This is a genomic window from Candidatus Falkowbacteria bacterium, from assembly GCA_026396835.1.
GTDB lineage: Bacteria > Patescibacteriota > Patescibacteriia > Patescibacteriales > Patescibacteriaceae > Patescibacterium.
In genome coordinates, this window is record JAPLWA010000004.1 from 1 (window position 1) to 115,343 (window position 115,343).

109 protein-coding genes and 4 tRNA genes (1 of these 113 running past the window's edge) are annotated in these 115,343 nt (G+C 36.6%); 91 read left to right on the forward strand and 22 right to left on the reverse strand.

Going from position 1 to position 115,343, the window contains the following annotated elements; all coding sequences use genetic code 11:
• Window positions 1-261: 261 nt before the first annotated feature.
• From NTY12_01015 to NTY12_01080, 14 genes are all read left to right on the forward strand, one after another.
• Entirely contained in the window at window positions 262-504 is a 243-nt protein-coding gene (locus NTY12_01015) for a hypothetical protein (protein ID MCX6792584.1), read from the forward strand.
• Window positions 501-824 carry an MGMT family protein gene (locus tag NTY12_01020; protein MCX6792585.1) on the forward strand — a complete coding sequence of 108 codons (324 nt, stop codon included), beginning with the start codon at window positions 501-503 and terminating at the stop codon, window positions 822-824. The genes NTY12_01015 and NTY12_01020 overlap by 4 nt, the downstream gene beginning before the upstream one ends.
• Window positions 825-826: 2 nt before the next feature.
• Entirely contained in the window at window positions 827-2,263 is a 1,437-nt protein-coding gene (locus NTY12_01025) for an HD domain-containing protein (protein ID MCX6792586.1), read from the forward strand.
• A gap of 5 nt (window positions 2,264-2,268) precedes the next feature.
• Window positions 2,269-3,078: a hypothetical protein gene (locus tag NTY12_01030; protein ID MCX6792587.1), complete on the forward strand. Its 810-nt coding sequence runs from the start codon at window positions 2,269-2,271 to the stop codon at window positions 3,076-3,078.
• Window positions 3,079-3,241: 163 nt separating this feature from the next.
• Complete coding sequence (locus NTY12_01035) at window positions 3,242-3,763, forward strand: peptidylprolyl isomerase (GenBank protein ID MCX6792588.1); 522 nt, start codon at window positions 3,242-3,244, stop codon at window positions 3,761-3,763.
• A gap of 59 nt (window positions 3,764-3,822) precedes the next feature.
• Window positions 3,823-3,896 (forward strand) — tRNA-Ala (locus NTY12_01040).
• A gap of 3 nt (window positions 3,897-3,899) precedes the next feature.
• Window positions 3,900-4,298, forward strand: coding sequence for an NUDIX domain-containing protein (locus NTY12_01045; protein MCX6792589.1), 399 nt, complete (start codon window positions 3,900-3,902; stop codon window positions 4,296-4,298).
• Window positions 4,299-4,302: 4 nt separating this feature from the next.
• Window positions 4,303-4,608: a hypothetical protein gene (locus NTY12_01050; GenBank protein ID MCX6792590.1), complete on the forward strand. Its 306-nt coding sequence runs from the start codon at window positions 4,303-4,305 to the stop codon at window positions 4,606-4,608.
• Between the two features lie 48 nt (window positions 4,609-4,656).
• The gene (locus NTY12_01055; GenBank protein ID MCX6792591.1) at window positions 4,657-4,998 is read left to right on the forward strand and encodes an MscL family protein; all 342 of its coding nucleotides are present in this window, start codon (window positions 4,657-4,659) and stop codon (window positions 4,996-4,998) included.
• 17 nt (window positions 4,999-5,015) lie between these two features.
• Complete coding sequence (locus tag NTY12_01060; GenBank protein ID MCX6792592.1) at window positions 5,016-5,360, forward strand: phage holin family protein; 345 nt, start codon at window positions 5,016-5,018, stop codon at window positions 5,358-5,360.
• Window positions 5,361-5,417: 57 nt separating this feature from the next.
• Window positions 5,418-5,491, forward strand: a tRNA-Pro gene (locus NTY12_01065).
• A gap of 315 nt (window positions 5,492-5,806) precedes the next feature.
• Complete coding sequence (locus NTY12_01070) at window positions 5,807-6,070, forward strand: GIY-YIG nuclease family protein (protein ID MCX6792593.1); 264 nt, start codon at window positions 5,807-5,809, stop codon at window positions 6,068-6,070.
• 8 nt (window positions 6,071-6,078) lie between these two features.
• On the forward strand, window positions 6,079-8,172 hold the full coding sequence (locus tag NTY12_01075) for a phosphatase PAP2 family protein (GenBank protein ID MCX6792594.1): 2,094 nt from the start codon (window positions 6,079-6,081) through the stop codon (window positions 8,170-8,172).
• 5 nt (window positions 8,173-8,177) lie between these two features.
• Window positions 8,178-8,450 carry a DUF167 domain-containing protein gene (locus NTY12_01080; GenBank protein MCX6792595.1) on the forward strand — a complete coding sequence of 91 codons (273 nt, stop codon included), beginning with the start codon at window positions 8,178-8,180 and terminating at the stop codon, window positions 8,448-8,450.
• A gap of 127 nt (window positions 8,451-8,577) precedes the next feature.
• Here NTY12_01080 and NTY12_01085 read toward each other — a convergent pair whose 3' ends face one another.
• Both NTY12_01085 and asnS read right to left on the reverse strand, forming a co-directional pair.
• Entirely contained in the window at window positions 8,578-9,228 is a 651-nt protein-coding gene (locus NTY12_01085; protein MCX6792596.1) for a hypothetical protein, read from the reverse strand.
• A gap of 195 nt (window positions 9,229-9,423) precedes the next feature.
• Complete coding sequence (asnS, locus tag NTY12_01090) at window positions 9,424-10,716, reverse strand: asparagine--tRNA ligase (GenBank protein MCX6792597.1); 1,293 nt, start codon at window positions 10,714-10,716, stop codon at window positions 9,424-9,426.
• Between the two features lie 155 nt (window positions 10,717-10,871).
• On the opposite strand from asnS, the gene NTY12_01095 reads away from it, so the two are divergent.
• The 13 genes from NTY12_01095 to NTY12_01155 all read left to right on the forward strand — a co-directional run bounded on the left by NTY12_01095 (window position 10,872) and on the right by NTY12_01155 (window position 20,731).
• Window positions 10,872-12,284, forward strand: coding sequence for a hypothetical protein (locus NTY12_01095; protein ID MCX6792598.1), 1,413 nt, complete (start codon window positions 10,872-10,874; stop codon window positions 12,282-12,284).
• Window positions 12,281-12,490, forward strand: a complete 210-nt coding sequence (locus tag NTY12_01100) for a hypothetical protein (GenBank protein ID MCX6792599.1) — start codon at window positions 12,281-12,283, stop codon at window positions 12,488-12,490. Before NTY12_01095 ends, NTY12_01100 begins: the two co-directional genes overlap by 4 nt.
• Window positions 12,471-12,920 (forward strand): dTDP-4-dehydrorhamnose 3,5-epimerase family protein, encoded by a 450-nt coding sequence (locus tag NTY12_01105; protein ID MCX6792600.1) that lies wholly within the window; start codon window positions 12,471-12,473, stop codon window positions 12,918-12,920. Before NTY12_01100 ends, NTY12_01105 begins: the two co-directional genes overlap by 20 nt.
• Window positions 12,921-12,929: 9 nt before the next feature.
• Entirely contained in the window at window positions 12,930-13,340 is a 411-nt protein-coding gene (locus NTY12_01110; GenBank protein MCX6792601.1) for an HIT family protein, read from the forward strand.
• Between the two features lie 6 nt (window positions 13,341-13,346).
• On the forward strand, window positions 13,347-14,312 hold the full coding sequence (gene rfbB / locus NTY12_01115) for a dTDP-glucose 4,6-dehydratase (GenBank protein MCX6792602.1): 966 nt from the start codon (window positions 13,347-13,349) through the stop codon (window positions 14,310-14,312).
• A gap of 4 nt (window positions 14,313-14,316) precedes the next feature.
• A complete protein-coding gene (locus tag NTY12_01120) occupies window positions 14,317-15,030 on the forward strand; it encodes a hypothetical protein (GenBank protein MCX6792603.1) in 714 nt (237 codons plus the stop codon).
• A gap of 1 nt (window position 15,031) precedes the next feature.
• A complete protein-coding gene (gene rfbD / locus NTY12_01125) occupies window positions 15,032-15,901 on the forward strand; it encodes a dTDP-4-dehydrorhamnose reductase (protein MCX6792604.1) in 870 nt (289 codons plus the stop codon).
• Window position 15,902: 1 nt separating this feature from the next.
• The gene (locus tag NTY12_01130; protein MCX6792605.1) at window positions 15,903-16,628 is read left to right on the forward strand and encodes a sugar phosphate nucleotidyltransferase; all 726 of its coding nucleotides are present in this window, start codon (window positions 15,903-15,905) and stop codon (window positions 16,626-16,628) included.
• A 2-nt stretch (window positions 16,629-16,630) separates the two neighbouring features.
• A complete protein-coding gene (locus NTY12_01135) occupies window positions 16,631-17,578 on the forward strand; it encodes a glycosyltransferase family 2 protein (GenBank protein MCX6792606.1) in 948 nt (315 codons plus the stop codon).
• Window position 17,579: 1 nt separating this feature from the next.
• Complete coding sequence (locus NTY12_01140) at window positions 17,580-18,407, forward strand: glycosyltransferase family 2 protein (GenBank protein MCX6792607.1); 828 nt, start codon at window positions 17,580-17,582, stop codon at window positions 18,405-18,407.
• Between the two features lies 1 nt (window position 18,408).
• Window positions 18,409-19,461: a glycosyltransferase family 2 protein gene (locus NTY12_01145; GenBank protein ID MCX6792608.1), complete on the forward strand. Its 1,053-nt coding sequence runs from the start codon at window positions 18,409-18,411 to the stop codon at window positions 19,459-19,461.
• A gap of 4 nt (window positions 19,462-19,465) precedes the next feature.
• Complete coding sequence (locus tag NTY12_01150) at window positions 19,466-20,272, forward strand: glycosyltransferase family 2 protein (protein MCX6792609.1); 807 nt, start codon at window positions 19,466-19,468, stop codon at window positions 20,270-20,272.
• Window positions 20,273-20,365: 93 nt separating this feature from the next.
• Window positions 20,366-20,731 (forward strand): endonuclease domain-containing protein, encoded by a 366-nt coding sequence (locus NTY12_01155; GenBank protein MCX6792610.1) that lies wholly within the window; start codon window positions 20,366-20,368, stop codon window positions 20,729-20,731.
• Between the two features lie 117 nt (window positions 20,732-20,848).
• Here the strand turns inward: NTY12_01155 and NTY12_01160 are convergent, their stop codons facing one another.
• Window positions 20,849-22,189, reverse strand: coding sequence for a PEGA domain-containing protein (locus NTY12_01160; GenBank protein MCX6792611.1), 1,341 nt, complete (start codon window positions 22,187-22,189; stop codon window positions 20,849-20,851).
• A 90-nt stretch (window positions 22,190-22,279) separates the two neighbouring features.
• Window positions 22,280-23,542, reverse strand: coding sequence for a UDP-N-acetylglucosamine 1-carboxyvinyltransferase (murA, locus tag NTY12_01165; GenBank protein ID MCX6792612.1), 1,263 nt, complete (start codon window positions 23,540-23,542; stop codon window positions 22,280-22,282).
• A 101-nt stretch (window positions 23,543-23,643) separates the two neighbouring features.
• On the opposite strand from murA, the gene NTY12_01170 reads away from it, so the two are divergent.
• From NTY12_01170 to NTY12_01275, 22 genes are all read left to right on the forward strand, one after another.
• Entirely contained in the window at window positions 23,644-24,879 is a 1,236-nt protein-coding gene (locus NTY12_01170; protein ID MCX6792613.1) for a S41 family peptidase, read from the forward strand.
• Window positions 24,880-24,890: 11 nt separating this feature from the next.
• Complete coding sequence (locus NTY12_01175; protein ID MCX6792614.1) at window positions 24,891-25,451, forward strand: prepilin-type N-terminal cleavage/methylation domain-containing protein; 561 nt, start codon at window positions 24,891-24,893, stop codon at window positions 25,449-25,451.
• A gap of 3 nt (window positions 25,452-25,454) precedes the next feature.
• A complete protein-coding gene (locus tag NTY12_01180) occupies window positions 25,455-25,985 on the forward strand; it encodes a type II secretion system protein (GenBank protein ID MCX6792615.1) in 531 nt (176 codons plus the stop codon).
• A gap of 12 nt (window positions 25,986-25,997) precedes the next feature.
• Window positions 25,998-26,567: a prepilin-type N-terminal cleavage/methylation domain-containing protein gene (locus tag NTY12_01185; protein MCX6792616.1), complete on the forward strand. Its 570-nt coding sequence runs from the start codon at window positions 25,998-26,000 to the stop codon at window positions 26,565-26,567.
• A gap of 5 nt (window positions 26,568-26,572) precedes the next feature.
• Window positions 26,573-28,204 carry a DUF1566 domain-containing protein gene (locus NTY12_01190; GenBank protein MCX6792617.1) on the forward strand — a complete coding sequence of 544 codons (1,632 nt, stop codon included), beginning with the start codon at window positions 26,573-26,575 and terminating at the stop codon, window positions 28,202-28,204.
• A 46-nt stretch (window positions 28,205-28,250) separates the two neighbouring features.
• Window positions 28,251-30,377, forward strand: coding sequence for an NAD-dependent DNA ligase LigA (gene ligA, locus NTY12_01195; protein MCX6792618.1), 2,127 nt, complete (start codon window positions 28,251-28,253; stop codon window positions 30,375-30,377).
• 4 nt (window positions 30,378-30,381) lie between these two features.
• On the forward strand, window positions 30,382-31,614 hold the full coding sequence (locus tag NTY12_01200) for a prepilin-type N-terminal cleavage/methylation domain-containing protein (GenBank protein ID MCX6792619.1): 1,233 nt from the start codon (window positions 30,382-30,384) through the stop codon (window positions 31,612-31,614).
• A gap of 52 nt (window positions 31,615-31,666) precedes the next feature.
• Window positions 31,667-32,881 carry a prepilin-type N-terminal cleavage/methylation domain-containing protein gene (locus NTY12_01205; GenBank protein ID MCX6792620.1) on the forward strand — a complete coding sequence of 405 codons (1,215 nt, stop codon included), beginning with the start codon at window positions 31,667-31,669 and terminating at the stop codon, window positions 32,879-32,881.
• Complete coding sequence (gene gatC / locus NTY12_01210; protein ID MCX6792621.1) at window positions 32,882-33,178, forward strand: Asp-tRNA(Asn)/Glu-tRNA(Gln) amidotransferase subunit GatC; 297 nt, start codon at window positions 32,882-32,884, stop codon at window positions 33,176-33,178.
• Window positions 33,175-34,629, forward strand: coding sequence for an Asp-tRNA(Asn)/Glu-tRNA(Gln) amidotransferase subunit GatA (gene gatA / locus NTY12_01215; protein ID MCX6792622.1), 1,455 nt, complete (start codon window positions 33,175-33,177; stop codon window positions 34,627-34,629). Before gatC ends, gatA begins: the two co-directional genes overlap by 4 nt.
• A 9-nt stretch (window positions 34,630-34,638) precedes the next feature.
• Window positions 34,639-35,451 carry a thioredoxin domain-containing protein gene (locus NTY12_01220; protein MCX6792623.1) on the forward strand — a complete coding sequence of 271 codons (813 nt, stop codon included), beginning with the start codon at window positions 34,639-34,641 and terminating at the stop codon, window positions 35,449-35,451.
• A gap of 30 nt (window positions 35,452-35,481) precedes the next feature.
• Window positions 35,482-35,566, forward strand: a tRNA-Ser gene (locus tag NTY12_01225).
• 59 nt (window positions 35,567-35,625) lie between these two features.
• On the forward strand, window positions 35,626-36,567 hold the full coding sequence (locus NTY12_01230) for a methyltransferase domain-containing protein (protein ID MCX6792624.1): 942 nt from the start codon (window positions 35,626-35,628) through the stop codon (window positions 36,565-36,567).
• Window positions 36,568-36,576: 9 nt separating this feature from the next.
• Entirely contained in the window at window positions 36,577-36,981 is a 405-nt protein-coding gene (locus tag NTY12_01235; protein MCX6792625.1) for a hypothetical protein, read from the forward strand.
• A gap of 5 nt (window positions 36,982-36,986) precedes the next feature.
• Complete coding sequence (gene dnaG / locus NTY12_01240) at window positions 36,987-38,849, forward strand: DNA primase (GenBank protein MCX6792626.1); 1,863 nt, start codon at window positions 36,987-36,989, stop codon at window positions 38,847-38,849.
• Between the two features lie 9 nt (window positions 38,850-38,858).
• Window positions 38,859-40,076, forward strand: coding sequence for a sigma-70 family RNA polymerase sigma factor (locus tag NTY12_01245; protein MCX6792627.1), 1,218 nt, complete (start codon window positions 38,859-38,861; stop codon window positions 40,074-40,076).
• 164 nt (window positions 40,077-40,240) lie between these two features.
• On the forward strand, window positions 40,241-40,633 hold the full coding sequence (locus NTY12_01250) for a hypothetical protein (protein MCX6792628.1): 393 nt from the start codon (window positions 40,241-40,243) through the stop codon (window positions 40,631-40,633).
• A gap of 503 nt (window positions 40,634-41,136) precedes the next feature.
• Window positions 41,137-42,108: a hypothetical protein gene (locus NTY12_01255; protein MCX6792629.1), complete on the forward strand. Its 972-nt coding sequence runs from the start codon at window positions 41,137-41,139 to the stop codon at window positions 42,106-42,108.
• A gap of 156 nt (window positions 42,109-42,264) precedes the next feature.
• On the forward strand, window positions 42,265-43,716 hold the full coding sequence (locus NTY12_01260) for an ATP-binding cassette domain-containing protein (GenBank protein MCX6792630.1): 1,452 nt from the start codon (window positions 42,265-42,267) through the stop codon (window positions 43,714-43,716).
• 27 nt (window positions 43,717-43,743) lie between these two features.
• Window positions 43,744-43,905 (forward strand): hypothetical protein, encoded by a 162-nt coding sequence (locus tag NTY12_01265; GenBank protein MCX6792631.1) that lies wholly within the window; start codon window positions 43,744-43,746, stop codon window positions 43,903-43,905.
• Window positions 43,906-43,963: 58 nt separating this feature from the next.
• Window positions 43,964-44,086 (forward strand): hypothetical protein, encoded by a 123-nt coding sequence (locus tag NTY12_01270; GenBank protein MCX6792632.1) that lies wholly within the window; start codon window positions 43,964-43,966, stop codon window positions 44,084-44,086.
• Window positions 44,087-44,184: 98 nt separating this feature from the next.
• Window positions 44,185-45,288, forward strand: a complete 1,104-nt coding sequence (locus tag NTY12_01275; GenBank protein ID MCX6792633.1) for a prepilin-type N-terminal cleavage/methylation domain-containing protein — start codon at window positions 44,185-44,187, stop codon at window positions 45,286-45,288.
• A 64-nt stretch (window positions 45,289-45,352) separates the two neighbouring features.
• Here the strand turns inward: NTY12_01275 and NTY12_01280 are convergent, their stop codons facing one another.
• Together NTY12_01280 and NTY12_01285 are read right to left on the reverse strand one after the other, a co-directional pair.
• The gene (locus NTY12_01280) at window positions 45,353-45,634 is read right to left on the reverse strand and encodes a hypothetical protein (protein ID MCX6792634.1); all 282 of its coding nucleotides are present in this window, start codon (window positions 45,632-45,634) and stop codon (window positions 45,353-45,355) included.
• Between the two features lie 18 nt (window positions 45,635-45,652).
• Complete coding sequence (locus NTY12_01285) at window positions 45,653-46,315, reverse strand: response regulator (protein ID MCX6792635.1); 663 nt, start codon at window positions 46,313-46,315, stop codon at window positions 45,653-45,655.
• Window positions 46,316-46,530: 215 nt separating this feature from the next.
• Between NTY12_01285 and NTY12_01290 the strand changes: the two genes are divergently transcribed.
• The 8 genes from NTY12_01290 to NTY12_01325 all read left to right on the forward strand — a co-directional run bounded on the left by NTY12_01290 (window position 46,531) and on the right by NTY12_01325 (window position 64,019).
• Entirely contained in the window at window positions 46,531-52,902 is a 6,372-nt protein-coding gene (locus NTY12_01290) for an autotransporter-associated beta strand repeat-containing protein (protein ID MCX6792636.1), read from the forward strand.
• Window positions 52,856-58,054: an autotransporter-associated beta strand repeat-containing protein gene (locus NTY12_01295; GenBank protein MCX6792637.1), complete on the forward strand. Its 5,199-nt coding sequence runs from the start codon at window positions 52,856-52,858 to the stop codon at window positions 58,052-58,054. The genes NTY12_01290 and NTY12_01295 overlap by 47 nt, the downstream gene beginning before the upstream one ends.
• Window positions 58,055-58,125: 71 nt before the next feature.
• Window positions 58,126-59,196: a hypothetical protein gene (locus tag NTY12_01300; GenBank protein ID MCX6792638.1), complete on the forward strand. Its 1,071-nt coding sequence runs from the start codon at window positions 58,126-58,128 to the stop codon at window positions 59,194-59,196.
• Window positions 59,197-59,216: 20 nt separating this feature from the next.
• On the forward strand, window positions 59,217-60,212 hold the full coding sequence (locus NTY12_01305) for a hypothetical protein (protein ID MCX6792639.1): 996 nt from the start codon (window positions 59,217-59,219) through the stop codon (window positions 60,210-60,212).
• Between the two features lie 13 nt (window positions 60,213-60,225).
• Window positions 60,226-61,215, forward strand: a complete 990-nt coding sequence (locus NTY12_01310) for a hypothetical protein (GenBank protein ID MCX6792640.1) — start codon at window positions 60,226-60,228, stop codon at window positions 61,213-61,215.
• Between the two features lie 8 nt (window positions 61,216-61,223).
• The gene (locus tag NTY12_01315; protein ID MCX6792641.1) at window positions 61,224-62,123 is read left to right on the forward strand and encodes a FeoB-associated Cys-rich membrane protein; all 900 of its coding nucleotides are present in this window, start codon (window positions 61,224-61,226) and stop codon (window positions 62,121-62,123) included.
• Complete coding sequence (locus NTY12_01320; protein ID MCX6792642.1) at window positions 62,120-63,433, forward strand: hypothetical protein; 1,314 nt, start codon at window positions 62,120-62,122, stop codon at window positions 63,431-63,433. Before NTY12_01315 ends, NTY12_01320 begins: the two co-directional genes overlap by 4 nt.
• Before the next feature lie 16 nt (window positions 63,434-63,449).
• A complete protein-coding gene (locus NTY12_01325; GenBank protein MCX6792643.1) occupies window positions 63,450-64,019 on the forward strand; it encodes a histidine phosphatase family protein in 570 nt (189 codons plus the stop codon).
• Between the two features lie 73 nt (window positions 64,020-64,092).
• Here NTY12_01325 and NTY12_01330 read toward each other — a convergent pair whose 3' ends face one another.
• On the reverse strand, window positions 64,093-64,407 hold the full coding sequence (locus tag NTY12_01330) for a hypothetical protein (GenBank protein MCX6792644.1): 315 nt from the start codon (window positions 64,405-64,407) through the stop codon (window positions 64,093-64,095).
• Between the two features lie 248 nt (window positions 64,408-64,655).
• Between NTY12_01330 and NTY12_01335 the strand changes: the two genes are divergently transcribed.
• From NTY12_01335 to NTY12_01355, 5 genes are all read left to right on the forward strand, one after another.
• A complete protein-coding gene (locus NTY12_01335; GenBank protein ID MCX6792645.1) occupies window positions 64,656-65,048 on the forward strand; it encodes a hypothetical protein in 393 nt (130 codons plus the stop codon).
• Between the two features lie 114 nt (window positions 65,049-65,162).
• On the forward strand, window positions 65,163-65,411 hold the full coding sequence (locus NTY12_01340) for a hypothetical protein (protein MCX6792646.1): 249 nt from the start codon (window positions 65,163-65,165) through the stop codon (window positions 65,409-65,411).
• Window positions 65,412-65,439: 28 nt separating this feature from the next.
• Window positions 65,440-65,613 carry a hypothetical protein gene (locus NTY12_01345; protein ID MCX6792647.1) on the forward strand — a complete coding sequence of 58 codons (174 nt, stop codon included), beginning with the start codon at window positions 65,440-65,442 and terminating at the stop codon, window positions 65,611-65,613.
• An 81-nt stretch (window positions 65,614-65,694) separates the two neighbouring features.
• On the forward strand, window positions 65,695-66,030 hold the full coding sequence (locus tag NTY12_01350; GenBank protein MCX6792648.1) for a DUF5663 domain-containing protein: 336 nt from the start codon (window positions 65,695-65,697) through the stop codon (window positions 66,028-66,030).
• A gap of 8 nt (window positions 66,031-66,038) precedes the next feature.
• Window positions 66,039-66,188, forward strand: a complete 150-nt coding sequence (locus tag NTY12_01355) for a hypothetical protein (GenBank protein ID MCX6792649.1) — start codon at window positions 66,039-66,041, stop codon at window positions 66,186-66,188.
• Between the two features lie 267 nt (window positions 66,189-66,455).
• Here NTY12_01355 and metG read toward each other — a convergent pair whose 3' ends face one another.
• Complete coding sequence (metG, locus tag NTY12_01360; protein ID MCX6792650.1) at window positions 66,456-68,135, reverse strand: methionine--tRNA ligase; 1,680 nt, start codon at window positions 68,133-68,135, stop codon at window positions 66,456-66,458.
• A gap of 76 nt (window positions 68,136-68,211) precedes the next feature.
• Window positions 68,212-69,978, reverse strand: coding sequence for an ABC transporter ATP-binding protein (locus NTY12_01365; protein MCX6792651.1), 1,767 nt, complete (start codon window positions 69,976-69,978; stop codon window positions 68,212-68,214).
• Between the two features lie 201 nt (window positions 69,979-70,179).
• On the opposite strand from NTY12_01365, the gene eno reads away from it, so the two are divergent.
• The 4 genes from eno to NTY12_01385 are packed head-to-tail and all read left to right on the forward strand — an operon-like array spanning window position 70,180 to window position 74,680.
• Window positions 70,180-71,442 carry a phosphopyruvate hydratase gene (eno, locus tag NTY12_01370; GenBank protein MCX6792652.1) on the forward strand — a complete coding sequence of 421 codons (1,263 nt, stop codon included), beginning with the start codon at window positions 70,180-70,182 and terminating at the stop codon, window positions 71,440-71,442.
• Between the two features lie 35 nt (window positions 71,443-71,477).
• Window positions 71,478-72,545: a prepilin-type N-terminal cleavage/methylation domain-containing protein gene (locus tag NTY12_01375; protein ID MCX6792653.1), complete on the forward strand. Its 1,068-nt coding sequence runs from the start codon at window positions 71,478-71,480 to the stop codon at window positions 72,543-72,545.
• Window positions 72,532-73,596 (forward strand): prepilin-type N-terminal cleavage/methylation domain-containing protein, encoded by a 1,065-nt coding sequence (locus NTY12_01380; protein MCX6792654.1) that lies wholly within the window; start codon window positions 72,532-72,534, stop codon window positions 73,594-73,596. Before NTY12_01375 ends, NTY12_01380 begins: the two co-directional genes overlap by 14 nt.
• A 1-nt stretch (window position 73,597) precedes the next feature.
• Window positions 73,598-74,680, forward strand: coding sequence for a prepilin-type N-terminal cleavage/methylation domain-containing protein (locus NTY12_01385; GenBank protein MCX6792655.1), 1,083 nt, complete (start codon window positions 73,598-73,600; stop codon window positions 74,678-74,680).
• Between the two features lie 392 nt (window positions 74,681-75,072).
• On the opposite strand, the gene gyrB is transcribed toward NTY12_01385, so the two are convergent.
• Window positions 75,073-77,112, reverse strand: a complete 2,040-nt coding sequence (gene gyrB / locus NTY12_01390) for a DNA topoisomerase (ATP-hydrolyzing) subunit B (protein MCX6792656.1) — start codon at window positions 77,110-77,112, stop codon at window positions 75,073-75,075.
• Between the two features lie 156 nt (window positions 77,113-77,268).
• On the opposite strand from gyrB, the gene NTY12_01395 reads away from it, so the two are divergent.
• The 4 genes from NTY12_01395 to NTY12_01410 all read left to right on the forward strand — a co-directional run bounded on the left by NTY12_01395 (window position 77,269) and on the right by NTY12_01410 (window position 82,393).
• On the forward strand, window positions 77,269-79,611 hold the full coding sequence (locus tag NTY12_01395; protein MCX6792657.1) for a DUF3160 domain-containing protein: 2,343 nt from the start codon (window positions 77,269-77,271) through the stop codon (window positions 79,609-79,611).
• Between the two features lie 6 nt (window positions 79,612-79,617).
• Complete coding sequence (locus tag NTY12_01400) at window positions 79,618-80,526, forward strand: hypothetical protein (protein ID MCX6792658.1); 909 nt, start codon at window positions 79,618-79,620, stop codon at window positions 80,524-80,526.
• 58 nt (window positions 80,527-80,584) lie between these two features.
• Window positions 80,585-81,682 (forward strand): FtsW/RodA/SpoVE family cell cycle protein, encoded by a 1,098-nt coding sequence (locus tag NTY12_01405; GenBank protein ID MCX6792659.1) that lies wholly within the window; start codon window positions 80,585-80,587, stop codon window positions 81,680-81,682.
• 63 nt (window positions 81,683-81,745) lie between these two features.
• On the forward strand, window positions 81,746-82,393 hold the full coding sequence (locus NTY12_01410; GenBank protein ID MCX6792660.1) for a 50S ribosomal protein L25: 648 nt from the start codon (window positions 81,746-81,748) through the stop codon (window positions 82,391-82,393).
• 46 nt (window positions 82,394-82,439) lie between these two features.
• Here the strand turns inward: NTY12_01410 and NTY12_01415 are convergent, their stop codons facing one another.
• Window positions 82,440-82,664: a hypothetical protein gene (locus NTY12_01415; GenBank protein MCX6792661.1), complete on the reverse strand. Its 225-nt coding sequence runs from the start codon at window positions 82,662-82,664 to the stop codon at window positions 82,440-82,442.
• Between the two features lie 503 nt (window positions 82,665-83,167).
• Here NTY12_01415 and NTY12_01420 point away from each other — a divergent pair.
• The gene (locus NTY12_01420; GenBank protein MCX6792662.1) at window positions 83,168-83,539 is read left to right on the forward strand and encodes a hypothetical protein; all 372 of its coding nucleotides are present in this window, start codon (window positions 83,168-83,170) and stop codon (window positions 83,537-83,539) included.
• Window positions 83,540-83,580: 41 nt separating this feature from the next.
• On the opposite strand, the gene prmC is transcribed toward NTY12_01420, so the two are convergent.
• The 4 genes from prmC to NTY12_01440 form a co-directional block, all read right to left on the reverse strand.
• Complete coding sequence (gene prmC / locus NTY12_01425; GenBank protein MCX6792663.1) at window positions 83,581-84,456, reverse strand: peptide chain release factor N(5)-glutamine methyltransferase; 876 nt, start codon at window positions 84,454-84,456, stop codon at window positions 83,581-83,583.
• Window positions 84,413-85,465 (reverse strand): peptide chain release factor 1, encoded by a 1,053-nt coding sequence (prfA, locus tag NTY12_01430; protein MCX6792664.1) that lies wholly within the window; start codon window positions 85,463-85,465, stop codon window positions 84,413-84,415. Before prfA ends, prmC begins: the two co-directional genes overlap by 44 nt.
• A gap of 145 nt (window positions 85,466-85,610) precedes the next feature.
• Window positions 85,611-85,913, reverse strand: coding sequence for a 50S ribosomal protein L31 (gene rpmE, locus NTY12_01435; GenBank protein MCX6792665.1), 303 nt, complete (start codon window positions 85,911-85,913; stop codon window positions 85,611-85,613).
• Window positions 85,914-85,989: 76 nt separating this feature from the next.
• A tRNA-Leu gene (locus NTY12_01440) sits at window positions 85,990-86,071 on the reverse strand.
• 71 nt (window positions 86,072-86,142) lie between these two features.
• Here NTY12_01440 and NTY12_01445 point away from each other — a divergent pair.
• Window positions 86,143-86,922, forward strand: a complete 780-nt coding sequence (locus tag NTY12_01445; GenBank protein MCX6792666.1) for an AAA family ATPase — start codon at window positions 86,143-86,145, stop codon at window positions 86,920-86,922.
• Window positions 86,923-87,075: 153 nt separating this feature from the next.
• On the forward strand, window positions 87,076-87,939 hold the full coding sequence (locus NTY12_01450; GenBank protein ID MCX6792667.1) for a ParB/RepB/Spo0J family partition protein: 864 nt from the start codon (window positions 87,076-87,078) through the stop codon (window positions 87,937-87,939).
• 64 nt (window positions 87,940-88,003) lie between these two features.
• Here NTY12_01450 and NTY12_01455 read toward each other — a convergent pair whose 3' ends face one another.
• Complete coding sequence (locus tag NTY12_01455; protein ID MCX6792668.1) at window positions 88,004-88,453, reverse strand: histidine phosphatase family protein; 450 nt, start codon at window positions 88,451-88,453, stop codon at window positions 88,004-88,006.
• A 151-nt stretch (window positions 88,454-88,604) separates the two neighbouring features.
• Between NTY12_01455 and NTY12_01460 the strand changes: the two genes are divergently transcribed.
• Window positions 88,605-92,159 (forward strand): DNA polymerase III subunit alpha, encoded by a 3,555-nt coding sequence (locus NTY12_01460; GenBank protein ID MCX6792669.1) that lies wholly within the window; start codon window positions 88,605-88,607, stop codon window positions 92,157-92,159.
• A gap of 59 nt (window positions 92,160-92,218) precedes the next feature.
• A complete protein-coding gene (locus tag NTY12_01465; GenBank protein ID MCX6792670.1) occupies window positions 92,219-93,523 on the forward strand; it encodes a hypothetical protein in 1,305 nt (434 codons plus the stop codon).
• A gap of 89 nt (window positions 93,524-93,612) precedes the next feature.
• On the opposite strand, the gene NTY12_01470 is transcribed toward NTY12_01465, so the two are convergent.
• Window positions 93,613-94,494, reverse strand: coding sequence for a hypothetical protein (locus NTY12_01470; GenBank protein ID MCX6792671.1), 882 nt, complete (start codon window positions 94,492-94,494; stop codon window positions 93,613-93,615).
• A 597-nt stretch (window positions 94,495-95,091) separates the two neighbouring features.
• On the opposite strand from NTY12_01470, the gene thrS reads away from it, so the two are divergent.
• Both thrS and NTY12_01480 read left to right on the forward strand, forming a co-directional pair.
• Entirely contained in the window at window positions 95,092-96,843 is a 1,752-nt protein-coding gene (thrS, locus tag NTY12_01475) for a threonine--tRNA ligase (GenBank protein MCX6792672.1), read from the forward strand.
• Window positions 96,844-96,866: 23 nt separating this feature from the next.
• Window positions 96,867-97,370, forward strand: coding sequence for a YgjV family protein (locus NTY12_01480; GenBank protein ID MCX6792673.1), 504 nt, complete (start codon window positions 96,867-96,869; stop codon window positions 97,368-97,370).
• Window positions 97,371-97,443: 73 nt separating this feature from the next.
• On the opposite strand, the gene NTY12_01485 is transcribed toward NTY12_01480, so the two are convergent.
• The 4 genes from NTY12_01485 to NTY12_01500 are packed head-to-tail and all read right to left on the reverse strand — an operon-like array spanning window position 97,444 to window position 100,805.
• Window positions 97,444-98,502: a prepilin-type N-terminal cleavage/methylation domain-containing protein gene (locus tag NTY12_01485; protein MCX6792674.1), complete on the reverse strand. Its 1,059-nt coding sequence runs from the start codon at window positions 98,500-98,502 to the stop codon at window positions 97,444-97,446.
• Between the two features lie 6 nt (window positions 98,503-98,508).
• Complete coding sequence (locus NTY12_01490; protein MCX6792675.1) at window positions 98,509-99,378, reverse strand: ROK family protein; 870 nt, start codon at window positions 99,376-99,378, stop codon at window positions 98,509-98,511.
• Window positions 99,379-99,388: 10 nt separating this feature from the next.
• The gene (locus NTY12_01495; GenBank protein MCX6792676.1) at window positions 99,389-100,402 is read right to left on the reverse strand and encodes a hypothetical protein; all 1,014 of its coding nucleotides are present in this window, start codon (window positions 100,400-100,402) and stop codon (window positions 99,389-99,391) included.
• A gap of 4 nt (window positions 100,403-100,406) precedes the next feature.
• Window positions 100,407-100,805: a pilin gene (locus NTY12_01500; protein MCX6792677.1), complete on the reverse strand. Its 399-nt coding sequence runs from the start codon at window positions 100,803-100,805 to the stop codon at window positions 100,407-100,409.
• 76 nt (window positions 100,806-100,881) lie between these two features.
• On the opposite strand from NTY12_01500, the gene NTY12_01505 reads away from it, so the two are divergent.
• From NTY12_01505 to NTY12_01560, 12 genes are all read left to right on the forward strand, one after another.
• A complete protein-coding gene (locus tag NTY12_01505) occupies window positions 100,882-102,318 on the forward strand; it encodes a flippase (protein MCX6792678.1) in 1,437 nt (478 codons plus the stop codon).
• A 7-nt stretch (window positions 102,319-102,325) separates the two neighbouring features.
• Window positions 102,326-103,426, forward strand: coding sequence for a glycosyltransferase (locus tag NTY12_01510; protein MCX6792679.1), 1,101 nt, complete (start codon window positions 102,326-102,328; stop codon window positions 103,424-103,426).
• Entirely contained in the window at window positions 103,423-104,346 is a 924-nt protein-coding gene (locus tag NTY12_01515; GenBank protein ID MCX6792680.1) for an RluA family pseudouridine synthase, read from the forward strand. The genes NTY12_01510 and NTY12_01515 overlap by 4 nt, the downstream gene beginning before the upstream one ends.
• A gap of 117 nt (window positions 104,347-104,463) precedes the next feature.
• On the forward strand, window positions 104,464-105,018 hold the full coding sequence (locus NTY12_01520; GenBank protein MCX6792681.1) for a cytidylate kinase family protein: 555 nt from the start codon (window positions 104,464-104,466) through the stop codon (window positions 105,016-105,018).
• Window positions 105,019-105,187: 169 nt separating this feature from the next.
• Window positions 105,188-106,195 (forward strand): type I glyceraldehyde-3-phosphate dehydrogenase, encoded by a 1,008-nt coding sequence (gene gap / locus NTY12_01525; protein MCX6792682.1) that lies wholly within the window; start codon window positions 105,188-105,190, stop codon window positions 106,193-106,195.
• A 142-nt stretch (window positions 106,196-106,337) separates the two neighbouring features.
• Window positions 106,338-107,540: a trypsin-like peptidase domain-containing protein gene (locus NTY12_01530; protein MCX6792683.1), complete on the forward strand. Its 1,203-nt coding sequence runs from the start codon at window positions 106,338-106,340 to the stop codon at window positions 107,538-107,540.
• Window position 107,541: 1 nt separating this feature from the next.
• Window positions 107,542-108,640 (forward strand): peptide chain release factor 2 gene (gene prfB / locus NTY12_01535; protein MCX6792684.1). Its coding sequence is split into 2 segments (ribosomal slippage): window positions 107,542-107,595 and window positions 107,597-108,640, totalling 1,098 coding nucleotides; the frame shifts between segments, so codons are not numbered across the junction.
• A gap of 167 nt (window positions 108,641-108,807) precedes the next feature.
• Window positions 108,808-109,500: a hypothetical protein gene (locus NTY12_01540; GenBank protein MCX6792685.1), complete on the forward strand. Its 693-nt coding sequence runs from the start codon at window positions 108,808-108,810 to the stop codon at window positions 109,498-109,500.
• A gap of 178 nt (window positions 109,501-109,678) precedes the next feature.
• Window positions 109,679-111,190, forward strand: a complete 1,512-nt coding sequence (locus NTY12_01545; protein MCX6792686.1) for a ComEC/Rec2 family competence protein — start codon at window positions 109,679-109,681, stop codon at window positions 111,188-111,190.
• A 232-nt stretch (window positions 111,191-111,422) separates the two neighbouring features.
• Window positions 111,423-111,575 carry a hypothetical protein gene (locus NTY12_01550; GenBank protein ID MCX6792687.1) on the forward strand — a complete coding sequence of 51 codons (153 nt, stop codon included), beginning with the start codon at window positions 111,423-111,425 and terminating at the stop codon, window positions 111,573-111,575.
• A 37-nt stretch (window positions 111,576-111,612) separates the two neighbouring features.
• The gene (locus tag NTY12_01555; GenBank protein MCX6792688.1) at window positions 111,613-111,888 is read left to right on the forward strand and encodes a hypothetical protein; all 276 of its coding nucleotides are present in this window, start codon (window positions 111,613-111,615) and stop codon (window positions 111,886-111,888) included.
• Between the two features lie 108 nt (window positions 111,889-111,996).
• Window positions 111,997-112,239 carry a hypothetical protein gene (locus NTY12_01560; GenBank protein MCX6792689.1) on the forward strand — a complete coding sequence of 81 codons (243 nt, stop codon included), beginning with the start codon at window positions 111,997-111,999 and terminating at the stop codon, window positions 112,237-112,239.
• Between the two features lie 54 nt (window positions 112,240-112,293).
• Here NTY12_01560 and hisS read toward each other — a convergent pair whose 3' ends face one another.
• Window positions 112,294-113,595, reverse strand: a complete 1,302-nt coding sequence (gene hisS, locus NTY12_01565; protein MCX6792690.1) for a histidine--tRNA ligase — start codon at window positions 113,593-113,595, stop codon at window positions 112,294-112,296.
• Between the two features lie 567 nt (window positions 113,596-114,162).
• Between hisS and NTY12_01570 the strand changes: the two genes are divergently transcribed.
• Window positions 114,163-114,288, forward strand: a complete 126-nt coding sequence (locus NTY12_01570) for a hypothetical protein (GenBank protein MCX6792691.1) — start codon at window positions 114,163-114,165, stop codon at window positions 114,286-114,288.
• A 109-nt stretch (window positions 114,289-114,397) separates the two neighbouring features.
• Window positions 114,398-115,343, forward strand: the 5' portion of a protein-coding gene (gene tyrS, locus NTY12_01575) for a tyrosine--tRNA ligase (GenBank protein MCX6792692.1). The gene runs 263 nt beyond the window's last position; the window shows 946 of its 1,209 coding nt (coding positions 1-946); the start codon lies at window positions 114,398-114,400; its stop codon lies off the right edge, out of view.

The following is a 115,343-nucleotide window of genomic DNA, read 5'->3' on the forward strand; positions in this document are numbered from 1 at the left end:
GCAATGGTCGAGTTTGTATAAACGTGCATTTGTAATATATTTCACCTCCTTACTAGTTTAGCTACTTTAATTATAGCCCCATGGGCTACGCCATCAAACGCACACGCCCGCTACCGCGGGCGGTTTTTGGATAATAAAAAATGTAGAGACATCCGCCGATTCGGCGGATGTCTCTACATTTTTTTTGTTTCTCTTGCCACACTTAGTGCTTTATTATAGACTAAAAGAGATATAATTTTTGCTAATTTTACTAATAAACATATGACAGAAGAAGATATTGTTCGTAAATTAGAGGAAAATACTGCAACGCTGGAAGAGTTAAAAATAGTTACCTTAAAAACCGCAAGGTATGTTAAGTGGCTTAGAATAATGGATATTTTAAAGCTTTTGCTTATTATTGTGCCTTTGATCGCGGCCTATATTTATTTGCCTAGATTACTGCAAGATATAGCAGGGTCTTATGGTGAATTAATTCCAGGCGGCTTAAACTCGTTGTTAAAATGAGTCTTAAGACCATAAGCGATAAAGCTTTTTCTAAATCTGTTTGGGTTTTGACTAAACAGATTCCTCGGGGTAAAGTGACGACTTATAGTCTTTTAGCTAAAGCTCTTAAAAAGCCGCGAGCCTTTCGTGCGGTTGGTAATGCTTTGAATAAAAACCCTTATGCGCCAATAGTTCCATGCCATCGAGTCGTTCGCTCGAACGGTCAAGTTGGTGGTTTTGCCTCGGGTTCGACGAATAAAATTAAATTATTGCGTAGCGAAGGAGTTATGATTGCTAAGCAGAAAGTTCAAGAACTAGAAAAATTTCTTTATCATTTTTAAACATGAAAATTCCTTTATTTGTAAAAAATATAATTAATACACTGTCTCAAAATAATTATGAGGCCTATATTGTTGGCGGCAGCGTTCGCGATTTACTTTTAGGTAAAGAGCCAAAAGATTGGGATATCACGACTAATGCTCTGCCAGAAAAAACCGTCACTTTATTTACTGATGCTAAATATGAGAATCGTTTTGGTACAGTTATTGTTCCTTTAAGAAATGAGGCCGGCGAATTAGAAAACGTTGTTGAAGTTACAACTTACCGCAGTGAGCAGGGCTATAGTGATCGAAGACATCCTGATGAAATTGTATTTGAAGATAACTTGGAAGCTGATTTAGGACGCCGCGATTTTTCTATCAATGCCCTAGCTATGGATGGCGCTGGTAAAATTACTGATTTGTTTAATGGTGAAAAAGATTTGCGTCTTAAAGTTATTAGAACAGTTGGTGAACCAAGCGATCGTTTTAAGGAAGATGCTTTGCGCATGATGCGTGCCGTTCGTTTTAGTTGTCAGCTTGGTTTTACAATCGAGGGCAAAACTGAGCGCGCAATTACCAAGTTAGCTGGTAGTATAAAATTTGTGGCCAATGAAAGAATCCGCGATGAGTTAGTTAAAATTTTATCATCTGATAGTCCGGCAGCGGGAATTATTAAATTACAAGAATTAAAATTATTACATTATATTATTCCTGAGTTAGAAGAGGGTATAGAAATGAAACAAAATCATCATCATATTTATAATGTGTTTGATCACGCTGTTTTAGCTTTAAAGAATTGTCCCAATAAACAGTGGCAAGTTCGCTTAGCTAGTTTGATGCATGATATTGGAAAACCGCGAACTAGAAAAATCGTGAACAACGCCGCAACTTTTTATAATCATGAAATAGTGGGCGCTAAAATTGTTGAGCGTTTCATGAAGCGATTAAATTTTTCAACTGAAGACAGTAAGCGTGTGGTAAATTTAGTTCGCAATCACATGTTTTATTACAATGTCGATGAAGTCACGGCTGCGTCAGTGAGACGCTTAATCGTTAAAGTAGGGGAAGAAAATTTATCAGATTTAATTGATTTGCGTATTGCCGATCGTCTTGGTTCAGGGGTGGCTAAGGCTATGCCTTACAAACTACGTCATTTGCAGTATATGATGGATAAGGTGCGCCATGACCCAGTTTCTGTTAAAATGCTTAAAATCAATGGCGAAGACCTTATGGAGCTGCTTAAAGTCGAACCTGGGCCTCAAATTGGGGCTATATTGGACGTTTTGCTGGCCGAGGTTATAGATGACCCTGAGCTCAATAATAGGGCTAATCTCGAGGCTAGGAGCCGAGATTTAGTAGGCATGCCTTTAGCTGAATTACGAGCTAAAGCGAAAGAATTAATCTCTGAAAAAAGAGAAGAAGAAGATCAAAAAATTAAAAAAGATTATTACGTAAAATAAGTTTTATGAAAAGAATTTTATTAGTTTTATTTATCATTGTCATTGGTACCACTGGCTGTAGTTTTGGTGCTAAAAATAGTTTGCCGGTAAGTGCTTTATCTAAGATTGATGAGCGAGCTCAAGCTCCTAAGACAATAGAAAAACCAATAAAAAATTATGAGCTTTATGAGGGTAATATTTGGGATGCTAAGCCAGAAAATTGTTCAGGCGATATATTGTGTTTAGAAAAATATGCAAAAGATTGCGCCCTAGCTAAGGGGGTATTTTCAGCTTCTTATATCGATTCTTTTGGTAATAATCATAAAGAAAATTATGAGCTAGGCATTCAGGGTATAAAATTTAGTAAGTGTCAGATGTATTTTAAAATTTTAAGTAAAGATGGGCCAGAAACTAATTATCAAATGTGTCGATTTGATAGTAAGTCCGATTTAGTTGACGTTATAAAAGATAGTTTCATTAATGACGTGGGTTTATTTACTAGTGAACAAGCTAAATTTCCTGTGGTATGTATAGCACATAGACAGCTAGATAATTTAAATAAAATTAATAGCGTAAATTACAGTTTGGTAAAAGGCGAGGCTATAGAGGATGCTACTCAGAACCTAAGAATTATTCTTAAAACTTTTGATTTATCAAAAGCAGTCACTTTTACAATCATTAAAGATAGCCAGAAGGAAGATGTAACTATTTTACTAGGGGAAGAAAAAACTATTTTAGGCTATAAAATTAAGCTACTAGAATTTGGTGAAAAAAATGTTGGCTTAGATAAAAATGATATGTTTGAGCCAATGGTAAATTTTTATGTTAGTCAATAATTAAGAAATTATTTATTAATTTATATTTTTTATGAAAAAAATTGTTTATCTGTTCCCTTTATTTTTCATCCTGCTTTTGTCAGGCTGTGCTAATAAAACTAATTATTATGGTAATGAAACTAGTGTAACAAAAACGCCCGTTTCAACCGAAACAAAAAATTCTATGAACGTACCAACAGAAATAAATCAAGATTTAGCTAAGCAGTATTCCGGCGCCGTTCTCGTGACTAATTTTGGTCGTATTGAGTTAGCATTCTACGACGAGTCTCCGATAACTGTCAGCAACTTTTTGACATTAGCTCAAAAAGGTTTTTATGACGGAACTTTATTTCACCGAGTGATTAAAGGTTTTATGATTCAGGGTGGTGACCCAAATTCAAAAAATGCTGATCGTTCAACTCATGGTATGGGTGGACCAAGCTATAAATTTGCTGATGAGTTTAATGAACATAAATTAGTTAAAGGTTCTTTAGCCATGGCTAATGCTGGAGCTAATACAAATGGTTCACAGTTTTTTATCGTGACCGCTGCCGCAACTGATTGGTTAGATGGCAAACACACAAATTTTGGTTATGTAAAAAACGGCATGGACGTCGTAGAAAAAATTGATAATGTAAGAACCGATGCCAATGATCATCCAATAGAAGATGTAAAGATTGAATCGATTGAATTGATAAAGAAATAAAAATGTGCCCCCGTAGAGACGCGCCATGGTGCGTCTCTACAAACCAGGCACATTTTTTTGGGCTTATAGTATAGTGGTAGCACGCGGCATTCGCATTGCCGAGACGCGGGTTCGATTCCCGCTAAGTCCACCAATTATGATTACTCCAATCGTTAAAGTCGCGGCAATAATTATCAAGAATAAAAAAATCCTTATGGTGACTGCTAATAGGGATTTTTATTGGACCCCGGGCGGTAAAGTTGAAGCTGAAGAAAAAATAGAACAAGCGCTAGTTAGAGAATTAAAAGAAGAGCTCAATATAGAGGTTACTAGCTTTAAACCATATGTTAAATATTTGTCTGAGACAGAAGAGGATGATTCAATTCGTGAAGTAAATAATTATTTTATTGAATATAAGGGTAATTTAGAACTGAGCGGAGAGTTAACTGATATGGTTTGGTTTGGACGTGAAGATTTTGTTCATGGTAAAATAAAGATACAAAACGGGGTAAGAGATAAACTTATCCCCGCGCTTATAAAAGATAATTTAATATAATTATATGAACAGCAAATTAGTTTGGAATAGTTTGGTTAATGCGTCAGCAACCTTTATCTATAGTTCTTTGGTTGCTTGGTTCTTGTTTAATGCCAACAGTGTTTTCGGTAAAGTGAATGACTTTACAGGCCCACTTTTCATGTTAATGCTACTAATAATTTCGGCTACAGTAACTGGTTATTTCGTGCTTGGTAAGCCAGTTCAGCTCTATTTTGAAAATCACAAAAAAGAAGCTGTTAAAATGTTGTTTACTACTTTGGCTTGGTTATTCTCTTTCTGCTTGGTTTTAGCCCTAGCTCTCTTGAAGTAGACTTTAACTAATTGAAAAACCCTTAAAAAACAGCTATAATATTGTTATATGTTAAAAGACACTTTAGAAATTGCAAAAAAAGGAAAAAGCTTTTTTCAGGGTTTAACGGTTTTCCTAAAACAGTACTCTGTGATTGGCCTAGCTATTGGTGTTGTCGTCGGACAAGCCTCTAAAGATTTGGTTGATTCTATCGTTAAGGGAGCTTTTACGCCCTTAATTAAACTTATTGTTCCGGCTGCTTTGTCTGGACTAACTTTTACGGTTGATGGCGCTGTCTTTGATTTCGGTATAGTTTTAAACGCTGGCCTAACATTCGTTATTGTTATGGCTTTTTTATATTTTGTTATTAAATTTATTATCAAGAACGAAGCAGTGCTTGATAAAAAATAATATTTAATCAAAATCATATGAATTTAATTATAAGGTGGTTGCTGGCAACGATTGCGATTATCATAACCAGTTATATTCTGCCAGGAGTTGTCTTAAGCGGTTTTTGGACCGCCGTTTTAGTGGCTTTAGTTATTGGTATTATTAATGCTGTTATAAAACCAATTCTACTTATACTTACTTTGCCGATTAACATTTTAAGTCTTGGTTTATTTACTTTAGTGATTAACGCCTTGTTGATTTTATTGTCTTCTAAGATTGTTGATGGCTTTTCTGTGGCTAGTTTTTGGACAGCTTTATTGTTTAGCATAATTCTTTCAATTATTAGTTTCTTTTTGGGTAAATTAGCGCCGAGCAAAAAATAATTTGTAATCTTATAAGCTGCCTACCGACAGATAAACGTCAGGCAGTTTATAATTTTACGGGGTGTAGTATACCGGTAGTACACACGCTTCGGGTGCGTGTAGACTGGGTCCAATTCCCAGCATCCCGACCATTCGACTCGACTTAGCTTCGCTAAGTCTCGCTCATGGTCTATGACCAATATAAGTAGCAATTTCAATATACATAAGTCGAATGGTTCCGAGCGAACGAAGTGAGTCGAGGAGCTAAACATCTTTATTTTTCTCAGCTTCGCTAAGTCTCGCTCATGGTCTTTGACCAAAAGAAATTGAGTTACAACTATTTGCATTTAGGAAAGTTGAGTCGAGCTGAATGTTCCTAGTCTTGAGCCCCGAGCGAAGCCTGAGTTTTCGAAGACTGAGTCGAGGGGTCGAAGGGCTGAGTTTCTCCTCCGTTAAATTATTAACATATGGAGAAAAAATATTATGTTTATTTGTTGCTTTGTAGTGATAGAAGTATATATTGTGGTTCAACTTCTAATTTAAAGAATCGTCTAAAAAGACATAATCAAGGAGATGGTGCTCAATGGACAAAAAAACGTTGCCCAGTAAAACTTGTGTATTCTGAGATCCATGATACTTTAGTATCTGCTCGTCGTCGTGAGTTGCAAATAAAAGGGTGGACAATAAAAAAGAAATTGAATTTAATTAATGGTGTTTGGATTAAAATGTGATTTTAAATATGAATGAATTTCTTAAATGTTTAACAGATATAATTGGTCAGCTCGGTAACTGGGGTTATGCTTTGCTTGCTTTAATTTCTTTTCTTGAAGCTATTCCTTTGGTTGGTTTTTTTATTCCCGGAGTTATTATTTTAATTCTTGGAGGTTTTTTAGTAGCTGAACATGTTTTTAATTTTTTTGACCTAGTAGTAATTTGCGCTTCCTTTACTTTATTGGGGGACATGGTGGCTTTTGCTTTAGGCCACCGTTTTTCAGGCTCTTTCAAGAAGGAGCATAAGATAATGAAAGAAGAATACCTTACGGGTGCTAGAAACTTTATTACTAAGCGCGGTAGTTCAGGTATATTCTTTGGACGCTTTATTAGTCCGGTCCGCTCAGCTTTATATTTTGTACTCGGGCTTATTAAAATGCCTTGGCTAAAGTTTATGCTTCCGGTTGCTACTAGTAGTTTTATTTTTGTTTCATTTTACGTTTTAATCGGCTACTTAGCTGGAAATGCTTGGCAAACAATTGAAGCTTGGTCTGGGCGTTTAGCCGTGGCAGTAGCTGCTACAATTATAGTTTTATTTGCTTTGTGGTGGTTTAAGGGATTTTTAGTTCATCAAGGCAGGCAACTAAGGACCCTAGCTGCTAATGCGCTCAGTACTTTTTTTAATTGGTATCAGCAAACAAATTTTTGGAATAAGTTTTCTAAAAAATTCCCAGCCTTTAGTCAGCGCTTTATTAAGCTAAGTAATCCAAGTAGTTTTTTTTCTCTGCCGTTTAGTTCTTTAATTTTATTAAACATTGTTTTAGTTAGTTTAACTTTTTGTCTTGGTTCTTTAGTGCTTAAAACTAGTGGTTTCGTAGTTGAGCTAGACTATAGATTAGAGGCTTTTGTTAAACTTTTTGCAGAGCCGCATTTAGCAACGGTTTTATTTTTTATTACCATGCTTGGTTCCCCTTACTTTGTTCTATCCATTGCTTTAGTTTTTAGTATCTGGTTAATTTTAGAAAGAAGAAGATCTTATTTTATCGGTTTATGGATAACAATTGCAGGAACATTTTTATCAGGCTCATTAATTAAATTTATCATTGCTCGTCCAAGACCAGCACCAACATTTTTCTTTGAAAACTCATATGCTTTTCCTTCTCTACATTCTGCCATGGCAATTGCGCTCTTATTGTATTTAACTTATTACGCTGTTCGGGTTTATCCTCGTTTATCAAGAAATATTAGCTTGGTTTTAATTGCCGTATTTTTTACTCTAGCGATTGGTTTCAGCCGTATATATTTAGGGGTTCATTATTTATCAGATGTTCTTGGTGGCTATATGGTCGGTGGTTTTTGGTTTGTTGTCGCTATAGTTAGTCAACGTTTTTATCAAACGATTGATAAGCCGCGACGCCTTTCTAGATTATTTGAAATCAGTGTTATTGCCGGTGTAACAGTCTTATTGCTAGGTATTTATTTATCACAAATTATTAAACCTAATGATGTTACTGGTGGTTTTTATAATTCTTTAAGTATTGCTGCCAATAAACAAAAAGCTTTATCAAATAATAATATTTTTCACGACTCTTTGGTTACGGAAAATTTGAGAGGTACCAACCGTCAACCAATTACTTTTATTTTCAATAGCAATGAATCAGTCTTGGCTGGAATTTTAACAAAGTCTAATTGGATTAAGCGTTTAGATCCAAGCTTGTCTAATGTCCTGGGTCGTTTATCTAATCTTATTATTAAAAAAGACTATTCAGCAGCTCCTTTACAACCACGTTACTGGAATAACCAACCAAACTATTTGACCTTTACTAAGTTAGTGCCAAGTAATAAAGCTATTGATTTTTACATACTTCGTTTGTGGCAAGTTAAAGATTCGCAGAATAATAATCAGGAGAGTTTTATTGCTGAGCTAGCTGTTAATCAAGATTTTTCTTGGAAGAAGATTTCTAAGCAAGAAATTTTTTCTATTGCTACTAAAGACTTACTGAATGATATTATGACTAGTCCTAACTTTTCTAATTCAGAAACTAAGTTTGTTAAAGTAAAATTAAGTGATGAAATAAAAGACGAGATCGACGCTACGATTTATACAGTAAATTTTAAGTAAACGTTATGTTGGATGATTATAAGACACAATTAAAAGAGACAGGTAAAATAAGTTTACGTATTAAGGTTCATGCTGGGGCAAAAACTACTCGTATAAAATCAATTTTGTCCGATAACACAATAAAAGTTGATATTGCCAAGGCCCCGGAAGACGGCAAGGCTAATGAAAGTTTAATAAAACTATTAGCCGATGAATTTGAGGTTAGTAAGAGTTCTGTTCAAATAGCTGCCGGTAAATTTTCTGGAGATAAGCTGGTGAATATTATTAAAGTTAGCTAAGAGTTGCTTTATTGCATAAGCTTCCACAGTGATTATGTAATTAGAGTGACTTGTTAATATAAATTTAAGTATTAGAAAAAAATCAAACCCGCCTCTTTTTTAAGAAGCGGGTCTTGGTTTTTAAATCTTATTTCTTGCCTGACCTGAATGGACAGAACGATGTAGATCTAGTGACCCAGCCATCAAACCAATAGTGAAGGTTTGTTGTTGCTGGATCTGGGTTAAACACGTGTGGTTCCAACCTTCTGTTGTCCGCGAGGTAAACTGTATCACCAGTCCTATTAGCAGTTATATTTTTTAACTCGCCGGTAAATAGATTAAACACACTTATATTATTTTGAGCCTCATCATAACACAGAACAAGTTGACGATTCTTAACAACGCTTACTCCGTTGTATGGATGAGTGGAGCTATAGGTCGGCATTTCGGAATATTTATAAGGAGTCAATCTGGCCGGGACATTAAAAGTATCGGCAGACAAATACTTTAATTTGAATATTCCAAATTCTCTGTTATTTGGATCAACTGATGCTCCAACTATTTGTGCAGCTGGAGGTAGAGTTGAATGAATAACATTTGGCTCTGACGGCAGTATATAAAATACTACTGGGTCGTCAAAACCACTCCCATAGCCATCACCAGCGCTTATATAAAGATTGCCCTGCTCCAAAGCGTCGGTGCTGCTGTTTTGCTGGGACCCGGTTAGATTTTCCGAGCAGCTTGTAAATGCAAATGTTACGATAAATAATACCGTGAGTAACAAAAATGATCTTTTCATTGTTTCTATATTTAGTTAAAAAAAATTAATTGGTTATTTTTACCCTTCATTATTTAATGAAAAACAAGAAGAACCAATTAATAAAACAATGATTTTTTAAAGAACTAATTGTGTATTAAATCACACTTATCAGTTATTGTCAATAATGAACTAAAAACCCCCTTATAATTAAGGGGGTTTAATTGGGTTCTAAGATTAAGGAGTTATTCTGTAAATCGTTCTTGGGAAAGGAATGGCTTCTCTAATATGTTCAAGCCCACAAACCCAAGCTGTAATACGCTCAAGTCCAAAGCCAAATCCACCGTGCGGCACTGAGCCATATTTTCTTAAATCAAGATACCAATCATAATCTTCAACTTTTAAGCCAAAGTCTTTTATCTTTTTGGTCATTAAATCAAAGTCATCTTCACGCTGTGAGCCGCCGATGATTTCGCCGTAACCCTCAGGAGCTAATAAGTCAGCTCCTAAAACGCGGCTCTCGTCAGCTGGGTCGGTCTTCATGTAAAAAGCTTTTATTTCCTTTGGATAGCGCGTGACAAAAATTGGGTTGTCGTATTTTTTAGTTAACATGGTTTCATCATCAGCGCCCAAGTCATCGCGTTCACCAATATCTGAGCCCATGTCTTTTAATTCATTAACAGCTTGAACATGAGTCATGCGATAAAATGGTTTTGAAATATTTTCCAAAGGCTTAACATCTCTTTCTAAGATAGCTAGTTCTTCTTGGTTTTTTTCCAGTACGGCTTGAACCATGAATCTAACTAAAGCTTCTTGAGTATCAAGGTTTTGATCAAGATCAACAAAAGCCATTTCGGCGTCCATCATCCAAAATTCAGTTAAGTGACGTCTAGTTTTTGATTTTTCGGCGCGGAAGGTTGGACCAAAATCAAAGACACGACCATGAGCAAACATCGCAGCTTCTAAATAAAGTTGTCCGGTCTGTGATAAATAAGTTGTAGTATCAAAATAATTTACTTTGAATAAATCAGTCGTATTTTCTCCGGCGTTAGCAGTAATAATTGGTGAATCAATTTTTATAAAATTGTTTTGACGCATGAAATCATAAGTTGCATGAATCAAAGTATCACGCACGCGCTGAATTGCCCATTGACGAGGGGAGCGTAACCAAAGATGACGTTGATCTAAAAGAAAATCAATGCCGTGATCTTTTTTGGAGATCGGATATTCAGCCGCAATTTGATAAAAACTAAAATCAGTTACTTGAATTTCATATTGTTCAAGTTTTGGATGCTTAGTAACTTTACCAGTCAGCTTAACAGAGCTTTCTAGGCTAATTTTTTGTGCTTCAGTCCATAGCTCGTCCGAAATCTCATCGGCTGATAAAATAGCTTGGCAAGTAGCTGAACCATCACGCATTTGCCAGAAGGAAATTTTACCTGAAGAGCGGAAATTATAAACCCAGCCTTCAATAGTAACTATTTGGCCATCGTGCTCGTTTAAGTTTTTGATTAAGATTGTTTTTGTCATATTGATTTATAACGCCAAAATATTGTTTGGGATTATTTACAATTCCGAAGCTTTAGCGAAGGATTGTTAAGAATGTTTTTATATTATCAGCCAAAAAGCCCTTTGTCTAGTTTTTTCTTTGAAAATTGGCTGTTTTTACAGTATGATAAGTATATATGACTAAGCTAGTTAAAAGATTGCGCCTTTATTGGATAATTGCCTTGGGCTTATTGTTAGTCTGGCTCTTGGGCCAGGCAATAGTGCCTTGGGGAAAAATTACTTATCAAACTGATTTTAAGGATCAGTCCTATTTTATTGGTAAATTATCACCAGCCGAAAGAGTGACTGAATCTAATTCGGGTCAAAAGATAATTGCTGAACCAGTTTACTTTTCGCTTTTTACGCCACGACCTTTTTCTAAAGCCACGGTGACTTTAGAATTTTCTAATCCACCAAACACTCTAGAGCTTGGAGTCCGTCAAGATAAAACAGTTTGGAACTTTAATTTAAAGCCAGTTTATTCAAAGCTTTTGGAAAGTTTGCGTTTAGATAAAAAAACCATTGTTGAAGGAGATAATCTTTTATGGCAAAAAGAAAAAACCTTTTCTAGCTTGGCAGATTTTAATAAAAAACAACCAGCTAATAATAAAATCATGGTTTACAACTATTTATTAGCCAATAATTATAAACTAGAGAGCGCGGCCTTGTTAGCGCAAGACAGAGTAGTACCAATTAATTTGCGCGGTGCCTGGCAACTTTATACTTATAGCCAAGGTCAAGCAATAAAAATTGATTTTTATGTTAAAGATAGAAATGAAAATTCGGATCCTGATACTGTTGAAGTAAATCTTTATCAAGGCAATAAAATAATTGCGACCGCTAGTTTAGTTGATGATACTAAAAACGATGGAACAGAAAGAATTTTAAGTTTAAAAACAAAAAATCTTTCAGCTGGAATTTATCGTCTTGAATATAAAGCTAATAATGACATAGTGACAACGCAAATTAAAACAGCTCAGGCCAAATTAGCTTTTCCCGGCTCACTGTGGTTAGCAGAGAATGATAATAAAAATATTAATTTATATACTGATAGTCAATCTATAAATATTCAAACTAATAATCCTCGTAGCCGACAAAATATTAAGTTTGATAATTCTGAATATTCATTAGCGAGTACTTATAAACAATATAATTTTTCTAATAAGGATTTTAGTTCTCGAATTAAGGCTATAAATTTTAAGAACGGTGATTTAACTATCGCCAGTAATAGTTTGTTAGCTTTTTCAGAAGCTGATTATTTCAATCCTTTGATTAATCAATTGCCAAGAAATGCCACTGATACAAATTTGGGTGCAGATTACATTGTGGCCAACTATAAACCAGCTAAAAAACTAGCTAATGGTAATTGGGAAGTTGCTCTAGATTTTGATTTAAGTGCGGCCTATCGAGAAAAGAATAAATATTCTCTCATGTTATCGGCGCCGCAGCTAGATAGTCAGACTAGTGATTTTGTTGTGAAAAATATAAGGGTCGATTTAGCAGAGCCTAATCTATGGCAGTATATTTCTAAAATGTTTCAAAAGCTATGAAATTAAATAATGAAATTTTAAAAGAAATAAATCTAGCGTTAAGTGTTTCTTTGGGCTGTTTACTGGTTCTAGAAACTCTTTGGCCAGGTTCAGTTTTAGCCTATATTAACCTAAATTATTGGTTGATTTCATGGGTTTTAAGTGTTATACTACTATTGTTTAGCTCTAATTCTAAAGATAATTTACATGACAGAATTAATCATTAAAAAAATAGCCAAATATGATGATGATCGCGGTTGGTTGGCCGAGATTTTTCGTAATGACGAAACAGATTATGTACCAGCTATGGCTTACGTTAGCGTAACTAAGCCCGGCGTTGTTCGCGGACCACACGAACATCACGATCAATCAGATTGTTTTGTCTTTGTTGGACCAGGTAACTTCGAACTTCATCTTTGGGATCGTCGCGAAGATAGTCCTAAAATGGGTGAGCATCAAGTGTTAATCGTGGGCGAAGAAAATCCTACTATGGTAATCGTTCCACCCGGCGTTGTTCATGGTTATAAATGTGTTAGTGCTGCTGCGGCTTACTCAATTAATTTGCCAGACAAATTATATCGCGGCAAAAATAAAGCCGACGAAATTGATGAGATTCGCTGGGAGCAAGATCCTAATTCACCTTATAAAATTTTATAATTTAAAAATATGGAGAAAACAATTTTTTCTAAAATTGCTAATCGAGAAATTCCAGCTGATATAGTTTGGGAAGATGAAAACTTCATCGCTTTTCTTGATGTGCTACCAGTTCATCTTGGCCACACAATTGTAATTCCAAAAAGACAGGTGGCTGACTTAGAAGACTTATCAGCTGAAGAGTTAGGCGGTCTAATGCTTGCTTCACAAAAAGTTGGTGCTGCGATGTTAAAAGGTTTAGATGTTAAAGGCTACAGTTTATTTTTAGATAATAAAGATGCGGCTAGTCGCCACGTACCTCATGTTCACATGCATGTCGTGCCACGTGTTGAAGGGGATAGTCTAAGTCGTTGGCCACAAACAGCTTATGATGCTGGTGAGGCTGCAAATTACGCTGAAAAGATTAAGCAAGCCTTGGCTTAATAATTTATGAAACTTCTCGTCACTGGCGGAGCTGGTTTTATTGGCTCGCATTTTATTCGTCAATGGTTTTTAGTTCATCCTGATGATGAAATTATAAACTTGGATATTTTGACCTACGCCGGTCGTCTCGAGAATTTGTCTGATGTAGAATCCAATCCAAAATACAGATTTGTTAAAGGTGATATTTGTGATGAAAAATTAGTTGCTGAATTAATTGAAGAAGTAGATTTAGTTGTTCACTTTGCGGCCGAGAGTCACGTTGATCGATCGATTGAATCTAGCAAAGATTTTATTAGAAGCAATGTTGAAGGTACAAGAGTTTTGTTAGAAGCCGCTCGTAAAAAAAATATTCCACCGCGTTTTCACCATGTTTCAACTGACGAAGTTTTTGGCTCACTGAAATTAGATGATAAAAAGTTTACTGAATTGTCGTCTTATGATCCGCGTAGTCCTTACAGCGCTTCAAAAGCTGCTTCTGATCATCTAGCTAGAGCTTATTTCCATACTTACGGTTTGCCAATAACAATTTCCAATTGTTCTAATAACTATGGTCCTTATCAGTTTCCAGAAAAGTTGATTCCTCGCTTTGTCACTAACATTTTATTAGATAAAAAGCTGCCTTTATATGGACAAGGAGAAAACGTTAGAGATTGGATTTATGTAATTGATCATGTTGAAGGTATAATGAAAGTTATTGCTCAAGGTAGAATTGGTGAAACTTATTGTTTGGGCGGTGATAATGAATTAAATAATTTAACAATTGCTAAGGAAATTTTAAAGTTATTAGACAAAGATGAAGCAATGGTTGAATACGTAGCTGATAGATTGGGACATGACTTACGTTACGCAATCGATTATACTAAAGCTAGGACAGAACTTAATTGGTCGCCAAATACTACTTTTACTGAAGGACTTAAACACACGACAGAGTGGTACAAAAATAATAAAACTTGGTGGCAGTCACTTATATAATTATATGGCAGTTCAAGTAAAGGATAAAAAAATATTAGTTAGTTTAATTGTCAGCGCCAATCTTAATTGGCGTGAAGATATTTCTAAGCTTAAAGACTTAGGCATTAATGAACTGGCTTTGTTTGTTGAATCTTTTACGCTTGATCAGCGCAAGGAACTCTACCGCTTGCTGGAAAGTTCAGGTATAGTATCAATTCCTTATGTACAAATTTCTAATAATTTCGAAGAAGGGGAATTAGATTATTTTATAACAAATCATGGTACTCAGGTTTTTGGTTTAGCGTTGAATAATTCAACGTTTAGTTTTATTTCTACTTTAACAAAATTTGCAAGCTTAGTAGCGCCGGAAAATCCTACTGAAGATAAGTATGTTAACTTGTTTACTGATGAATCTTTGAGCCATTCTAATGTCAGTGGTGTATGTTTAGATATTATGACTTTAGAATATGATCGTTTGTTTTATAAAAAGAAATATCAATCAGCTATACACGCCTTAGATCATCATCCTTTACTGGCTACACAAATTGGACCAGTGCCTGAGAGCTGGCTTAAGAAGAGTTTACGTCTTAAATCTCGTCGTCTAACGACTTTAACTGATCTACATTATCTTAAAAATATTCCTAAAACTTATTTGGCCGACTTATTAGTTTTGGATCTTAAAAATTCTTTAGAGGAACAATTGGAAATTAAAGCTTATCTTGAGTTAATGTTAAAATAATATGGTAATTCTTATTTTAGGTGCCGCCGGCAATCTAGGAACAGCTTTTCGCGAGTTATTATCCAAGCAGGAAGATGTTTCTGTTGTAGCTTGGGATAAGACAGAGTTAGATGTTACTGACCAAGGTATTTTAGCTAAAAAAATTTCTGATATAAAACCAAATATAATAATCAACAATGTTGCTTACAACGATGTTGATGCTTGTGAAAAAGACGAAGCCGCGCAAGAAATTGCTCGGCGTTTGAATATTGATTTAGTTAGTTCCCTGGCGGATATTACTCTAGCTATGAATGCAACTTTAATTCATTATTCTTCGGATTATGTTTTTAAGGGTGATGATAGTAAAGGCTATAAAGAAGATGATGTGCCAGCGCCACAGAATTTTTATGGTGAAACTAAATATGAGGGTGAACAAGAATTAATTAAATTAAGTGGCAAAGGCTTGAAATGGTATCTTATTCGAACTTCAAAATTATTTGGGCCTAAAGGTAGTAGTCCAAGCGCTAAACCTAACTTTTTTGAAATAATGAAAAATTTAGCCGCAGAAGGTAAAATTATTAAAGCGGTTGATGATGAAGTTGGCTCTTTTACCTATACACGTGATTTAGCTAAAGCTTCTTGGGATTTGATTGATGAAAATTGTGCCTTTGGTGTTTATCATTTAGTGAACGATGGTCAAGCTAGTTGGTACGAGGCGGCTAAGTATTTTCTTAATAAAATTGGCCAAACAGTTGACATTACAGCGGTTAAGAGTCAAGATTTTCCTCGTCCTGCCAAACGGCCAAATTACTCAATATTGTTGAATACTAAGCGCCAGGTTTTGCGTTCTTGGCAGGCAGCCATTGATGATTATATTAATCAAGAAAAATAGTATGAAAGGAATAATTTTATCAGGCGGTAAAGCCACGCGTCTTCGTCCTTGCACTAAAGTAACCAGCAAGGGCTTATTGCCGATTTATGATCGGCCAATGATTTATTATCCGCTTAATACTTTATTAAAAGCTGGTGTTAAAGATATTTTAATTATTGTTGGCCCTGAGCATGCTGGGCATTATTTAAATCTTTTAGGTAGTGGTTCGCAATTTAATGCGCGCATTACTTATGAAATACAAGATGAGCCACGCGGCATTGCCGACGCTTTTATTATTGGTGCGTCATTTATTGGCGATGATAATGTCGTTATGATTCTTGGTGATAATATTTTTGCTGATGATTTAAGCGCTGATATTAAATCTTTCAAATCCGGCGCTAAAATATTTGCTAAAACCGTGCCTGACCCAGAGCGCTTTGGCGTCGTCGAAGTTGATGCTAACGGTAAGGCTGTTTCAATTGAAGAAAAACCAAAAAATCCAAAAAGTAATCTTTGTATTACTGGTTTATATCTCTATGATAATCGTGTTATAGAAATTGCTAAAAATGTTAAACCAAGTTCACGTGGTGAATTAGAGATTACTGATTTGCATAATTGGTATTTAGAACACGGCGAGCTAGAAGTTGCAACAGTTAATAATGAATGGATTGACACAGGAACTTTCGATAGTTTATTAGAAGCGCAAAATTTAGCAAAAACAAAACTTAAATCCCAGATGATTATTTAATTATGTCAGACAATAGTAATCCAACAGTCTATCTTGGCTTTATAACTTTCGGCGCGTTAACCGCGCCGTATTTATCAACTTTTTTAGAAAGCTTAGCGAAGCAGACTTTTAAGGATTATAAAGTTGTGGTTTATGATAATACAGTTGCTAAAGAAACTGAGCATTTAAAAATATTACCTGACACTGTTGATATCTATCGATCAAGTGAGAATATTGGTTTTTCTAGGGCTTACAATAAATTAATTAGTGAGGCAATAAATAAAGGAGCTAAGTATTTTTTAGTAATTAATCCCGATACTTATTTAATGCCAGATGCTTTAGAAAAATTGGTTAAATCTTTGGAGGCTGATGAAACATTAGCTAATGCTTGTCCAAAGTTATTGCAATGGGATTTTAAGAATAATCAACTGACAAATATAATTGATAGTTGCGGATTAGTTATGCGCCCTGGTTTAGCTTTCTCTGATTTAGGCCAGGCCGAAGTTGATAATGGGCAATATGATAAAGCTAGTATCATTGGCCCGTCCGGCGCCGCGGCACTGTTCCGCTTAAGTGCCTTAGAAAAAGTTAAAGAAGAAAACGCCTATTTTGATGATAATTTTTTCATGTATAAAGAAGATTGTGATTTAGCTTATCGTTTAAATTTAGCTGGTTTTAAGAGCCAGTTAATTCCTGAAGCAATTGTTTATCATGATAGAACTTCTAGTGGTGGAAATTTATGGCAAAAATTTGTTAAGCGTCGTTCTCGTTCGCTTGATGTGAGACGCTGGGCTTTTATTAATCAACATTTTCTATTTTTCAAATACTGGTCTAAGCAAAGTTTTTATAGTCGTTTAATGATTTTAGTTAGAGCTAAGATTATGTTTTTAAATGCTTTATTATTTGAACAAGCTTTACTAGCTTCTTATAAAACTATTTTTAAGCAAGCCAAAAAGCTTAAGCGGTATTAATATGGATTTTTCAATTGTCATTGTTGCCTGGAATGTTAAAGATAAATTAAAAACTAATTTATCAGCTTTATTGCAAAGTACCGGCGTTAATATGGAAATTTTTGTGGTTGATAATGCTTCAGTTGATAAGACAGCCGAGATGGTGGCTAGTGATTTTCCGCAAGTAAAGTTGATTAGCAATGAAATTAATTTAGGTTTTGCTAAAGCTTGTAATCAAGCGATTAAGCAATCAAGCGGTCGTTATGTTTTGTTGCTTAATCCTGATATGAAAGTTAAACCAGATACTTTAGCGTCAAGCTTAAGTTGGCTAGACAGTAATGAGCAGGCAGCTATCACTGGTATTCGCTTAACTGATGAGCAAGGCAAAACTGTTCCTCAGGTTAGAAATTTCCCAACTTTGTTTGATCAATTTTTAGTAGCTTCAAAATTAGCGCATGTCATGCCCTTTTTATTAAATAATTATTATTGTCCGAAATTTAATTACGAAGTAGCTTCTAAAGTTGATTCTATTCGTGGTTCGTTTTTTATAATTAGAAGATCAACCATTGAACTTTTAGGTTTATTAGATGAGCAATATTTTATTTGGTTTGAAGAAGTTGATTATTGTCGTTTGGCTCATGCGAAAGGTTTAGAAACTTGGTATACACCAGTAGCTAGTGCGACTGACTATGTTGGACAAAGTTTTAAGCAAGTTGATATTAAAATCAAGCAAACTTATGTTAAGGCTAGCATGTTATCATATTTTAAAAAGTGGCATAAAACTTGGGAGATTTTTGTTTTACGTTTTGCCTGGTGGATCGGAGATTTAATTGTTAAACTCTTTACTTAATATGAAAAAATTAGCTGTCGTTATTAGTCCAAATTATAAAGATTACGCCAAGAAATATCTTAACGATTGTTTAGCTAGTTTACGTGCGCAAACTTATAAAGAGTTTGATATTTTTTTGGTTGATAATGAAAGCACACTAGAGACTTGTTTATTTTTACAAATGGCTGCGCCTGAAGCAACCGTAATTCCTTTAGAAAAGAATGAAGGCTTTGCTGGCGGGAACAATGCCGCGTTAAAGGTGGTAATTGAAAAAGGCTATGACTATGCATTTTTAATTAACATGGATGCCGTGGCCGAAGTCGATTGTTTAGAAAAGCTTGTTAATTTTGCTGATAAAAATCCTCAGCTTGGTGCTATTCAACCTCGTCTAATGCTGTGGCCGGAAAAAGATTTAATAAATAGCCTTGGCAATGAAACGCACTTTCTTGGCTTTGGTTATTGCAATGCTTATAAAAAGAAATTTGATCCTACAACCGACAACTTAACGAAAGCAATTTCTTATGCCTCTGGCGCCGGAGTTTTATATCGCGTAAGTGCTCTCAAACAAGTTGGTTTATTTGACGAAGTTTTTTGGATGTATAATGAAGATCAAGATATTTGTTTAAGAATGTGGTTCGAAGGTTTTCCGGTATATGTATTTAGTGAAGCGGTAGTTTATCATAAATACGAATTTAATCGTTCGATTAAGAGTTATTACTGGTTAGACCGTAACCGTATTTTAATTTTATTAAAATATTATCATTGGTTAACCTTGATTTTAATTAAACCAGCCGCTTTAATAATGGAACTTGGTTTACTAATGTTCTCAATTAAGAATGGCTACTTAAAAGAAAAGCTACGTGTTTGGGTTTATTTAATTAAGCCTAGTACATGGCGCTATATTTTTGCGCAAAGAAAAGTTATTCAGCCTTCAAGGAAAATGTCTGATCTAGAATTACTAAAATTATTTACTGGCGAGATCGCTTTTCAAGAATTAGCTTCACCTCTACTTAAATTAGCTAACGTTTTTCTTAAGGCCTATTGGCAAATTATTCGTTTTATAATATTCTGGTAAAGCTATGGATATAAGTATTGTTATTGTTAACTATAAAAACAAGGGCTTAACATTAAATTGTATTCGCTCTGTTGAAGAGTCAGCTTTGAATAATTTAAAGCATGAAATTATTGTGGTTGATAATAACTCCGATGACAATATCGGTCAGATTTTAGCTTGGCAATATCCTAAAGTTATATTTATCGAAAATAAAAGCAATGTTGGAATGGGAGCGGGGAATAACGTTGGCTTAAAACGAGCTCGCGGCAAATATGTTGTAGTTATGAATCCTGATACTTTTGCTTTCCCTGATACTTTGGCAAAACTGTTTGTCTTTATGGAGGCAAATCCTAGTGTTGGTGTGGTTGGACCAAAACAATATAATCCAGATAAAACTATTCAAGATTCTTGTTACCGCTGGCACAGTTTTTTTACTCCATTTTTCAGGAGAACTTTTTTGGGCCGCTCTGGTTTTGCTAAACAAGAAATTGATCGCTACTTAATGCAAGATTATGATAAAAAAACCATTCGAGAGGTCGATTGGCTGCTTGGTTCTTGTTTGTTTATGAGAGCTAAAGCCTTAAAAGAGATTGGCTGGTTTGATGAAAGATTCTTTCTGTATTTTGAAGACACTGATTTATGCCGTAGATTCTGGGATAAGAAGTGGCATGTAGTTTATAACCCTGAAGTCGAGATAATCCATAATCATAATCGTGAATCAGCCCGTGAGCCTTGGTATACTTGGTTTATGAATTCAGCTAGTCGCCAGCATCTTAAATCATGGTGGCTCTATATGTTGAAGTGGGCTTTTAGAACCCCTGAGTCTAGATAGATTTCTTCATGACAACTCACCCCTAACCCCTCTCTACGCTATCGCGTAAAGAGGGGTAACTTGTATATTGAAGGTTTTCTTAAAAAATAATATATGAAAGTTAATAAAATATTGTTTGTAAGAGAGCTTAGAAAACTCCAAACTCCTAGCGAAAATAGTTTATGGCAGTTATTAAGAAACAGAAAATTATTAAACCTAAAATTTCACAGACAGTATATAGTTGTCGGTTTTATAATAGACTTCTATTGCCCAGCTTTAAAGCTAGGAATAGAAGTAGATGGCGGGATCCACAAACTGAAAGATAGTATTATTTACGACAAAGAAAGAGAAAGTATTATTAAACAATACAACATTAGTATTTTAAGATTTTCCAACAAAAGCATTGAAAATAATCTATCAGGAGTTATAAACCAAATCAAAGCACGAACCAAGAAAATACAACAAAACAAGTATCAATAGTTTCCCCTCTTTACCCCGCAGGGGTAGAAAGGGGTAGGGGTGAGTTTAATTAGTAATGGTTAATATAAAACAGAGACTCACAACGGTAAGTCTCTGTTTTCAGTTTTTCTAATTTTTTTATAGAGCTAATTTAAATATTCCTGTCTTGCCGTCATAATCTCCATAAACATAAAGCGTCTTATTGTCTTTAGATACAACCACTAGTTTAGTATTTTTTATCGGCGCTAAGGTTATAGCGAAAGGCTGGCTGCCGTTAACATAAACTCTTATATCATCTGGCGTGGCGACGATGATGGAATTCCTTTTATTAACCGGCCAGAGTTCATTAATGGCTGAACCAAATCGAGTTAACAAATATTCTTGACCCTCTTTATCCCAACGTCTTAATTCTAAACCGCTAGCATAGGTTAAAGAATTGTCTTGCCAATGCCCAAGCTTGAAATGAGTTGAGACTTCTAATAGGCGAGGCTTTGAAAATAGTGCTAATGGTTCGTCAATTACATAAATATTATTTTCATCAATCAAGACTGGTTTAGGTGAGTCGTCGGTTTTAAATTTGTAGTTGCCAGTCGGCAAACTGAGTGATGTTAGCTGACCCTCGATTGAGCCGATTAATAAACTCTTAGTATTTCTGCTACTGACAATTATATATATTTGGTCACCTTTAATTAAATAATCAACAATGTCTTGATTGTTAAGTTGTGAATTTAAAGCTAGCTCGCTAATATTTTTATTGCTCTCGGTGTAACGTAGTATTTTTTTGTTACTTACAAAATATACCATGCTTTCATTATCGCTCCAGCGAAGCAGGGAAACATTTTTTTTAGTATCACTAGCTAGGTTACTGACTGTTTTTTTATCAAGACTGATGATGTAATTACCGATTGATATTTTTTTATTGTTACTTGCCCAGTTAATCTCAGCTTCAGTGTCTAGGTTGTTTAATTCCAATTCTTGATTAGACCCGCTGTTAACATCAGTTATGGTTAATAAGTTATTTTTAAGTAAGGCAATTTTTTCTCCATTTGGTGATAATACAAGCTCAGCTTTATCTAAACTATAGACTAGTTCTGGTTCGGCTTGGCTGAAAAGACCAATTGTACCAAAGTTTGTTACTCCGCCAGGTGATAAACGGAATTTTTCTTCCCATGGCCAATAGCCATTTTTTTCTAGTCTAATTGTATATTCTCCGGGTGCTAAATTATTTACTTTAGCTTTAGTTATTAAGGGTGTTTTACCTTGAAAAACTTCTAGGAAGTTACTGTTTAGCTTTTCGCCATTTAAAAAGACAGTTGCGCCGTTCGGCTCACTGTCTATTAGAATACTGCCAGTTTTTTCTAAGCTTAGACGACTCCAGTTAATAGTATTGCCAGTAGCATAGATTAAAATTACTGGGACAAGAATACAAAATAACAAGACAAAGAAAGAAAATATAATTCGACGATATACAATGTTCATAATTTATTGATTGTCCAGTATTTTAGTAGAGAGTTACTTGTAGCCCGAAGCTCTCCGACGCTCGCGCAGCGAGCTATGGAGAGCGTAGGGCTATTCAGCTCGCTTGATATCTAAGCCAATGGCTTTTAGTCGTTCGTCAATTTTTTCGTAGCCTCTTTCGATTTGATAAATATTATCTATTTCAGTATGACCCTCGGCAATAGCACCAGCAATGATCATGGAAATACCAGCTCTTAAGTCAGGTGAAGTTAGGGCACGGCCGCGTAAAGGAGTTGGTCCTTGAATAACTACGCGATGTGGATCGCACATAGTAACATTAGCGCCCATTTGCGTTAACATGTCAGTAAACAAAAGACGACGATCGTAAATTGTTTCGTGAATAATCGAAGTTCCTGTGGCCTGAGTCATTAAAACTGTAAAAGGTGATTGTAAGTCAGTTGGGAAACCAGGGTATTCATGAGTCTTAAGATTATAGGCTGGAAGAATTTTTGGCACCTCAACTATTTTTAACCAATCTTCACCTTGCTCAAAAATAATTCCTAATTTTTTGAAAATAGTTAAGAGAAATTCAAGATGATCAGGACGACATTTTTTAATTGTTAGCTGGGCACGAGCGGCAGCAGCTAGAATGGCAAAAGTACCAGCTTCGATTCGATCAGGAATGATTTCAATTTCACCACCAGTTAAAGCTTCAACACCAACAATCTTAATAGTTGGTGTGCCTGCTCCAGTAATTTTAGCGCCGCATTTATTTAGGTGCTCAGCTAGAGCAACAATTTCTGGTTCCATGGCGCAATTTTTTATTATACTTGTCCCCTCAGCAAGAACGGCAGCCATTATAAAGCTTTCGGTTCCTGTTACGCTCACGGTTGTGAAAAAATATTCACAAGCTTTTAAGCGTTTAGCGCTAATGTGATAATATGAATCTTTATATTCAACCTTAGCGCCCATAGCCTGAAAGCCGTCAATAAAAAGATCGATCGGTCTAAGTCCGGCACCGATGACGCAGCCGCCTGGATGAGGGAACATTACTTCACCAGTGCGCGCCAGTAAAGGCGCAACAAACATAATTGAAGATCTAAGTTTATTTGCAAACTTAGCCTCTATTGTTTTTTTACTAATCTGCTCCATCTTCAAAGTTAGTTGGTGGTCATTCTTTTCGATTGTGCCTCCAAGATCTGCAAATATTTCTAATAACCTTTTAACATCTTCAATGTCAGGAGTATTTTTAATCACCACGGCTGATTGAGAAAGAATCGCCGCAGGAATTATTTTTAGGGCAGCATTTTTAGCTCCGCCCACAGTAATTTCGCCTTGTAAGGGCTTTTGCCCTTGAATAATGAATTTAGACATATAGTGATTATTAGTGTAGCTGAAATGCCATATAATTTCAATCCTTTTGTTAATTATAAGCTCTTTTTATAAGCTTGTTACTATGATACAATATTATGTATATGACAAATCAATTCTACACTAAAAAATCAACTAAACAAGTAGTCTTTTATAGCTTACTAGTTATCGTTGCTCTAGCCGGGTCTTTTTTTGCCGGCTTCTATTTTGCTGGTAAAAATAACGTAAGTACTAGCTTTAATATTTTAGAAGGTAAGGTCTTGAATAAGGATCAAGTTTCTAATGACGTTGATTTTAAAATGTTCTGGGAAGTTTGGAACACAATTAAGCGAGATTATGTTGATCGCGATAATTTAAGTGAGAAAAAACTTTTTTATGGAGCGCTGCAAGGTTTAGTCGCTTCAACTAAAGATCCATATTCTGTTTTCATGAATCCAGAAGAAGCTAAATCATTCGAGGAAGACTTGTCAGGAACTTTTGAGGGGATCGGTGCCGAAATTGGTTTCCGTAATGAGATTTTAACAATCATTGCTCCAATCGAAGGTATGCCAGCGGTTAAAGCAGGAATTTTGGCCGGTGATAAAATTTATGCGATTGACGGCAAGACTGCCGCAGGTATGAGCGTAGAAGATGCCGTGAAAAAAATTCGCGGACCAAAAGGAACAAAAGTTACAATTACTGTTGTTCGAGCTAAGGTTGATAAACCAATTGATTTTTCAATTGTTCGCGACACCGTTGTCGTTAAGAGCGTAACAACATCATTTAACGAAAAAAATAAAATTTTCACAGTTAGAATTTCAAGTTTCAACAATGACTCAGAAGATTTGTTCAATCAAGCGGTTCAAGAAGCGGTCATTAAAAAACCAAAAGGTATAATTTTTGATTTGCGTAACAATCCAGGTGGTTATTTAGAAACGGCTGTATCAGTCGCTAGTGAATGGGTTAAAGAAGGCCCAATTGTAATCGAGCAATTTGGTGATGGTAAAAAAGTTGAACATACTGCGAAAGGCAATCCACGTTTAGCCGGTATTCCGACCGTTGTTTTGGTTAACGAAGGCAGTGCTTCAGCTTCAGAAATTGTGGCTGGTGCTTTAAAAGATGATGGCTTAGCTAAATTAGTTGGTCAGAAAACTTTTGGTAAAGGATCGGTTCAAGTTTTGCGACAATTAGAAGACGGTTCGGTGGTTAAAATAACTACGGCTAAATGGTTAACCCCAAAAGGAACTTATATTAATGAGCAAGGAATTGAGCCAGACACAAAAGTTGAAATATCGGCCGAGGACAGAGAAAAGAATAGAGACCCACAGTTAGACCAAGCACTTAAAATTTTGCTGCCTTAATTGTTTTCGCAATGAAAAAAAGAACTAAAAAACAATCTGCTGGTTTTACTTTGATTGAAATAGTAACCACCCTAGCTATTGTGGCTGTTATTTTTAGTATTGCTGTGTCTAGCTCTAATCGAATGAGTTCAAGATCTAATATTAATTTAGTGACTGAATCTCTGGTTAGCGATATTCGTACAACGGCTATGTCGGCCATGAATTCAGAACAATTTCAAACTCAATCTCCGATTTACTGGGGTATTAGATTGAAAACTGATGAAACTCCGGCTAATTATACTGTATTTGCCGACACTAACGGAGACTCATTTTATAATAATAATGAAAAATTTAAAGCGATTTTTTTAAATAAAAATATAAGATTAAATTGTACAACCTTCCATAACCAGTGTTGGGGAACAGGTTCGGTTTTATTTACCGCTGGTGAGGCTAAGCCATATTTTGAGGGTGGTGGTGACGTCTTGGGGGTTGATACTAAAAACGGAGATGTCTCTATTGAATTAGAAGATATAACAACAGGGGATAAAAAAGTTATTGTTATAAATGCGCTAGGCTTAGTTGACCCTCAGTAATATATGAAATTTTTTAAGCTAAAAGAAGGTTTTACTTTATTAGAAGTCGTGGTTGCTTTAGGATTATTGATTTTAATTTTTGGCAGCGTTGTTTCTTTGGCTATTTTGACCAGGGAGGCTGAGCAAGCTTCAAAAAATAATTTAATTGCTGCCTATCTAGCCAAAGAGGGACAAGATCTAGTTCGTTATAGACGTGATAAAAATTATCTTGATGCTGTATCAGCCTTTAATAGTCTTGTTGCAGAAGAGGTTAATAACTCGGTTTATTATTTTTATATTGACTATACCAACAGTATTCGTTCGGCATCTGCAAATGATGTACAATCATCAGTTCCTTTAAAATATTTTGAAAGTTTTTATGGTAATGGTAATGACGGAGAAAATACTATATTTAAGCGACTGGTGACAACTACTTACCATGAAGCCGCAGGCCTAATGCCAGCCTATATCGATGTTAAGGTCGAAGTCTATTGGAAGAGTGACACAAAGCAAGATACTTACACTTTAAATAGTCAGTTAAGTGATTGGAACTAGCCTTTAAATTTTATGAAAGAAAATAGTATAAAAATAGAATCAGGTTTTACTCTTCTGGAAATGATGATTGCGGTAAGCTTGTTTACTGTTGTCATGCTTATTTCTTCTAGTATGTTTTTAAGCTCAATTGACAGTCAATCCAGAGCAATTGGTTCAAAAAACATACAAGAGAGTTTAAACTTTGCATTAGCTAGTATGTCTAATGAGATAGCCAAGGCGGTCGTTGACCCCGGGCCTTGTGACGGAAGGTGTGACGGCGCGTCAGTATTTTGTGTTTTAGGTAGTGGCCTAGAAAAGAAAATAATTTTTAAAGAACTGGACAATACTTGCATTGCGTATCAGCTAACAACTTTTTCTAGCGATGTCCGTGTTTTATCTATGTCGCGCGATGGTTTAACTCCAGTTTATTTAACGCCGCGTAATATTAATATTTCCGACCTTAATTTTAATACCGAATATGTTACTAATGTAACTAATTATATTGCTAAGGCTAGTGTTTCAATAACTGGTCAAGGTTTAAATAGAGAAAATCATCCTGACATTGTCTCTATTCAAACTTTGGTAACAGTTGGGAATTATTAAAAAATATGAAAAAAACATTTTTAAATTTATTAAATAGGCAACCGAGTGGAATGGCGATGGTTATTGTTTTAACCGTGGCCTTTGTCGTTTTAATAACAGTGGCTGCCGGGGCCGTTATTATATCTAATAATCTAAATAAATCTGGTGGTCAGGCTAGTAAGGCTAGGGCCGAAGAAAGTGTTTCAATTGCTTTAGAAAGATTGAAGGGAATTTATAAAATAGACGGCGCTTTACTTAAAACTTGTAGTCAGGGTGATTGCGTCGACTTAACTAACGGCGTTTGCGTTTCCTGTTCTGACGCAGCGGCTTTTTATAAGCAAGGAGATGTGAAATATAAAGTAGAGCTTGGGAAAATAGCTCAGCCCGAAGGACTTACTGTAGGTTTTGCTGATTTAGTTGTGACTGGTTATTACAAAAATATTAGTAAGCAAAAATCAACTCGGGTTTGTCTGAACTATTGCGCTGGTAAGGGATTTACTTGTGGCGATAATGGTTGTGGCGGAACTTGCGGAACTTGTCGGTCGCCGCAAACCTGCGATGCTGGTACACAAAAATGTAGCGGCGAAGTTGTAACTGGTTGCGGTGATATTAATGTAGAGTGTGCAACTAATTGTCCAGTCGGAACAGTTTGCGGCGGAGGGACAGTGGTTGATGATGTAAATTATATAGTTGTGTCTGACTCCGGTTGTGATAGCGGTAGTTGCAATCAATCAACTGATTATTATACTCGCATATGGGATGAAGGTCATTTTTCTGATACAGGGGCTAATGATCAAAGTGATGGTAGAAATAATATGAGCCACCTAACTAGCTCCCAGTATAGTGCCGCTCTATATTGTAGTGACGCAGCTTATAATAATTTTTCGGATTGGTACTTACCGTCTAACGAAGAACTTCTCACTCTTTATAATGCTTCGCAAAATGCTTATGGCACCGGCTATGCTCAAGATGGTTGTTATTGGTCTTCGTCTCAATATGACAAAGGGCCAATCGAAGCTGCTGTTATAGGTGGTTTTGGTGAAAATTTTAATTCTTGTCGTGAAAGGATCGCTACTACAAAGAGTGAAAATACTTATACTCGATGTATAAGACGTTATAACACGCAAGCAGCTGCTTGTAGTGACGTTAATACTGAATGTACCGCTGATTGCGTTGCGGGTGACCGTTGCGGAGGAGGAGCTTTAATTGATGTATCTAACCATGTTATTGCTTCTTTATCTGGCTGTGATGGGTCTACTTGTTCAGAGACAACTGATAATGCCGTTAGAGCATGGGAAAGCAACGCAATAATCCATGATTTTACTAATGCTCAAGATCCCAATGACGGGAAACGTAATACTGATACGATCGTTGCCTTTGGTCCTAATTTTGATGCAGCCCTTATGTGCTCTAATGCCTCTTATTATGGCTTTGGCCATTGGTGGTTGCCTGCTATTAATGAGCTGGAAACAATGTATAATGCTTCCTCAAGTAACTGGACTTCTGGTTATGCTGATGCTTGCTATTGGTCATCAACTGAAGAAAAACGAAAGGCAGACGTGGCTCTTATTGGCGGTATGGGCGCAAAACATGGTATGTGTCCACAAGCTTACGGTAAAGCAGATAATGCATATGTCCGCTGCTTAAGACGATGGTAGTAACCCTATCTTATTACAGCAAGAGGGAAGTGGTCATAAATAAACTATGATAAAAAGTGAGGCTCTAAAAAGAATTACAAAGTTACGACAAGAAATTGAACGTCTCAATTATCTTTATTATGTTTTAGACAAACCTGAGATAAACGATGCAGCTTGGGATCATTTGAAAAATGAGTTAGTCAAATTAGAAACCGAATTTCCTGATTTAGTTACGCCTGATTCGCCAACGCAAAGAGTTGGTGGTCGAGCCTTGTCGGCTTTTAAAAAAGTTGAGCATAGTTTGCCTATGCTTTCTCTATTTGATGCTTTTAGCGAAGAAGAAATGTTAGCTTGGGAGGAACGCATGGTTAAATTGTTAGCTCCCAGCTTGCGCTGGGATGACAAAAAAATAAAAAAAGATTTCAGCTATTACGCTGAATTAAAAATGGATGGCTTAGCGATTAGTTTAATTTATAAAAATGGAGTTTTAGTTAAAGCCGCTACCCGCGGCGACGGTCGCGTTGGCGAAGATGTCACGGCTAATATCAAAACCATTACTTCAATCCCGCTGCGCTTACGAATTCCTACTAAACAAGAAATAATAAAGCTAGGCCTAGCTGCTTCAACTACTGAGCAGGTTTTTTCAAATTTGGAAAAAGGCGAGATTGAAATTAGGGGAGAGGTTATAATGACTGAAGCGGTTTTAAAAAAATTGAACGAACAATATAAAAAATTAAATAAACCATTGCTAGCTAACGCGCGTAATGCTGCCGCTGGTTCAATCCGTCAACTTGATCCTAATATTACGGCTGAGCGACAATTAGATTTTCACTGCTATGATATTGCGACCGAATTTGGAATTGAGCTGCATAGTCAGGAACATACTTTAGCTAAGTTGTTAGGCATAAAAGTTCTAGATTTAAATAAAGAATGTAAAAATATTTCTGAGTTAATAAATTTCCATCATAACTGGGAAAAGAATCGAGCTAAATTACCCTTTGAATGTGACGGTGTTGTGGCAGTGGTTAATAATACAAAGCTTTGGCCAATTTTAGGTATTGTTGGTAAGGGGCCGCGTTATATGATGGCTTATAAGTTTGCTAACGAGCAGGCGACTACGAAATTATTAGATGTGGAATGGCAAATTGGTCGTAGCGGAACTCTAACTCCAACCGCTAGATTAGAACCAGTTCGAGTTAAGGGTGTTATGATTAGCAATGCAACGTTACATAATTTTGATGAAATAAAACGTTTAGGCGTTAAAATTGGCGACACGGTTATTATTGAGAGAGCTGGTGATGTTATTCCAAAAATCATTGCTACTTTAGTGAAATTACGTAATGGTAAAGAAAAAATTATTAAGCCGCCATTAAAATGTCCGATTTGCGGAACGTCGGTTATGCAGAAACCAGGTGAAGTGGCTTATCGTTGTCCTAATAAAAATTGCTATGCGGTTAATTTGCGTCGCTTGATTCATTGGGCTTCTAAAACCGGTTTAGATATTGATAGTTTAGGGCCAAAAATTATTGAACAATTAGTCATAGCAAATTTAGTGTCTGATCCAGCTGATTTTTATAGTTTAAGTAAAGGTGATTTTTTGTCATTAGAGCGTTTTGCTGAGTTATCGGCTGATAACTTAGTCAAAGCGATTGATGCTTCGCGCTCGACTAGTTTAGAAAGATTTATATATGCCTTAGGTATCGAACATGTTGGCGAAGAAACTGCTTTGCTCTTAGCTAAGCAAGCGGTTTATTGGTCTAAACAAAATAAACAAAGTTTAACGACACCGTTAGATTTAGAAAATTTGTTTACTAAAATAAATAAAGAAGATTTAGAGAAATTGCCTGACGTTGGTACTAAAGTTGCTGCTAGTCTTATTAGTTGGTTTTCGCAAAGCGCTAATAAAAATCTTTTGAAAAAATTAACCGATCACGGTTTAAGAATTACTTTACCAAAAATTACTAACGGCAAATTAAATAATAAATCATTTGTTATAACCGGTACGCTAGATAATCTTTCACGTGATGAAGCTAAGTCATTAGTTAGAAGTAGTGGCGGACAAATTTCCGAGAGTGTTAGTAAACAAACCGATTATGTTGTCGTAGGGGAAAATCCTGGCAGTAAATATGATAAAGCTCAGAAGTTGGGACTTAAAATTTTAAGCGAGAAAGAGTTTATAGGTTTAATAAGTTAAAATAATGTTAAAAATTTTTTCTAAATCAAAAGGTTTTACTTTAATTGAATTATTAGTGGTCGTTGGGATTATTGCGATTCTGTCTACTTTGTCTTTTGTTTTTTTTGATACAGCCCGCATGAGTTCGCGAGATGCTCGTCGCGTGTCTGATATAAAACAATTACAGCTGGCTTTGAAAATGTATTATAACGACACTGGAATTTATCCAACGACTTTGACTGCCAATAGTAGCATCACTGATAAAGGTAAAAATTATTTATTGCGCGTACCAGCTAATCCAACGCCGCGAGCTGATAATGGCTGCGTTGATCAAGACTACAAATATACACAATTAGAAAATGGCCAGCGCTATAGTTTATCTTTTTGCTTGGGTGACAAAACTGATGACCTTGATGGTGGTAATCACACTTTAACTGCTAATGGAATTTTAAATTGTCCAACTGGTTATGTTTCTGTGCCTGGAAGTTATGAATTTAATACTAACGATTTTTGTGTAATGAAATGGGAGGCTAAATGTGCTAGTACCGATGATTTAACTATAGGTCTTGCAGATGCTTTAACGGCAAATAGTTCTTATGATAATTCATCCATCCCTTGTGACGTTGACAATGCGAGAGTCCCGGTATCAGTTTCTTCTGGAAACCCAATTGGAAATATTAGCCAGATTGACGCAGTTACTTATTGTCAAACAATAGGGGCTCATCTTATGACAAATCAAGAATGGATGACAATTACTCGTAATTTAGAAAATGTCACAACAAATTGGTCAGATGGAGTAATTGATGATGTCGGCTCTATTTTAAATGCTGGTAATTACAGCGGGAGCGTAGTCTATGACGGATCAAATGAATATGTAGGGGGTTCGGAAACTCATGATTGGAGAAGAACTTCTTATTTATCTAACGGAGAATCAATCTGGGATATTACTGGCAATATTGCTGAATGGCTTGATACAAGTTGTTTAACTTCTCAATATTATGGCGCTCCCGGTCAAACAGATTGGCCTGACTCTAATTTAGATGACTACGAAAGGTCTGCGGCAGGCCCTTTTAGCGCCGCTCTCAGTAAGCGAAATTATATAGGTACATACATTGGTTGCGCTTCTGACTCTAATTATTTTTTAAGGGGCGGCTCAGCTGATGATAGTGGGATTTCTCCTGGAATTTTTGCATTAGATCTGGCTAATAATTCATCTTATTATAGTAATTTTACCGGCTTCCGTTGCGTTCGTAATTAGTTTGACCCAATATTGGTCGCGGGTTACAATGTAGTAGATAGTATTTAGTTTTATGAAAAAAAATAATCAAGGCTTTACCTTAATAGAATTATTAGTCGTAATTGGCATTATTGCAATTTTGTCTACTTTAAGTGTGGTTTATTTTGAAACTGCTCGTATGTCAGCCCGCGATGCAAGACGTATCTCTGATGTTAAGCAAATCCAAGTAGCTCTAAAAATGTATTATAATGACACTGGTATTTATCCAACCGTAATTACAGCTGGTAGTAGTATATCTGTTGGTGGTACTAATTATATATTACGAGTCCCGGCTAATCCTGTGCCAAGGAATGATGGAACTTGTGTTGATCAAGAATATCAGTACACTCAACTAGAAGGCGGACAGCGTTATAGCTTATCTTTTTGTTTAGGTGATAAAACTGATGACCTTGATGCTGGCAACCATTCAGCCACGCATAACGGAATTTTAAATTGTCCAACTGGATACGTGGCTGTGCCTGGTAGCTCAACTTTTCAAACTAATGATTTTTGCGTGATGAAGTGGGAAGCTAAATGTGCCACCTCAACCGAGCAAACGATTGGTTTATCCGATGTGTTAACAGGAAACTCAAGCTACGATAATAGTAGCACTCCATGCAACGAGGGAAACTCTAGAATTCCAGTTTCAGTTTCGTCTGGTAATCCAATTGGAAATATCAGCCAAGCTGATGCCATAACTTATTGTCAGACTATTGGCGGACATCTCTTAACAAACCCAGAATGGATGACAATCGCTCGTAATCTAGAAGCCACTTCTAGTAACTGGTCTAATGGGGTGGTCGGCGATACTTCTGTAAACTTAGGCAACTTTGATGGGGCACAAGCTATGGATGGAACAAGTGTTTACGGAAGCGGCGGGAGTTCGTTTGATTATTTAAGAACTAACAGTTTATCAAATGGAGAGGTAATTTGGGATTTTTCTGGTAATATAGATGAATGGCTTGATAAAACTTGTACATCTGCTGAATATGTTGATCTTGGCGGGCTGGATGAATGGACTAATCCTGGTATTAGTACAGCGGCACATGATGCTTCCGGGCCGCTTGACCCTTTGTTTAATTCTACTTATGGTATAGGAAATTATTTTGGCTGCATTTCTGATGGTAATGTCTTTTTAAGAGGTGGTTCAGCTGATAATAGTAGTTATAAAGGAGGATTGTACTCCTTGTATTTAGCATATAATAATTCCGTGACCAGTCCTTTGGCCGGTTTTCGTTGCGTTAAATAAATGACTTTTTCAAATAATGACATAAAGCATATTGCTCGTCTGGCGCGCTTAACATTGACTGAGCAGGAAATAAAAAAGTACCGCCGAGAGATCAGCGGTATTGTTGGCTATGTTGATAAATTAGCCAGCGCTAATGTAAGTAATCAGGAGGCCACTTTAAGTTTAACTAGCGCTGATAATTTATTAAGAAACGATTTAGTAGCTGATTGGGATAAGCTAGAAAAAGAAAACACTTTAAACGCGGCGCCTCGTAAAAAAGGACGCTTAGTGGTTGTGCCTAAAATATTAGAATCATGAAATTGAATGAACTTACAATAAAAGAAGCAAGCTTAAAATTAGCTAAAAGAGAAATTACAAGTCTACAATTAACTAAAGATTGTTTGGCTATGATTAAGCGTCACAACAAAGAACTCAACGCTTGTCTTTTGATTGATGAAATTGGTGCGCTTAAAGCTGCAGCTAAAGCTGATAAAAGAATAAAAGAAGGGGAGCGCAATATTTTACTTGGCATACCTTATTTAGCTAAAGATAATATTTTAACCAAGGGTCTTAAAACAACCGCGGCGTCTAAAATGTTAGCTAACTATGTCGCACCTTATGATGCAACAGTTATTAAACACTTAAATAAAGCTGGCGCAGTTTTGTTAGGCAAAACCAATTTAGATGAATTTGCTCATGGCGCCTCAACTGAATATAGTGCTTTTGGCGCAACTAAAAATCCATGGAATAAAAAATTAGTGCCTGGCGGTTCTTCGGGTGGCTCAGCTGCAGCAGTGGCTGCTAACTTTTGTTTATTTGCTCTTGGAACTGATACTGGTGGTAGTGTGCGTCACCCAGCTGCTTTTTGTGGTACTGTGGGCTTAAAACCAAGTTATGGTTTGTGTTCTCGTTTTGGCTTAATTGCGATGACAAGTTCAACCGATGTGCCTGGCTGCATTACTAAAACAGTTGAAGATTCGGCCTTGGTTTTACAAACTATGGCAGGACTTGATAAAAATGACGCCACGACAGTTGATAAAAAGGTTCCTGATTATAGTAAATCGTTAAAGAATTTTAATTGGAAAAATATTACTATTGGTATACCTAAAGAAATTGAAAGTGCTCCAATTGCTGCCAATGTTAAAAAGTCCTGGCTAAAAATGAAGGAAGACATAAAGCGTGCAGGCGGAAAATTTGTTAACATATCACTACCTTCGATCGAATACGCACTAGCCGCTTACTATATTATTACACCTTGTGAGATAAGCTCTAATTTGGCGCGTTTTGATGGTTTACGTTTTGGTTTAACTAAAGAGGATAATAAAATAATTGCCACTGCTTATGAGAAAGTTCGGGAAGCTGGTTTTGGATCTGAAGTTAAACGCCGTATTATTTTAGGAACTTATTGTTTGAGCGCTGGTTATTATGAAGCTTATTATTTACGCGCACAAAAAGTAAGAACGAAAATTATTAATGAGTTTAATAAAGCGTTTAAAGCATGTGATATTATCATGACGCCAACGACGCCGAGTTCTGCGTTTGCTTTTGGTTCTAAAACCAAAGATCCATTGAAAATGTATTTAGAAGATTATTTCTTAGTACCAGCCTCTTTAGCTGGTTTACCGGCTATCTCGGTGCCTTTAGCAAAGAAACCATTACCGACCGCTGTTCAGTTCATTTCTCCGATTTTTAATGAAGCTAAATTATTAGCCATCGCGGCTGCTAGTGAAGAATTTTCTCTAGACCATGATCTTAAACCAACTTTGTAATTATTTTTTATGAAAAAACCATATAACGCTTTTAAAGCTGCTCAACTAACTAATGCTTTGCGCATCCTTGTTTTTGCATGCATAGCGGCGATTGTTTTAATGATTGTTTTATATTTTTCTATGGCTGAAAATCGTCGTCAGCTAATGAGTTGGTTTGGTATTAATGAACCAAATTTAAGTAAAACTGAAAATAAGACCGCTGATCAAAATGACGTTGGCCTTAATGGTTCAGTCTCGGTTAATGAATCAATTAATGTTCGCCCGCTTGATCGTGAAGATCATCTTTGGGGGCCGATTGACGCGCCAGTTAGTTTAATCATTTATGATGACTTTGAATGTCCATTTTGTGCTCAGTTTTACGACACAGTTAATCGCGCCAAGGCTGAATTTGGTACCAGTTTAGTAGTGGCTGTTAGACATTTTCCTTTAATAAGTCATGACCAGGCTATTACGGCAGCCGTGGCTTCTGAATGTGCGGCTGAGAAAGGGAAGTTTTGGGACATGTATAATTTACTATTTGAAGACAATAAGGCTGGTAAGCTTAAGAAAGATGAAATAATTAAAAATGCTGAAACAATTAGCCTAGAGCCAGTCTCGTTTCTCGGCTGTTTGACTAAAGAAAAATATAAAGATAAGATATTGTCTCAAAAGGAAGAGGTGAAAAAACTAGGAGTAATTGGTACTCCGGCTAGCTTTATTAACAATCAATATGTTCCAGGAGCTTTGCCTTATGCTGATTTTTCTTATCCCGATGGTACTAATGCCCCTGGTCTAAAGTCTCTTATTCAGCAGAAGCTAGATGAATTCAAGAATAAGAAATAATGCTTTTTAGCCGTTATTAAACGGCCTAAAGGAGGGTTCGCATAGCGGTCTAGTGCGCACGCTTGGAAAGCGTGTGTACCGAAAGGTACCGAGGGTTCGAATCCCTCACCCTCCGCATAAATAGAAAGAAGTTAAACATAAAAATAAATTTTGCATAATATTTACTTAAATATCATGAAAGAATCATTTGTTAAATATTTACTTTGTCCAGGTTGTAGAAATAGCAATTTTATTTTAGAGAATAAGACAGAAGATGATAGAGAAGTAAGAGATGCTGATTTAGTTTGTCAATCTTGTAAAAAGGTTTACGCTATTAAGCGCGGACTTATTTTTTTATATGATACTTTAAGTCCAGAGGTTTTATATGAACGCGAGGCTTATGCGAAAGACAATGCTACCAGATTTACTAAGGATGATAGAGAAGTAAGAATGATGCAGCTTTCAAGAGAGAATGCTTTTTCTGTTTTGGCGAAGGAAAATGACTTAAAAACAAAAAAGATTTTAGAATTAGGTGCAGCTAATGCTTGGCTGTCTTCATATTTAGCCAAGAGCAATGATTGTGTTGCAATGGATATGTACTATGAAAAGCCCAATGGCTTAGAGGCTGCTGAAGAGAACATGAAAACAAATAATGTTTTTTTAGAAAGGGTAGTCGCTGATATGATTGATTTGCCCTTTATCAACGAAGCTTTTGATATGGTGATTATTTGTGCAGCTCTTCATCATAGTTCTAACTTAGCTACAACTCTAAATGAAATTCAAAGAGTTCTAAAAGACGGCGGTAAGTTACTATTATTAAATGAACCAAGTAACGGAATGTTTGGCACAAATGAACGTGCAATTATTGATAATGATATGGTAGAAGGGTTTAACGAAGAGCGCTATTCTATCTTGACTTGGTTAAGATATGTTAGGCAGGCCGGTTTCCAAGCTAAAGCTTATCTACCTGATAATATGTCTAGCGTTCTTTCGTCTCGAAATCATAATTTTTTGGCTGCTCTATGGAGATCTTCTTTTGAAAAAATTAAGTTTATAAAATCTTTTCTATCATTGCCAATTTTGACTGTTTTTGATGGATTTTTTAATATAGTGGCAATAAAAGCCACTAAGAGATAATATAAAAGCATGAGATTAATCATTGATCAAAGCCAGTTGTCTACGCCCTACCATAACTTTTTACGTTTAGCAGGCTATTCTTACATGCCTAATAGAAAAACAGGTCAGGATAGTTTTGTGCGACCTTTTGGAAATAATAATTATCCTCGTTTCCATATTTACGTTAATGAAGAGGTAGATAAAATAATTTTTAATGCACACCTTGATCAAAAGCAAGCGAGTTACGAAGGTACCTCAGCTCATAGCGGGGAATATGACAGCCCGCTAGTTAAGCAGGAGTTAGACCGTTTGAAATCTTTAATAGGCAAGCCATCGCCTTCGGCATTTAGAACTCGACCAAAAAATGATAGTCCAATAGAAAATAATGATGATGGACGAGCACGTCGTTTTTCCAATCTTTTTAGAAACAATTAGTTTTTATGTTAAATACATCAGACGAAATAAAATCACGACTCGATATTATTGAAGTTATAAGACAGTACGTGCCATTAAAACCAGCCGGCTTAAACTTTTTAGCGCGCTGTCCTTTTCATAATGAAAAATCTGCTTCATTCACCGTAAGTCCGACTAAGCAAGTTTGGCATTGTTTTGGTTGTGGTCGTGGCGGAGATTTGTTTTCTTTTGTTATGGAGATTGAGAAGATAACTTTTGTTGAAGCTCTCAGGTTATTGGCGCCGCGCGCTGGCATAGTTTTGAAGCAAGAAAGTGGACCCGAGGCATCTTTGCGTAATCGCATTCTTGATATTCTTGAACAAGCGACTGATTTTTATCATCGAACATTTATTAATGATGTTAACTCACGTCAGGCCAGACATTACGTTGCTGGTCGGGGATTGAGTGAAGATGTTATTCGTGATTGGAATATTGGTTATGCGCCTGATTCATGGGATGACTTAATTATTTTTCTAAAGCAAAAAGGTTTTACTGACAAAGAAATTATTTTGTCAGGTTTAGCAATTGATCGTAATGAAGGCGGGCGTTGTTATAATCGTTTTCGAGGTCGAATAATGTTTCCGATCAGAGAAGTTAACGGTAATGTCGTTGGTTTTACTGGCCGACTATTACCAGAATTTGAAAAGCGAGATTTAGGCCAAGGTAAATATGTTAATAGTCCACAAACGGCTGTTTATGATAAAGGAAAAGTTTTGTTTGGACTTGATAAAGCTAAGCAGGCAATTCGTGAAGGTAATCTAGCAATTGTCGTTGAAGGACAGATGGATTGTTTAACCGCTCATCAATTTGGTTTTACCAATGTAGTAGCTTCTTCAGGGACAGCTTTAACAATTGAGCAAGCGGCGATTTTAAAGCGCTATGCGAATAGAGTAGCTTTTGCTTTTGATATGGACCCAGCTGGACGTCAGGCTCTAGATCGCGGCAGCGAACAAGCTTTTGCTTTTGAGTTAGAAGCTTTGGCTGTTAGTCTGCCAGCCGGAAAAGATCCAGATGAATGTATTCGCAAAGATTTAGACGGTTGGAAAAATAGTTTAAGTTCAGCTGAGCCAGTCATGCAATATTATCTTAAAGAAGTTTTAGCCGCCAATGATAGTGAAACCGCGACTGGACGCCGCGCTATTGTACAAAAGTTTTTACCACGCGTCGCCCGCATTGCTAATATAATCGAAAAAGATTTTTGGTTGAAAAAACTAAGCCAGGCAGTTGACGTAGGGGAGCACTTTCTACATGAAGCTATGGCTGCGGCTAATAAATCAAAGGTTTTAGATAAGATTAGTGTTATTGAAAAAGTCGCACCAAAGGCTGAACAGGTGCCACGCAACCGCGAAGAAATATTATCAGAACAATTAGTCGCTTTATTGGTTGCTTTCCCTGATTTAATCCCAGCTATTAGTCCTTATGTTCCATCAGAGCAGATAATGGGACAATCTAGCCAATTACTTTACAGACAGCTCGTTGTCTATTATAATAAGAACATTGCTCATATTGAAGACGGAGCACCTGTTTTCGAATATGGCGAATTTAGAACTTGGTTATCCAAGCAAGGATTTACGGCGGGCGATATTCAGGAATTGGATCGACTCGCTATTTTAATTGAAAAAAACTTTTCAGACATTAAAGCCGAAGAAGCTAATTCTGCTATTAAAGGAATTCAAAATGAGCTTCGACGTTCTTATCTTAACCGACGCATGAAAGCCGTCGCCAAATTGATTGGCGAAATGGAATCACAAAACTCAAGCGTTGAACGAGATGAACGACTCGATACTCTTTTGAAGGAATTTAATGATCTAGCAGAAGAAGTGCGTCAGCTGTCTTCTTCGGTTGAATAATTTTAAATTATGGCTACAAAGCCTAAAAAAAAGATAATGAAAAAACCAGTGCTTAAGCGAAAAAAGGTGGTAGCTAAAAAAATAGTCCACACTAAAGCTAAGCCAGTCCTAACTAAGTCAACTGGTGCTAAACCAGACTACAAAGTGATTGATGATTTAGTGGCCAAAGTTAGACCACGTGGTTTTGTTACTGAGACAGAGCTTTTACAAGCCCTGCCTAGTGTTGAGTTTTATGTTTATGAATTTGAACTATTATTAGAACGCTTACAGAAAAACAGTATTCGTATTGTTGAAGATTCAGGCAGCTTTTTAGACGCGGATGCTAATGTTAGAAAAGCTGAACAGCTTACTTCTATTTTAGGTAGTGACAAAGATCGTTTGAAGTTTGATATTTCTGAATTATCAGCTGATTCAATTCAAATGTATTTGCGTGAAATTGGTAAAGTGCCATTGCTCACAACCGAAGAAGAAGTCGAACTAGCTAAGAGAAAAGAACGCGGCGACAAAGACGCTGAGAGAAAACTAATTGAAGCTAACCTTCGTTTAGTTGTTTCGATTGCTAAAAAATTTGCAGGGTCTAAGGGTTTGAGCCTATTGGATTTGATTCAAGAAGGAAATATTGGCTTGTTCCGTGCCGTAGAAAAATTTGAATATCGTAAAGGTTATAAGTTCTCAACTTACGCGACTTGGTGGATTCGTCAGGCCATTACTCGATCATTAGCCGACCAATCTCGTACCATTCGTATTCCCGTTCACATGGTTGAAACAATTAACAAGTTCCAGCATATTCAACGTCAGTTAATTCAAGACTTAGGACGTGAGCCATTACCAGAAGAAATTGCTGCTGAAATGAATGAGACAATTGATAAGGTTCGCTACATTATTAAAATCTCTCAAGATACAATTTCGCTTGAAACAACAGTTGGTGAAGATGACGAAGACTCCACTCTCGAAGACTTTATTGAGGATGTTAAAAATGTTACACCAGACCGTTCCGCTGCCTTACAGCTTTTGAAAGATTATGTTAAAGAAATTATTTCTCAGCTAACACCACGTGAACAAAAGATTTTAGAAATGCGTTTTGGTTTGATTGATGGTGTGTCTCACACTTTAGAGGAGGTGGGTGCTGAGTTTGATGTTACTCGTGAACGTATTCGCCAAATTGAATATAAGACCCTAGAAAAGATTCAAAAGCATTCTCTGATCAAGAAATTGCGAGATTACTAAGTATCAATTATATTTTTAAATAGCAAGGCTTCATTTAGCTGAGGCCTTGCTTTTTTGTGTGGTTTTGTTATCATATTTAAGCCCTTTGTTTTAGCTTAGGGTGATTAATCCATAGCTTTAGTACAGGATTATTCCGGGGTAGCTCAGCGGTAGAGCAGTTGGCTGTGAACACGTCCCTCTTTATCTATCATATATTTTATGAAAAAGATAGAAGGGTATATGCTGATCGAGCTGATTATTTAAAGCATGCAGTTAGTCGTCGACGTAAAGTTATACGACAAACAGCTCTTAAATATAAAGGTGATCAGTGTTCTATTTGCAATTATAATAAATGTTTTCAAGCTTTAGAGTTTCATCACATGGAATCATCTAAAAAAGATTTTGGAATTTCAGCCTCTGGTTATACCAGAAGCTGGAAAGCTATTAAAGAAGAGCTTGATAAATGCATTTTATTATGTGCAAATTGTCATCGTGAAGTTCACGAAGGTATAACGCAGCTTCCACAAGTGATTGTGGTTGAAAAACAAGGTGAATTCGGGGAAGCCCTTAGCCTATAAATAAGGGTAATCCCGAGCCAATCCTAATAATTTTATTAGGCAGGTGTAGAGACTATTCCGTTTGTATCCTCCGAAGCTTTATGCGAAGGAGGAGAGGAAGTACTTTTTTATAATTTTTTATAAATTAGGAAGCGCCTTGTCCGCTTATTTAAGCGGAATGATATAGTCCATCCCTTTGAGTAATCAGAGGATAAGTGTAACCAATTGGTCGTGGGTCCGAATCCCACCCCCGGAGCATAAAAAAAGTAGAGACGTCCGCCGAGTCGGCGGACGTCTCTACTTTTTTTATTTAATTATTAAATGAACCTGGATTATCTATTGACAAAAATAAAATATTATGTTAATTCTTTATATTACTTTGTACCTTACAAAATAAGATTAATTGGGTTAATTATTAAATTCATCTAGCATTTAGGTGGAATTAGTAATTAACCTTATTGTTAATCTTAATATTAAATCACATGGAAAAACTAACTAAACTCCCTCAGTCTCTTCTCAATGAAATGAAGATTGTTAACAAAAAAACAAGGGAAGCTAAAGACGCTTCTATTTATTTAAAGCTCGTAAAATTTTATGACAAAATAAAGGCGGTGGACTATTGGAAAACAATTTTTCTCGTGCTCATAAAATTAAGTCTTCAAAATGATAGAATTGATACAGAAAAACTATATGGTCATAATAATGATAAATATATTGAAGAGATTCAGTATCATCTACCAATCGTTCTTCACAGTAGTGATCATAGCGCGGAAGTGGTCTATATGTTTCTTAATACATTTTCACAGCTATCACTTTCTACAAAAGTTATAATGCAACAAGCTGTTAACAATCTTGTTTGTGATAACGCGTTATCAGAGAAAGTTATTAGTGCGATTCTTAATGGAAATGGATACGGTATGGATAACATATTGTTTCCAGAGACCTTAAAGAAAATATTTCAGAACAAAAAGTATTCTAAACTTTCGAGATGGTCGGCTCTCGGCTTTCTAGTGAGGGGTCGTAATAATTTTGTCTCGATTATCACTGAAGAAAATCTTAAGAGATGGTGTGATGAAATCAGCTTATCTTCAGTTGCATATCTTTCCTATCTTGAAGAACTCAGGGATAATGACGGTGACATAATTAAATTACTACCGAATATTGTTGATAAGGATTTTAATAACGTTTACCCTTATCATACTGATTCTATCAGGGAACATATTCAAGATATTATTATTAATAATGGACTGAATACCTATTACACTGTCGATGAAGTCAGGTGTTCTCAGAGTGGCGCTGGTTATGTTTGCGCAATTTTTCCTAAATGTTGCTATAAAATGAGAAAGCTGATTAAAGAAACAGTAAAGGAGCTTTTTGTCCGTCATATCATTAAAAATGATGACAAGTCCTTTATATCCGCAAAGTTTGGATTTAGGCAGTTAGCGGATGAAGAAGTATTATGGCTCGAAGAATTAAAAAAAGCAAAATTGAAGTAAATTTTCATTAATGGGACCCCACTTATAACCAAAAAGTGGGGTTTTTACTTTCTGAGTATATTTGACATAAGTGCTTTAAACAGCTATTATGCAGGTGGTTACGATGAGCTTAAAAACTCATTTTCTACAAAGCCTAATGGCTTTTATTTTTTTATTATGGCCGAAGAAGTAATCTTGCGTTTTGATAACGTAACGTTTGAATATTTAGAAAAGAAACCGATTTTAGAGGCGGCTAGTTTTAGTTTACGCCGCGGCGCTAAATTTACTTTGATGGGACAAAACGGTGCTGGCAAAAGTACACTTTTTGGCTTAATCCGTGGTGAATACAAACCTAAAGATGGCCGTGTCTTAACGACTAACAATGCCACTATTGGCACCGCGCTTCAGGCCGTAGCGCGCAAAGACTTCGATTTAACAGTTGAACAATATTTTGCTTCAGCCTTTGAAGTCGTACCCGGCAACTTAGCGAGCAGGATTAGTAAAGCTATGGACGCGGTTAATTTTGACGTGCCTGTTGAACGCCGGGTAGGTGATTTGTCAGGTGGGCAACAAGCTCGCTTGCTTTTAGCTTTTGCCTTGATTCAAAATCCTGACATTCTTTTACTAGATGAACCGACTAACAATTTAGACAAAGCGGGAATCGATCACTTGATTCAATTTTTAATCATGTATGATAAAACAGTTATTGTTATCTCACACGACGCTGACTTCTTAAATTGTTTTACTGAAGGAGTGCTTTATCTTGATGTCTTTACACATAAACTTGAAAGCTATGTTGGTGACTATTTTTCCGTGGTTGAAGAAATTAACAAACGAATCGAACGTGAGAAAATGAAAAATGCACAACTGGAAAAAGTTATTCAGGATCGAAAAGAAAAGGTTAACTTCTTTGCCAACAAAGGTGGTAAGATGCGTAAGCTAGCAAAAAAATTAAAAGATGAAACTGAGGAGTTAGAAGAAAATAAAGTCGACGTTAGACGTGAAGATAAAACGATTCGTAGTTTTGAAATTCCTTGTCAGGATATTAACGGAGAAATTGTTAGAATAAGTTCAGTTAAAGTTATTGTTAATCATGAAGCGATTGATAAACCAGTTGAAAAAACTTTACGTAAACGAAGTCGCTTATTAATTACTGGTCCAAATGGAATGGGGAAGAGTACTTTGCTTCGTTCTTTAATATCAGACGATCATAAAGGGGCTGTAATTTTAGAAGGCGTTCGGGTCGGTTATTATAGTCAGGATTTTGCCACTCTTAATTTTGAACAAACAGTGTTTGATTCTTTGAAAAGCGCTATGGCTGATGGTTATGACTTACAAGATATGCGTTCAATCGCTGCTGGCTTTTTAATTTCCGGAGAACTAATGGGCCATCCAGTCGCAGCTTTATCTGAAGGTCAAAAAGGGCTCTTGTCTTTTGCACGTTTAGTTTTAATGAAACCAGGTTTGTTGATTTTAGATGAGCCAACTAATCACATTAATTTCCGCCACATTCCGGTAATTGCTAAAGCGATTAATGATTATGAAGGCGCCATTATTTTAGTAAGCCACATGAGCGAATTTGTTAGTGAAATTAGGGTTGATGACGAACTAGATTTGAAAAAAATATAAGCCTGTTTCTGTGCTATAATATTATATATGGATAAGAAATTTATAATGTTAGGCATGATAGTTGGCTCAGTAATTGGTAGTTATGCTCCCACATTTTTTGGAGTTAGCGCTTTTTCATTAACTTCAATTATTTCCGGCGCAATTGGCGGAATTCTAGGCATCTGGTTGTCTTACAAGTTTCTTAATTAATACTTGATTTTATCTTAATAACAAGTTAAGATAAGACTTATTTATAAAAATCATTCATATGTCTAAAAGAAGTACTGGCCCAGGCAAAATTCAGAAGTCTAATTCTCATAAGACTAAGAAGCGCCTTGAAGTTAAGCGCGTAATGCTTGAAGCTAAAGCCGCCAAGAAGAAGCATAAATAGTTTAATAAAAACGCCCCTGCAAATGCAGGGGTGTTTTTTGATTAACACTAATTTCTTAAATAAGCTATAATTATAGTAAGCATTAATAGGCTTAATTTATAAAAAATAAAAACTCAGGTTTTACACTCATTGAACTATTGGTAACAATAGCAATTATAGGTGTCTTAGTTAGCATTTCTATTCTTAGTCTTTCAGCGGTTCGTCTTAAAACCAGAGATTTAAAACGCGTGCTTGATATTAAACAAGTTCAATCAGCGCTTGAATTGTATTTTAGTTATAATGGAGTTTACCCAGCAGAGGTAACGCCGGGCGGCGCTATAAGTGATGGTAACATAACTTATTTAAGCAAGGTTCCGTCTAATCCTTTACCAAAAACTAATAGTGATTGTTTGTCTAATCAAAATTATGTTTATACTCAAGTTAATAGTGGAACTTCTTATACAATTTCTTTTTGCTTAGAAGGGCAAACGACTGCTTTGAATTCTGGTAATAATATTGCAACACCATTAGGCACTACTGGTGGAAGTTCAGGCAGTGGTAGTAGTCAGTTTTCTACTTGCGGCGACGATTTAGCTTATTCCGGTGGAACTTATCATACGGTACAAATTGGTACTCAATGCTGGTTTAGAAACAATTTAGATGTTGGTACACGCGTTAATGGCGTGCTTGATCAAGCTGATGCTAACGCCGGAACAATCCAAAAATATTGTTATGATGATGATCCGGCAAACTGTACGACTGATGGGGGATTGTATCAATGGCATACAGCCATGGCTTTTGCAGCGACTTGCGACAATCACACCGCAACTTCGCCTTGTGTAGTTAGCTCAACTCATCAAGGTATTTGTCCAACCGGCTGGCATATTCCAAGTGATGCTGAGTGGACAACTTTAACTAGATTTGTTAGTGGTGATGCTAATTGCGATCCTGATCACGGCTGTCCTCCAGCTTCAACTAAATTAAAGTCAGTAACGCCAGCCTGGGACGGCACCGATGATTATGGTTTCTCGGCCTTGCCCGCTGGTTATCGTGGAAATAATGGACAATTTACACATGATGTTAATCGTTCAAATTTTTGGACCAGTCTAATTGATGACAGTGATGAGTCTTATCGTCGTTATTTAAACAACGGAGATGCTAAAGTTAATCGTGATGATGATAGGAAAATATTTGGTTTTTCAGTTCGTTGTGTAAAGGATTAGCTCAAGGTTTTACTTTTTATATATTATAAAAGCCGGCGAAGTAATATCGTCGGCTTTATTAAAATCAGTATAAATTTGTTGTTACTTCTATTTGGTGAATTTTTTGCTTTCCACCTTCCGCTTTTTTCTTTTCTTTATTGTACTCTTCTTGCAGTATTTCTCTTGCTTTATTTGAGCAGTTTATGTTTTTGCATATTTTTTTAGGCTCAACGAAATTTTGATCATTAAGAGAAACTTCTCTTGATACATGTATCCCGCAGCCCTCTGCGTTGGCTTCGCAAATTTTGCCACTTGTAGCTTTTGTGTAGGTAAATTCTAATTTACCATTCCTCTTTTTTTTCTCCATTAATAGTTATAAATTTTATTAGTTAATAAAATTATTTCTTGATAAGTAGATAAAATAGTCGTCTTTCTCTCTGGGGTCTTTTGTGTGGATCATATTATTCAACCTTCGTGGGCTAACTGTTATAAGCTCTTCGCTAGGGTTATTTTCAAAATATGATCTAAAATATTGCTGGTTAAGATAATGAAATGATTTAATTAGTTCGCTCTCCCTGTCATTATCAGTTCCAAAATATTTCTCATCCCAGGAAATAATTGTTTCGTAACTTTTTATTATTAGATGAATTGCTTTTTTTAATATTTCGCCCGGAATGTACATATTGGCGCCTAAGCCAATCATTTTTTTCCTGCATGCTTCGTTTACCTCCTTACTTGAGGTAGTGACTATCAAAGCTGCTGGGTTTATCTTCCTGACGCTGTTTATTATGTGTGCGCTTTCATGTATTTTGCCCGGGCAATCATCCATAAAAACATTAACTACAATTATATCTGGTCGTACCGTGTTGAAAACTTCCAGGGCATCTTTTCCACTAAAGGTTTCAATAACATTGTAGTTATTTTCCGTCCTTCTACTTATTGTTTTTGTAATTCCGGTAATATTGTATGGTGATATTACTAGTATTGCATTGTTCAACTCTGGCACCCCTGGTGCTCCGCTCGTGCTTATTCCAATGGTTTTCCCCATTTAATTTTCCTCTCGTATTAGTTTAAGTTTATTAATGTGCTATTTAAGTTTACATACTACTAAGTAATTGTGCTTTTGTCAATTATTATATTAAGCTAATAAAAATAGCATATTTTGCTCGCTTGGGTCTTTACTTTATGTTATAATTTTAATAACGAAGTCACTTGGGGATTGCGTTGTTTTCCTAATTTTTTAGACCTTACTTCAATATTTTCATGCCCGCTAAGTTGCCCCGAAAAACATATAAAAGAAAATCAACTAAACCAGAGCTAATTCCGGTTAAGTTTTCTCGCTCATTGTTTATTTCAAAAAAAGTCCGCTTTGTTGTTGGCGGTCTTGTTTTATTGGCTTTGATTATTTACCCATTTACACGAGTGAAGAAAATCGAAGCCGAGGTTACACCCTTTTTCTCGGGTTCATGTGACGGCGGTTGGGAAAATTCTGATAAAGCAGTTGGTGCACCTAATATTATAGAGGGTGGTATTGATAAGTACAGTGATCTTAACTCAGCCTCAATTTCAAATTCTATTGCACAAATACGTTGCGGAGGGTTTAGAGGAGAAGTCCCTCAAGATGTTGTTCCAAAAAAAGTTATACTTAAGTTTTCTTGGACTAATCATCTTGAAAATGTGATAGACATAAGTCCATCAATCGATCAGGGGCCAGCATCTGTTAACGAAGTACCAGCTCAAGGATCAAATGTTGAATCAAATCAAAATGAACAACCTGCTAATCAAGCACCTCTTGAAGTATCTCCATCAGGAGAATCTTCTTTTTTGAAAAATTTTTTCTTCACATCAACGCACGCTCAGGAGAATGATCCATCACAGGTATTACCAGTCACAAGCTCAGATGTAGTAGATCCGGCTGCCGTAAGCGCTGAAGAGCCAGTCTCGTCAGATCGACCTATTATCCCTGAAGGATCAGTTGTTGAAGTTCGCTATACGCTTGACGGCACTAAGTGGGACACGCTTGGTTATGCTTCTGATATAAATAATTCTGTAAGCTTTGAAATACCGACTGGAGTTCTTTCTGGCTTTGCTGATTTAGAAAAAATTCAAGTTGCTCTTCAAACTTTGCCGACAATTGATAATGCACCTAAAATTTATCTTGATGCTATGTGGTTGAACGTTGAATATCAGCCATCATCTCAAGAACTTAGCCAAGGGGAGATTGATAATTTACCAAGAGTTAGAATTGATAATGTTTTTAAGCCTACAGAAGAAGATTTTCGGGCTGACGAAAAACCAAAATTTGAAGTCGATAATACCGTGTTAGATGCTAAGACTACAGAGATTATTAATGAGCAAAAGGCAGCTTCTGAACCAGCTCCAGGGCCAATCCCTGAACCAGCACCAGAAACACTACCCAAGGCAGATACTAAAACAGATCCAGGAACCCAACCAGAAGTGACCCCACCTGCAGCAGATCCACTACAAGAACCGTCTTCAAATGCAACACAATTAAGAAAGCTTATTTCTATACTTGGCGGAGATTGGTTAAAAAAAACCGTCCTAACTGCTTTTGCTCAAGATGCGATTGACCCTGCGCCAGTAGCTCCTGTTGAGGCTCCAGTTGAAATACCTGCCACATTACCAGTAGATGCTCCGACTGACACTCCAGCGCCGGCCGCTACTGATACTGTAACTCCAATACCAACTGACACGGCCGCACCAACGCCCACTGATATTGTAGCTCCAATACCAACTGACACTGTTGCGCCTACATCAACTGAAGCTCCAGCTTTAGCACCTATAACAAAAGCAAACTTTAAGGTTATTAAGTCTGATGTTTTTGATCCCGAGGGAGAAAAGGCAGAACTTCAGCCAGTAATCGAAGAAATAAATGGAGCTATAAGTATTAGTCTGCCTACACCATCTGACAATTTTTTACCAGGCAAATATAAAATGGATGTAGAAATTTTGAGAGGTAGGTTAGTCTTTGTTTCTAGCCAGGATTTTACCTGGGGAGTTTTAGCGATTAACACCAACAAGTCAACTTACTTACCTAAAGAAGATGCTTATCTTCAAATGGGAACTCTTAGTGATACCGGAAATACGATCTGTGATGCCAATCTTAAATTAAAAATAACCAATGTAAATTTACAAACTGAGACAGAACTTTCTACTAGCGCCGGCACAATTGAATATAGTAAAACCTGTGGCGTAAATAACATAACTGATAATCCAGATTATTTTGCTCATTACCAAGTTGGTGATCCAGGAGTTTATGACATGACTCTACAAAAAATTGATCCAAATAATGGTTCAGTAATTTATGAGATCAAAGATTCTTTTGAAGTCAAAGATTCTTTACCCTTTGAAGTTGAAAGAATTGGCGCGACTAGAATCAATCCATTCTTATCAAAATACGTGATGAATTTTAAAGTGAAAGCGAATCAAGATTTTAATGGTGTCATTGTTGAAACTGTTCCAGTCTCCATGAAAGTTACCGAGACTGATGATACTAAACAAAAAGAAGAGAATGGAAAAAAATATATTATCTGGGAAAAGAGTTTGAGCGCCGGACAAACAATTGATTTAAGTTATGAATATCAGGGTGCAAAAATTTCGCCTCAAGTGTATTTATTAGGTCCTCTAAATTTTTCCAATCCAGTTAATTGGTTGCAAAGATTATTTGGAGCTGATGATAAATTGATTTTTAAAGAAGCTGGTCAATGGCAAGTCGCTTCTGACTCCTTAACCGCCACGTGGACAGGAGCGGTTAATGGTAATTGGTCTAATGGTGGAAACTGGTCCGGCGGAGTCGTACCTGGCGCTGGTGACAACTTAGTCTTCCCTAATGGTGCGTCTAATCTTTCGAATACTAATGATTTGATTCAAAATACAATATTTAACTCGATTACCTTTTTAGGCAGTGGTTATACTTTAGCTGGTAACGATATTATTTTAGGGCAGGGAGTTGCCGGAATTACTGACGGCGTAGCATCAGGCGGAAATACAATTAGTCTTAATATTCGACTTGATGCCACTAGAAATATTTTTATAACCAATAGCGCTGAGACTTTAACGATTAGCGGCATGATTGGTGGAGCTGGTGGATTTAACAAAGAGGGAACAGGTAAACTTATTCTTTCTGGCGCCAACACTTTTGCCGGAGCAACGACGATCAACGCTGGAATTGTAAATTTAAGACATGCTGAGGCTCTTGGAGCAATTGCCGCCGGAACTGCCGTGGTTGGTGGAGCTGAATTGCAGTTACAAGATGGAATAAATATCGGCTATGAAGCGCTGACATTGAGAGGATTTGGAGTTTTAGGTGGTGGTGCTCTCCGAAATATTAGCGGTGACAATTCTTTTGCTGGATTGATTACTTTAGTGGCTGGTGGAGCTGAAATTGATTCTGACTCAGGCACGCTTAGTCTTACTGGTGGTGTGACTGGTACCTTTAACCTTAATATTGATGGGGCGGGCAATATTACTTTTGATATGTCACCGCTCGCTATTGCCGGTGCTACCTTGACTAAGAATGGCGCTGGAACATTAAAATATAATTTTCCAAATACATATACTGGAACAACGGTTATCAATAGTGGGACTCTTTTATATGGCGTAGACAATGCAATTCTATCGGGAGCTATTACGGTTAATAATGGAACACTAGATATAGCAACATACTCTGATATGGTTGGAACAATTACGCTTGGATTGATTGGAGATTTATCAAACCCAACTATCACTGGTTCAACTGGAGTTTTAAGTAGTGCTACATTTACTGTTTATAGCGGAACAATTAGTGCCATCATTGCCGGCGACGGTGGAGCTTTAACTAAATCAACACCAGGAACGGTTATTTTAACTCGACCTAATCTTTATAGCGGCGCTGTTTCCGTGAGTGCTGGTATTCTTGATATTAGAGACAGCATGGCTTTGGGCGTTATCGATGGTATAACTACTGTTTCGGCAGGTGCAACACTTCTTATAAATGGTAGTGGTCTTTCGATTCCAGAATATATTACCATCTCAGGAACTGGTATGTTATATACCGGAGCCATTCACAATGCGACAGGTAATAATACTTTAACAGGTGTTGTTACGCTTGCGGCCGCTGCTGTTATAGATTCTGATTCCAGTACCACTCTTACAATTGATCAGAAAGGAATTTCGGCTGTTTCTTTTGCGTTGACCGTGAGCGGCGCCGGAAATGTTACGACAACAACTTCGGCTCCTATTTGGGCAACGTCAGCTTCGCTTGTTAAGAATGACGCCGGAACTTTAACACTCGGTGGTTATAATAACTTTACCGGTTCTACGGTTATCAACGATGGTATTGTTATATTAAGTGGAGCCGGCACTCTTCCGTCATCGGCTGTGACGATTAACTCAGGTGCAACCTTGACGGTTGATAATAGTGCAACTGATTTATTGAATCGTATATCATCATCTGCTTTTACCATGAACGGTGGAAATTTTAATTATATTGGTAATAGTTTGTCTGATGCCTCAGAGTCAGCTGGAGCTTTAACGCTCACAAGCGGTCATAATATTATTACTGTAACTCCAGGAGCTGGTGGACCGACAACTATGACCTTTGCCAGTTTGGCACGTACCGCAGGAGCAACAGCTCTTTTTAGAGGCACAAATCTTGGATCCACTCCGGCAGCCAATGTTTCTACATTGATGTTCACTACTATTGGAGCGAACTTAATCGGTGCTGCTGGTGCGGCTAACTCTAAAACTATCAGCGTTATTAAAGGTGGGTTTGGTGATACTTCTTTAAGTGGAACCGGATCAGATATGGTGACATATAACGTCGGAAATACGAATGGTCTAAGACTTCTTAATCAAGCTGGATTTAGTGGTGAATATGCTTCCGATTTTTCTACTATTAATACCAATGTAAAATTAACTGCCGGTACGGCAGCAACAACTCAATCAGTTAACTCCTTAATTTTAAATGGTTTTGATGTAACTAATCCTGGGACTGGTCAAACCTTAACAATGGCTTCTGCGAGTTTAAGCGGAAACATTTTAATTAACAGCGCTAACAATATTGCTGGAGCTAATACGACTCTCGGTATTACAACTAATGAATTAGATATTTTAGCGAGCGCTTCTTCTACGGTCTCAGCAGTAATAGGAACAGCTGTTGCTGGATCCTTGACCTTAAGCGGAACAGGAAATGTAACTTTAAGTACAGCGTCTTTATATACTGGTTTAACTTCTGTAAATAATGTGACTTTAACCTATGGCGCGAGCAACGTTATTTCTTCTGGAGGCGTAACAGTTAATAATGGAACGCTTGATATGGGTGCAAATAGTGATACTGTCGGTGCAGTTATAATGCAGCGAGGAACTATAACTGGTGGAGCAGGAGTATTAACCGGATCTTCATTTGAGCTTAGAAGTGGGACAGTCAGCGCTATTATTGCTGGTTCAGGAACTACTACTCGTATAGCGACTAATACGGCTGCTGATAGTATTGTCTTATTAACAAGAGATAATACTTACAGTGGTGTAACAGCGATTGATAATACTTACAGTGGTGTAACAGCGATTACTAGCGGAATTCTTAAACTTGGTGCAGCTGGTGGCGCAACTAATACACCACTCGGTACCGCTGTTGGTGGAACAACTATTGCAACAATTGGAGCGCTCGATTTAAATGGTTTTTCAATGACTAGCGGAGAACCAATTACTTCTTTGAATGGTTTAGGTTATGGTTCAGGTGCAACTGTTGCGAATGGAAATAGTAACATGGGCGCCTTGATGAATAGTTCATCAACTACTGTGTCTTATAGCGGTGCGATTACTCTTGGTGCAGCTGCGAGAATTGCCGCTGATGCTAGCGTGATGAATATTAGTAGCAATATTTCCGGTGCCTTCGTACTGACAATTGGAGGATTTAATGATTCAACTTTTTCCGGAACTCTATCCACTATTACTGGTGTGACTAAAGATGGCTTTGGAACCTTAACTCTTTCAGGAAATAATTCTTATGCAGGTGTTACTACGGTGAGCGTTGGAGATCTTAAATTAGGTGCCGCTGGTGGAGCCACTAATACTCCACTCGGCATTGCTGGTGCTGGTAACAATACCCTTGTGTCAGCTGGTGCTATGCTTGATTTAAATGGATTTACTCTTGGTACAGCTGAACTATTAACAATTAACGGAACAGGATTTGGACTCGGTGATTTTGCACTTGGTGCTTTAACAAATACTTCAGCTAGCGCTGTAACTTATAGTGGACTTTTAACTTTAGGATCTGCTAGCACAATTATTGCCAACAACGGCGATATAAATTTAAGTGCAGCGGGTACGATTACCGGTGCCGGATTAGGTTTAACAATTGGTGGATCTGGCAACGGAACCCTGACAAGTGTTCTCGGAACAACCAGCGGGACATTAACTAAAATTGGTACTGGTATTTGGACGCTTTCTGGTGCTAGTACATTTACGGGTGCCGCTACGATTGCTAATGGAACAATTAAGCTAGGAGTAGCCGGTGATACTTTAAATACTCCGCTTGGAGTAATTGCCGGTGCGACAACTGTTAACAGCGGGGGAGTACTTGATCTAAATGGTTTTACTATCGGAACAGCTGAACCGAAACGGTCGAGGAATTAATGACGGTGGTGCAATAATAAATAACTCAGCTAGCGGAATAGGTTATAGTGGTGGAATTACGATTGGATCTGATGCACGTATTACAAATACTGGTGCCGGCTTGTTAACTCTTTCAGGAGCTATCGCCACTGCTGGTACAACGAGAATAGGTGGCGCAGGAAACATCACTCTGGTTACTGGAGTTGCTTCTGGAGCAGGTGGATTAACTAAAGATGGAGCAGGAACCTTAACCGTCAACGTTAGTGAAACCTATACTGGAGCCACAATTATCGAAGCGGGAAATTTTAACTATGGCGCTAGCGGTCTTTTGGCTGTCACAGCCGTATCTGTATTGGGAGGATCTTGGAATATGAACGCTGTTACTGATTCAGTGGGAACTGTGACCTTGGTCGATGGTACTATTACTAATGGTACTCTTACTGGAACTGCCTATACAGTTGAAAAAGGAACTATCGGTGCAGTACTTGCTGGAGCAATAGCTCTTGTAAAAAATAGGCAAGGTACTGTGACAATGACCGCGGCGAATACTATTAGTAGTACAGTAACAATTAATGCTGGTGCTATTATTTTAAGTGGATCTGGTTCAGCTGCGTCTGCTACTTTTACCGTTAACCTTGGTGGTACTCTAACACTTGATAATAGTTCAACAGCCGTGGCCAGTCGTCTTGGAGATGCGTTGGCTCTAACTATGAACGGCGGAAATTTTAATTTTATCGGCAATACGGCGGCGCTGTCTTCAGAAACAGCTGGAGCGCTGACATTATCAACGGGATATAATGTGATAACAATTACACCCGGTGCTGGTGGATCAACTACTATGACTTTTGCCAGCTTAACTCGTTCTGCTGGTTCGACTGCTTTATTTAGAGGAACTGGATTTGGTACTAATCCTGCTGCTAATATTTCGACTCTAATGTTTACCTCTATTGGAACAAACTTAATTGGTGCTGCAGGTGCCGCTAATTCAAAAACTATCAGCGTTATTAAAGGTGCCTTCGGCGACACTTCATTAAGCGGAACTGGCTCAGACATGGTTACTTATAACGTTGGAAATACCAACGGTTTAAGATTACTTAACCAAGCTGGATTTAGCGGTGAATATGCCACTGATTTTGCCACTGCTAATGGTAACGTCAAATTAGGTGCGGACACGGCTGCTTCTACTCAATCAATCAATTCATTAATTTTAAATAATTTTAGTGTCACTAATCCAGGAACAGCGCAGACAATTACTTTAGCCACGGCCAGCTTGAGTGGTAATACCTTGCTTAATAGTGCGACTAATATTGCTGGTGCTAACACGACTATTGGTATGACAACTCTTGAACTGCCTATGCTCGTTACTGCTAATGCTACAGTCTCAGCAATTCTTGGTACTAACGCAGCTGGTACTGTTACTTTAGGTGGTGTTGGTAATCTAACTTTAAGTGCTGCTGGCGCTTATACTGGAACAACAACTATAAATAATGCCACGCTAACTTATGGAGCTAGTAACGTTATTTCTTCAGGTGCTGTCACGGTTGTTAATGGTATTTATGATCTTAATGGTAATTCAGATACAATTGGCGCGCTTAACTTAAACGCAGGCACAGTTAGAAGCGGAAGCGGTACTTTGACTTTAGGAGGAACAGTGACAACTACTGCTAACAATAATGTTAGCTCAACAATTAGCGGTAATCTTGGTTTGGGTGCTGCGAGAAGTTTTAACATTGGTGATTCTGTAGTTGATAATGATGTGGTTGTTTCAGCAGTTATTAGCGGTGCCTTTGCGATTACTAAGGATACCGGCGCTGGAGTTTTAGTTTTTTCTGGTAATAATACCTACACTGGTACAACTACTATTAACGCCGGAACTTTGCGACTTGGTGCTAATGGTGATGCAACTAATACGCCACTCGGCACAACCGCTGGCGGAACCTTGGTTGTTGGTGCTAGCTCGGCGCTTGACTTAAACGGTTATACACTTGGTACAACCGAAGGTCTAAGTTTGAACGGTGCGTTGGCTGCTGGAGCCGTACAAAATCTTTCTAGTGTCAATTCTACTTATAGTGGTCTGGTTGTTCTTGCAGGTGCTAGTACGATTATTTCTAACTACGGTGATATTAATGTAACAAATGCCGGCACAATTTCCGGTGCTTTTGGTTTGACAATTGGTGGCTCTGGCAATGGAACTCTTGTCAGTATTGTTGGTACTGGTGCAAACACCTTAACGAAAAACGGTGTGGGTTTGTGGAACGTTTCTGGCGCCAGCACTTTTACCAGCACAACAACAATCAGCGCCGGAACTTTACAGCTCGGTTCGGCTGGTTCGGCTGGTAATACGCCACTTGGAACAACTGCCGGCGTAACTGCGATTACTTCTGGTGCCATACTTGATCTTAATGGAATTACTCTATCTACAGCTGAGCCAATAACTAGCATTAACGGAACAGGAATAAATAACCGTGGAGCTATTACAACTAATTCCTCGAGTCCGACAAGTTTCAGCGGACCAATTACTCTAGGAGCCGCTTCTCGTATTACTAATTTTGGTAGTGGAACATTTTCGTTCAGTGGCGCATTGGCTGGCGCGTTTGCGCTTACCTTAGTAAGTTCACCCGGAACAATAACACAAACTACTGCCAGCGCTTGGTCAGCCGTCGCCGGTGCAATCACCAAAGAAGGATCAGGTCTACTTATTCTTGGTGGGCAAAATGCTTTCACTGGCGCGGTTACTATTAGCACCGGGACTGTTCAACTTGGAGCCAACGGTGGAGTAACGAACACGCCTCTTGGTACAATTGGCGGAGCCACTACTGTTGCAGCTGGTGCAGATCTTGATTTATCAACTTTCACTCTTGGTGGATCTTCAACTTGGGAGCCATTAACTTTAAACGGCAGCGGAATTAATAATGCTGGGGCATTAACTAGTAGCTCTTCAGGTGCTAATACTTTTGGTGTTCTGACTCTTGGTTCAAACGCTCGTATTCAAAATTCAGGCTCAGGACTTATTACTTTTGCTGGTGCACCAACTGGAACTTTTAACTATGTTATTAGTGGAACAGGTCCAACAACTTTCTCCGGAATTTTTCCGGCCGTGGCTATTACTATAACTAAATATGATTCCGGAATTCTGACTTTAGGTGCAGCGAATCTCAGTACAGGCTTAGTGAGAATTAATGGTGGAACTTTAAAATATGGAGTTAACGATGCCTTAGCTACTGGAGCCGTTACTGTTGCTGGCGGAACATTTGATCTTAGCGGTTTTAATGAAACTAACATCGGTGCTGTCACTTTAATTAGCGGATCAATTATTAACAGTGGTGGAGCGGCTACGCTAACTTCGACTGCTGCTTACGCCCTTGAAAGTGGAACAATCAGTGCAGTATTAGGTAGCGCTGTGGCTGCTGGTATTTCAAAGACAACCAGTGGTCAAGTTATTTTGTCTGGTAATAATACCTTTACCAGTACTTCCGCTGCTTTGTTGGTTGGTAAATTAAATTTGCAAAATAGCAACGCTCTTGGTGCTGCTGGTACTACTCATACTACAACAGTGACAGCTGGAGCTACCTTGGAGTTACAAAATAATATTACTTTACCAAGCACTAAATTAATTACTATTAACGGTACTGGTGCAGGTGGTATTGGATCAATACGAAATGTTAGTGATTCGAATACGATTCAGGGAGCAATCACGCTCAGCTCAATCACGCCACGTATTAAATCTGAGAGTGGAGCTCTCGTTGTTTCGGGGGCTATTAGCGGTGCAACTAACTCTTTGTTGGTTGGTGGATCTGGTAATACGACGATTTCCAGAGTTATCGGTACTACCAGCGGTACGCTTACTAAAGATGGATCCGGAACTTTAATATTAACAACAGCTACAAATACTTATACCGGTTTAACTACGATTAATGCTGGAGCGATTAATGTACGGAATGCCGCGTCGCTCGGCACAACGGCGGCTGGCACGGTTGTTAATTCCGGCGGAGCTTTACAGATTCAGGGAACTATTACAGTCGGAGCAGAAGCTTTAACTTTATATGGCAATGGTGTTTCTAATACTGGCGCTTTACGAAATATTGTTAATGATAATACTTATCAAGGAACTATTACCCTGGGTTCAAATGCTTCGATAGGTTCAGACGCCGGTACTCTGACTTTGAGCGGAACTATTACAGGTGCTACATCAATTGGCTTAACTAAAGTTGGAGCAGCAACAGTTGCAGCGTCAAATACAATTAACGTTGGTGGAGATTTTGCTATTTCAGCCGGAACCTTAACTGCATCATCGAATACTATTACCATTGCTGGTAGTTGGTCTAACTCAGGAACTTTTACCGCAGGCTCTTCTACTGTTTTGATGAACGGAGGCAATACCGTGACAGTTTCCGGCACAACAACTTTTAATAATTTAACTATTACACATACTGTCGCCAAAGAAGTTGATTTCCAAACCGCTGGTTCACCAATTTTTCATATTACTGGAGTATTTACGGTTACCGGACACAGTGGTGCGGCTATAAAATTATATTCTGATGCTAGTCCAACCCAATGGCGTATTCATCCAACTGGAACAGCAGTTTTAGATTGGCTTGATGTTAAAGACAGTGCTTGTGAATCCGGTTCAATAAATATGAATCCAACTAATTTTACCAACACAAATAATGGAACATGCTGGGCTATGCCTTCTATTACTATGACTATGTCTTTATCTAATGCCACGATTAATTTTGGAACCTTAACGATGTTGTCGCCGCGTTATGCTACGAGCACACTTGGTGCAGGCGTAGAAAGTATTGCCCACACCATTGATGTGTCAACTAATGCTACCTATGGCTATACTTTATATGTTCAAGGAGATCCTTTAGCTGGTCCGGGTGGACATGTAATTACCGCAATTGGTAACACGCCAGCCGCTTCTAATCCTGGTAATGAGCAATTTGGTATTAGATCTACTGTTAGCGGGGGAGTAGCGACAGTTGCTTCAACTTATGGACATGCTAGTAACTATGGCTATGATGCAACGGCAAGTAACCAAAGTACTATTGGAAATGCCGCAGGAGCATCAACTGATACTTTCTCTATGCGTTATTTATGTAATATCGGTTTTACAACTAACGCAGGAAGTTATTCTACGACCTTAACTTATACCGCGGTAGGTGGTTTTTAATAGACGACTATCTAAATGTGTGCTATAATAAGAGTATATTTATTTATCCACATAATAATTTATTTTACTATATGAGGAAATCTTCGTTAAAGCGCATTGTTAATGCGTTGGTTATAACATCACTCGTGATGGTTATGGCTAATTTTGGTTACTATGCCCAAGCCGCAAACCTAACCACCTTAAGTGACAATTTGACCCGTCTAAAGACAAGCACTTTAGCCGATCATACTATTCAGTTTGTTACTCCAACCGGAGTAGCTGCCGGTCAAACTATTACTTTGACTTTTAGTTCTGGTTTTACTATGGGTACTTTTGCAGTTAATAACGTTGACGTAGCTACGGCTGCAACTTGTGCTGGCTCATTTACTGATAAAACTTTAGCCGCTTCTCCTGCTACTACTACTTGGGGAGTAGCTCAAGTTGGCCAGGTTATTACTATTACATCAGCCACAGACACAATTGCTGCAACAAACTGTGTTAGAATCAAGATTGGTTCCAATGCTTCTATCGGTGGCGCCGGTGCAACTCAAATTACTAACCCTGCTACTGCTCAAACTGCTACTTTAGCGGTTGCTGCCGGTAATGGTGTTGATTCAGGAACAGCTGGTATCGCGATTGTTGATACTAACTTTGACCAGGTTTCTGTAACAGCTACTGTTGACCCAACATTAACTTTTGCTTTGTCTGACAGCTCTATTGGTTTCGGAACCTTATCTTCAACAAATGCTCATTATGCTACTGGTGATACTCTTGGTACAACAACCCCTACGGTCGGAAATAACGTCCAGGTTTCAACTAATGCTACTTCTGGCTATACAGTTTATGTTCAGGGTGCAACTTTGACTAGTGGTGGTAATACTATTACCGCCATGCCTGCTTCCGCAGCATCTTCTACCAACAGTGAACAGTTTGGTCTTAACGTAGCTGCTGCCGGTGGAACTGGAACCGCGAGTGCTCCTTACGCAACAAGTTCACAGTATGCTTACACGGCCACTGCAACTACCCAGACTCCTATTGGTTCTGCCACGGGTCCATCAGCAACCACAACCTTTAGTCTTACCTATTTAGCTAACATTGCCGCTACAACTGAAGCAGGTAGCTATACTACAACTCTAACTTACACAGCGACTGGTAGCTTCTAAAAGCTATTACGCCATTAAATATGAATAAACATTCTTTCCGCCGTTTGTTGCTGGGAGTTTTGGTCGGCGGACTAACATTGGCTGTTCCTTTGTTCCAAGCTCAGGCTATGACTGTTTCACCAGTCAGAGTCGAGTTAGCTGGTGATCCAGGAAAGTCAGTTGGCGGTTTCTTTAAGGTTATTAATGAAGAGCAAGAAGCAAAAACTTTGTACACAGTTTTTGAAAATTTTGAACCAATGGGTGAAACCGGTAGTCCTAGCTTTAAAACCGGTAATGAAGGTTTAGCGAGTTGGATTACAGCCCCTAAAGAAGTAACAATAGCTCCCGGAGAAACTAAAACAGTTGATTTTGCTGTTAATATTCCGGCTGATGCTGAGCCAGGAGGATATTTTGCTGCTATATTTTTAGCAACAACGCCACCTGATATCAGTGGAAATCAGCTTTCTATTGGTGCTCGAGTTGGCACTCTTCTTTTGTTCAGAGTTAATGGTGACATTAAAGAAGGTGGCGCTTTATTAGAATTTAAAACTAAAGATAATAATTCCTGGTATAATTCTTTGCCGGTCAATTTTTATTACCGTTTCCAGAATAGCGGCGCCGATCGCGTAATGCCTAAAGGCTCGTTGAATATAAAAAATATCTTTGGCATGTCTACTAAAGTTATTAACGCTAACTTAGGACAAGGCAATGTTTTGCCTCGCAGTATTCGTCGTTTTGAACTGTGGTGGCAGAAAGGAACTGATTCAACAATCGTTCCGGAATTACAGTCAAATAAACTTGGATTTTTTGAAGCCGCAAAATATCAATGGAATAATTTTGCTTTTGGTCGTTACCGAGCTGATTTAGATATTAGTTATGGCACCAAGTCAGAAAAAGTTGTCTCTAGTTTTGTTGTCTGGGTCTTCCCTTGGCAACTTCTTCTAATTGAATTAGTTGGCCTGATTATAGTTCTCGTTGTCTTAGGTTTTATTATCAAACGTTATAATAAGTGGATTATTCGCCGCGCACGTTCTTAATTTTTACTCTGACATGACTCGAAGAATTTTCTTCGGCGCGGCCGTCGCCGCGCCGTTTTCTATTATAAGCCTTATTTTTATAGTGATTGCTAATCCAGTATTAGCAATCAATGTTAGTGGTTCTTTGGGAGTTGATATATCTGCCGAGGTTTGTCCAGCTAGTGGTTGTCCCACAAGTGGTGGCGGAGGCGGAGGCGGAGGCGGAGGAGGCGGTGGCGGAGGAGGCGGCACCATCAATCCGTCCCCGGTAGTTGATCCTAATCTATTACCAACAACTGGAGTAGTTTTTATTGGCAGAGCTTATCCCTCAAGTAATATATCCTTGTTGCAAAATGGACGTTTGATTGTTAGAACGATTTCTGGTCCTGATGCGGCTTTTTTAATTAGTATTTCCAATGCCACGCCAGGCAATGTTAATTACTTAATTGTTGGCGAAGATCCTTTTGGACGTCAGTCTTCTTTCAATGTTCCAGTAGTTGTAACTGCTGGAGCCACTACAACCGTTAGTGGAATTTTTATTGCACCAACAATTGATCTTAATAAGCGCCAGCTAAATTATGGTGAGAATCTTATTATTTTTGGACGCAGTGTCCCTCAATCCGACGTAACTATTTCAGTTAACTCAGATACAGGATTATTTTTAAAAACAAGTACTGACAACGGGGGAGCATATCTTTATAATTTAGATACAACTTTATTAAACGTTGGTCTTCATGAAGCTAAATCAAAAACGGCTTATAATGGTCAGATTTCTGACTTTAGCCAAGCGGTTAATTTCTCGGTTGCTGGAAAAGGTCAACCAGTTCCGGAAGAAGAGCCGGTTAAAGAGAAATGTGGTTTGTCCGGCGATTTTAACGGAGATTGTAAAGTCAATTTAGTTGATTTTTCAATTATGGCTTATTGGTATAAGCGAGATAATCCGCCTGTTAAAGTCGACCTAAAGAAAGATAAAAAAATTGATTTAGCTGATTTTAGTATTTTAGCGTCCCAATGGACTGGCTGATAATAATTATGAAATACATTTTTTCTACAATATTTTTAAGTTTCGCCTTACTCCTAGCAGTTTTACCAGCTCAGGCAGCTAAGCTTATATTAAAAACTGATCTTGAAACTATTCAAAAAAATGGTGGCGGTAAAATTGAAATTTTACTAGACTCACCAGACGAAAAAGTTAATGCTTTGGGTGGAGAATTATTCGTTTCATCTGGTCAGGCTACACTATCGGATATTAATGATGGGCAATCAATTATTTCAGCTTGGCTGGATCAGCCAGTTATTTCTAATAATGGTTCATTGGTTTTTTCAGGCATTATTCCTGGTGGATTCTCAGGCTTATATGCTGCTAACACGCCGAGCGTTTTACCCGGTTTAGTTTTGTCATTTAATATAAAATCGCAAGCCAAAGGCAATGTTACTTTATCATTTAAGAATGTACAGGCTTATGCCAATCAAGGTGAGTCTGTAAAGATTATTACCGAGCCAGAAACTCTAGCAATAAATTTTGATCACTTAGCTGAAAATGTAAATTATCAGGCAGATGATAAAGTAGCGCCAACTGATATTGATTTTAGTATTATTAAGATGCCTGACACTAAGCTTGGGTGGGTGGCTATTTTTTCAGCACAAGATAGTGGTTCAGGTATTGATCATTATGAAATTCAAGAGTCATTGTTGAGTAAGCCTGAGAATGATGACTGGAGGAAAGCTACTAGTCCTGTTGCCTTGCAAGATCAGTCGCGAAACAAATATGTTTTTATAAAAGCCGTTGACCGAAGTGGCAACCAAAAAATTGTTTCTTTGCCTCCTGAGCCTAATACTTTAAATAATCTGTATTACTTGGCGGCCGGCCTCATTATTATATTAGTCACAGCTGCTTTCGTAATATACCGTTTTATAAAAAATAAAAAATGAAATTTTTTAGATTAAATCTTTTATTTACTTTTTTTGTCGCTATTATAATGGTGACTTTTTTTGCTAACTCGGCGAGCGCCGCTAATTTTTACTTTAGAATGGACAAGACCGCCTATAAAACTGGGGAGTCTGGCTATGTCACACTTAACATTGATACACAAAATAAAACAGTTAATGCTGTTGAGGCAGTTGTTGATTTTGATCCTAGTCTTATTGAGGTGACAAAATATGTACCTGATAAATGTATTATTAATTTCTGGGTGCAGTCACCAGCAATTGATAATATTAACGGCAAAATTACTTTTAAGGGCGTGATTCTTAATCCAGCCTATAATGGCCCTCAAGGTAGATTGATCGGTTTTAATTTTAAATCTAAGGCACCCGGTTCTATGCCTTTTAAAGCAACTAGTCTAGTGGCCTTGGCGCATGACGGCAAGGGAACAGGTCTGGCAAGTGCAGGGACTAATCGTTCTATTTCTATCGCCGGAAAACCCTTGGCTTCTGCGGCTAACCTTGCTTTAAGTTCTTCAAGTCATCCTGACCAGTCAAAATGGTATAATAAAACAACCGCTTCAATTTTTTGGAAAGCGGATAAAGGCGTAACTGCTGTGGCTTATGCTTTTAATCAAATTGCTAATTTTGAAGTTCCTGATTCCGCAGTAACAGAATTTTCATCAGCTATTGAAAGAGACTTAACTAGTGGCACCTGGTACGCTCATGTTCGGGCTAAAGATCAAAACTCTACCTGGTTAAAGACGCTTCACTTCAAGATAAATATTGATAACGAAATGCCATCATCCAATGCTATTACTGTTTTACCCCGTCAAAATGATTCTTTCTTGCCCGTGATTAGAGCTAAGGCGACTGATAGATTGTCAGGTGTTGTTATTTATGAGATTTGGAATGGAACGAAGATGATTTTTAAAGATAAGGAAATAAATAATTTGCGTCTTAAGAGTTTGGTGGTTGGTAAAAACGTTATTGAGATAAAAGCTTTTGATGCCGCTGGAAATGTCCGAAGTGACAAGTTTACTGTGCTTTATAATCCATTGCAGCCATCTAAAAAAGCAGCCACACCAGCAGCGCCTGTAGAGCCGTCTGCTCCGGTGGTTCCTAAAATTACACCAAGTGCGCCTTCGACTGCGACCAAGCCGACCACTACTAAAAAAACAACAACAAATCTAAAGATTGTTCAGCCAGCACCAGTTAAGCCAAAAGCACCCGTAGTAACTCCAGCTAAACCAGCCCCAGTAAGCACTCCGACCGTCACGCCAAAGCCAAAGAAAAACTACTCAGTTCTATTTGATTAATTTATATAGACTTCACATGAAAATGATTCTAGTACGCCATGGGCAAAGTAATTATAATCTTAAAGATCTTTGTAATGGCTTGCCAAGCAAAAAGGTGTACCTAACCCCACTAGGCAAAAAACAGGCAAGCGAGGTAGCGTTAAAATTGGCTAAGAAAAAAATTGATGTAATTTATATTTCTAAGCTTTTTCGTTCCGAACAAACCGCTAAAATAATCAACCGCTATCATAAAGTAAAAATGATAGCTGATAAAAGATTGAATGATAGGTTGATGGGGGAGTTTGAAAATAAAAGCGCGGCTTTATTTTATGCTTGGCGAGACAAAAGCAAAGAGCCGTGGGCGATCGCACCCAAAGGAGGCGAGTCTTATATTGATTTAGAAAAAAGGGTTAAATTATTTTTAAATGATTTAATCGCCAAAGATTATAAAACAGTTTTAGTTGTTTCGCATTTAACAGTTATTGCGGTAATTCAAGGATATTTTAAACGTCTAAGTAATAGAACGATTGATCGTTTGAATGAAAAGGATATTCCAAATTGTAAAGTCGTAATAGTTGATTTGCCTAAGAAGGCAATTAAGATTTAGTTTTTTTGGAAAAGAAAAAAGACTCGAAGCGTAGGGTTGTATATATGTAAAGATATACTAGCTATGCGACGAGTCAATTTAAATTCAGTCTCTTTAAACCTTCTTTGGTTAAAATTAGAGTTACTGAATCGAAAATCTTATCGATGACATCGGTGATGTCAAATTTATTTAGGCAATGAATATTTAGATCATTACCAAAATCTGTCAGAATAAACACTTGTTTGTAGTCATTATTGGTTTTGATTTTTTCTAGAACGGCTTCACCAATAACGCCAGTATTCTTTTTTCTGTTTGGATCGTTTGACCTGAACGCTGGGTTGTATTCTTGTAACAGTTCTTCAATAGTGAAGTCCTTCAGTTGTTTTTTTGTATTTTTCATAATTGTCAAAGAACGATTTTTTGGGGCCCCCGGGGCCTCCTTCGTCCTACTTATGGTTTACTACTAATAATTACTGTTGTCAACATTGTTTCTTGTCTATATCTATGTTATTCTATAATTAGTTGAAAAAGCCCTAAAATAAGCATATTTTAGATGCCTATTGACAAGATATATCAAACGTGATATAAATAAAATATTAATAAATTAATTAAATATTCACTAACAATATGAAAACTATGGACAATGCATTAAACACAATGACACCTCCTGTTGTCGATAAAGACAAGAAGGATGAAGTAGCAGAAGATGGCAATCCAGCCGTTAGAGCTGCTGCAGATGATGTTCTAGATGGTGTGCACTTTGACCACGATAAGGAACTATTTGACAAAATGGACACTGCTACTGAGGGTATAAAGCAGGCCCAAAAAGACTATGAAGATGCTCTTAGGGTTATAGAAGCTAGTAGAGCTATTTCAGCTGAAGCCGCAGCAAAAGCTTTAAAAGAATACGAAGATGAATGGGAAGATAAAAGATTTAAAGCTATTAAAGCAATGGAAGCAATAGACCCAGGTCTCGAGGAAAGACGAGCAAACGCTATAAAAGCAATTGACGAAATTAATAAAGAACTAGAAGAACTTAAAAAGATGTAAGCATTTTTTTAAAGACGAGCCCTAGCTAGGGCTCGTCTTTTTTTTGCGCTGTGCCTTGACTTTTAAGGCATTTTCTGATACTATTTAATGGTAAATAATTTTTTATTCATCCCTATGCCTGATTATTCTCAAGCCGTCGATACGCTTGTCGAACGTCTAATGAAAGAGCAAAATCTTGACCCATCTGATGAAGTAGCTAAACAGGCCTTCAAAACAGATGCGATTGAAAAGATTAACCACTTTATTATTAGTCGTATTCCTGATGACAAGCTAGAAATATTTGAGGAGCTTTTAGGAGAGAACAACTCCGAAAAGATTTCTCATTTTTTAGAAGAAGTTTTAACTGGAAATGACGAGGAATAGTCTTAATTAATTTTTATATAATAAAAATATGGGATTTAATGAATTTGAGAATCTATCTAAGACTGAAAATTTAAATAACTCTTTTAGTTTTCCGACTGAGAAGCATAATGAGTTTTATAATAATTTAACAACTGAGAATAAGGCCACGATTGCTGAACTAGCTGTTAAGAATTCTCGAGTTGTAGAAATGCTAGAGAAATAATCCTAATTTAAACTTTGAAATTACAATAGTCCCGTACCTTATGGTACGGGACTATTTTGTTGATTGAGAATATTTTATAATATGTTATACTGTGTGGATAAAGCTATGGACCCTCTACAAAATCAAACTGAACTTGCTAATTATTTAGCCGAATCATTAATCAACGAATCAATTAAAGACTCAATGGATGAGCCTAGTTTTGAATCGTTTAAGCAAGACTTGGTTGATAAGATTAACCGTGAAATTAGTCAGACTATATTTGATAATTTAACCGATGATCAGCTAGAGCAGTTGGAAGAGCTTTTAGAAGAAGGTGACGGCGCAGGTACAAGTGAATTCTTGCGTTTAGCAATTCCTGATTTGCGTCGTCTGATCTTAGAGAAAATTGTTAACTTAAAAGAAGAAATTAATTTTTAATTAAACCTATGAATCTTGAAAACCCATCTTTCAGTTCAGGTCGTGTTAGAGATCGTTTAGATAGTCAGTCTAATTCTATTGCTGATGCAGCGATTGGAAGTGTCTTTAATGATTCGGATGATTTAAGAAAAGCTTTAGCTGAGGTTTTTGAAGATTAGTTTAATAGTTTATAGGCAATAAAAAACTACCATTGAATCCTGGTAGTTTTTTTTGTATTACTCACCCCTAGCCCCTCTCTACGCTTACGCGTAAAGAGGGGAAATTTTCATTTAACATTTTTATATTTGATGTCATTGGTAATGTTATAAAAAATAAACTATCAGCGGATATTAAAATAATTAAAGTATATATTACTTTTATAAAATAGAACAAATATTTATAATTTCCCCTCTTTGCCCGAAGGGGCAGAGAGGGGTTGGGGTGAGTTAGGCGTATTTTTCGTTAAAGTTTTCTGCCTCTGCGTCGGCTTCGATTTTCTTAAAGAGTGGTTCTATATTGTTTATTCTTATTTTCTTAATCAACTCAAAGATAGTTTCTTCATCTGGCCAATCAGCTACTTCTAGGCCAAGCATTTTTTCTAATTTATCGGCCGCCTCAGGAGCAATCGGTTTAATCATGGTTGCTAAAGCAACAATAATGGCCATAGGAGTAAACATTATTTCTAGATATTTATTAGCATCATCTTTTATTTTCCAAGGAGTTTCTTTAGAAAGATATAAGTTGCCTTCGGCTGATAAGGCCAGTATGTTTTCAGCGTAATCTCTAAATTGGCAGTTGCTAATTAGTTTTTTGCCAAGTTCCATCTTCTTAAGATAAAGCTTTACTATTTCCATAACATCTTTGTTGGTCATCATTGAAAAATCTAAGCCTTCTGCTAATTTCAAGGTTCTATTAATAAGATTTCCTAGGTTAGCAATAAGTAGGTTGTTGGTTTTAACAATAAAATCTGACCAAGTAAAATCACTGTCAGAGTTTTCCGGCATGATTAAGGTTAAATAGAAGCGAACTACATCTAGGCCGAAACTGTCGGAAATTTTTCTTGGATCAATTGTTATACCGCGGCTCTTAGAAAAACCTCGATTGTTTAAAGTTAGAAATTGGTTAATGGCGGGGAAGTTGGGTAGATTTAGTTTTTCGTCATAGCTATGAAGCTGGCCTGGCCAAAAAAGTGTGTGGAAAACTAAGTTGTCTTTACCCATGAAATAATAATGACCAGCTTCTTGATTGTACCAAAAATCTTTCCATGATTCATTATTATGTTCTCGTGAATATTGAATAGAAGCTGAGAGATAACCAATAACCGCTTCAAACCAAACATAGATTCTTTTTTGTCCAGCTCCTTCAATTATTTCATCGGGTGCTAAACGATCAATCGGGATTTCAATACCCCAATCAAGGTCGCGTGTAATAGCCCGGCTTTTTAAACCTTCGTTCAGCCAGCGCGTTGCTTCGTTTTTAATCCATTCGCGCCAAGCGCCACTATAATTTTTAAGATAATCTTTTAGGAAATCTTCTAGCTTTGCCCAGGCAAAGAAATAGTGTTCACTAGATTTAATTGTAACCGGCGCTTTGGTTAATTTGCTAATTGGATTCTTTAATTCACCTTGCGCTAAGAGGGAATCGCAATTATCGCATTGGTCACCTCTAGCTTCAGCAAAACCACAACGTGGACAAGTTCCTTCAACATAACGATCAGGTAAAAATTTATTTTCGCTCTCAGAATAATATTGTTCAGAGCTATCTTTGTAGATAAAACCTTTTTTAACTAAAGTCACAAAAACATCCTGCACAACTTCTTTGTGAACTGGGTTGTCGGTTTTGGTATAAATATCAAAACTAAGATTAAGGTGATTAAATAAATCAACGTTTTTAGTGTGATATTCTTCCACGACTGTGGCTGGCGCTAATTTGCGCTTATCAGCTTCTAAAGCAATTGGCGTACCGAAGCAATCAGATCCACTAACCATTAAAACATCATTACCAATTAAACGATTAAAGCGCGCAAAAATATCAGCTGGTAATAAATAACCAGCCAAATGGCCTAAGTGTAGATTGCCGTTAACATAAGGCCAGGCTACACCGATAAATACTTTCTTCTTTAACATAGTAAAATTATAACATATTTAGTTAGTTGTTGGTTGTTAGTTGTTGGGGAAATGTACGTTTTTACTGCCCTAACGACTAATTACTATCAACTAACAACTGGTTCTCTTCGCCTTTTTGCTGGCGCCACAAGGCATTGTAAAGCCCTGGCTCTTTTAAGAGGTTTTCATGGCTACCAGATTCAGAGATTGAGCCTTTTTCAAGCACATAAATCTCATCAGCATGCATAATAGTGGATAAACGATGAGCAATTAAAATAGTGATTAGCTCAGGTTTGGCTTTAGTAATAGCTTTGATTGTTTCTGTTATTTCATGTTCAGTGATGCTATCTAAGCTAGAAGTCGCTTCATCAAAAATTATTAAGTCAGGTTGTCTTAATAAGGCGCGAGCAATTGCTAAACGCTGTTTTTCGCCGCCTGATAATTTAAGACCACCTTCGCCGATTTTAGTATCAAGGCCATCAGTGCCGCGGCTAATAATACTCAAGGCCGCCGCTTGCTCTAAAGCTTCTAAACAATCTTTATCTGAGGCAATAGGTTTTACAAATAATAAGTTATCTTTAATTGTACCGGCAAAAAGTTGTGTATCCTGTGATACATAACTAATTTTTTGTTTAAAAGTAATTGGATTAAAATCAAAAAGATTTTCTTGGTTAATTTTTATTGAGCCTTTACTTGGTTGATATAGTCCGAGTAGTAATTTTATTAAACTGGTTTTACCAGCACCTGATGGTCCAACAAAGGCCACGGTTTGTCCGGCTTTAATAGTTAAATTAATATTAGCTAGAGCTGGCTTTGCTTCAGATCCATATTTAAAATCTAGGTTTTCAAAAGCCAAGGTTTGTATTTTACTAAGTTCCTTAGTTCTGCCTTCGGTTTTTTCTGGTGGCATTTTAAGAATCTTATCTAAAACTTCGTTGCTGGCTTTGGCTTCTTGATATTGGGAGGCTACGTCACTTAATTGATAGAGTGGGTTGAAAATAAAGAAAGAATAGAAAAGTAAACTCATGAATTGTCCTACTGAGATAGTCTCTTTAAAAATTAACCAAAACATAAGGAATAAAATTCCTGAGCGGCAAAGGTTGATTAAAGTTCCTTGAATAAAGCTTAACTTTCTAATTAATTTTATCTTAGTTAATTCTAGACCAAGAATTTGTAAGTTAACTTCGTTCAGACGATCGGTCTCTTGTTTTTCTAAGCCAAGACTTTTAACTAATTCAACGTTACGCAAAGTTTCAGTAGTTGAACCAGCTAGAGAGCCCATGCGCATAACAATATTTTGCTGAGCTTGTTTTATTTTTTTACTGATAAAGAAAGTTAAACCACCAAGCGTTGGCAATAACAAAAAGAACATCAAGAAGATCGACCAGTGGACGGTTAAGGCGTAAATTAACACAAACAATAGACCAATGATTGAAACAAATAAAATGTTAATTGAACTAGTAATGATAGTTTCATTATCAATTCTAGCCTTTTGAATCTTTTGTAGAATCTCGCCGGACTTTTGATCTTCAAACACAGAGTAGGGAAGACTCATGGAATGTTCAATGGCTTTTGAATATAAAGTTGTGCCAATGGTTTTGGTTAGATAATTTGCGTAGTAGTCTTGAAAATTCTTAGCAATGCGAGAAAAAAGCGCGGCTGTGACTGAACCAAGTAATAAAAGTGCAACCCCACTAATAAAAGCAGAAGAACTAAGCTCTTTTACATGGCCAATATAGTTATCGATGATTAAACGAAAAAACTGTGGGTCTAGTAAAGAGAAGACTTGGTTGATTGTGGCTAATCCAAGGATGAGCGCTAATCTTTTCTTATATTTTTTTAGATAATTTAGAATTAAGGTCATAATAATTTATAGTTATGTTCGTATAGAATACAGTAAATTAGGGGTTTTGTCTAGGTTGTTTGGGTAGAAAAGAAATGGTAATTATTGTATAATTGTTTTGTAGATATACAGTTGTTAGTTGTTAGATGTTAGTTGTTAGTCGCTTAACACCTAACTACCAACAACTAGCAACCAACAACTAACCACTAACAATTTATCTTTATGAAGATTTCATCTATTGTCGCCCGAGAGATTTTGGATAGCCGCGGTAATCCAACCGTTAGTACAACTATTACTCTTGAGTCCGGACTTAGCGTAAGTGCGGCTGTGCCCTCAGGCGCTTCGACTGGTCAGTATGAAGCAGTCGAATTAAGAGACGGTAAAGAAAGATATGCTGGTCAAGGCGTGCTTCATGCAGTAAAAAATGTTAATGAGACCCTGGCTCCAGCTTTGATTGGCAAAGAGGTTGAGCATCAGGCTGAGATTGATCAACTAATGATTGATTTAGATGGTACTCCTAATAAGGCTAAAATCGGAGCTAACGCTATTCTGTCCGTGTCTTTGGCCTGCGCTAGAGCTGCTGCTACAGAGCTTAAAATGCCTTTATACCGTTATTTGCGTCAGATAGGTGACTTTGGACCTTTGCCAATTATGCCTGTGCCCTTGATGAATATAATCAATGGTGGACGTCACGCTGATTGGGCAACCGATATTCAAGAATATATGGTTCTGCCGATCGGCGCCGCTTCTTTTAGTGAAGCTTTGCGTATGGGTACAGAAATCTATCATGCTTTGAAAAAAATTATTTCAGAAACCGGTTTAGCCATGGTTGGTGATGAAGGTGGTTTTGTGCCAGTGTCTGAAAATAATGAAACACCGTTTAAATTGATTACTCAAGCCATAGAACAGACCGGTTATGAATTAGGTAAAGATGTTGTCTTTGGAATTGATGCGGCTGCCTCTGAGTGGTACAAGAATGGTCAGTATCATCTTAAGAAAGAGGGAACCCGTGATGCTGCAAAATTAGTTGAATGGTACGCTGATTTAACTAAGCGCTATAAATTAGTTTCAATCGAAGATCCTTTTGGTGATGATGATTGGCAGTCTTTTAGTAATTTAACCAGTTCACTAGGTAAGAATACTCAAATTATTGGTGATGATTTGTATGTAACCAATGTAAGTCGCTTAGAAAGAGGAATTCAAGTCAAAGCTAGTAATGCTATCTTAGTTAAGCTTAATCAAATTGGAACTTTGACTGAAACTATTGCCACAATTAATTTAGCACAAAGAAATAACATGAAAGTTATTATCTCGCACCGCTCTGGCGAAACTAGTGATGACTTTATTGCTGATTTGGCCGTTGCCTGCGGCGCTGGTCAAATTAAAACTGGAGCTCCTGCGCGCGGCGAAAGAGTCGCTAAGTATAATCGCTTGTTAGAAATTGAAGCTGAGCTCGGAGCAAATGCTAAGTATAGTAGTCTTTAGTCTAATGATTTGTTGTTAGTGAATTTTATATTGCGATGAAAAATAAAAAATTTGGTTTTACTCTTATTGAGCTACTCGTAGTAATAGCAATTATTGGCGTACTTTCTACCATGGCTATAATCGCTCTAAGTAATGCTAGAGCTAAGGCTAGAGATAGTAAGAGAGTAGCTGATATAAAGCAAATATCTACTGCATTGGAATTATATTATTCTGACTACAATTATTACCCAACTATAATCACGCCAGGTAGTAGTCTAACATCTCCTGATGGCACTAAGGTTTACATGGCTGCTATTCCTAATAACCCTACACCTAGAAATGACTCAGGGTGCGGTGATAATAATTATACCTACGCTTCTACTTCAGATAATACTAATTATAGTCTCAATTTTTGTTTGGGTAATCCAGTTAGCTCAACTCCGTCTGGCATTAATTCGGCTTCTAGCTCTGGCATGGGAACTGTTCCTGGTTTAATTGGCTGGTGGAAAATGGATGAGGGGACTGGTACGACTACAGCTGATTCATCAGGTAATGGAAATATAGGAACTTTAACTAACGGTCCAGTTTGGCAAGATCCGGCTAATTGTAAAGTCGGCAGTTGCTTAAGTTTTGACGGAATTAATGATTACGTAAATGCAACTGGAAATGTGAATGCTTTAAATACGCAATCTGCTATAACGGTTTCATATTGGGCAAAACTAAGAAGTTGTAATGGTCCTGGTGGCGGACCTCATCCTGGTATTGTTGGTAGAAGTGGTATTTTTATAGAACGTATATCAGAAGGTTGTTCTAGTTCAACTCATTATTTTTATGGAGATGTTTCAATGCGAGCTTTAAATGGATCTGTGGCTACTTTAAATTCTTGGTATTTTTTTGTTCATACGTATGATAAAAGCGGGCCAATACAAAGACTCTATATAAATAGCAATCTTGTTGGTACGGACACTGGAAATGTGGGAAATCTTTATACAGCCGCAAACCCTCTGCTTATTGGTATAAGCTACGCTTCTTCTTATGCAGATGCTTTAATTGATGACGTTCGTCTTTATAATCGAGCTTTATCCGCCACAGAAGTATTAGCTTTATACAATGCTACAAAATAAAAAATTACAATTTGGTTTCACTTTAATTGAGCTACTCGTAGTAATAGCAATTATTGGCGTACTCTCTACCATGGCTATAATAGCTCTTGGTAATGCTAGAGCTAAAGCTAGAGATAGTAAAAGAGTGGCTGATATAAAACAAATATCTACAGCATTAGAGCTATATTATAGTGACTACAATACCTACCCTACTATTATCACCCCGGGTAATAGCCTAACATCACCAGACGGTACTAAAGTGTATATGTCTACCATACCTAATAACCCTACACCTAGAAATGACGGTAACTGCGGTAACGTAGATTATAGTTATCAATCTTCTTTAACTGGCACAAACTATAGCTTAGGCTCTTGTCTTGGTTCTGGCTCTGGCAACATGAGCGCTGGTGCTTTCTTCACTAGTAATAACAGTGGTCCTTTAGCTCAAGCAACTGTTATAGATATAGACGGCAACACTTACAATACCGTGCAGATTGGTACACAATGTTGGATGAAAGAAAATTTGAGAAACAAAAGTAAACCGGATAGAACTTGTATCAATAGTGGTAGTCAACCCTGTTCTGATGCTTCAGTAGCTGACAATGGTCTGGGTAGAGCTTGCTATAATAATATTGAATCAAATTGTCTCGTTTACGGAGCTCTTTATAGGTGGACGGCGGCAATGGATAATTCAATTATTGTTGGTGCTCAAGGTATTTGTCCTAATGGTTGGCACATTCCGACCAATAGTGAATGGACTATTTTAGAAAATTATTTATGGGACGGAACTGGCGCTTGTTCTTATCCTCGTATAACATGGGAATGTAACTCTGCTGGTATAAAATTAAAGCCAGGTGGTTCAAGCAATTTCCAAGGGATTCTTTCTGGCACTCGTGGCAATGACGGTATAACTTTTCTTGCGCCTGGTACTTCTTATGGTGTCTATACTGTTTCGGAACGTCCTTATGGTGGCACCGCTTATTACTTTTATTTGAATGCAGCTCAAACAACAACTTGGAGATATCAAGACGGAGCTACTAATAATGTGTCGGTACGTTGTATCAAAAATTAAAATGATTTTAGCTAATAACAAAAAAGCTTTCACCTTAATCGAACTACTCGTAGTAATAGCAATTATTGGTGTACTCTCTACCATGGCCATAATAGCTCTAGGTAATGCACGTACTAAAGCTAGAGATGCTAAAAGAGTTGCTGACATAAAACAGATAAGTACTGCGCTGGAATTATATTACGCCGATAATAATAGCTATCCTACTATTATTACTCCTGGTAACAGTTTAGTTTCACCATCCGGCTCTATTACCTACATGGGAACTATTCCGTCTAACCCAAATCCTAGAAATGATGGAACTTGTTCGACTAATGATTATAGCTATTCATCTAATTCTAACAATTCTTTTTTCTCTATTTCAACATGCTTAGGTTCTGGCTCTAATGGTATTAATGCTGGCGTTGTTTCTTATTCTCCCGAAGGAAACTTTAACTGTGGTCAAAAAATATCTGACGCTGACTCTAGCCAATATGACACTGTACAGATTGGTTCGCAATGTTGGATGAAACAAAATCTTAATACCGGAACGATGGTTAATAGTAATACTACTGGCTCAACTCATTCCGACCAAACTAATGATTCTGTTATTGAAAAATATTGTTATAGCAATACTGCTTCAAATTGCGTTAGTTATGGAGCGTTATATGAATGGCATGAAGCGTTGGCTTTGCCTGTTGCTTGTGACAGTACTACCTGTATTTCTCAGATAAGTACGGTGCATAAAGGTATTTGTCCTAACGGCTGGCATGTGCCAAGTGACAGCGAAGTTAAGACCATGGAAATGTATCTGGGCATGAATCAAACAGAAGCTGATACAGTTGGTTTGCGAGGGACTCATAATGAAGGCACGCAGTTAAAAGTTGGCGGGACTTCGGGCTTTGAGGCAATTAAAGCAGGCTCACGTGATAGTGCAGGAAGTTTTACGGGCGTGTCTAACTATGCATATTTTTGGCAAACTAACCAAAGTGTAAATGCTCCAACTACGCTTAGTTGGGCTAGGGGATTTAACACTAACTGGACCACTGTCTATCGTGACACTTTACCTAAGCCATCTGGGTTTCCGCTTCGATGTCTTAAAAATTAAAATAATAAAAAAACCTGCGCCAATTAAGACGCAGGTTTTTTTGATTCCAAATTATATGTCTAGGTTCTCAACTTTCTTGGCGTGAGTCTAGCCCTACCCCCAGCCCCTCCCCGCGCGGAGCGCAGGGAGGGGTGACTTGTATTCACGTAAACACTGAGATTGATATTTGTATAGACTAAGAGCTATTAAGGTATTAGAAGAGACAAGGGGTTTGGGGGCTGAATCGAGCGCCGTGATTGAAGATATAAAAAGTGAACAGAAATACTAGCGAGTTGAAGCCCCCAAAGCTTTTGTTACTTTTGGCTACAAAAGTAAGCCCTAGCGGCAGCGTAAAAGATAAATTTTAAAACAAAAAAACCGCACCATTTAAGATACGGTTTTTTAGATAAAAGTTAAATGTCTAGGTTCTCAACTTTCTTGGCGTGAGTCTGAATAAAATGTTTACGAGGAGCAACGTCGCCGCCCATTAACATTTCAAAAGTTTCAGAGGCTATTGCGGCGTCATCAATCGTTACTCGCTTCATCATTCTAGTTTTTGGATCCATGGTTGTCTCCCAAAGTTGACTTGGATTCATTTCTCCCAAACCCTTGTAGCGCTGAATATTGATTCTTGATTGTGATTTAGCTTTTTTGCCTTCGCTCTCTTCTTCTTCACTAGAGTCACTGTTTTCATCTTCGGCGTTTTCTTCAGCCATCTCAACCACTTCAGCGTCATCGCCCTTGGTAATTTCTTTTATGATTTTATTTTTTTCATCATCAGAGTAAGCATAACGAACCATTGTACCTTTCTTTACTTGATAAAGAGGTGGTTGAGCAATGTAAACATAGCCACCGCTAACAAGTTCTGCAAAGTGACGGAAGAATAAAGTCAGTAGAAGAGTTCTAATGTGCGCTCCGTCAACGTCAGCATCGGTCATGATAATAATTCTGTGATAACGTAGTTTGCTTACATCAAGTTGGTCATCAATATTAGTGCCTAAAGCAATAACTAAATTTTTGATTTCGTTGTTGGCAAGCATTTTATCTAAACGAGCTCTTTCAACGTTTAAGATTTTACCACGCAAAGGTAGAATAGCTTGAAAGCCGCGATCACGTCCTTGTTTGGCGCTACCGCCGGCTGAGTCTCCCTCGACGATATATAATTCTGATTCTTCTGGTTTGCGTGATGAGCAGTCTGCTAGTTTACCAGGTAAAGTCATGCCTTCTAAAGCACCTTTTCGTAAAATTGTAGCCCTAGCTGTACGAGCAGCTAAGCGAGCTTGAGCGGTTAAGACACATTTGGCAATTATAGCCTCAGCTTCACGAGGATTTTCTTCTAAGAAGGTTAAGAAAGCTTCGTTCATGACTTGCTCAACGGCAGTTTTCATTTCGGCGTTGCCCAACTTATCTTTGGTTTGACCTTCAAATTGTGGGTCAACTAATCTGACGCTAATAATAGCGGTAAGACCTTCGCGCGCATCATCACCGGCTAGATTTTCATCTTTTTCTTTTAATAAATTATGATTTCTAGCATAAGTATTTAAAGTTCTGGTTAAAGCCGTCTTAAAACCAATCAAGTGAGTACCACCACCAGGGTTAATGATAGTGTTAGCAAAGGCAATAACATTTTCGTTAAAGCCGTCATTGTATTGAAGAGCAACTTCAACTTGTCCATCTTTTACTTCGCGATCAACATAAAAAATAGTGTCATGTTTAACTGTGTTATGGCGATGGATAGCTTTAACATAAGCTTTAATACCGCCTTCAAAATAAAAAGTAAACTTTTTAGCTGAGTGGTTTTCTCTTGAATCGATTACGCTAATTGTTACGCCTTTGTTTAGGTAGGCTTGTTGACGCATGCGGTCAAGAATCTTACCCCAGTTAAATTCTAATTCTTCAAAAATAGTTGCATCTGGTTTAAAGGTGATGACTGTTCCTGTTCGTTTGCTATTACCAACGGCAGCCACTCTTTTTTGTGGGACGCCAGCTTTATATTCTTGCATCCAAAGTTTACCGCCAAGATGAACTTCAGCTTTTAAGTAAGAGCTTAAAGCATTGACGACGCTGACACCGACACCGTGCAAACCACTTGATACTTTATAACCATCGCCACCGAATTTTCCACCGGCGTGAAGTTTAGTTAAAACAGTTTCTAGGGCAGAGACTTTAGTAATTTTGTGAATATCAACTGGAATACCGCGACCATTGTCGTCTACGGAAACCATGCCGTCAGGCAAAAGGCTGACAATAATATGATCAGCATGACCAGCCATGGCTTCGTCAATACCGTTGTCGACCACTTCCCAAATTAAATGGTGTAAACCAGTACTGGAAGTAGAACCGATGTACATACCAGGTCGCTTACGAACTGGGTCTAATCCTTCTAAGACAGTAATTGAGCCAGCGTCATAGGCTTTGGCTGCGGGAGCCTTTTTAACTTTTTCTTTGGCCATAATATTTTAGATTTTAGCCCTTGTTTTATAAAAAATAAAATCAGTCTTTAGGTGGGCTGTACAGCTATAATAATAGCAATTATTTTACCTAAAAGCAAGGCAAAATTTATGGCTAAAAATAGTTTTTTATGTTATAATCTAAGAAACTATTTTCCTATGTTTATAGACCAACCAACTACTTCTAATTCAAGTCAGTCTAATCCACAGAACACACCAGCTAAGCCAATGCTTGGCCGCAAGGAATTGTTTATTGTTGGCAGTCTGGCTTTTTTAGTTGTTATTATTGCTGGAGGCTGGTGGTATTATACTAAGATTTTTAAAGCGCCTAAAAATACGCCAGTAGTTGTTGAAGAAAAAAAACCTGACACTAGTTTGCCGGGAACTTTAGGTAGTGAAGATCCTAATAATAAACCCACGACAAACGAGGAAACTAATATAAAGAGCGAGAATCTAACTTTCGGTTCCTTTTATAAAGAAATAAATGATCCTGTAACTATTAATGTCACCGGCGTTAAGCTGCCGCTTAATGTTAAGAGTCAGGTGTCAAACTATTATGAAGCTGCTCGTAAGATTAACCTTGATCCAGTGCTTAATAATCTTAATCAAAATGGTTTCGGGGTAATAAACAATCCTTTTGCTAAGCCTAATAATAATTTTTTTGGAATATATTCCGAGCTTAATCAGAGATCTATTCCGTCCTTAGTAACTAGTGATTTTTTGACTTATTATTATCAGAATTCATTAAAGCAAATTTATAAAGAAGTCGAAGCATCATTTTTTTATGATAGTGTTTGGCGTGTAACTAACGAGCTTTATAATACAGCTAACGGTCGTTATCAAGAGAGAAGGCAAAAGCTTGGCGTGGCCAGTGATTCATTGCTAGAAGCTGAAAGATTAGAAGCAGCCTATTTTGCTGCTGGCTTAGTGTTACTTCGACCAGAGAAAGATCAAATTAACTCAACTGAAGATATTAATGATTCAAAGAAATTTAAGCCTAGCGAAGCAGCTCGTTTTGACTTCTCAGTTCCAGGCTATTTAGCAGACGACTTAGATCAAGAGATTAAACTTATCAAAGCCGCTCAACAAACAGTTAAGTCTCCTTTATTGTTGTATGAAAGAAATTACCAAGACTTTAAAATACCAGATGAATATTCCACTAGTGCTAAGCTAAGAAACTTTTATTTAGTTAGTCGCTGGTACAGTTCTTTGTTCCCACTTTATTATAAAGACTCAACTTGTCCAAATTGTTTGCTTGATCGTGAAGATTGGATAATTAATCAAAGCTCAGCGCATTTGATTGCTAGTGATTTATCCAGTAGTCAGTCATTAAAAAATGAATGGGCTAAAATTTATAAAGTAATTTCATTCTTCTCTGGCTTGCGAAGTGAGTTAACTTATCTTCATTATCAGAATTTGCGTCTTGAAATATTTAAAGACGCCTCACTGGAAGAGGTCTTTGGTGTAGGTAGTTTTGATCGTTTAATCAAGTTACGTGAGGGGCTGGCTAAACTCGAGTTTAAGGCCGCTGAGGGGGCTTATTCTCGCCAATCAGCCGCTGATAAGCCTATATTGGGCATGAGATTGCTGCAAACAGCTTATTGGCCTAGCCGCTCATTTTATAGCCAATTAACCAATGATCCGGTTGGTAACCACAATCTGCCAAAAGATGCGAAGGGGGCGCAGTTTAGCTATCTCACTTCATGTCAATTTGCTGGCAACCTTTACCGTTGCCGTGGTCTTGGTTTTGATATTCTTAATTTAGTATTAGATCGTTTGCCGAAAAGTAAGTTTATTTTAGACAATATTAATTATGAAAAGTATTTAACCCAAGTTGATGCTATTAAAAAACAGCTTAAATCTTTTAATACTATCGACTGGCATAACAATAATTTCTGGGTAACACTTAGCATTGCTGGCGCCTATGTTAATGAGAAATTATCAGTCTTCCCTTATAGTAATACTGAACAATGGTTTGAGCGCAAATTATCTTCAGCTTTGGCCTCGATGACTAATTTAGTTATACCAGCAGATACTTGGCAGGTTTCGCGCGAGAAAAGTGGTAGCGGCTTAGAAGTTTCTGGAAGTACCGCCTCATTAAATTATATTGAGCCAAACACAAAATTAGCCGATGAGTTAGTAGCGAATACTAAAATGTTATTTGGCGCCTTAACTGGCTTAGGGGTTGTTAAAGACAATGATGTTCGTTTTCTTGACTTGTTGAATAAGATGGAAACTAGTCGCACGATTATGCGGAAAGAATTAGCTAAAGAAAATGTTACAAGCGAAGATTATCAATTTATTAGTGATCTAACTAGTCAATTTAAAATAGATAAAGAGGGGACTAAAACTACGCTGACTGAGTTTTATGACACCAAAACAAAACAAAATCAAAAGATTAGACAAACAATTGATTCGCCTAAAATTATTTTGCTAATATATGAAAAAGATGGCAAAAAAATTCTTACGGCTGGGCCAGTTTTTAGCTATAAAGAACAATAGTCAAATATGATTAAACAAAACGAACAAGTTGATGAGCGTTTACGTAAATATCGCGACACCGGTGGTCTTACTACAAACCAACTAGATTTTGGTTTGTGGTACATTAGAAACCGAAAAAAGTTTTTTATTGCCTTGGTAGTAGTCTTGATTATCACTGCAGCAGGAACAATTGGTTATTCTCTGTATCAATTTTCTTCTTATCTTTTTGTTGGCGCTGGTCAAGATAAGCAAACATTCATTGACTTAACTTCCTCAACTAGCCTAGTTACTAATAAGATGAATTTAGGTAGTAACGTTAGTTATTCAGACGTCAGAGTTTTGCCAACGCAAAATAATAATTCGGATTTAGTTGCCGCTGTTACCAATGCTAATCCTCGTTTAGCCGTAAATATAAGCTATTATTTTGATGTTAATGGTCAGAGGATCGGCGCGACAAATGATTTTGTTCTTCCGGGCGACACTAAATATTTAATGGCTCTAAACCAAAGCATCTCTAGTAATTCCTCGGCTAGTTTAGTAGTTGAACATTTGAGTTTTGTTCGACTGGATCGTCATTCAATTAGCGACTGGGACCAGTATCGTTTAGAGCATTTTAATTTCTTAATTCAAAATGCTAAATTTACAACTAGCGTGGAAAGTGGTTTATCGGAGAAAATAAGTCTTGGGCAGTTAGATTTTAAAATCACTAACAATAGTGCCTATGGCTATATTACTGTTCCTTTAACAATTGTTTTAAAGAGTCAAGGGCAAATTGTCGCAGTTAATCGTTATATGATTAATAATTTTAAATCCGGGGAAGAGAAAAGTGTTCAGATTAGCTGGCCGGGAAGATTGCCGAGTGTTAATGAAGTAGAAATATTACCTGATCTTAACATTATTGACGATTCGATCTATCTAAAGTACTCTACATTGTAGTTATTAGCATTTTACTTGCTCCGGCCTTAATAATATTATTTAGCCGGAGCGATTTTATATGAAAGCATTTTTCTATTTTTTTAAAAAAATTGACTGGCTCTACGCGGCGCCGATCATTATTTTACTATGTCTTAGCTTGGCTGAGATATATAGTATTAGTTTAGGTCAGGGCGGAGCTAATACGGAGTTTTTTCAAAAGCAAATTATTTTCGTGGTCGTTGGTTTAGCTATTTTCTTTTTCTTAGCCTTAACTGATTTTCATAATTTTTATAGTTATTCAAATTATTTGTATTTAGCAGCTGTGATTTTGCTTATTAGCGTTTTGTTGTTTGGTAAGGTTATTAACGGTACTAGAGGTTGGTTTGGATTGTTTGGCTTGGGTTTACAGCCAGTCGAATTAGTGAAGACTATTTTAATTATTTGCTTAGCGCGTTATTTTTCTAAAACCTCAATCATTGCTCAACCCTTAAAGCATTTATTTGTCACTGGTTTTTTCTCAGCTATTTTAATGGTATTGGTTATGTTACAGCCAGACCTTGGTTCGGCAGCTTTATTGTTTGCTGTTTGGGTTATCTTTATCTCAGCTGTTGATATTCCTAAAAAATATCTATTATCCATTGCTGGTATTTTGTTAGTACTCTTTGCTTTAGCCTGGCAGTTTGCTTTTAAGGATTATCAACGAGAAAGATTAATGACCTACCTAAAGCCATCAGCCTCTTCTTCTAACTACAATGTTAAGCAGGCGATTATCGCGGTTGGTGCTGGTGGAATGTTTGGTCGCGGTCTTGGTTTCGGCTCTCAATCGCAGTTAAAATTCTTGCCAGAAGCCAATACCGACTTTATTTTCGCGGTTATTGCTGAGGAACTAGGCTTTTTAGGCGTTTTGGTGGTTATTGGCTGTTTTGCTCTTTTGCTATTTAGACTCTTTTCTGGTTTAGCTAGAAGTCGCAACTATTTCGGCTCTTTAATCATTGTTGGGGGTGCGGGCTTGATTTTTATAGAAATGTTTACTAATATTGGTATGAATATGGGGATTCTTCCGGTCGTAGGAATACCATTGCCCTTTGTTAGTTATGGTGGCAGTGCGCTTGTTAGCCACTTAGCCCTTGCTGGGATTATCCACAGTGTTACTCAGCGTACGGTTGCTAAACAATAGTCCTTCGTTAAAACTTCGGACTATAAATAATTTTATTTAGTTTTATTGATTAAAGAATAAAGTATGACAGAATCTATTAAATTGACGGCATCTTTACGTCAAGAAAAAGTTAGAGATTTAAAAGAAAATATTCCTGCCGTTGTTTACGGTTCCGGAACAGAAAATCAATCACTTGTTGTTGGACGAGTTGATTTTGAAAAAGTTTTTAAGCAGAGCGGAGAATCCGGACTTATTTCTTTGAAGTTGGCTGATGGAAAAGAATTGCCAGTAATTGTTAAAGACGTTCAATTTGAAGCTGTTAAGCATCGTATTATTCACGTTGATTTCTTTAAGGTTAACATGGATGAAACAGTTATTGCCGAAGCCTCAATTAATTTTGTTGGTGAAGCTCCAGCAGTTAAAAATCATGGTGGTGTAGTTGTTGAACACTTTGACCACATGGAAATAGAATGTTTGCCAAACGACTTGATCAAGAGCATTGAGATTGATTTGTCAGGCTTAGAAAATATTGGTGATGCTATTCATGTTAAAGACATTGTATTGCCTAAGGGTGTTGTTTCTAAGCATGAAGCAACTGATGTTGTCGTTAACGTTATTGAATTGCGTAAGAAAGTTGAAGAAGCTCCGGTTGCCGACGCAGCCGCTGCAGCTCCTGCTGCTGACGCAAAATCAGGTGATAAGCCAGAAGAGAAGAAGGAAGAGAAGAAATAATTTTTTAATTATTCAAAAAGCCTCGTCGATGACGGGGCTTTTTTGTTTAAACATTTCTATTACGGTAAAAGAATATGCCTAAGACTAAAGTTATAACTAAAGTAATTAAGCAAAATATGGCTAGGTTTTGACTGTCATCATAACGAAGAAATTCAAGTTGAGTGTTATATGTAACTATTTTAGCGAAATGAACAATTGCTAAGAATAGAAAATTTAGAGAGCATAACACAATCAAATAAATACCAACTTTGAATTCAGCTGCGAAAAGCATTATTCCTATGAATATTAATATCCAGCCAACCCGGAACATATACGTTAGTACTTCAATGTTCATTATTATTTTCCTTATGAAATTTTTTTAAAAAGATCAATTCAAAATTAATAATTTAAATTAACTTATATCTAAATTATTGTCAATTTTTAATTTATCTCACTCCCTGATCTTTTTGGGGCTAACTCACCCCTAACCCCTCTCTGTGCTAACGCACAAAGAGGGGAAGTTTATATATCAAATTTTTAGATTTAACTATTGTTAGTAACAATATTAAAACTAATCTATCGGTGGTTATTATATAAATCAAAACAAAAAAGTCTAATATAAATATAGCTGTTATCTATAGTTCCCCTCTTTGCCCCGGAGGGGCAGAGAGGGGTTAGGGGTGAGTGGGGTGGAGTAATTGACAAATATAAATAAAAAGTCTAAAGTGGTGATTAATTAATAGTTCTTAATAATTAAATAAACATTTTTTAACAAATTTAGAGGAGTATAATATTTTGAAAAATGAAACAAAGAAAAGGAAAAAAGAAGAAGAAATAGAATTTGTTAGAAGTCATCTCTCCGATAGACAACATTATTTTATTATCAATGGACCATGTAAAAGTAGGTTTTTACGTAATTCTTCGTTTTTAACATTTACAGTCAAGGACGGTCTACTAAGTTTTTTTGATGTATGTTTTTTTAAATTTACTTCTAAAAAAGTAAGGTTAAAAATTAAGTTTATTGATGGCCACATTATTAAAGATGGATTTTACGAAGTTCGTGCATTTTTTAATAGTAATCATACTGGAAAATGTAAGTTTCAACTTATATATAATCCAGACAAGAAAGTGGGGTTTATACGCTGCTTAAAATATTTCGTGGCTTAATAGATATGTATAAAAAACGATTTTCTAATAGAGAATCGTTTTTATAATTTTACAATTCCTAATCTAGTTTTTTTGGCGAGATCTTTTAAAAACTTAGTTTTGGGCCAGATCTTTTTTAAACCATTTTTTTGTCCTGGATTAATTTCACAAATTAAAGTAATTGGTTTTAAGTAATCTTCTTTGATTAAGTTTAATTGATTTTCTAATTTTTTATATAAACTTAAACCATCAGCTCCACCAAGCAAGGCTTTACTTGGTTCATGTTTAATAGATGGCTCTTTCATTCCACTTGGTTTAAGATAGGGCAGGTTAGCTAGAATAATAAGCTCGTCGGTTTTAGAATCATCTTCAAGATAAATATCTTGTAAAAGATTATTTTTAATAAATTTAATTTTTTTAGTTAAATTGTTGTTTTTAGCATTAGTTTTAGCGATTACTAGAGCCTGGCTAGATATGTCAATCGCTATGGCTTGGTTAATGTTTTGGTTCTTGTTATTAGCTAAAATACTAATAATTAAACAACCGGAACCAGTGCCAATATCAATTAAAGAAAATGTTTTAGAGCTATTATTAATTTTATCTAAAACAGTCTCAACTATTAATTCACTTTCTGGGCGGGGAATTAGAACTTTTGGGGTCACTAAAAATGATTTATTATAAAACGCTTTTTCTTTAGTTAAATAAGCTACTGGCCACCATTTAGATCTTTTTTGTATAAGCTTTTTATAGAGTGAAATTTGCTTTTTGTTTAGTTCTTTTTCGTCATGCGCAATGAGCCAGCTTCTGTCTTGGTTGAACACAAAGCTTAATAAAATTTGCGAGTCTAAAAACGCTTCCGGAATTCGGGAGCGTTTTAGTTCAATCATCGCGCTATTAAGCGCTTGTTTTATTGTTATTGGCAAAGTCTTTGAGTGCATAAATAATTGGATCAAGTTCGCCTTCCATGACTAATTTAATAGAATGCCAGTTCTGGTTTATTCTATGGTCGGTAATTCTGTCTTGAGGAAAATTATAAGTTCTGATTTTGTCGCTGCGATCACCACCACCAACCATTTCTTTACGAGCGCTAGAATCTGCGGCGCGTTTCTCGTCTTCCATTTTTTGTAATAAACGTGAACGTAAAACCTGTAAAGCTTTTTCTTTATTTTGATGCTGTGACTTTTGGTCTTGGCAAGAAACAATCATGCCAGTAGGAATGTGTAAGATTCTGATCGCAGAGTAGGTAGTGTTAACGCTTTGTCCGCCAGGTCCAGAAGAACAAAATGTATCAATTCTAATATCAGCCGCTTTAATTTCAATATCAACTTCTTCAGCTTCAGGGAAAACAGCCACGGTAATAGTTGAAGTGTGGACGCGACCAGCCTTTTCAGTCTCGGGAACTCGCTGCACGCGATGAGTGCCGCCTTCATATTTTAATAAACCATAAACTCCGTCACCTTCAACCGTGAAAGTAACTTCTTTATAACCGCCTATACCGTTTTGGCTTGAATCTAAGACATTAACTTTCCAACCTTGTCTTTCAGCAAAGCGAGTGTACATACGAAATATTTCCGCTGCAAATAAAGCTGATTCGTCGCCGCCAGTACCAGCGCGAATTTCGACGATTGCATTTTTTCTGTCTAGTGGGTTAGCAGGGAAGAGTTCTTCTTTAAGCTCAATTTCTAGTTTTTTTATATTTTTACTTAATTCTTTATTTTCAGTTTCAGCCATGGCCTTAAATTCCTCATCACCACCTTCAGAAATTATTTTGTTGTTAGCTTCAAAATCAGTTGTCGCTTTTTCTAATTTTTCAATCATGTCGACAGCTTTTTTCAAGGCTGCATGTTTTTTAGCTATAACTTTCATCTTTTCTCGGTCAGCCTGAAGCTCCGGACTCATGAGTTCGCTTTCTAACTCTTTGAATTGTTGCTTTATGTCTTCGTGCATAGATGTTTAGTGCTTAGTTGTTGGTTGTTAGTTGATAGGTGCTCGTCGTCTAGCAACTAACAACCAACAACGAGTAACAAAAAAACCGACCCATGATTAATGATAGCATAAACTATCAATCAATCGCAGATCGGTTTTAGAGTAGTTATTTCTTAGCCTTTGTAGTTTTGGTTTTCTTAACAGCTGCTTTAACAGTTGCCTTAGCAGCGCGCTTGGCGGTTTTACCACGAACAGTCTTAAGACCAGCCTTGGCTGTAACTTTGGCGTGGAATTTCTCAACACGACGAGCTGTGTCAACCAATTTCTGCTTACCAGTATAGAAAGGGTGGCAAGCTGAACATAATTCAGTTTTTAGCTCATTTATAGTTGAACCAACTTCAATAACATTGCCGCAAGCACATTCAACTTTGGCTTTAGGGTAATATTGTGGGTGAATATCCTTTTTCATAGATTTTTTACTGATTTAAATACCACAGGATTGTAACATAAGATTTGGTTAATGTCAAAGGTTATGAAACAATTTGTGCCTCGAGAGAGAATCGAACTCTCATGGATTGCTCCGCACGATTTTGAGTCGTGTGCGTCTACCAATTCCGCCATCGAGGCTAACGGGGTCAATTGTAAATAAAAAATAGTTAATTGTCAAAGCCACTCGTAGAAGCTATAATAAACATGCTATGGGATCAATTATTTCTATTGTAAATCAAAAAGGCGGCGTTGGTAAAACAACGACCGCTGTTAATCTTGCTTCATATTTAGCTCATCTTGGAAAACATGTGCTTTTGGTTGATATTGACCCGCAAGCTAATGCTACTTCTGGTTTAGGTATTGATCATAATAAACTAGAGTTTGGCGTTTACGAAGCTTTGATTGGTTTGCGTGATTTGGCCAGTGTTTTAAAAAGAACTGTTCAAGATCGTTTGACCGTGGCGCCCTCCACTGTTTCCTTAGCCGGCGCTGGTATCGAATTAGTTTCCGTAGATAATAGAGAATCAAGACTTTTGAATTTATTAGAAACAGTCAGAAATGATTATGATTATATTATTATTGATGGTCCGCCTTCTTTAGGTTTATTAACTATTAATAGTTTGGTGGCCGCTGATCAAGTTTTAATTCCAGTGCAGAGTGAATACTATGCTTTGGAAGGTTTAGGTCAGTTATTAAATACTATTAATCTAGTTCAGAATCATTTGAAACCAACCTTAGGTATTTTAGGAGCGGTTATAACAATGTATGATAAAAGAAACCGTTTATCAGAATCCGTCATGAATGAGCTGTATCAGTATTTTCCAAATCGTATTTTTCGCAGTGTTATTCCACGAAGTGTTAAGCTGGCTGAATCACCAAGCTATGGTCGTTCGATTTTACATTATGATCCAAAATCAAAAGGCGGTCGCGCCTATGAAAAGTTAGCACTGGAGCTAATCCATTTGTATGATAATAAGTCAGGTGCTTGAAATATAGTTTGATGATATAATGAACATAGAATTTTATAGTTTTTAATTTTTAATTTTATAATTAATGTACAAATTTTTATTTTTTAAACTAAAAATTAAGACATTAAAAATTAACTAAAAATTATAAAATTATAAAATTATAAAATTAACTTTATGAACACTGGCCTTGGTCGGGGACTTGGCTCCCTGATTCCTCAAAAACAAAATAACGATTTGGCAAGCGATACTTTGATCGACTCTGATTTACCAGTTGATGGTCAAGTTTTGAAAATTAGTCCAGCTTTAATTAAAGCTAATCCACGCCAGCCACGAACTAATTTTTCTCATCCGGCAATAAATGAATTAGTGCAATCAATTCGCGAGTACGGCATTATTCAACCTTTGGTTGTGACTAAGACGAGTAATGGTTATGAGTTGATTGCCGGAGAAAGAAGGTTGCGCGCCGCTTTAGTTGTTGGCTTAAAAGAAGTACCGGTTATTGTTCGCGAAGCGCATGATCAAGAAAAATTAGAAATTGCTTTGATTGAAAATATTCAAAGAGAAGATCTAAACGTAGTGGAATTAGCTTTGGCCTATAAACAATTAGCTGAAGAATTTAATCTTAATCAAGAGCAATTAGCTAAAAAACTTGGTAAATCACGACCAGTGGTAGCTAATACTTTACGTATTTTAAATTTGCCTGGTGAAATTCAGTTGGCGCTAGTTAACGGTGAAATTACTGAAGGGCATGCCAAAATTTTAGTTGGTTTAGATTCTGAAGCTAAACAGTTTGAATTATTTAATCGCATAAAAACTCGTCGTCTCACAGTTGATGATACAATTTTAGAAGCTCGTCGCATGGGCGGAACAAAACAAGCACGCGTTAAAATAGATTATGCAGACAAAGATAAAGAATTGCGTTTGCGACAATTTTTTGGCGCTAAGACTGAAATCAAACGCGGGAAAAAAGGCGGACAGGTTATTGTTCATTTTTACTCAGATGATGAGTTGAATGAAGTTATGAAAAAATTAGATTAATTTAGCAAAAAGAAAAGTACCGGTTCATTTGAACTGGTACTTTTTTAAAATTGTGCAAATAATATTATGATCGCTTGAGCTCGATTATTTTTTTATCAAGACAATCAATCATAACTGCTTCGCCGGGTTCGATTTCATCAATCTCTTTGTCTGTGGCCCATTCCACAAAAGAAAAAAATTGTGGAAAGAAGCGAACATGTTGAACATGAGTGGCCAAGATTACGATTTCGGCTTGAGCTTCTTCACTCTTAATAAAATCGTAAATTTTGTCTTCATCAATATCATCTTCACCTATGATATTAATTGTGGTAATTTTTTCGACTTTAAGGCCTTGCGCAATAATTTCTGCACTCATTTTGGTTCTGGCGAATGTTGAGGTAAATATTTTTATGTCTTGGCTCTTGCCAATAAAAATATCTAATTTTTGCATTAATTCATGAATCTGTTTTTTGCCCTCGTTAGTCAGGCAATCATCTTCATGCTCGCCGTGTCTAAAAAGAATAATTTTATTCATTATTAATTATATTAAATTATTAAAATGTACGTTAATTTGTTGTATATTTTAACCTGAATATAACAGCTAAATTTGGTCTTGTCAATTAAATTTTAGGCCTTGCTTGTGACACAAAAATCGTGATAAAATAGGGTATCTTTATAGCTCCCTTATGTCATTTGTCCACCTCCATGTTCATAGTCATTATTCGCTTTTAGACGGCTTAACTAAGATTGATGATTTAGTTGAAGCAGCTAAGGCTGAGGGCTCTCCAGCAGTTGCTCTAACCGATCACGGCGTTATGTACGGCGTGGTCGAATTTTATGAGAAATGTAAGAAGGCTGGCATCAAGCCAATTATTGGTGTTGAATCTTATTTAGCTCCTGCCGCTCGTAGTGATAAAACCACTAAGGCAATTAATGATAGAAATTACTATCATCTTCTTTTATTAGCCAAAAATAATATTGGTTATCAGAATTTGATTAAACTAACTTCTATCGCACACTTAGAAGGTTACTATTATCGTCCGCGTATTGACTGGGAAGTATTGACTGAAAATTGCGAAGGTTTGATCGCGACCAGTTCTTGTTTAGCCGGAGAAATTCCTCGTTTATTAATGGCTGGAAAAATTGATCGCGCGCAAAATAAAATTGAAGAGTATAGCAAATTATTTGGTCCTGATAATTTTTATCTTGAATTACAAGATCATCCAGAACTACCTGACCAAGTTAAGCTAAATAAATTGTTAGTTGATTTAGCACGTGAACATAAATTACCTTTGATAGGAACTAATGATACGCACTATTTGCGCGCTGATGATAATGAAGCGCAAGATATTTTATTGTGCTTACAAAATAAAAGTAAAAAAGAAGATACTAACCGCATGTCCATGTTGGGCGTCAATTATTCTTTGAAATCAAATAAAGAAATGATTGAAGCTTTTAAGGAAACGCCTGAAGCAATTACTAATACTTTGAAAATCGCTGAAGCCTGCGAGGTTGAATTAGAATTAGGCAAAATTCAATTACCATATTTTGAAGTGCCTTCTGGCTTTGACGGTAATTCTTATTTGCGTCATTTAGCATTAGAAGGTTTGATTAAGCGTTATGGAAAAAATTATGATGAAGTTGATCAGCTTTATCGTGATCGTCTTGATTATGAATTAAGCGTGGTCGCGAAAATGGGTTGGCCATCTTATTTCTTAATTGTGGCTGACTTTGTTAACTGGTCTAAGGATCAGGGAATTGTAGTTGGACCAGGTCGTGGTAGTGCAGCCGGATCTTTAGTCTGCTACTTAGTTGGTATTACTAACTTGTGTCCAATAAAATATAATTTATTGTTTGAACGTTTTCTTAACCCTGATCGTGTATCCATGCCTGATATTGATTTGGATTTCGCTGATGCACGCCGCGATGAGGTTTTAGAATATGTTAAAAATAAATATGGTCATGACCATGTTTCACAAATTATCACTTTTGGAACCATGGCGGCACGCGCCGCAGTCCGCGACGTCGGTCGCGTTTTGAATTATCCTTACGATTATTGCGATCGATTATCCAAAGCTATTCCACCAATGATGAAAATTAAGGATGCGTTGGAAAGATCGCCTGAGTTTAAAGCAATTTACGAAGAACCAGAAGCACGACGAATTGTTGATTACGCTTTGAAATTAGAAGGTGTAGCGCGCCACTCCTCAGTTCATGCTTGCGGTGTTTTGATTACTAAAGATCCGCTAACTAATAATGTTCCGATTCAATATGCGTCTTCATCTGATAGAACAATTGTTTCTCAATATTCATTACATCCAATTGAAGATCTTGGTCTTTTGAAAATGGACTTTTTAGGTTTGAAAAACCTAACCATTATTGAATCAGCTATTAACATTATTAAAAATACACGCGGCATTGAAATCGATATTGATAAGATTCCACTGGATGATAAAAAAACCTATCGCTTATTCCAAACTGGTGAAACAACTGGTGTTTTCCAATTTGAATCAAGCGGCATGAAACGTTATCTTAAAGAATTAAAGCCAAGCGAATTTGAAGATATTATTGCTATGGTAGCTTTGTATCGTCCAGGACCAATGGAATGGATTCCAGATTATATTACTGGTAAACATGGCAAGAAGCCGCAGTATCTTCATCCAAAACTAGAACCAATTTTGAACGTAACTTACGGTGTGGCTGTTTATCAAGAACAGGTTATGGAAATTGCGAGGTCTTTAGCTGGTTTCACTATGGCTGAAGCTGATGTGTTGCGTAAAGCAGTCGGTAAAAAAATTGCCAAACTTTTGGGTGAGCAAAAAATTAAATTTATAGAAGGTTGTGTTAAAAATGGTTTATCAACTAAGTTAGCTTCAGATATTTTTGCTTTCATTGAGCCATTTGCTGGTTATGGTTTTAACCGTTCTCACGCGGCCTGTTACGCGATGATCGGTTATCAAACCGCTTATCTTAAAGCTAATTTTCCAGCTGAGTTTATGGCCGCTTTGCTAACCTCGGATCAGCAAGATACTGATCGTATTGCGATTGAGATTGAAGAGTGCCGCCATATGAAAATTTCTATTCAGCAACCAGATCTTAATCAATCATTTGATAATTTCACGGTTGTAACAAGCGGTACCGCTGAAAATCATGCCGCTTCGGCAAGTGAAAATCCAACCACTATTCGTTTTGGTTTGAAAGCTATTAAAAATGTTGGTGAACATATTTCGGAAATTATTATTAAAGAAAGAAAAGCTAATGGACCTTATCAAGATATTGCTAACTTCCTAGAACGTATTGAAGATAAAGATTTAAATCGTAAGTCATTAGAAAGTTTAATTAAGAGCGGAGGCTTTGATAGTTTAGGTGAGCGTGGTCAAATGCTTGCCAATATTGATTTGATGATTAATTTCCACAAGGATTTTAGTCAACGTAAAACTAATCGTCAGGTCAGTCTTTTCTCAACTATGACTGAATCAACCGGCATGCCGCAGATCAGATTAGTTAGTGCCCCAGAAGCAACGCGTGATGAAAAATTAACTTGGGAAAAAGAATTATTAGGTTTGTATATTACCGAGCATCCTTTTTCTACTTTCCGTGAAGCCTTAAAAGATTCAATTATTCCGCTTAGTAAGATTTCAGCAGAAGTAGTCAATAAAGAAATAACTGTTGGCGGCGTAATTGCCACTATGAAAAAAATATTAACTCGTCGTAATGAAACTATGTTGTTTGTAAAGATTGAAGACGGCGTTGGTAATATGGAAGTTATTGTTTTCCCTAAGTTGTTAGCTGAAAATAGCGGTTTATGGCAAGCCGGTAGAGCTATTCTTTGTCAGGGGACTTTATCTGATAAAGATAGTGAGTTTAAGCTATTAGCTAATAAGGCTGTCGAGCTAACTTCACAGAACGTAAATATTTTAGCGCGTGAATTTAGGCCGATTGTTAGTAGTAATAATAATGGTTACAATGGTTATAGAAATAAATTTAATAATAAAAGCGAAACCGTGACAAAACCAGCGGTTAATAATGAAGTTTTAAAATTAGTTGTTAAACAACTTGAGCTGTTGCCAGACACATTAGAGAGATTAAAGGCTTTGTTAAGTGAATATCCTGGTAAGCATAAAGTTTATTTGAAAATAGGGGACAAGATAGTTGAAACTGATTTTCGCGTTAAGAAGGATGATGATTTAGTTAATGCCTTGAAAGATCAGCTTAGCAGCGTTATCCAAATTGTTGCCTAAAATTTCTAGCCTCATCTTATATTGTGGTGTACAATATAAGTATATTTAGTAAAAATAATATGCCTGAAAAAAGAAAAGTTCCAGTGCGTCGTACACGCCGCGTTGCTAGCGGTAATATTACTGTTAAAAAACAGTTAGACGACGAAACTATTCATGTGGTTAATCTAAAAAAACCTTTAGTTAGTGCGCGGGTTATTGAAGAACCAATTATGAGAACTCCAACTTCAGTTGGTCCTGGCCACTGGTCTTTTAGGCTTTATCGCAAAATTGCTATTTCTTTTATTTTGGTAGCCATTGCTATTTTGGGCCTGGTGGCATATTTTGCAACTGTTAAATTAGAAATTGATATTACGCCAAAAGTTGTAGCAGTTAAAGCCAGTTCTTCTTTTGAAGTTTATGATAGACCGGAAACTTATACTTTACCTGCCAGTAGTATTTTAGGAATTGTTAGAGAAATGGAACTTGAGTATAGCGGCACTTATCCGACAAGTGGCGGTGAGGTGACCGGCGCCGAAGTTTCAGGCCATGTTATTATTGTTAATAATTATATTAAAGATCAGCCTTTGGTGGCTACAACTAGATTATTAACGGCTAGCAATCAAATGTTGCGTCTTAAAAATAATGTTGTTGTACCAGCCGGCGGTTCAGTTGAAGCTGAAGTTTACGGAGAATCAGCTGATCCATCTTTTGCTTTGGCTGACGCTAAGTTAACGATTCCTGGGTTATGGGCTGGTTTACAAGATAAAATTTATGCTCAAGCTAAGGCTGGTGATGTAACTTATCGCGAAACTAAAAAAACAATTGTCACACAAGATGATTTAGATAAAGCATTGGCTGGCGCTAAACAAGCCTTACTAGAGAAGGCTACGGCAGATATTGAAAGTGTTTACAGTGCTTATGATGAAAAGCTATATGAGTTAGATGATAAATCTATTTCATTTTCTTTTGATTCAAAAGTTGGTGATGATAAGTCAGAAATTAAAATATCAATGAATAGTAAAGTTATTGTTGTGGCGTTCAAGAAGGATTCATTGGTTAATCTAAATAAAACAACTTTAGAATCAGGCTTGAAAGATGGGCAAGCTTTAGTGGACGATGCTAATACTAAGCCTACCTTTAAAGTTACCTCAGCTGATCCAATAAACAATATTGCTCAAGTAGAATTATTGGTTGACGGAACCTCGACTGCAAAATCAGAAACTGATTTGATTGATCGTGGCAAATTAGTTGGTTTGAATCGTAAACAGGTTGAAAGTTATCTTGATGGATTAGATGGTATTGCTAGTTATGAATTGCATTTTACACCCTCTTTCTTAGAAATTGCCCCTCAGTTAGCTGATAGAATTACGGTAAAGTTAAAGTAGCTTGCTTCAATCAAATTATTACTTAAAATCAGCTCTTTTCGGGCTGATTTTTGTTATAAAAAAAGATTCAAACCTTACGGAGTGAATCTTTATAAGCGTTTGCTTATTTCGAGTTGTCTTGAGATAGCCACAATTGCAGTTGCTGTAGAAAATATTTTATTATTATCTTCTACTAATTCTATTTCTTCTTCAGAAGACATAGAATATTGTAGTAGTGGTCGAGGGAGTTGTAATTGATAAGAAGATGGAAAAGAGCCATCAGGAAATTGCCATTTACAGAAATTAGTTATTTTACATTCAGGTACTCGTTGCTTTAGCTTAGCGTATAAAAGAAACTCTAAACCTGTTGAAATTGAGTCATCCGTTTTTTCATTAAACATTTTACCAACTTCATAGGCAACGTAGTAATTAGTTCGCCACCAATAAGATTTGAAAGTATTTTTAATTTGAGAAAAAACGTACTCTGATATTTTTTCTTTTCGTTCACTCTCAGGTAAAACATTTAAAGCGAGTGCACTGACATCTAAATGAGGCATGGCATAACGAATACGTTCTGGGCGCCCCATAGAAGCGAGTTCATCTAAAGTAAAAGTACAAATTCCTCCAGACACATCTTGATGTTGATAAATAAATTCTATAGCCGGATTTATTATGGCTACATCAGAGAAACCAATTTTATTAAAAAATTGGAGTACACGTAAAGTAGTATCAGCATCAGCAGAAGCAAGGTGATTATAAGCCCAGCCACCTGAATCACGCTGTAATTTTAAAAGTGAAAATAAAATATCACTTCTTACTTTTCCGATTGTAGCTAAAGTTGAACCAATACAGGCGGAAGTCCAGGCATCGCTAGGACCACGTCTGAATTGATGAAAAGACGTACATAATCCATCTACTATTAGAGATTCCAGATAATTTTTACCTTTATCAATAATAATTTGATATTGCTTGTCTGTATTATTTTTTTTCATGATTATTTAAGTTAGTTTTCTCTGGTCTAAAAAAGATCAAAGAAAACCAACCTAATCTAATATTTTTCAAAGGACTTAATAAGCTAAATTATCATTTTTTACTTACTGTGTCAATCTAGCCTAGATGACTTAATTAACTCTAACGCTGCCGCTAGGGCTTGCTTTTGTAACCAAAAGCAACAAAAGTTTTGGGGTCTTCAATTCGCTATTATTTTTGTTCACCTCATATATCGCCAATCACGGCGCTCAATTCAGCCCCCAAACCCCTTGTCTCTTTTAATGCCTTAATAGTTCTTAGTCTATACAACTTATTTATATCAGTGTTTACGTGAATATGGGTTAGGAATTGGGGGGGGTAGTTGACTTGTCGCAGCCAAGAGCTCTATAATTTGTTTATATCAACGATTGCCATGGCTACCAACTATGGTTTATCTAATTTATTAGACTAAGTTGATTTTAAAGAGAGCCTGGCCATTTGGCTGGGAAATCAGGTGGAACCGCGAGGTATTAAAACCCCGTCCTGAAAACCAAATTTTGTGTTTGGTTATCAAGGCGGGTTTTTTATATACTGATAAATAAATTATAAAATATAAACATATGATTCCTCTAACAACGAAGCGCCATTCTTTAGCTCATGTTATGGCACATGCTGTACAAGAGCTTTGGCCTAAAGCTAAGTTCGCAATCGGTCCGGATATTGATACGGGTTGGTATTATGATATTGATTTTGGTAATGAAAAAATTGTTGAAGAAGATTTTAAGAAAATTGAAAAGAAGATGCAAGAGTTAGTCAGAAAAGATTTACCCTTTGAAAAAATTGAAGTTTCGATTGCTGAAGCTCTGAAGTGGGCTAAAGAAAATGATCAGCCTTATAAAATTGAAATTATTGAGGAGCTACGCGATCAAGGAGAAACTAAAGTTAGTTTCTATACTGTAGGAGAATTTAAAGATTTATGTCGCGGTCCTCACGTTGAAAGTACAAAACAAATTGGCTTGAACGGTTTTAAGTTGCATAAGTTAGCTGGTGCTTATTGGCGCGGTGATGAAAAGAATAAGATGTTAACACGTATTTATGGATTGAGCTTTGAAAACAAAGAAGCTTTAGATGAATATATATTAATGCTAGCTGAAGCTGAAAAAAGAGATCACCGTAAATTAGGTAAAGAGTTATCGATTTTTGCTTTTGACGAAGATGTGGGGCCAGGGCTTCCTTTGTGGTTGCCGAATGGTACTGTCTTAATTGATGAGTTAGAAAAATTGGCGAAAGAAACTGAAACTGAGGCTAACTACCTAAGGGTTAGGACGCCGCATATTGCTAAAGAATCAATGTATAAAAAAAGTGGTCATTTGCCATACTATGAAGAAAGTATGTTCCCGCCAATGGAAATGGACGGAGAAAAATATTATCTTAAGGCCATGAATTGTCCTCATCACCATAAGATTTTTGAAAATTTACATGTTAGTTATCGTGATTTGCCAATTCGTTTAGCTGAATACGGCACTGTTTACCGTTACGAGCAATCAGGTGAATTGTTCGGTTTAATGCGCGTTCGCTCATTACAGATGAACGACGCTCATATCTATTGTTCCAAAGAACAGTTTGCTTCTGAATTCAGAGCTGTTAATGAAATGTATTTGAAATATTTCAAGATCTTTGGAATTGATAAATATGTCATGCGATTTTCAACTCATGCTGCGGAAAAATTAGGCAAAAAATATGTTGACAACGCTCCGCTTTGGAAAGAGACAGAAGATATGGTGCGTCAGGTTTTGATTGACTCAAATATTCCTTATGTTGAAATTCCTGATGAAGCCGCTTTTTATGGGCCAAAAATTGACGTTCAAGTTTGGAGTGCAATTGGTCGTGAATTTACTTTAGCTACCAACCAAGTTGACTTTGCAGTGCCAGAGCGTTTTGGTTTGCAGTACAAAGCTTCAGGCGGTGATTTTGCTACACCAATTTGTATTCATCGCGCGCCACTTGGTACGCACGAAAGATTTATCGGCTTTTTAATCGAACACTACGCTGGCTCTTTCCCACTTTGGTTATCGCCGGTACAAGTTAAATTATTATCAGTTGCTGAAACTCACAATGAATTTTGCCACAAACTAGCGGCTGAGTTAAAGGCTCAAGATATTAGAGTTATAGTTGATGCCAGCAACGAAACAGTTGGTAACAAGATTAGAAAGGCGGCTAATGAAAAAGTGCCTTACATGCTAGTAATTGGTGATAAGGAAATGAACTCTGATAAATTATTTGTTCGCGAAAGAGGGGAGCAAGAAGCCAAAGAATGGTCTAAAGAAGATTTCCTCAAAACTATTTTAGAAAAAATAAAAGATAGAAAATAATATAATCATTAAAGATTTTTTCTATGTTTGATTTGACGCTGCCGTTTATTATTTCTCAAATTGCTGTAAGTATCGCAATGGGTTTTGATTTTTTAAGCATGCAGTTTAAAAAACGACAATATACTTTTTTATGTTTGATTGTTTCTGCAAGTTTAATCAGTACTCATTACTTTCTCTTAAATAAGATTGCGGCAGGCGTTATTGTTTTTATTTCTGTTTTAAGGTTTATCACTTGCTACTTTACTACCAATAAGAAGTATTTATATATTTTTATTGCTCTAAATACAATTTCTTTGTTCTTTACCTATAAAAGTTTAACGGATCTAATAATTTATGTTGGTTTAGTTATATTTATAGTCGGTAATTTTCAAGAAGATAATAAATTAATGAGGAAATTAATGATGGTCGGCACATCTATTGTTGCTATATATAATGCTGTAATACTTTCACCAATGGGTTTTATTACTGAGGCCTCGTTTCTTGTGAGCGGAATAATTGGTTATTATCGGTATTATATAAAAAAGTAATTGAAAATAAATTCTCAATTTAAATTGTAAGTTGGTTTAAATAAAAACACCCTAGAAATTAGGGTGTTTTTATTTAAGGCTTAATTGAGTTATATAATGCTAAGACTTCTGCGGCTGACAGAGCTCTGTTGTAAATTCTGACATCATCAACTGATAAGCTCCAGCCGCTGTTGTCACCGCCAATAGTAATTGGAGTGGCAACGCTTGGCATGGCGCCGGTTAACCAAGGATCAGCTCCAGCTAAAACTCCGTTTTTATAAGATTTAAGTTCAGGATCATTTATTGGGTCATAAATTTGTACAAAATGAAACCAAACATTGTCAGTAAAGGCGCAACCCGTGTAACCCCTAGGGAAGTCAGCATATACATATGGGATAGTATAAGTTCCTCCGCCTTCAATAGCTCTAATAAAAAAAACTGAGCTACGCCTTATTATTTCGTGATTACCAGCCGCTAGAACATATTTTGCCCAAAAAGAAATTGTTGTTCCACTTGGAGTATCTAGATTTGTATTATAAGGAATATTTACATAATCACCTGAGCCGTTAAATTTTATGCAGCCACCGTTTTTACAGTCAGCTGATGTTTGCCAGCTTGGGCTACTAACTAACGTTCCTATATTGTTATTGCCCGATGAATCACTAGCTGTCGTACCAGAGCCCTCATCAAATTTCCACCAACCAACAAGACCAGGCGCAGTGCCTACGCCGGTACTAGAACTAGAGTTGATACCAGCCGGGGTTGAAGAGACGTTGTTACCAAGACAGAAGTTAAGACTATAGTTAGTGTTGTCTGGGGTAGAAGCGTAAGTATAGTTATTATCACCACAACCACTATCATTTCTTGGTGTAGGGTTATTAGGAATAGTAGCCATATAAGTCTTAGTTCCGTCAGGTGAAACAATGCTATTACCAGGAGTAATAATAGTAGGATAACTATTATTATCTGCATAATACAATTCTAAAGCAGTACTGATTTGTTTTATATCAGCGACTCTTTTACTATCTCTAGCTTTAGCTCTAGCATTTCCTAGAGCTATTATAGCCATGGTAGATAAAACACCGATTATCGCGATGACAACTAGAAGTTCTATTAAAGTAAAACCTTTTTTATGCGAGAAAATAAATCGCATGATATTTTATTTTATTAGTAGTGCGGCGCCGATCGCCCCTGCCAAAGGTCCGAGTTTACCTTTTATTAATTTCACAGAGTGAGCTTCGCGAGCAAAGGTATGTTTTTTCAAAGCTTCTTTAGCGGCGTTTAAGAAAAGATCACTTGAAGCTAAAGCTCCACCAAATAAAATAATCATTTCTGGATCAAATAAATTAACGATAGTAGAAAAGGCGATACCTAAATAAGCTCCAATTTCTGCAAATTTTTGTCCAGCTAAAATATCTCCTTTATAAGCTTCTTCAGCTAAAATTGCTGGATTGTTTTGAGTTAGTTTATGGTAAGCTTGTTCTAAAGTAATTAAATTATCAAAATCTACAATAATATGACCAGGCTCAGAACCTGAACCATGACCACCATGATAAATATCACCGTTATACCACCAGCCGCCGCCGATGCCAGTGCCAATGCCAATACCAAAAAAGTTATTTGATTTAGCGCCAGCTCCTAAAATACCTTCAGCTCTAACAAAGCAATTAGCATCATTATCCAGTAAATAGGGGAGATTAGGCTGGTTGATTTGTTTTAATATTAATTCACCTAATTTTACTTTATTTAATAAAGGCAAATTTGGCGCAACAATAACTTGATTCTTTGCATGATCAATCGGACCAGGTGCGCCAATACCAATACCAACTAGATGACCTTTCTTTTTTTCAATTGTTTTTAGCAAAGGATCAACCGCGGCGCTAACCATGATTAGAAAATGTTCTAAACTGTCTTTTGGTGTAGCTAGAGTAAGATGTTCGATGGTTTTATGTTTTTCATCTAATAACACGCTGGCAATTTTTGTTCCACCAACATCAATTCCAATGTAAAAATTTTTATTAATCGCCATATATTATTTTTTACTTAGTGGCAGATTGATTAAATAGTTTTTTCGCTTCTTCCCAATAAAACGGATTGTTGTTGACTGTTTTTTCCCAATACCAAAATTCTATACCCCACCAATAAAAAGTTTTAAAACCAGTTTTTTGAATGAATTTAACTGTATCTTGAAATTTAGCTGGCGTCATCGTTTTATCTCGTTCAGCTTGGCTCAAATCTTGAAAAGCTTTTTTGCCCCAAGGTTCGCCTTGTAATTCAATTACTATCCAATCTTGTGGGTGAGCAAATAAGTTGGCAATATTTCTTTTAACACGGAAGAAAACTGGTTCAATTGGATAATGTATGTAGCTATTAAAAACTTTAGAGTAAGTATCACGATACATCGTTGTGCCAAAAACATCAGCGCGACGAGCCGCTGGAATCCATAAAGAAAGTTCACCAGAATCAGTTACAACGATTGGTCTAGTGTCTAATGACTTAGCCTCAGCAATTTCTTTATCTAAGAAGTTTTTATCAAAAGTTGGGCAAACACCAAAATATTTTAAGAAAGGTTCGTTTTCGATTTGCCAATATTTAATATTAGCGTGTCGTTTATAGCGGCTAATAACTTGTTTGATATAGCTAAGAGTAGCCGATTGTCGATCTTCAGTGTTGGCATTTTCTGCCCAATCTGGCATATGGCATTCTGGCCAGCGCGGCACTCTTTGACCGATAACTAAAATCAATTCAACGTTCCTTTTTTCAGCTTCGCTAATTTGCCAATCAAGTTCATCCCAATTATATTCGTTTTGTTTTAATTCAAGTTGATCCCAGTAAGCAGCTAAGCGCAATTTTTTTACGCCTAAGTCATCAAACATGGCTAAATAGACGGTTTTTGGATCAAGTCCTAGGTCTTTACTTTGCTGGCTTGAAAAAGTTACGCCATATTCTAACTCACTGGCCTTATAGATATGAGTCCAGCTGAGTACAAAAAGTATAAAAAACAGACCAATGATGGTCAAAAATATGTATTTTGCCCAAGTAAGAATTCGCATGTTTTTATTTCATTATGGTTGGAATCGCCTTTAGAGTAACGTAATAGGTAATTGAATAAGCTACTACTACTATCAAAAGTCCAATTATGGCATTTCTGATTTGCCCAACGGCTTCCTTGATTTTTTCTTCATCTCCAGCTGATGTCATATATTTAAAACCTGCAAGAATCAATAGAACCACAAAGACAGTTCCTAGAAGTCCGAGCATGACTTTAATAACTCTGGCTATGATTGAGTAAATACTTTTTTGTGGCGCTCCGCTTTCACCAAAGGCCTGAGAGCCAATGACATTGAGTCCACCTTCCTCAATTCGATTCGTCCAGGTGTTGGCGCTAACTAAGGCTGGGCTAAAAGCAAAACCAGTGATTAAAACTGACAGTAATAATGTTTTAGCTTTGAACATAAAGTTATGGTATAATAGCTTATAATTGTTATGTTTTTATTATACTACAAGGTAGTTTTAAGGTCTATTATTTTTTATGGCTCTATCCTCGAAAATAGCATTTAATACGGCTATCCAAGTTATTACCAAGGTCATAGGAACACTGCTTAGTTTAGCGGCGCTGGCTTTAATTACGCGCTATTTAGGTAGCTATGGTTTTGGTTATTACACCACAGCTATTACTTTTGTTACTTTTTTCAGTATTGCAGCTGATTTGGGCTTAACTTTGGTGACCACGCAGTTAATTAGTCGTCCTGGCGCTAATCAGAACAAGCTATTGAGCAACTTGTTTACTTTTAGAGTTGTGACCGCTGCCGCAATTTTAGTGCTTGCGCCAATTGCCGCTGTTTTTTCGCCTTATGACATACTAATTAGGCAAGGCATCGCTATTTCTAGCATAGCTTTCTTTTTTATTTTGTTAAATCAAATTTTTACAAGTTTATTTCAAAAAGAGTTAAGAGCCGACAAAATGGCTTATGCTGAAATAATTAGCCGAGTTGTTATGTTCGTTATGACCGCCGTAGCCGCTTTGTTTGATTGGGGTTTGTCAGGTATCTTGTGGGCCATGGCAATTGCCAACGTTGTAAGTTTCTTACTGCATTATTATTATTCTCGTATTCATGCTTCAATCAAGATGGCCTTTGATAAAGCAATTTGGAAAGAAATACTTCAGCTGTCTTGGCCATTCATGTTAACAATTGTCCTTAATCTAGTTTATCTTAAAACTGATATCTTGCTTTTGTCGTTTTTGAAAAGCCCAGTTGACGTTGGTTTATACGGCGCGTCTTATAAAGTAATCGATGTTCTAGTAACTATACCCTTTATGCTTGGCGGAACGGTTTTGCCGATTCTATCAAAACGTTGGCAAGCTAAGCAGCATGTTGAATATCAAAGAGCCTGGACTAAAATTTTTAATGCTACATCGGTACTTGTTTGGCCAATTGTCGTTGGTGGTTTTGTTTTAGCTTCGCCAATTATGGTTTTGATTGCGGGTGAAGATTTTGCTAAATCAGGTGATATATTAAAAGTTTTAATTTTTGCCGTTGGTGGAGTTTTCTTTAGTGCTTTATTTAGCTACACCATGATTAGCTTTGGTGAACAACGCCGCTTAATCGGAGCTTATCTTTTCACCGCAATCTCTTCGTTAATTTTGTATTTTATTTTAATTCCTCGCTTTTCTTATATTGGCGCGGCTTGGGTTACAGTTTATAGTGAAGTCATTATGTGTTTATTTGCCTGGTTTTTGGTGCGACGTTATTCAAAGCTTAAAACCAATTTCATTGTCTTCCTAAAGTCCTTCGGCGCCGCTATAATTATGGGTTTGGTAGTTTATTATTTGCCAATTGAAACAGTCAGCGCCTTTGGTTTGAGTTTAGCAGTTTTCATTGGTATGATAGTTTACGGCTTGATCGCTTGGTTTGGCCGAGCTGTTAGCAAAGCAGAGCTTAAAGAACTGCTTAACTGGCGTAATTGATAATCTTATGGTGAATCGTTTGCTAATTGTTTCTACGTCATCAAGCAAGCAGATCTTATTAGGAGATTTGCTAAGCCATTTTAAGGCTACGCGTCAGCCATTTTTTTTGTTAACTAAATCTCGCCGTTTATTACATCGCGGCAAGAATGAACATTGGGATATTAAGAGTAGCTCGCTGCCTTCTGTTTCACCTTTAATATTTGTTATTTTATCGCCTTTAATTTGGCTATTTTTTGGCTTATCTTTTATGGTTAGTCTTTGGCGCTGGCGACCAAATACAGTAATTCTGGCCCACTGGCCTGAGAAAATAATTTTTTCTCCATTGGTTAGTTTGTTCGGCAAGCGTTTAATTTGGTTAGAGTATCCTGAAAAAGATTTAAGTAAAATGTCGCCCTTCATTAAGTTTTTTTACAAACGTTTTAGTAAAAATGTTAGTTTTGTTGTTTTCGGTAATAAGTCATCTGAAATACTACGCAAAATTGTGGGAGACAAAGATATTTCAGTATTTTTGCCAACGGCTGCTTCGGCCCATTTACAGCAGCATTCAATTTTTAAAACTTTAGCTGAGCAAACAAATCGCGGTCGCTTTGTTATTGGTTCAGTTTTGTATGGTCTGCCGCGTGATCAGGCTGAGCGTCTATTGTCGGCTTTATCGATTGCGCAAACAGTTTGTCCAAATATTGAATTAGTCATTATTGGAGAAGGTAAAAATCGTCGCCAAATTCAGTGGTTAGCTCGTCGTATGAATTTAGAGAGAAGAGTTTGGTTAGCTGGTCCGACTGTAGATTTCCAGCGCTGGGTTGGTCAACTCGATGTTTATGTTATTGCCAATAAACGACCAAGCTTAGAAGATGCGTCTTGGGCAATTAGTGCCATGGCTTCAAACTTACCAGTCATTGCACCTCAGCAAGCTTGGTTAGAAGATGTTGTTAATTCTAAAACTGGTATCATGACTGATATTGATGATCCTGAAACTTTAGCTCGTCAATTTATAAATCTCCAACAAGAAACTGAGCTTTGTCAGCAGATCGGCAAGGAAGCGCGTTTAATGTCACAAAAACTAACATTTGAAAATTTCGTTGATTCATTTACTAAATTATTATCATGACAAATATTAAAGTTGCTAAAGGAGTAGGACAAAGACTTGATACTTGGCTTTCGCTTGAGCTTGCTTTGTCACGTAGTTTAGTTCAAAAAATGATTAAGAGTGGTGAAGTTTTAGTTAATGATAAAATTGTGTCAGCTCACCGTTTAATAAAAGCCGATGATATTTTAAAAACTGTTAAACTAAAATCAAAGGTAGTCGAAGTTAAAGTTGAAAAAGTTGTTTTACCTAAAATTAAAATTATTAAAGAGACTGATGATTACTTAGTGATAAATAAACCAGCTGGTCTGTTAATGCATGGCAATGATAATGAAACTAGAACTTCTTTAGTCGATTGGTTGGTAAAATATTATCCAAAGATAAAAAAAGTTGGTGATGATCCGATTCGACCAGGTATTGTGCATCGACTTGATAAAGATGTCAGTGGTTTAGTTGTGGTAGCTAAAAATCAAAAGTCATTTGATGATCTTAAAAAACAATTCAAGGGTAGGAAAGTTGTTAAACAATATAAAGCCCTTGTTTATGGAGCTGATTTGCCACAAGACGGAGAAATAAGATTTAAAATGGGCCGTTCTAGTAAGGGTTATCGTATGGCCGCCCGACCCTTAAATCAGCCAGGTAAAGTAGCTATTACTGACTTTACAGTTGATCATTATTACCATAACTATGCTTTGTTAACTGTGACGATTAAGACTGGCCGTACACACCAAATTAGGGCTCATATGGGGGCTTATAACCATCCAGTGGTAGGTGATGACCTTTATGGCACAGCGCGTCATAAAAGCTTAAATAAGAAGCTAAAATTAGGTCGAGTATTTCTAATGGCAGCTCATTTATCCTTTATTGATTTAAAAGGCGAACGACAAGAATTTTCAATTGACTTGCCGACTGGCCTTAAAAAAGTTTTAGAAACTATTAAATAAATATTAAGAACTAGACCTCACCCTCTCTCCGTCAAATCGGCGGACTGGCGAGGGTATAAATTTTTCCCTTCTCCAACGAAGTTGGAGAAGGGTCGGGGATGAGGTCGTGATAAAATTATGATTATTTCTTTTGGCGGCTCAGCTGGTTCTGGAAAATCTAGCTTGGCATTAAAAATAGCTGAACGTCTTAATTATTCATACTATGATATGGGCGCTTTGCGACGCCATATGGCCTTAGAGCAGGGCATAACTTTAGCTGAGCTTAATAAGAAAGGCGAAACTGACCCAGAATCAGATTTAATTGTTGATCGTTATCAAGAAAATTTAGGCAAGACGTCTGATAATTTTGTTATTACAGGTCGTACTTCCTGGCATTTTATTCCGCACTCATTAAAAATATTTTTAGCCGTTGATGTTGAAGAAGGCGCACGCCGTATTATGGCTGATAAAAATCATCAAACACAAGGCGAGGCTTTTTCTTCTTTAGAAGAAGCAATTCAAGCACAAAAAGAAAGAATGGAATCTGATAAATTACGCTATGAGAAATATTTTCAAATTGACGTCTACGATAAAAATAATTACGACTGGTATTTTGATACTACTCATTTAGGTAAAGATGAGGTGTTTGATGCAGTCTGGGGATTTATTCAATCAAAAATTATCCCCAAGTAGGCTTAAAATTTATTAAAAATTTGCTTCCTCTATTACTCGCCGCTAGTTGTTAGTTGATAGGTGCTCGTCGTCTAGCAACCAACAACCAACAACTAATTCCATCGTATTTATATTTTATGTTATAATAATATAGTAAATCTAATTAAATTTTTACTATAAATATACCTTTATGAATATTGCTATAAATGGTTTTGGTCGTATCGGCCGAGCCGTGTTCAAAGCTCTCTTAGAAAAACCTGGTGTGCATGTTGTCGCAATTAATGATTTAACTGACACTAAAACCCTAGCGCATCTTTTAACTTATGATAGTTGCTATGGAATTTATTCTAAAAAAGTAAAAGCCACGGCTGATTCATTAGTTGTTGATGGCGTAAAATACCCAGTTTTGGCCGAAAAAGATCCTTTAATGTTGCCTTGGAAGAAAATGAACGTAGATATCGTAATAGAATCAACGGGTCGTTTCACTGATCCAGTTGAAGCCATGAAGCATGTTAAGGCTGGTGCCAAGAAAGTCGTTTTGTCAGCTCCAGCTAAAGGCAAGGGTGCTAATACCTATGTCTTGGGTGTTAATGAACAAAAAATTAAAAAGTCAGACAAGATTCTTTCCATGGCATCTTGTACAACTAATTGTTTAGCCCCAACCACAGATATTATTCGCCGTGCTTTTGGAATTGAAAAAGCGATCATGACAACAATTCACTCATATACCGCTGATCAGAATTTAGTTGATGGTCCACATAAAGATTTACGCCGTGCTCGCGCCGCAGCTTTAAGTATGATCCCAACCACGACCGGTGCCGCGATTGCTGTTACGCAAACCATTCCTGAATTAACTAATAAATTTGATGGTTTGTCGGTCCGTGTTCCAACTCCAGTGGCTTCTTTATGTGATGCAGTTTATGTACTTAAGAAAAAAACTACTGCTGATGCGGTAAACAAAGTTATTGTAAAAGCCGCTCAATCTCCTCGCTATAAGGGAATTGTTGTTACAACCGAAGATCCGATTGTTTCAATTGATATTGTCGGTAATCCAGCTAGCACAATTGTTGACTTGCCTTTAACTAAAGTTGTTGCCGGAAACTTATTGAAAGTTATTTCTTGGTATGACAACGAGTGGGGCTACAGTAACCGCTTGGCTGACTTATGTGTATATCTTAAGAAAAGAAAGTTAATCTAGTTAAAATCTTTGTAGCAAAATTTTTAATTTCCAATTTTTAATTTTTAAATAATTCTTAATGTTTTAATTACTATTTTAGAAATTGGTAATTAGTAAATTAACTTCAAAATTAAAAATTATAAAATTATAAAATTCTAATTTTATGACAATAAAAGAAAAACAAATATACGCTTTTATCTTAGCTACCGCAATTATTGTTGGTGGTTTGGTTGGTGGTTTCGCCGGCTTCTTTGCTGCTCAGTCAGTCACTACTAGTCAATCATTTTTTAAGAATGTTACTAGTTTAGTTGGTGATCAAAAAGTAAAATCAGAAGCTGAGGCTGATCCAGTTGTTAAAGTGGTTGAAAAATCTTCACCAGCTGTGGTTAGTATTATTGTTAGCAAAGACTTACCAAAAATTGACCAAGGTCAGTTACCTGATCTTTTTAAACAATTTTTTGGAAATAATCTTGGTACAGGAACAGGCGAAACACAAAAACAAGAAGTTGGCGGTGGTAGCGGTTTCATTATTACAGGCGACGGTTTAATCGTGACAAACAAACACGTTGTCGCTGATGAAGTAGCTGAATATACCGTGCTATTAAATGATGGCAATAAATATCCAGCTAAAGTTTTAGCGCGTGATCCTTTAAATGATTTAGCGATTTTGAAAATTGAAGCAAAAGATTTACCAACCCTAGATTTTGGTAAAAGTGATGATTTAAAAGTTGGCCAAAAAGTAATTGCAATTGGAAATGCTTTAGGAGAATTTCGTAATACAGTTTCAACTGGTGTAATTTCCGGCTTAGCTCGTTCGATTACAGCTTCCAATGGAGCATTTAGCAGTGAAAAATTAGTTGGTTTAATTCAAACCGATGCTTCAATTAATCCAGGTAATTCAGGTGGACCATTGCTTGATACAGCTGGACGCGTAGTTGGCATAAACGTCGCCGTGGCTCAAGGCGCTCAGAACATTGGCTTTACTATTCCGATTGATCAGATTAAAGAAACGATTGAAGCTGTTAAGAAAGACGGGCGTTTAGTTAGAGCTTGGTTTGGTGTGCGTTATGTTGTTGTAACACCAGAAATAGCTAAAACCGATAACTTAGCTCATGATTACGGTGTGTTGGTTGTGCCTGGACAGAATCCTGAAGATTTAGCAGTTGTTCCTGGTTCGCCGGCTGATAAGTCTGGCCTTGAAGAAGGCGACATTATTCTAGAAATTGATGGTAAACAGTTAAATCAAGATAATCCATTGTCCTTAGTAATTGCCAAACACAAGCCAGGTGATGTTATTAAACTCAAAATAGTTCACAAGGGCCGAGAAAAAGATACAACCATTGTTTTGGAAGAACTAAAACAATAAAATGGAAAACTTACTAAAAAACATTGAAGAACTCCGGGAGCGAATTATCGCTACCTGGAGTTTACTTTGACCTAGATCGTAAAACAGCCAAAGCAGTTGAGTTGCGAACTTTAAGTTCGGAACCTAGTTTTTGGCAAGATCAGGCTAAAGCCGTAACAATCGGTCGTCAGCTAGAAGCTTTAGAATCTGAAGTGAATGAATGGCAAAAATTGTTAGATGACACACGTCAACTTGAAGCTTTGGTTTCTTTGGCCATGAAAGAAGCTGATGACTCCTTGGGCGATGAACCAATTAAAACTTTACAAGTTCTACAAGAGCGTTTTGCTAAGTTAGAATTTTTTGTAATGTTTGCCGGTAAGTATGATGAAAAAAATGCTATTCTTTCAATTCACGCTGGAACTGGCGGCGTCGATGCACAAGATTGGACAGAAATGTTAGAGCGAATGTTTATTCGTATGGCTGAAAGGCATGATTGGAAAGTAGAAGTAATTGATCGTTTAGTCGGTAATGAAGCTGGTATAAAAAGCGTGTCTTTAAGTATCACTGGCCATTATGCATATGGCTATTTGAAAAGCGAAGCTGGTGTTCATCGTTTAGTTCGTATTTCACCCTTTGACAGTGAAGGCATGCGTCATACATCTTTTGCTTTAGTAGAAGTTTTACCTGAGTTAGATGAAGACGATGATTTAATAATTAAACCAGAAGATTTAGAAATAGATTTTTTCCGCTCCTCTGGTCCTGGTGGTCAAAACGTCAACAAAACTTCAAGCGCCGTTCGTTTAACACATAAACCAAGTGGCATTGTTGTTGCTTGCCAAAGTGAAAGATCGCAACATCAGAATAGGGAATTGGCTATGAAAATGCTGCGTGGTAAATTAATTGCCATGCGTCAATCTGAGCGCGACGAGACCAATGCCGAAATTAAAGGAAAACACGAGAAAGCGGCTTGGGGAAAACAAATTAGATCTTATGTTTTACAACCATATCAATTAGTGAAAGATCATCGCACTAACTATGAAACAACAGATGTTAATTCTGTCTTGGATGGTAAAATCGATGAATTTATTGAAGCTTATTTGAGAAATAAAGTTAAAAACTAAAATTTTAAAATTCTTAGCATAAACATCTTAACAACCTATGTTATAAAGCAGGGTTGTTTTTTTATCTATTGACAAAATAATAAATAAACTGGATAATTATATGTTATGAGAATAAGCTCATAATAAAAGTTGGTGCTAAAAGTACCTTGAAAAAGAAAGGAATCGTCATGTCAGAAATAATACGTAACAATAAGTATTCTGTCGCAGTCGGTCAGTATCTTACAATCGATGGTCAAATCGATGCTATTCGGGAGAAACTTCGTCTTGGTTATAGAAATAAAGGTTCGCGTTGTCCTCTTGATCCTGATTTAGTGATTGATGCGCTTCAGAATATTATAGAAGGTAAGTTCTCCATTAACAATGAAATTCTAAAATTATTATGTGCTAATGAAATTATTACGATCGATGCTGTCTACGGGAACCAAACATTTAAAATTATTGCAGAAGATATTTTTAAAGGAGGTATTTCATATTGCTTCGAAGAATGGAGTATTTTGCTAGATAGAGTTAGTAAAGCTACAGAGAAAACCCCAGTACAAATTACCAAGCTGGTTGCCGACAGTTCTTTGCATACTATATTTAATTCATTATCAAAATCAAAGGATTTAGAAAAGCTCTGTTTAACTCAATCTCAAATCAGAAATTTTTGCTTAAAGTATAAAAAGAGATTTTGGCAGGACAATTCCTCAGTATTTTTCTTGTTTATGGAAAACAAACAGTATTTTGTAGCACATGTATCTTCAACATTTTTTGGATTACATGTTAATGTACAAGGCATTCTTTTTGAACATGTCTGGAAAGCAAAAGATAACTGTATAATAGTAACGCCAAAGAAAATTTACAAAGAAGATAAATATTAGTTTTAAAATTTATCCCCCGGTCTCGTTGTCTGAGTTAGGGGGATTTTTTATTTGCTCTACCATCAGCCCCTCTTCATCCGCCGAATCGGCGGATGAAGAGGGATGGGGGCGGAGTGCGAGAAATTTGAATTTAAGATTGTTATTTTATATAATAAAATAACAATTTAAGTTAATTTTCATGGAGGGAGAATATAAACCAAAAGGAGGGTGGTTTATTAAGTTTTGCCTCGGCTTTATCGCCGGGGTGGCTTTGTATCCATTAATAAAAGAAAACTTAACTTATTTATTAGTATTTGTAATTTTAATATTCATAGCTTCATTGCTTTACTTTTATGTAAATAAAAAGTTATTAGTTATAGTAAGTCTAATTTGTTTTGTTTTAGGTTTTATAATTGGTTGTTGGCGCTTTGAAAATAATATTCATTATCCAACTAAACTAGATATTGATTATTATCTTGATCAAACAGTGAATTTTTCAGGAGAAATAATTTCCGAGCCAAAAACTAAAAATAAGACACTTGAATTAGATGTTAGAGCTGACAAATTTATAAATGGCGATCTGCTTATAGGAGTTGTTCGCTTAAGAACCAATCTTTATCCAGCTTTTTCTTATGGCGATAAGGTTAGTGTTAAATGTCGCTTGCAGGCTCCGGAAAATACTGAGTTTAATTATCAAAGATATTTAGCGCGCTATGATATTTATAGTTTATGTTTCAATGCTAGATTAAATAAATTAAGTCCGGCGTCCAACAACTTATTTGTATATTTATTAAATTTCAAACAAAAAATACTAAGCCTAATAGAAGTAAATATTGGTGAACCAGAATCATCTTTGGTTGGTCCAATTTTATTTGGGGGTAGTGAAGAAATTGATGATGATATTGTTACTATTTTTCGTCGTACTGGTTTAACGCATATTATGGCCGTATCTGGCTTTAATGTTGGTATCTTGGCTCTTGGTTTAGCTTATGTATTATTTGCTTTTAGTTTGAGCAGAAAAACAGTCTTTATTTTAACGGTTATCATTGTTGTGACTTATGTTTTTATTGTTGGCTTACCAGCCTCAGCTGTGCGCGCTGGTATCATGAGTCTTCTAACTTTATATGCTCTGCTCATCGGACGGCCGCTGCGTTTTATAAATATTATTGTTTTGACCGCTGCCAGCACATTATTTATTAACCCACTTTTATTATCAGCTGATATTGGTTGGCAATTATCGTTTTTAGCGCTCTTAGGTTTAATTTATTATCAGCCAATTTTAAAACAGGGGATGGAGAAAGTATTTTTTAATAAACTCGTTTGGTTAGTAGAAATTTTAGCTGCCACAATAGCCGCACAGATTGCGACCATACCTATAACGCTTTATAATTTCGGTCAGGTTTCAGTTATCTCACCTTTAGCAAATATTTTAGTTGTTGGTTTAATTCCGTTTTTTACGGCCGTGACTATTATTGCTTTGCCCTTGGCGTATTTGGTCCCAATGATTGGCAACATTGTTTTTCTGCCATCGTATTTTATTGCTAAATATATTATTACTGTCGTTAAGTTTGCCGCGAGTTTTTCTTGGGCTACACTTGGTTCAAATAAGGTTTCTTTAAATGCCATGATTTTATTATATGTTTTATTAGTTTCGATTGTATTGATAAATAATTTTTACAAGGCAAGAAGCTTAAAGAACAGTAACCGTTGACAAAAAGTAGATTTAATGTTTATATTTGATTTAACAGTGGTTCTTTTATAAACAATTATTTAATCGGAAGGAGATTAAAATGAAAAATATTTTTAATCTAAAGCGATTAAAAATTAATAAATTACCTATCATTTTATTGGCCATAGTACTTAACTTACTCGCTTTTTGGCCAATAGTATGGAATATAGTAAAAATAATCATTAATTTTTTTAAGTAAAAGCAAGGGAGAGAAATGAAGAAACTAAATAAAGCTGCAGCAATTGCCGTGGGTAGTTCAATCTTTGCCTGGGGTTTTATAATTTACGGTCTTTATAGCTTTGGCTGGCTTAGCTGGGTTCGTCCTTTAGGCAAGCTCGTTTTGGCTGGTCTCTCAGCATTAAGATAAACGATAAAAGAAAGGGGATGTTTTGATTTATAGTATTATGGCCTTTAAGGGGAATTCGCCGACTCTAGAAATCATGCAATCGCAAAAGGTTGACGTTGGAATATTTTCATATTCATACAAAGAAAGCCACATTTTTATTAAAAAAGAAGGAAGCAAGGATCTTTTGAAGTTAATTAAAGCTATCATTGATGTTCCGATGTATTTTAAAGAAAATGTTGATGGATTAGTTTGTTTTGAAGCTAAAGAGGCATTCCCTTATTTAATAAGGTGCCTTGAAAAAAATTCAAGCTTCACTGTTATAGAAGAATTTTAAGAGTCAGCAAAAGAGCCTGTTGTTCTATCGCAGGCTCTTCTTTTTTTTACTTAAATCGACAGGCAGCTTAACATTTGTTATGATTAAAAAATAATATGTAAATTGTATATGCCTGAATCAATTGAAAATATAGCTCAAAATAATATAGCAGAGGAGTCAATGGTAGAAAAATTATTGGCGACTAAAGAGCGTTTGGCTTCTGATTTGGTTGACGTAGAATCTAAGCTAGAAAATACTGAACTTGAAATGGAATATAAAAATTTCTATTATATAAAACGCGATAATCTTAGAAATGTTTTAGTAGAAATAGATAAGAGTATAGTTGAGTTTAAGGCGACTGAAGTTGCTTAGGGAAATAAAAAAAGTAGAGGCACGGCTAGCGTGTCTCTATTTTTTTTTATTTATTTAAATCATTTTCTTAACCGTTGCTGTTGCTTTGCTGAGTGGGATTGTTATTTGTTTGCCGCTTTTCATGTTTTTAATGGTGATTGATTTTTTCTTGACTTCATCTTCGCCAATCAAAATCGCTAGAGGAATCTTTAATTTATCAACATAAGATAATTGTTTACCAGCTTTAGCAAAGGCCGGGTAAACAAAAGCATTGATATTGGCTTGGTTTAGAGTTGCGGCGACGTTCAAGCAATAATTAGCAACTTCTTTAGAGAAGGGAATAATCAAGGCCTTAGCTGGGCTAGCTGAACCAGTGCTTAATCTATCTTTAATAGCGCTAAATAATCGAGAGATTCCGATTGAAATACCAACGCCCGATAGGTTTTCTTTACTGTAATGGCTAACTAAGTTGTCATAACGACCGCCGCCACCAACACTACCAATTTCAGGATTTTTACTTAAAGTTGTTTCAAAAACTACGCCAGTATAATAATCAAGACCGCGAGCAATCTTTAAATCAAGCACAAAATCCTTAGCCTTTAGTCCGCTAGTTAGTAGGTATTGATTAAGTTCTTTAAGATCAGCTAAAGCTTTTTCAAAATCAGTATGTTTAATAGCTAAGCTGTCTAATTTTTCTAAAACCTTTTTAGCTTCTCCGTTAATATTAACAAACTCAAAAATTTCTTTAATATCATTTTGCTTTAAGCCAGCTTCAATTAATTCTTCTTCAACTGCTTTGGCTGGTTTTTTGTTTAACTTATCAATGGCGCGTAAGACAGCGCTGGTAAAAGAAGATAACTTTTTATTAGCCAGGAACCCGCCTAGTAAGCCGCGGTGACTAATATTGAAAATAGTATCAGTTAGGCCAAGGTTAATAAAAGCCTCATGCGCAGTCAATAAAACATCAGCGTCAGCTAAAGTGTCGTTACTGCCAATAATATCGATGTCGCATTGATAGAACTGTCTAAATCTTCCAGCTTGAGCTTTTTCAGCACGCCAAACTTCTTGAATTTGATAACGACGAAATGGCATTGCTAATTCATGGTAATGTTCGGCGACATAGCGAGCCAGGGGAATAGTTAAGTCAAAGCGCATAGCCAAGTCATTGTCGCCCTTGTTAAAGCGATAAACTTGTTTAGCGGTTTCGCCGCCTTCTTTAGCTAATAATACGCTAGCTAATTCTAGAGCTGGTGTCTCAATTGGGGAATAGCCGTGTTTTTCATAAGCTAGTCGAATAGCAGAAATCATGGCGTTAAAAGCCATCTGATCAGCTGGCAAAAACTCATTAAAACCACTAGGACGTTTTGGTGTAATCATATGGCTTTATTATATAGCAAAAACAAGGTCTAGACAACGAGTCTTATTTTAGCCTAATTGGAAAGATTGTTTTAATAATGATCTCTAATTAAAATAATTTTAAAAATATTTTTTATTTTTTATGATAAAATATTTTCTTTTATAAACAAAAAATAATTTTCTGTTTTAAAAAAATAAATTAAATAAACATGAATTAGTGATAATTATTTTTTTTAGCATTAGTAAAAAAATGTTAAAAAATTAATTTTCTTGTGGAAAACTGTTGATAACTTTTTCTTAACACTAGTTTAGTATATTGGTAGTTTTTTGATATTAATATTTATTTTTTTGTTAATTTTTTTGCTTTGTTTAATTTTATTAAAAAATAAGCCAATTTCGCAAAAAATCATAAAAATATTTTTTAATTAGTATTTTTTTGTTAATTAATTTCAGTTTATACAAAAACTAAAAATGTTTGTATCTTTCATTGTTTAGTTACTGTATTATTGGTATAATTAATAGTAAGAAATGATAACACAATCAAGCGAGATTACTCGCAAGATCATTTCTACGAAAGGGGGTGACATTATGCCTGCTAAGAAAAAAGCCAAGAAGACAGTTAAAAAGGCTGTCAAGAAAGTAGCTAAGAAGAAAACAGTTAAAAAGGCTGTTAAGAAAGTTGCTAAGAAAAAAGCTACCAAAAAGAAGAAATAGTTTTTAATTTGGAACAAAAACCCTGCCTTTGGGCGGGGTTTTTGTATTAGTAGAATAATGGACTTTTTAGCCCTGCTTAGATATACTGAAAATATCTAATTTTTAAAATATGTCTAAAGAATTACAGTCTAAAATAAAGGAAATAACTGAGCGCGGCGTTGAACGGGTTTATCCTAGTAAAGAAGTAATGGAGAAAGCTTTGGCTAGTGGAAAGACTCTTACTTTTTATGCTGGCTTTGATCCAAATGCCAAATCGCTTCATATTGGTAACGCTATTCAGTTAGCTAAATTGTCTCAACTACAAGCTGCTGGTCATAAGGTGATTTTTTTGGTTGGAGATTTTACAGCCATGATTGGTGATCCAACTGATAAGAAAGCTGCGCGCAAGCAACTTGATCGCGCCACTGTAAAAGAAAATTGTAAGGTTTGGAAAAAGCAGGCCAGTGCTTGGTTAAAATTTTCTGGAATTAATGCCGCTGAAATTAAATATAATAGTAAGTGGTACGATAAAATGTCGATTGAAGAGTTCATTCGTCTTGGTTCTAACTTCACAGTTCAGCAAATGATTATCCGTGATATGTTCCAAGAAAGAATTAAAGAAGAAAAACCAATTTATCTTCATGAATTTTTATATCCTTTGATTCAAGCTTATGATAGCGTGGCTATGGAAGTTGATGGCGAAGTTGGTGGTAATGATCAAACTTTTAATATGTTAGCTGGTCGTGATCTTATGAAAGCTTTAACTGGTAAAGAAAAGTTTGTTATTACCAGTAAATTATTAGTTGATAATGAAGGTAAGAAAATGGGTAAGTCTGAAGGCAACATTGTTAACTTAGACGAAACACCAGTCAATATGTATGGCAAAATTATGTCTTGGCCTGACGGCGTTTTGGCTTCAGCTTTTGAGCTTTGTACTCAATTAAGTTGGGATGAAGTTAAGAAAGTTCAAGAAAGACTTAAGAATACCACCTTAAATCCTCGTGATTTCAAAATGAAGCTAGCTCATGAAATAACTAAAATTTATCATGGTGCTAAACAAGCTGACGCGGCTGAAG

Bases quoted from the DNA above. Each gene is read 5' to 3' on its own strand.
- NTY12_01015 (MCX6792584.1), top strand. From the start codon at position 262: ATGACAGAAGAAGATATTGTTCGTAAATTAGAGGAAAATACTGCAACG.
- NTY12_01020 (MCX6792585.1), top strand. From the start codon at position 501: ATGAGTCTTAAGACCATAAGCGATAAAGCTTTTTCTAAATCTGTTTGG.
- NTY12_01025 (MCX6792586.1), top strand. From the start codon at position 827: ATGAAAATTCCTTTATTTGTAAAAAATATAATTAATACACTGTCTCAA.
- NTY12_01030 (MCX6792587.1), top strand. From the start codon at position 2,269: ATGAAAAGAATTTTATTAGTTTTATTTATCATTGTCATTGGTACCACT.
- NTY12_01035 (MCX6792588.1), top strand. From the start codon at position 3,242: ATGAACGTACCAACAGAAATAAATCAAGATTTAGCTAAGCAGTATTCC.
- NTY12_01045 (MCX6792589.1), top strand. From the start codon at position 3,900: ATGATTACTCCAATCGTTAAAGTCGCGGCAATAATTATCAAGAATAAA.
- NTY12_01050 (MCX6792590.1), top strand. From the start codon at position 4,303: ATGAACAGCAAATTAGTTTGGAATAGTTTGGTTAATGCGTCAGCAACC.
- NTY12_01055 (MCX6792591.1), top strand. From the start codon at position 4,657: ATGTTAAAAGACACTTTAGAAATTGCAAAAAAAGGAAAAAGCTTTTTT.
- NTY12_01060 (MCX6792592.1), top strand. From the start codon at position 5,016: ATGAATTTAATTATAAGGTGGTTGCTGGCAACGATTGCGATTATCATA.
- NTY12_01070 (MCX6792593.1), top strand. From the start codon at position 5,807: ATGGAGAAAAAATATTATGTTTATTTGTTGCTTTGTAGTGATAGAAGT.
- NTY12_01075 (MCX6792594.1), top strand. From the start codon at position 6,079: ATGAATGAATTTCTTAAATGTTTAACAGATATAATTGGTCAGCTCGGT.
- NTY12_01080 (MCX6792595.1), top strand. From the start codon at position 8,178: ATGTTGGATGATTATAAGACACAATTAAAAGAGACAGGTAAAATAAGT.
- NTY12_01085 (MCX6792596.1), bottom strand. From the start codon at position 9,228: ATGAAAAGATCATTTTTGTTACTCACGGTATTATTTATCGTAACATTT.
- asnS (MCX6792597.1), bottom strand. From the start codon at position 10,716: ATGACAAAAACAATCTTAATCAAAAACTTAAACGAGCACGATGGCCAA.
- NTY12_01095 (MCX6792598.1), top strand. From the start codon at position 10,872: ATGACTAAGCTAGTTAAAAGATTGCGCCTTTATTGGATAATTGCCTTG.
- NTY12_01100 (MCX6792599.1), top strand. From the start codon at position 12,281: ATGAAATTAAATAATGAAATTTTAAAAGAAATAAATCTAGCGTTAAGT.
- NTY12_01105 (MCX6792600.1), top strand. From the start codon at position 12,471: ATGACAGAATTAATCATTAAAAAAATAGCCAAATATGATGATGATCGC.
- NTY12_01110 (MCX6792601.1), top strand. From the start codon at position 12,930: ATGGAGAAAACAATTTTTTCTAAAATTGCTAATCGAGAAATTCCAGCT.
- rfbB (MCX6792602.1), top strand. From the start codon at position 13,347: ATGAAACTTCTCGTCACTGGCGGAGCTGGTTTTATTGGCTCGCATTTT.
- NTY12_01120 (MCX6792603.1), top strand. From the start codon at position 14,317: ATGGCAGTTCAAGTAAAGGATAAAAAAATATTAGTTAGTTTAATTGTC.
- rfbD (MCX6792604.1), top strand. From the start codon at position 15,032: ATGGTAATTCTTATTTTAGGTGCCGCCGGCAATCTAGGAACAGCTTTT.
- NTY12_01130 (MCX6792605.1), top strand. From the start codon at position 15,903: ATGAAAGGAATAATTTTATCAGGCGGTAAAGCCACGCGTCTTCGTCCT.
- NTY12_01135 (MCX6792606.1), top strand. From the start codon at position 16,631: ATGTCAGACAATAGTAATCCAACAGTCTATCTTGGCTTTATAACTTTC.
- NTY12_01140 (MCX6792607.1), top strand. From the start codon at position 17,580: ATGGATTTTTCAATTGTCATTGTTGCCTGGAATGTTAAAGATAAATTA.
- NTY12_01145 (MCX6792608.1), top strand. From the start codon at position 18,409: ATGAAAAAATTAGCTGTCGTTATTAGTCCAAATTATAAAGATTACGCC.
- NTY12_01150 (MCX6792609.1), top strand. From the start codon at position 19,466: ATGGATATAAGTATTGTTATTGTTAACTATAAAAACAAGGGCTTAACA.
- NTY12_01155 (MCX6792610.1), top strand. From the start codon at position 20,366: ATGAAAGTTAATAAAATATTGTTTGTAAGAGAGCTTAGAAAACTCCAA.
- NTY12_01160 (MCX6792611.1), bottom strand. From the start codon at position 22,189: ATGAACATTGTATATCGTCGAATTATATTTTCTTTCTTTGTCTTGTTA.
- murA (MCX6792612.1), bottom strand. From the start codon at position 23,542: ATGTCTAAATTCATTATTCAAGGGCAAAAGCCCTTACAAGGCGAAATT.
- NTY12_01170 (MCX6792613.1), top strand. From the start codon at position 23,644: ATGACAAATCAATTCTACACTAAAAAATCAACTAAACAAGTAGTCTTT.
- NTY12_01175 (MCX6792614.1), top strand. From the start codon at position 24,891: ATGAAAAAAAGAACTAAAAAACAATCTGCTGGTTTTACTTTGATTGAA.
- NTY12_01180 (MCX6792615.1), top strand. From the start codon at position 25,455: ATGAAATTTTTTAAGCTAAAAGAAGGTTTTACTTTATTAGAAGTCGTG.
- NTY12_01185 (MCX6792616.1), top strand. From the start codon at position 25,998: ATGAAAGAAAATAGTATAAAAATAGAATCAGGTTTTACTCTTCTGGAA.
- NTY12_01190 (MCX6792617.1), top strand. From the start codon at position 26,573: ATGAAAAAAACATTTTTAAATTTATTAAATAGGCAACCGAGTGGAATG.
- ligA (MCX6792618.1), top strand. From the start codon at position 28,251: ATGATAAAAAGTGAGGCTCTAAAAAGAATTACAAAGTTACGACAAGAA.
- NTY12_01200 (MCX6792619.1), top strand. From the start codon at position 30,382: ATGTTAAAAATTTTTTCTAAATCAAAAGGTTTTACTTTAATTGAATTA.
- NTY12_01205 (MCX6792620.1), top strand. From the start codon at position 31,667: ATGAAAAAAAATAATCAAGGCTTTACCTTAATAGAATTATTAGTCGTA.
- gatC (MCX6792621.1), top strand. From the start codon at position 32,882: ATGACTTTTTCAAATAATGACATAAAGCATATTGCTCGTCTGGCGCGC.
- gatA (MCX6792622.1), top strand. From the start codon at position 33,175: ATGAAATTGAATGAACTTACAATAAAAGAAGCAAGCTTAAAATTAGCT.
- NTY12_01220 (MCX6792623.1), top strand. From the start codon at position 34,639: ATGAAAAAACCATATAACGCTTTTAAAGCTGCTCAACTAACTAATGCT.
- NTY12_01230 (MCX6792624.1), top strand. From the start codon at position 35,626: ATGAAAGAATCATTTGTTAAATATTTACTTTGTCCAGGTTGTAGAAAT.
- NTY12_01235 (MCX6792625.1), top strand. From the start codon at position 36,577: ATGAGATTAATCATTGATCAAAGCCAGTTGTCTACGCCCTACCATAAC.
- dnaG (MCX6792626.1), top strand. From the start codon at position 36,987: ATGTTAAATACATCAGACGAAATAAAATCACGACTCGATATTATTGAA.
- NTY12_01245 (MCX6792627.1), top strand. From the start codon at position 38,859: ATGGCTACAAAGCCTAAAAAAAAGATAATGAAAAAACCAGTGCTTAAG.
- NTY12_01255 (MCX6792629.1), top strand. From the start codon at position 41,137: ATGAAGATTGTTAACAAAAAAACAAGGGAAGCTAAAGACGCTTCTATT.
- NTY12_01260 (MCX6792630.1), top strand. From the start codon at position 42,265: ATGGCCGAAGAAGTAATCTTGCGTTTTGATAACGTAACGTTTGAATAT.
- NTY12_01265 (MCX6792631.1), top strand. From the start codon at position 43,744: ATGGATAAGAAATTTATAATGTTAGGCATGATAGTTGGCTCAGTAATT.
- NTY12_01270 (MCX6792632.1), top strand. From the start codon at position 43,964: ATGTCTAAAAGAAGTACTGGCCCAGGCAAAATTCAGAAGTCTAATTCT.
- NTY12_01280 (MCX6792634.1), bottom strand. From the start codon at position 45,634: ATGGAGAAAAAAAAGAGGAATGGTAAATTAGAATTTACCTACACAAAA.
- NTY12_01285 (MCX6792635.1), bottom strand. From the start codon at position 46,315: ATGGGGAAAACCATTGGAATAAGCACGAGCGGAGCACCAGGGGTGCCA.
- NTY12_01290 (MCX6792636.1), top strand. From the start codon at position 46,531: ATGCCCGCTAAGTTGCCCCGAAAAACATATAAAAGAAAATCAACTAAA.
- NTY12_01295 (MCX6792637.1), top strand. From the start codon at position 52,856: ATGGTTTTACTATCGGAACAGCTGAACCGAAACGGTCGAGGAATTAAT.
- NTY12_01300 (MCX6792638.1), top strand. From the start codon at position 58,126: ATGAGGAAATCTTCGTTAAAGCGCATTGTTAATGCGTTGGTTATAACA.
- NTY12_01305 (MCX6792639.1), top strand. From the start codon at position 59,217: ATGAATAAACATTCTTTCCGCCGTTTGTTGCTGGGAGTTTTGGTCGGC.
- NTY12_01310 (MCX6792640.1), top strand. From the start codon at position 60,226: ATGACTCGAAGAATTTTCTTCGGCGCGGCCGTCGCCGCGCCGTTTTCT.
- NTY12_01315 (MCX6792641.1), top strand. From the start codon at position 61,224: ATGAAATACATTTTTTCTACAATATTTTTAAGTTTCGCCTTACTCCTA.
- NTY12_01320 (MCX6792642.1), top strand. From the start codon at position 62,120: ATGAAATTTTTTAGATTAAATCTTTTATTTACTTTTTTTGTCGCTATT.
- NTY12_01325 (MCX6792643.1), top strand. From the start codon at position 63,450: ATGAAAATGATTCTAGTACGCCATGGGCAAAGTAATTATAATCTTAAA.
- NTY12_01335 (MCX6792645.1), top strand. From the start codon at position 64,656: ATGACACCTCCTGTTGTCGATAAAGACAAGAAGGATGAAGTAGCAGAA.
- NTY12_01340 (MCX6792646.1), top strand. From the start codon at position 65,163: ATGCCTGATTATTCTCAAGCCGTCGATACGCTTGTCGAACGTCTAATG.
- NTY12_01345 (MCX6792647.1), top strand. From the start codon at position 65,440: ATGGGATTTAATGAATTTGAGAATCTATCTAAGACTGAAAATTTAAAT.
- NTY12_01350 (MCX6792648.1), top strand. From the start codon at position 65,695: ATGTTATACTGTGTGGATAAAGCTATGGACCCTCTACAAAATCAAACT.
- NTY12_01355 (MCX6792649.1), top strand. From the start codon at position 66,039: ATGAATCTTGAAAACCCATCTTTCAGTTCAGGTCGTGTTAGAGATCGT.
- metG (MCX6792650.1), bottom strand. From the start codon at position 68,135: ATGTTAAAGAAGAAAGTATTTATCGGTGTAGCCTGGCCTTATGTTAAC.
- NTY12_01365 (MCX6792651.1), bottom strand. From the start codon at position 69,978: ATGACCTTAATTCTAAATTATCTAAAAAAATATAAGAAAAGATTAGCG.
- eno (MCX6792652.1), top strand. From the start codon at position 70,180: ATGAAGATTTCATCTATTGTCGCCCGAGAGATTTTGGATAGCCGCGGT.
- NTY12_01375 (MCX6792653.1), top strand. From the start codon at position 71,478: ATGAAAAATAAAAAATTTGGTTTTACTCTTATTGAGCTACTCGTAGTA.
- NTY12_01380 (MCX6792654.1), top strand. From the start codon at position 72,532: ATGCTACAAAATAAAAAATTACAATTTGGTTTCACTTTAATTGAGCTA.
- NTY12_01385 (MCX6792655.1), top strand. From the start codon at position 73,598: ATGATTTTAGCTAATAACAAAAAAGCTTTCACCTTAATCGAACTACTC.
- gyrB (MCX6792656.1), bottom strand. From the start codon at position 77,112: ATGGCCAAAGAAAAAGTTAAAAAGGCTCCCGCAGCCAAAGCCTATGAC.
- NTY12_01395 (MCX6792657.1), top strand. From the start codon at position 77,269: ATGTTTATAGACCAACCAACTACTTCTAATTCAAGTCAGTCTAATCCA.
- NTY12_01400 (MCX6792658.1), top strand. From the start codon at position 79,618: ATGATTAAACAAAACGAACAAGTTGATGAGCGTTTACGTAAATATCGC.
- NTY12_01405 (MCX6792659.1), top strand. From the start codon at position 80,585: ATGAAAGCATTTTTCTATTTTTTTAAAAAAATTGACTGGCTCTACGCG.
- NTY12_01410 (MCX6792660.1), top strand. From the start codon at position 81,746: ATGACAGAATCTATTAAATTGACGGCATCTTTACGTCAAGAAAAAGTT.
- NTY12_01415 (MCX6792661.1), bottom strand. From the start codon at position 82,664: ATGCTTTTCGCAGCTGAATTCAAAGTTGGTATTTATTTGATTGTGTTA.
- prmC (MCX6792663.1), bottom strand. From the start codon at position 84,456: ATGCACTCAAAGACTTTGCCAATAACAATAAAACAAGCGCTTAATAGC.
- prfA (MCX6792664.1), bottom strand. From the start codon at position 85,465: ATGCACGAAGACATAAAGCAACAATTCAAAGAGTTAGAAAGCGAACTC.
- rpmE (MCX6792665.1), bottom strand. From the start codon at position 85,913: ATGAAAAAGGATATTCACCCACAATATTACCCTAAAGCCAAAGTTGAA.
- NTY12_01445 (MCX6792666.1), top strand. From the start codon at position 86,143: ATGGGATCAATTATTTCTATTGTAAATCAAAAAGGCGGCGTTGGTAAA.
- NTY12_01450 (MCX6792667.1), top strand. From the start codon at position 87,076: ATGAACACTGGCCTTGGTCGGGGACTTGGCTCCCTGATTCCTCAAAAA.
- NTY12_01455 (MCX6792668.1), bottom strand. From the start codon at position 88,453: ATGAATAAAATTATTCTTTTTAGACACGGCGAGCATGAAGATGATTGC.
- NTY12_01460 (MCX6792669.1), top strand. From the start codon at position 88,605: ATGTCATTTGTCCACCTCCATGTTCATAGTCATTATTCGCTTTTAGAC.
- NTY12_01465 (MCX6792670.1), top strand. From the start codon at position 92,219: ATGCCTGAAAAAAGAAAAGTTCCAGTGCGTCGTACACGCCGCGTTGCT.
- NTY12_01470 (MCX6792671.1), bottom strand. From the start codon at position 94,494: ATGAAAAAAAATAATACAGACAAGCAATATCAAATTATTATTGATAAA.
- thrS (MCX6792672.1), top strand. From the start codon at position 95,092: ATGATTCCTCTAACAACGAAGCGCCATTCTTTAGCTCATGTTATGGCA.
- NTY12_01480 (MCX6792673.1), top strand. From the start codon at position 96,867: ATGTTTGATTTGACGCTGCCGTTTATTATTTCTCAAATTGCTGTAAGT.
- NTY12_01485 (MCX6792674.1), bottom strand. From the start codon at position 98,502: ATGCGATTTATTTTCTCGCATAAAAAAGGTTTTACTTTAATAGAACTT.
- NTY12_01490 (MCX6792675.1), bottom strand. From the start codon at position 99,378: ATGGCGATTAATAAAAATTTTTACATTGGAATTGATGTTGGTGGAACA.
- NTY12_01495 (MCX6792676.1), bottom strand. From the start codon at position 100,402: ATGCGAATTCTTACTTGGGCAAAATACATATTTTTGACCATCATTGGT.
- NTY12_01500 (MCX6792677.1), bottom strand. From the start codon at position 100,805: ATGTTCAAAGCTAAAACATTATTACTGTCAGTTTTAATCACTGGTTTT.
- NTY12_01505 (MCX6792678.1), top strand. From the start codon at position 100,882: ATGGCTCTATCCTCGAAAATAGCATTTAATACGGCTATCCAAGTTATT.
- NTY12_01510 (MCX6792679.1), top strand. From the start codon at position 102,326: ATGGTGAATCGTTTGCTAATTGTTTCTACGTCATCAAGCAAGCAGATC.
- NTY12_01515 (MCX6792680.1), top strand. From the start codon at position 103,423: ATGACAAATATTAAAGTTGCTAAAGGAGTAGGACAAAGACTTGATACT.
- NTY12_01520 (MCX6792681.1), top strand. From the start codon at position 104,464: ATGATTATTTCTTTTGGCGGCTCAGCTGGTTCTGGAAAATCTAGCTTG.
- gap (MCX6792682.1), top strand. From the start codon at position 105,188: ATGAATATTGCTATAAATGGTTTTGGTCGTATCGGCCGAGCCGTGTTC.
- NTY12_01530 (MCX6792683.1), top strand. From the start codon at position 106,338: ATGACAATAAAAGAAAAACAAATATACGCTTTTATCTTAGCTACCGCA.
- NTY12_01540 (MCX6792685.1), top strand. From the start codon at position 108,808: ATGTCAGAAATAATACGTAACAATAAGTATTCTGTCGCAGTCGGTCAG.
- NTY12_01545 (MCX6792686.1), top strand. From the start codon at position 109,679: ATGGAGGGAGAATATAAACCAAAAGGAGGGTGGTTTATTAAGTTTTGC.
- NTY12_01550 (MCX6792687.1), top strand. From the start codon at position 111,423: ATGAAGAAACTAAATAAAGCTGCAGCAATTGCCGTGGGTAGTTCAATC.
- NTY12_01555 (MCX6792688.1), top strand. From the start codon at position 111,613: ATGGCCTTTAAGGGGAATTCGCCGACTCTAGAAATCATGCAATCGCAA.
- NTY12_01560 (MCX6792689.1), top strand. From the start codon at position 111,997: ATGCCTGAATCAATTGAAAATATAGCTCAAAATAATATAGCAGAGGAG.
- hisS (MCX6792690.1), bottom strand. From the start codon at position 113,595: ATGATTACACCAAAACGTCCTAGTGGTTTTAATGAGTTTTTGCCAGCT.
- NTY12_01570 (MCX6792691.1), top strand. From the start codon at position 114,163: ATGCCTGCTAAGAAAAAAGCCAAGAAGACAGTTAAAAAGGCTGTCAAG.